Genomic DNA, 115343 nt, shown 5'->3' on the forward strand with positions numbered 1-115343 from the left:
GATCGAGAACATCCAGCGTGAAGACCTGAACCCGCTTGAAGAAGCGCAGGGTATCAACCGCCTGATTTCGGATTTCAATTTCACGCACGAACAGGCGGCCGGCGCGGTAGGCCGCTCACGCAGTGCGGTATCGAACCTGCTGCGCCTGATTAACCTCGCACCGCCGGTGCAGACGATGCTGATGGCCGGCGACATTGACATGGGGCACGCCCGTGCCTTGCTGGCGGTCGACAGCGCCCACCAGATCACGCTGGCCAACCAGGTCATTGCCAAGCGGCTGTCGGTGCGCGAAACGGAAAAACTCGTTACGCGCGCGCTCGATGAACACAACGCCCCGGCGCAAGCCGCCCGTGCGAAAGACAAGTCAGGCGACATCGTGCGGCTCGAAGAAGAGCTGTCGGACAAGCTTGCCACCCCGGTCGTGTTCAAGATGGGCCCGAAGGGCAGGGGCCAGATGATCATCGATTTCGCCGACCTCGACATCCTCGATGGGGTGCTGGCGCGCCTGCGCGGCTGACCGGCAGGGGGCTGCAGGCAGGGTAGCCGGTGACCCGGCTACCCTGCAATGTGACAACCACTGCCTACACCATCTGGCGTTAAGTTGTTGAAAATAATGCGCTATCCACCAGCAACGTGTCACATTTTCGTCATCTTTACAGAGCAGTTATAAGTAGGGAATCGTTTGACTCACATCCGTATAACCACTTATAATTCCGGCGATTCATGTAATTACCACCACGTAGTACGTCCATAGCGGCAGCGAGAAGACCAAAAAATATGCTGCGCATCGTTTCCCTGCAATTGATTGCAACAGTCGTCGCCGGAATCATTGCCGCGCTTCTGGGGGGATGGCCTGCGATGGTGTCGGCTGTGCTGGGTGGTTTGTGTTGTGTCGTACCCAACGGGATCATGGCAGTGCGCTTGTTTGCGGCGTCCGCGAGTGGACGAGCAAGTCCCGCGACATTTTTCATCTGGGAATTCGTAAAGATTGCATTGACGCTGGCGCTTCTGGGCGCGACGGCGTGGCTGTACCGCGATCTGAACTGGCTGGCATTGATCGTCGGGTTCATCGTGGCGCTGAAAAGTTACATCATCTTATTATTTAGGCATTGACGACATGGCGACTCCAATTGACGGCGCAGCGCACGCGCCCACCGCATCAGAATATATCAAGCACCACCTTGGTCACCTGTCGAACGGTCACCAGGTAGGTCCGGTTGATTTTTCGATCATCAACTACGACACCATGTTCTGGTCGATCGCCATGGGCATCACCGGTTGCCTGGTGATGTGGTCTGCCGCGCGCAAAGCCACCGCTGGCGTGCCAGGTCGTTTCCAGGCTTTCGTCGAAATGCTGTTTGAAATGGTCGATGACCAGGCCAAGTCGATCGTCCATGGCGATCGCAGCTTCATCGCCCCTGCTGCTCTGACGGTATTCGTCTGGGTTGCGCTGATGAACTCGCTGGACTTGCTGCCAGTCGACATGTTCTCGTGGGCATTTGCTTTCTTTGGTGTGGAACATATCTTCCCGTATCATCGCGTGGTACCGACCGCCGACCTGAATGGCCCGATGGGCATCGCTCTGGGCGTGCTGGCACTGATGTTCTATTACAGCATCAAGATCAAGGGCTTGGGCGGCTGGATCCACGAGTTGTTCGCAGCACCGTTCGGTATCTGGATGGCGCCGTTCAACCTGCTCCTGAACATCATTGAATACGCAGCAAAACTGGTGTCGCTCGGTATGCGACTGTTCGGCAACATGTTTGCCGGTGAGCTGCTGTTCCTCTTGATCGCACTGCTGGGCGGATCGGCCACCATCTTTGGTTTTGTTGGCCACGTCATTGCCGGTTCCATCTGGGCGATCTTCCACATCCTGATCGTACTCCTGCAGGCATTCATCTTCATGATGCTGACGCTGGTGTACCTCGGTCAGGCTCACGATAGCCACTGATCGGCGCCGCAAGCATCGAACAAGATAGTGGTTGTAAAGAAGTTGTAGTTTTTAATCTAGTTTTCAATTTAACTTTTGGAGTTACACATGACTGACCTTTCTTTTGTTGCACTGGCTTGCGGTTTGATCATCGGCCTGGGCGCTATCGGTGCTTGTATCGGTATCGCGATCATGGGCGGTAAGTACCTGGAAGCCAGCGCACGTCAGCCAGAACTGATGAACACCCTGCAGACCAAGATGTTCCTGCTGGCTGGTCTGATCGACGCTGCATTCCTGATCGGTGTTGGTATCGCTATGCTGTTCGCGTACACCAACCCATTCGTCGCACCAGTCGTCTAAGCCATCGGCTCTCGATGTCTTGAAGGGCCGAACCATTCCTGGTTCGGCATCCGTGTTTCTGTAAGAAGGAAAAAACCGTGAACATTAATGCAACCCTGTTTGCTCAGTTCGTGGTCTTCTTCATCCTGGCACTGTTCACGATGAAATTCGTGTGGCCGCCACTGATGAAGGCGCTCGATGAGCGCGCCGCGAAGATTGCAAGTGGCCTGGCTGCTGCTGACCGTGGCAAGGCCGATCTGGCTGCTGCTGAAAAGCGTGTCCAGACCGAACTGGCTGGCGCCCGTGACGAAGTCCAGAAACGCATCACCGACGCTGAAAAGCGCGCTGCTGTGATTATCGAAGAAGCCAAGCGTACTGCCGCCGATGAAGGCGCGCGTATCGTTGCCGCCGCCAAGGCTGACGCCGAGCAGCAAGTCAACAGCGCACGCGAAGCACTGCGTGGCCAGGTTGCCGCCCTCGCGGTCGCCGGCGCCGAGCAGATCCTGAAGCGTGAAGTGAACGCAGCGGCCCACGCCGACCTGCTGTCGCAACTGTCGACCGAGCTCTGATCATGGCAGAACTCGCAACCGTCGCCCGCCCCTACGCCGAAGCGCTGTTCCGTGTCGCCCAAACCGGCGACATGAACGCGTACTCGGCCATCGCGTCGGAACTGGGCCAGATTGGCGCCAGTGCCGACGTGCAGACCTTCGCCAGCAACCCGATCGTCACGCACGCACAACTGGCGGACACGATTGCGTCCCTGGTCAAGTCGCCGCTGAATGCTGAAGCGAAGAACTTTATCGCGATGCTGGCCCAGAACGGCCGCATCAACCTGCTGCCCGAGATCAGCACCCAGTTTGCGCTCCTGAAAAACGCGAACGAGGGCGCTGCCGATGCGATGATCCATAGCGCGTTCGAGATCTCGGCCGACCAGCTGGCGCAGCTGGTCGCCACGCTGGAAAAGAAATTTGGCCGCAAGCTCAACCCAACGGTAACAGTGGATCCTTCGCTGATCGGTGGTGTGCGCGTGGTCGTCGGTGACGAAGTGCTCGATACCTCGGTTCGCGCCAAGCTGCAACGGATGCACGTTGCGCTGGCCAACTAAATACGACGTATCGACTGGCACGCGCCGGCGTTCCCGCCCTTGCCCTACGCATCAAGAAACTATAATTGGAGTTAGCAAGCATGCAACTTAACCCATCTGAAATCAGCGAACTGATCAAGAGCCGGATCCAGGGCCTCGAAAGTTCGGCTGACGTTCGCAATCAAGGCACGGTGATCTCGGTCGCCGACGGTATCTGCCGCATCCATGGTCTGTCGGACGTGATGCAGGGCGAGATGCTGGAATTCCCAGGCAACACCTTTGGCCTGGCCATGAACCTCGAGCGCGACTCGGTCGGCTCGGTCATCCTGGGTGCTTACGAGCACATCTCGGAAGGCGACATCGTCAAGACCACCGGCCGTATTCTGGAAGTGCCGATCGGTCCTGAACTGTGCGGCCGCGTCGTCAATGCACTGGGCCAGCCGATCGACGGCAAGGGTCCTGTCAACGCCAAGCTGACCTCGCCAATCGAAAAGATTGCGCCAGGCGTTATCGCGCGTGAATCGGTCTCGCAGCCAATGCAGACCGGTATCAAATCGATCGACGCAATGGTGCCGATCGGCCGTGGCCAGCGTGAGCTGATCATTGGTGACCGCCAGACCGGTAAATCGGCTGTTGCAGTCGACGCGATCATCAACCAAAAAGGTCAGGGCGTGACCTGCGTGTACGTCGCGATCGGTCAGAAAGCATCGACCATCAAGAACATCGTGCGCTCGCTGGAAACGCACGGCGCGATGGAGTACACCATCGTTGTTGCTGCATCGGCGTCGGAATCGGCCGCCATGCAATACATCTCGGCCTACTCGGGCTGCGCGATGGGCGAATACTTCCGCGACCGCGGCGAAGACGCACTGATCGTGTACGACGATCTGTCGAAGCAGGCAGTTGCCTACCGCCAGATCTCGCTGCTGCTGCGCCGTCCACCAGGCCGCGAAGCGTACCCAGGCGACGTGTTCTATCTCCACAGCCGTCTGCTCGAGCGCGCAGCACGCGTGAACGCCGACTACGTGTCGAAGTTCACCAACGGCGCCGTGACCGGCAAGACCGGTTCGCTGACCGCACTGCCGATCATCGAAACGCAAGCTGGCGACGTCTCGGCATTCGTGCCGACCAACGTGATCTCGATTACTGACGGCCAGATCTTCCTGGAAACGTCGCTGTTCAACGCCGGTGTCCGTCCTGCGATCAACGCCGGTATCTCGGTGTCGCGCGTCGGTGGTGCTGCTCAGACCAAAGTCATCAAGAACCTGTCCGGCGGTATCCGTACCGACCTGGCCCAGTACCGTGAACTGGCTGCGTTCGCGCAGTTCGCATCGGACCTAGACGAATCGACCCGCAAGCAGCTGGACCGCGGTGCGCGCGTGACCGAACTGCTCAAGCAGCCACAGTTCTCGCCACTGTCGACCTCGCTGATGGCCGCATCGCTGTTCGCCGTCAACAAGGGCTACCTGGACGATATCGAAGTCAAGAAAGTGCTGCCATTCGAGCACGGCCTGCACGCCTTCCTGAAGTCGGGCCATGCAGCGCTGCTGGCGAAGATCGACGAAACCAAGCAACTGGACAAAGACGGCGAAGCAGCATTGGCCGCGGCCGTTGCTGATTTCAAGAAATCCGGCGCATATTAATCTGTGGGCCGGCGTCGCCTGACGGCGATGCCGGTGCCTGGAAGGAGTAAGGACTCATGGCAGCAGGCAAAGAGATTCGTGGCAAGATCAAGAGCGTAGAGAATACGAAGAAGATCACCAAGGCGATGGAAATGGTCGCCGCATCGAAAATGCGCAAGGCGCAGGAACGTATGCGCGCCGCCCGTCCCTACAGTGACAAGGTTCGTAACATCACCGCCAATCTGGCCACTGCAAACCCGGAGTACACGCACGCATTCATGGCGCAAGCCAAGGACGTGCAGGCAAAGGCAGTTGGTTTCATCGTCGTCACGACCGACAAGGGTCTGTGCGGCGGCATGAACACCAACATCCTGCGCCAGGTAACCGTCAAGGCGCGCGAACAGGAACAGGCGGGCAACCGCGTCGAGGCAGTTGCCATTGGCAACAAGGGCCTGAGCTTCCTGAACCGTGTCGGCATGAAGCTGGTGTCGCAAGCCACGCAGCTGGGCGATGCACCGCAACTGGACAAGCTGATCGGACCGGTCAAAGTGATGCTGGACGCGTACCAGGAAGGCAAGCTCGATGCTGTCTACCTGTGCTACACCAAGTTCATCAACACGATGAAACAGGAAACCGTGGTCGAGCAACTGCTTCCGCTGTCAGCCAATTCGCTGAAAGCCGATGCAGGCGCCACCAGCTGGGACTACATCTACGAACCGGAAGCACAGGTCGTCATCGACGAGCTGCTGGTGCGTTACGTGGAAGCGCTGGTTTACCAGGCAGTGGCAGAAAACCTGGCGTCCGAGCAATCGGCACGCATGGTTGCAATGAAGGCCGCGAGCGATAACGCCGGCAGTGTCATCAGCGACCTCAAGCTGGTCTACAACAAGACCCGCCAGGCGGCGATTACCAAAGAACTCTCCGAGATCGTGTCGGGCGCAGCAGCAGTCTAACAGCGCCGCCCGTGGGGATGGCGTCAAGCGGGCCTGGCTCGCACGCTGTCCCCAACCGATCAAAGCAAAAAAGAATTTAACTAAATATCTGAAGGAACGAACATGGCTGATGGCAAAATCGTTCAGTGTATCGGCGCAGTGGTTGACGTGGAATTCCCACGTAATGCCATGCCGAAAGTGTACGACGCACTGAAAATGGAAGGCTCGGATCTGACCCTGGAAGTCCAGCAACAGCTGGGCGACGGCGTGGTCCGTACCATTGCTCTGGGCAGCTCGGACGGCATGCGCCGTGGCATGATCATCCAGAACACCGGCAAGCCAATCATGGTCCCGGTCGGCACCCCGACCCTGGGCCGCATCATGGACGTGCTGGGCAACCCGATCGACGAATGCGGTCCGGTCAGCCACGAGCGCATGGCGTCGATCCACCGTGACGCGCCAGCCTACGACGAACTGTCGCCATCGACCGACCTGCTGGAAACCGGCATCAAGGTCATCGATCTGGTCTGCCCGTTCGCCAAAGGCGGTAAAGTCGGCCTGTTCGGCGGCGCCGGCGTCGGCAAGACCGTCAACATGATGGAACTGATCAACAACATCGCCAAGGCACACTCGGGTCTGTCCGTGTTCGCCGGCGTGGGTGAGCGTACCCGTGAAGGTAACGACTTCTACCACGAGATGGCCGATGCAAAAGTCGTCGACCTGGAAAACCCTGCCAACTCGAAAGTGGCAATGGTCTACGGTCAGATGAACGAACCACCAGGCAACCGTCTGCGCGTCGCGCTGACCGGTCTGACCATGGCGGAAGCGTTCCGTGATGAAGGCAAGGACGTTCTGTTCTTCGTCGACAACATCTACCGTTACACCCTGGCCGGTACCGAAGTTTCGGCACTGCTGGGCCGTATGCCATCGGCAGTGGGCTACCAGCCTACGCTGGCCGAAGAGATGGGCCGTCTGCAAGAGCGCATCACCTCGACCAAGACCGGTTCGATCACGTCGATCCAGGCCGTCTACGTCCCTGCGGATGACTTGACCGACCCATCGCCAGCAACCACCTTTGCTCACCTGGATTCGACCGTCGTTCTGTCGCGTGACATCGCCTCGCTGGGTATCTACCCTGCAGTCGACCCACTCGATTCGACCTCGCGCCAGCTGGACCCGCTCGTCGTCGGTGAAGAGCACTACGCCACCGCGCGCGCTGTGCAGAACACCCTGCAGCGCTACAAGGAACTGCGTGACATCATCGCGATTCTGGGCATGGACGAGCTGGCACCGGAAGACAAACTGGTCGTGGCACGCGCTCGCAAGATGCAGCGTTTCCTGTCGCAGCCATTCCACGTCGCTGAAGTGTTCACCGGCGCGCCAGGCAAGTACGTTTCGCTGAAAGACACGATCAAGGGCTTCAAGATGATCGCATCGGGCGAACTGGATCACCTGCCGGAGCAAGCGTTCTACATGGTCGGCACGATCGAGGAAGCTATCGAGAAAGCCAAGAAACTGGCTGCTGGTTAAGTCGCTTTCTTCCACTGAAAGACACACATGGCAAACACATTTCAAGTCGACGTCGTCTCGGCCGAAGAGCAGATCTTCTCCGGCCAGGCCGAATTCGTCGCGTTGCCGGGTGAAGCGGGTGAGCTGGGTATCTACCCGAAGCACACCCCGTTGATCACGCGCATCCGCCCGGGCGCCGTGCGCATCCAGGTTGCCGGTGGTGGTGAAGAGTTCGTCTTCGTCGCCGGCGGTATCCTCGAAGTGCAGCCGAACGGCGTGACCGTGCTGGCCGACACCGCAATCCGCGGCGCCGACCTGGACGAAGCGAAGGCAACGTCCGCGAAGAAGCAGGCTGAAGACCTGATGCTGAATCAGGAGTCGAAGATCGACTACGCAAAAGCCCAGGCCGAAATGGCCGCGGCAATTGCGCAGTTGGCGGCGATCCAGCGTCTGCGTTCGAAAGGCCGTTGAGCTTAGTACAAGCTCGGCAACAAGAGAGGCAGCCTGCGGGCTGCCTTTTTTTCGTCTGTGTACTGGGTCACGGCCCACCCATTCGCTGTTGTGACTGGCGTAGGGTGGACGGCTCTGCCGTCCACGCTTTCAAACCACCCCTGCTCCGTGGTACATCAATGCCGGTTGAACGCGTGGGCGGGAAACCCGCCCACCCTACGGCTGCCGGCCACAGTGCCAAGGTAGATAAGCCAAACCTGCTAAGCTGATCGCCATCCCAACGACCTGCCTGCCACCATGCGCACCATTGCCCAGATCCTCGAAGAAAGCACCACCATCGCCATCGTCGGCCTGTCGACCAAGCCGGACCGGGCCAGCCACGAAGTGGGTGCCTACCTGCAGCAGCACGGCTACCGCATCCTGCCAGTGAACCCCCAGTACACCGGCGAGACGATCCTCGGCGAGCCCGTGTTCGCCACGCTGCAAGACGCTGCCGCCTCGCTCGCAGACACCGGCCAGCGCATCGACATCGTCGATTGCTTCCGCAAGTCGGAAGACATCGGCCCGATCGCGCGCGATGCGATCACTGTGGGGGCAGGGTGCCTGTGGATGCAGCTCGAGATCGAGAACCAGGTTGCCGCCGATCTGGCGCGCGCCGCCGGCCTGGATGTGGTGATGAACCACTGCATCAAGATCGAGCACCGCAGCCTTCACGCAAGTGCCTGAAAAGCGGCGCGTGGCGTCGCTGCCCGCGCTACAATCGCTGCTACTTCCACCTCGTCAATACCACGCCATGATCAAGACCATTGCCCTGCTGCTCGCCGCCACCGCTGCCGCCAGCGTCATCCCGCCCGCAAGCGCGCAGGCAGCGCCTGCTGCACCAGCGCCGGCATTGAGCAAAACGCCGGCTGCCTGCCCGGCAGTGCTCAAGCACAGCTTCAAGCGCCTGCAGGATGAAGCGCCGCAAGACCTCTGCCAGTACAGCGGCAAGGTGGTCCTGGTGGTCAACACGGCCAGCTACTGCGGCTTTACCAAGCAGTACGAAGGCCTGGAAAAGATCTACGCCAAGTATGGCAGCCGTGGCCTGGTGATCCTGGGCTTCCCATCGAACGACTTTGGCCAGCAGGAACCAGGCAACGCGAAAGAAATCGCGGACCTCTGCTACAACACCTACGGCGTGAAGTTCCCGATGTTCGCCAAGACGTCGGTCAAGGGACCCGACGCCAACCCGCTGCACGCGCAGCTGATCAAGGCGACCGGCAAGGAACCGAAGTGGAACTTCACCAAGTACCTGATCGGGCGTGACGGCAAGGTGCTCGAATACTTCCCGAGCAAGGTCACGCCGGAAGACCCGCAATTGGTCGGTATGATCGAAAAAGCGCTGTAACCTTACTGACAGCATGGTCATTTTGATGTGGATCAACGTTTTTTTGGGTCCACATCAATAAGCTTACCTTCGTCGACAGTGACATGACAACGAAAGGTAAGAACAATGAAAACGATGTTGAAATCCGTAGTAGTGGCCCTGATTGCCGTGGCGTCCGCGCAGGTGTTGGCACAGGAATCGCCATGGCTGGTGCGTGCACGCGCCATCCAGATGGAGCCAGATAACAAATCGAGCCCGGTTGGCGGTGTGGGCGCGGCAGACACGATCAAGGTCAGCAACAAGACCATCCCCGAGCTGGACATCAGCTACTTCTTCACGCCAAACTTCGCGGCGGAACTGATCCTGACCTATCCGCAGAAGCACAATGTGACGCTGGCCGGCACGAAGATCGGCAGCTTCAAGCACCTGCCGCCCACCTTGAGCGCGCAATACCACTTTGCACCGGGCGCCACCTTCAATCCGTACCTGGGCGTGGGCGTGAACTACACGCGTATCTCGAGCGTCAAGCTGCTCAATGGCGCGGCTGACCTGGAGAACGACAGCGTCGGGCTGGCGCTGCAGGCTGGCGTTGATTTCCGCCTGGACGAGCACTGGTCGCTCAACGCCGACATCAAGCGCGTCAATATCCGCAGCGACGTCATCGTCGGTGGCGCCAACATCAGCCATCTAAAAGTCGATCCGATGCTGTTTGCCCTGGGTGTCGGTTACCGCTTCTGAAGAAGCACGGCGCGCAGCGGCCCACGCAGCGCGTTGCAGACGACGATGTCGTCGGCCGCTTCGAGCATCGCGCGCGTGATCACGCCTTCGCGCGCATGCCATGCGGGCGCTGCCAGCAGCACGCCCCGCATGACGCCCGGCAGCACGCCACAGGCCAACGGCGGCGTGATCCACGCGTCACCCATGCGCACGAACACATTGCTGCGCCCACCTTCCGTCAATTCACCGCGCTCGTTGAAGAACAGCGCATCGAACGCGCCGCGCGCTTCGGCCGCCTGCCAGGCCGCGTCGTAGCGGTCGCGCCGGCTCGTCTTGTGACGCAGGAAGATGTCGCCACTGGCCGTCGGTTCGTCGGCCAGCAGCACCAGCACCGGCTCCTGCAGGGGCGCCAGCACGCCCGATGTGATGGTCAGCGCGCCGGCCGCATCGATGGCCAGGCGCATGCGGTACGTGCTGTCGGTCGGCAGCGCCAGGCAGGCGGCGTCCAGGGCGGCGTGCGCGGCGCCGGGGTCAAACGGGACACCGAAATAGCGGCACGATGCGTGCAAGCGCTCGAGGTGCCGTTCGACGTGGCCGCAGCCATGCTCGCGTGATGCGCGCAGCGTTTCGAAGATCGTGACATCGTTGGCCAGCCCGGTCAGGAAGCCTGCTTTCAACTGGCACTCCGCGAATTCGTCATGCGCTTCGCTGTCGTGGACGATGCCGGCGCCCACACCCAGTTCGCCGCGCCTTATGTCGTTCTCTGGCGCCGCTAGTGCCAAAGTACGGATCGGCACCGACAGACAAAAGTCGCCGAACGGGCGGCCCTGTGGCGCCGGATCGAACCAGCCGATCGCGCCGGTGTAGACGCCGCGTGCATCGGGCTCGAGATCGTGGATGATTTCCATCGCGCGGCGCTTGGGCGCGCCCGTGATCGAGCCGCACGGGTACAGCGCGTCAAAGATATCCACCAGCGCCGCATCGGGCTTCAGTCGCGCCTGCACCGTGGACGTCATTTGCAGCACGGCGCCGTAGCGCTGCACGTCAAACAGCACGGGGGTCTGCACGCTGCCCGTGACGGCCACGCGGCCCAGGTCATTGCGCAGCAGGTCGACGATCATCAGGTTCTCGGCGCGGTTCTTGGTGTCCTGCGCCAGGTCGCGCGCACGCGCAGCATCGATGGTGGCGTCACCGCTGGCGCGCGCCGTGCCCTTCATCGGTCGCGCCTGCAGCACGCCGGCCTCGTGGCGTACGAACAGCTCGGGCGAGAACGACAGCAGCGCGCGGCCATCCGGCAGTGCCACCAGCGCGCCATACGGCACCGGCTGGCGCGCGCGCAGGCGCGCATACAGGGCGACGAGCGGGCCGAAGGCGTCGAAGCGCAAGCGATACGTGTAGTTGACCTGGTAGGTGTCGCCCGCTTCAATGAGGGCGCGGATGCGGCCGATGGCCTCGACGAACTGCGCCTCGTCGACATTGGCCGTGATGGCGGCCACGCCGGCAATCTGGTCCGGGCCTGCGCTGCGCGTGGCGAGCCACGATGCGACCTGCTCGCCCGTCAGATGGTCGCACCGCGAAAACAGCAGCACCTGCGCCAGCGGTCCATCCACGGCGCGCGCCGGCAGGTTCTGCAGGTGCGCGCCAAGTTCGTAGGTCAGCAGCGGCACCGCATACAAACCCTGCTGCAGCGCAGTTTGCAGGGCCGCCAGCAGCGGCGCCCAGCCGCTGGCATCATCACAGGTCAGCGTGCCGGCATGGCCGCTGTAGAGCCGCGAACGGGCTTCGTGCGTGGCGCGCGCATCGTCGAGCAGTGCAAAGACTTCACCAGTATCCATCCCCGGATTTTACGCTGCCAGCAGCAACGACAGGTGCAGCGGCGTGCCGTCCACGGGACTGACCTTGAAGCCGCTCTTGGCAAAGCGGTGCCAGCGGCCGGTGACGTAGTTCATCAACAGGCTCGCGCGGCCGGCGACATCGGGTTCCTGGCCATGGCCCTGCGTGACGGCCACGCGCAACGCCCCCTTGAACGCCAGCTCGACCTTGTCGTAAAACGCGTTCATGCGGTGCTGCAGGCGCTCGTCTTCGTTCACCAGCGCGTCGCCGATCAGCACACGCGTCATGCCCGGATTGTTCGCTGCAAAGCCGAGCAGCATCTGCACGATCGCGCGCGTCTGATCCAGGCCGCCTTCTTCGTTTTCAGTAATCTGGTTGATGACGCCGAATACCGAGGTCTCGATGAACTCGATCAACCCCTCGTACATTTGCGCCTTGCTGGCAAAGTGGCGGTACAGCGCCGCTTCAGAGACGCCCAGGCGCGCGGCCAGGGCGGCGGTGGTGATTTTCTCGCCCTTGGGCTGCTCGAGCATCGCGGCCAGGGCCTGAAGGATTTGCAGCTTGCGCTGGCCGGGCTTCGTGCTTGCCATGGGATCCCTAGGAGTGTTGATCGATTAACGCAGCCTCGACAGCCGCGCAGGAAGTTGCCGCACGGATTTTACTTTGACATTGACGTAACCGGGGCATTTCAATGTCCTCGGCAGGGGGGCGGTGCCAATCGGATCGGCCATGCGCAGGTATTGCGTGACCCAGACGGTACGCAGGCCCAGCTGGCGCGCGGTGCGCAGATTGGCCAGCGTGTCTTCGACCAGGATGCAGCGCTGCGCGGCCACGCCATGCTTGCGCAAGAGGCGGCGCAGCATCAGCTTGGACGGCTTGGGCCGCAACTGGCGGTGCACGTGCATGTGCTCGATCGCCACATGGTGCGAGAAATGGTTGTGCAGCTTCAGGCGGCGCACGATCTCGGTCGAGTACGAGTTGGGCGCATTGGTCAGCAGGATCTTGCGGCCCGGCAGGCGGCGCAACAGGCGCCCCAGGCCGCGCTCGAAGCGCAGCAGGTCGGCCAGCGGCCCGATATCGTGCGTCTCGCGCAGGAAGTCGGTCGGGCACACCTGATGATGGCGCATCATGCCGAGCAGGGTCGCGCCGTAGCGCTTCCAGTACCCGACGCGCGCGGCATTGATCATCGCTTGCGTGGCAGTTTCGCCATTCTGGCTGAGCACGCGCGCGATATAGGTGTTCATGTTGGCGCTGATCGCCGGAAAAATCGCATGCGATGCGTCGTGCAGGGTGTTGTCGAGGTCAAATAACCAGACAGGTGCGCGGGGTAGGGGAGTGGCCACGGTGCGAGGCGTTGGTAAAGCAGAGGGGAGGTGAAGCGATGGTGCCCTTTACGTGGATTGAACACGTGGCCTCTCCCTTACCAAGGGAGTGCTCTACCACTGAGCTAAAAGGGCGGTACTGGTTTTTCTGTGGCGATTGTTTCCGCCACAAAAAATTTAATGAGACCGGATCATAGTGCCAAAAGCCTGTTCGGTCAAGACTTCGAGCAGCAATGAGTGTTCGATGCGGCCGTCGATGATGTGCACGGTGTTCACACCCGATTTGGCAGCGTCGAGGGCCGATGAAATCTTGGGCAGCATGCCGCCCGAGATCGTCCCGTCGGCGAACATCTCGTCGATCTCGCGCGCCGACAGGTCGGTGACGAGGTTGCCCGATTTATCTTGCACGCCGGCGATGTTGGTCATCATGATCAGCTTTTCGGCCTTCAGGATTTCGGCGATCTTGCCGGCAACGACGTCGGCATTGATGTTGTAGGCCTGGCCGTCCTGGCCGAAGCCGATCGGCGAAATGATCGGGATGAACGCGTCGTCCTGCAGCGCCTTGACGACGGCCGGGTTGATGGCGTCGATCTCGCCAACAAAGCCGATGTCGAGGAACTCGCCTGGTTTTTCCTTGTCAGGCATCGCCATGCGGCGCGCGCGGATCAGGCCGCCGTCCTTGCCGGTCAGGCCCACGGCCTGGCCACCGTAGTGGTTGATCAGCATGACGATGTCTTGCTGGACTTCGCCGCCCAGCACCCACTCCACCACTTCCATGGTTTCTTCGTCAGTGATGCGCATGCCCTGCACGAACGTGCCTTGCTTGCCGATTTTTTTCAGCGCATTGTCGATCTGCGGGCCGCCGCCGTGCACCACGACCGGGTTCATGCCCACCAGCTTGAGCAGGATGACGTCGCGCGCGAAGCCGTGCTTCAGGCGCTCGTCGGTCATGGCGTTGCCACCGTACTTGATGACGATGGTCTTGCCGTGGAAATTACGGATGTACGGAAGCGCTTCGGCCAGGATCTGCGCCTTGATCGCCGGGGAGACCCCGGCGAGGTCGTTAGGTTGGTCGTCGGTGGTCAGGCTGGTCACTTGAGCGTTCATGGAGAGTCCGAAATAATTGTCGCGAGATTTTACAGCCAAATGCCATAAAAACAGCGTAAACCTTGTGGGGAGTGGGCGGTGTTATGTTGTATTTTATAGCAGCACCCACCACTCTACTCCTGCCATGCCATTCCCGCCGTTCGCCATCCATCTTCAGGGCTGTTCAGACCATGAATAGTTGCACGCGCTGCGGCGCTTCATTCAGCTGCGCGATGGCCGATGGCGACAGCGCGCCGTGCTGGTGCACGGCATTGCCGCCGGCGGTGGCGGTGCCGCAGGAAGCGGCTGGCTGCTGGTGTCCGGCATGTCTGCGCGCCCACATTGCCGCGCAAAGCCAGCCCCCATCTGCCACGCCGCCCTGACGCCTCAGCGCTGGGTACGGAAAAAGCGCATCATCTCGCGGCTGGCGTCAGGCCCCTTGCCGTCGGTGTAGCTGCCGTTTGCCTGCCCGCCCGACCACGCATGGCCCGCGCCATGCACCAGCCAGTGCTCGGCCTGCACGGTGCCATCGGTGGCCGGATACAGCGTGCGCGTATAGGCATGGCCGTCCGGCACGTTGCCCGGTTCGGTCGTGCCCGGCTGTGGCAAATGGCGTGCGCCTTGCGCCACCACTTCTTCGCCATTGGCCGGGTGCACTGTCGTATCGCGGTCGCCATGGAACACGATGACCGGCAGTGGCTGGTTCTCGAGCTGACTGCGCCGGAAGTCGCCCTTCATCGCCGCCAGGGCCGACGACAAATCGTTGGCCGATGCAAATGGCAAGCCCGAATGCACGCCGACGGCGGCGTACAGGTCGGGATACAGCGTGCCCATGATGGTGGCCATCGCGCCGCCGGCGGACAGGCCGGCCACATACACCTGGCTCGCATCGACGCTGTAGGTGTCCATGATCGTCTGCGTCATGCCGGCGATCAGCGACGGCTCGCCTTCATCGCGGCGCTGATCGACGGCGTTGAACCAGTTCCAGCAGCGCGACGGGTTGGCGCTTTTACTTTGCGCCGGGTACAGCACCAGGCAGCCGACCTCTTCGGCCAGCACGTTCATCCCGGTGCCAGCGGCGAAGTCGTCCGGGTCCTGCGTGCAGCCGTGCAGCATCACCACCAGCGGCGCGGGGCCGTCCGTGTAGCTGGCTGGGACATAGAGCTTGTAGTCACGCGTGCCGGCGGCGTTGGTGTGACTGCCGGCGATGAAGGTGCCGGTCAGCGGCGCGCTGGCCGTTGCTGCGGGCGCGGCAGCAGGCGTGGCGGCGGGCGCAGGGGCCGGCGCGGATTCCGGCGCAGATTCCGTCGGCGTCACCGTCATCGTGAAGTCACGCATCTGTTGTCGGGCGACCCGGTGCAACGCGTTGACGTTGCTCATCGCTTGCCGTACTGCTGCGCCAGGGGTCACCGGACCCGAGCGCCAGAGCGTTCGGGTAGCGCTGCGCATTTGCGCCAGCATGAGTCGGTTGAGTTTCATGGCATTCCTTTTTTGTGCAGTGCACCAATTTCAGGCCATGAGCTTACACGAACCTTGCCAGCGTTGCCGAACGGCCCTTATATATGCTGATGCGTTAGATACGGAACATTGATCTATGTGATCACATCAAGCGCCAACGCATGCTCAACCGCAGGTTTCCACGTATTCCACGGCCGGTTTAAGGCCCGCGCGCATGCGCTGCAGCTTGCCTTTGCTCGCTTCGAAGATCAGCGCCTTGTCCTTGCCCTGCGCGAGCGTCAGGTACTGACCGTTCTCGTCGTATTTGTGTGGCCCGACCTGCAACGCCGGGCGATGGCGCTGTGCCTCCTTCACCGACATGCGCGCCGTAATCCCGGCGCTGTTGCGCACGATCCGGCTGGCATCCGCGCGCGTGATCACGCCGTTTTCAACCATGAAGCGGACATCGGGATACCGTTTGAAGGCCACCATCGAGCAGGCCGGGTCGGCCGGGCGGGGCAAGGCGCGTTGGCCCAACTGGCGCTCGACGGCGCCCAGCTGCTGGCCAAACCCGATCTTGCCGTAACCATCGGGAGAGAGCATTTGGCCAGAGGCGGCCGTGGACAGGCCGAACAGGCCAGCCAGGAGAACATCGTGCAATTTCATGGGCACCTCGTGCAAAGTGGCGTTGCCCCAGTATAGTAAAAGACGGGCAACACGCGGCGCTGGACTGCCAGCCGCGCGATAATGCCACTTTATTTTCCACCACTGCGAACGATGGCTCCCGAACTGCAAACCCCCGTACCGTCGCCCTGTATCAATATCTGCCAGATGGTCCCCGAGACGGGCCTGTGCCAGGGTTGCCTGCGCACCATCGATGAAATCGTCGCCTGGGGCACGGCCACGGACGAGACCAAACGCGCGATCTGGGCCGAGATCCGGCGCCGCGAGGGCGAGATCGACTGGCAGTAACGATCGTTTAGAGGCAGGAATCTAGCACGGTCGTACTTTTTTCAGGGCTATAATCAGGCCCATCCTCCATCCACCACCGAGAGCTTCCATGACGATGCCCGCCGCGCTGCAAGACCTGTCCCTTCCTGTCATCGCTTCGCCGATGTTCATTGCCAGCGGACCCGCGCTGGTGGCAGCCCAGTGCAAGGCCGGCATCGTGGGCTCGTTCCCGGCACTCAATGCCCGGCCGGCCGAGATGCTCGATGTCTGGCTGACCGACCTGCAGCGTGAACTGGCCGACTACGCCGCGGCCAATCCGGGCAAGAAGGTCGGCCCGATCGCCGTCAACCAGATCGTCCACCAGTCGAATGACCGCCTGGCGCATGACGTCGAAGTCTGCGTCAAGCACCAGATACCGATCATCATTTCGTCGCTGCGCGCACCGCCGCGCGAGATGATGGACGCCGTGCATTCGTACGGCGGCATCGTGCTGCACGATATCGTCTCGATCCGCCACGCCGAAAAAGCGCTGGAAGCCGGCGTCGATGGCTTGATCCTGGTGGCCGCTGGCGCTGGCGGCCATGCAGGCGCCTTGTCACCATTCGCGCTGGTGGGCGAAATCCGCAAGATGTTCAAGGGACCGATCGCGCTGTCCGGCTCGATTGCCACGGGCGACGCGATCCTGGCCGCGCAGGCAATGGGCGCCGACTTTGCCTACATCGGTTCGCGCTGGCTGGCGACGAAAGAATCGAACGTCAGCGACGACTACCGCGATGCGATCGTCGAATCGACGGCGGCCGATGTCGTCTACACGAACCTGTTTACGGGCGTGCACGGCAACTACCTGAAAAAATCGATCGTCGCAGCCGGGCTGGACCCGGACAACCTGCCCGAATCGGACAAGAGCAAGATGAGCTTTGGTTCGGGCAGCGCCAAGGCCTGGCGCGACATCTGGGGCGCAGGGCAGGGCGTGGGCCTGATGGACGACGTGCCGACGGTGGCCGACATGGTCGCGCGCCTGAGCGCCGAATACATGGCGGCGCGCGCCCGCCTGGCGCTTTAAAAAACGCTCAGGCTGCCGGCGCGTCGGGCTGCTTCAAATCCTCGGGCCGGATCGTCCACAGGCCCGGCAGGTTGCGCCAGTAGCCATACACGTCCATTCCGAAGCCGACGACGAACTTGTTCGGCAGGCTCAAACCGACCAGGTCGGCCATGATCGGCTTGGCGCGGCCCAGGTCCTTGTCGGCAAACACCACGACCATCACTTCGGCCGCGCCCATGTCCAGCAGGCGCTGTTTGACGTGGGCCAGGGTCTCGCCTTCGTCGAGGATGTCGTCGACCAGCAGGATCGTGCGACCCGCCACGTTCTGGCGCGGGATCACTTTCCACACCAGTTCGCCGCCACGGTCATCGTCGCCGTAGCGGCTGACGTGGATGTAGTCGAAGTCGAGCGGGAAGGCCAGTTGCGGCAGCAGCGTGCCGGTGAACACGACCGCGCCGCCCATCACGCCCAGCACGAGCGGGAACTCGGTGGCGCCCGGCGCGGCAAAGCGCGCATTGAGCTGGTCGGCGACGCTGGTGACAGCGGCCTGGACTTCAGTCGGCGTGACGATCTGCGTGGCGTTCGCCAACAGCGCGCGGGCGCGCTCATGATGAAAATCGAGCATGGGTCTCTATGTCTGGTGGATGCCGCGCCATTATGCGTGATCCCCGGGCTGGAGGGTGTTCCGGTTGGGGCGCCCCGCGTATGTCGGCGGCGCCAAATGGGGCGTATCATACGCAGCTTGGAAAACAAATCGACGCCTCTGCCCATGTCCGACGCCACCGAACAAGCCCGCACTTCCACTGACTCTTCCGCCGACTCGCATGCCCTCCGCGCCGACCGCCTCGCGCAACTGCGCGCCGCCATGGCGCGCCACGGTATCGACGCCGTCATCGTGCCGTCGAGCGACCCGCACCTGTCGGAATACCTGCCCGGTCACTGGAAGGGCCGCGAATGGCTGTCCGGCTTCACGGGCTCGGTCGGCACCTTCATCGCCACCGCGAAATTTGCCGGCGTCTGGACCGATGGCCGCTACTTCACGCAGGCTGAAACCGAACTCGCTGGCACCGACATCGCGCTGATGAAGATCCCGGGCGCGGCCAGCCAGCTGCACGTCGATTGGCTCGCCGCCAACCTTGCCGCTGGCCAGACTGCCGCCGTCGATGCGCGCGTGCTGGGCCTGGCCGGTGCACGCCTGCTGGCTGACGCGCTGCAGGCCAAAGGCGTCGTGCTGCGCACCGATCTCGACCTGCTGGACGATGTCTGGCGTGAGCGCCCGGCGCTGCCGGCCGACGCCGTATTCGAACACCTGCCGCCGTTTGCCACTGCCACCCGCGCCGACAAGCTGCAGGCCACGCGCGCCGCGATGGAAGGGCATGGCGCCGGTTTCCATTTTGTCTCGACGCTCGACGACATCGCCTACCTGTTCAACCTGCGCGGCGCCGACGTCAGCTTCAATCCCGTATTTCTGGCCCATGCGCTGATCGGCCGTGGCGACGCCACGCTGTTCGTTGGCGACGGCAAGGTGCCGGCTGACGTACGTGCGCGTCTGGAAGCCGACGACGTACACCTGGCGCCGTACGAGAACGCCGTGCATGCGCTCGAAGCGCTGCCCGAAGGCGCAACGCTGCTGCTCGATCCGCGCCGCGTCACGGCCGGCATGCGCGCGGGCGTGGCCAGCGGCGTGAACGTGGTCGAGGCGATCAACCCGACCACGTTCGCCAAGTCGCGCAAGCTCGATAGCGAAGCCGTCAATGTGCGCGCCGCGATGGAGCAGGATGGCGCTGCGCTGTGCGAATTCTTCGCCGCGCTCGAGCCGCTGCTGGCGGACGCAGACCGCAGTGCAATCAACGAAGTCGACATCGACACGCGCATCACCGCAGCCCGCGCGCGCCGCCCGAATTTTGTCAGCGCGAGTTTCTCGACCATCGCGGGCTTCAACAGCAATGGCGCGATCATGCATTACCGCGCTGAAGCCGCCACCTGCGCCACCATCGAAGGCGACGGCCTGCTGCTGATCGACTCGGGCGGCCAGTACCTGGGCGGCACCACCGACATCACGCGCGTGATCCCGGTCGGCACGCCGAGCGCCGATCAACGGCGCGACTACACGCTGGTGCTGAAAGGCCTGATCGCGCTGTCGAGCGCCCACTTCCCGCGCGGCACCCGCGCGCCAATGCTCGACGCGATTGCACGCGCTCCGATCTGGGCCGCCGGCATCGACTACGGTCACGGCACCGGCCATGGCGTCGGCTACTTCCTGAATGTGCACGAAGGCCCGCAGACGATCTCGCCGGCCGTGCCGCCAGACCCGCATACCGCGATGGAGCCGGGCATGATCACGTCGATCGAGCCGGGCATCTATCGCCCGGGGCGCTGGGGCATCCGCATCGAAAACCTGGTACTCAATGTCGCCGCGAACAAGACCGAATTCGGCGAATACCTGGCCTTCGAGACGCTCACCTTGTGCCCGATCGACACCCGCTGCCTCGATCGTTCGCTGCTGCGCCCCGATGAAATCGTCTGGCTCAACGACTACCACGCCACCGTGCGTGCGCGCCTGACGCCCCACGTTGAAGGCGCCGCGTTCGAGTGGCTCATGCTGCGCACGGAGGCAATCTGACATGGCAAGTTCCCGTTCCACGCGCGCCAGCAGCGCGGTCGACCGTCTCAAGCAGCGCACCGGTAATCCGCTGTATTCGATGGCGCGCACCGGCGATGGCCACTTCTACCTGTCCGAAGCGCCCGGCAGCCCGCCGCTGTGCGCACCGATGGAGCTCGACGATTTCGTCACCTTCGTCAAGGGCCTGGGGCCGCAAGAGCAGCCGCGCATGAGCAAGAACGACATCGCGTTCGAAAAGCAGCTGGTGCGCAAGAAGCCGCCCGCCTGAGCGCGGCATACCGGCCTGCTTCACCTCACAATATCAACGGAATTCATCCATGGACGCACAAGAAGTTCTCGATTTCTGGTTCCTGCCAGCTTCCCATCTTGATCATGGCAAGGCGCGCGCCGAGTGGTACCGCAAGGACCCCGCGTTCGACGCCATCATCCGCGAACGCTTCGGCACGACGATCACGCACGCGATTGCGGGCGGCCTGCGCGAGTGGGACGAGCAGGGCGCGCGCGGCGTACTGGCGCGCATCCTGGTGCTCGACCAGTTCACGCGCAACGTCCATCGCGGCGCGCCGGAATCGTTCGCCGGCGATGTGCTGGCATTGAGCGCGGCGCGCCAGATGGTCGACGCCGGTGAGCACATGGCGCTTGCACCCATCGAGCGCCAGTTCGTCTACATGCCGTTTGAGCATGCCGAGGACGCCGGCATGCAGCAGCTCGCGGTCGACCAGTTCACCGCGCTGGCCGCCGACCACGAGGGCTTCGACGAAGCGCTTGACTATGCGCACCGCCACCGCGGTGTGATCGCACGCTTCGGCCGCTTCCCGCACCGTAATCCGATCCTCGGCCGCGCCTCGACACCCGAAGAACTCGACTACCTGAGCCAGCCTGGCGCCGGCTTCTGACGTGCTATCGACGCTGACCCCGACGCTCAACCTGGTCGGCGCCGGCCACGTCGGCCGCGTGCTGGGGCGCCTGTTCGCCACCAGCGGCGCGTTCACGCTGCAGGATGTGTTGACCCGTTCGTGCGCAAGCGCGCAGGCGGCGGTGGCGTTCATGGGCGCCGGCCATGCCTGCGCCGATGGCGCGCAGCTGCGCCCGGCGCACGCCTGGCTGCTGGCGGTGAGCGACGATCAGATCGAGCCGGTCGCCGCGCAACTGGCGCAGACGCACGACCTGACTGGCGCCGTGGTGTTTCACTGCAGCGGCGCGAAAGCATCGACTGCGCTGCAGGCGGTGCGTGCAGGTGGTGCGCTGGTGGCCAGCGTGCATCCGATCCGCAGCTTCGCCGACCCGGAGCAGGTGGCGCGTGAATTCGCCGGCACCTTCTGCGGCGTCGAGGGTGATGCGGCGGCGCTGGCGCTGCTTGACCCCGCATTCGAGACCATCGGCGCGCGCCTCGTGCCGATCGATGGCGCGGCCAAGACGGTTTATCACGCGGCCGCCGTGTTCGCGTCGAACTACCTGACCACGGTGCTCGACGCAGCGCTGCGCGCCTATCAGGCCGCCGGGATTCCCGAAGCGGTGGCGCGCGAACTGGCGCAACCGCTGGCCACCGAGACGCTGGCCAATGTGTTTCGCCTTGGTCCGGCCGCAGCGCTCAGCGGCCCCATCGCGCGGGGCGACCTGGCCACCGTCGCGCGGCAAGAGCAGGCATTGCTGGACTGGGATGCCGCGACAGGCCGCCTGTATGGCGCGCTGGTGCCGCCTACGACCGACCTGGCGCGGCGCAAGCACGGTGGCAACTGAGCCACGACGACCTTCTTTCACGCCAATCACAAGGGAACACGATGTTCTTCACTGCCTGGGCCACGCTGGCCGTTCTTGGTGTCTATTTCTGGACCTGGGGCAATGCTGCACGCGCCCGCATCCAGTTCAAGGTACCGGCCCCATCAATGGACGGCCCTGAAGGCTTTTTGCGCGCTCATCGCGTCCAGATGAATACGCTGGAAATGCTGCCACTGGTGCTCGTGCCCCTGTGGCTGTGCGCCATGTTCCTGGGTGACGTGTGGGCGGCTGCCGGGGGCGTGTTGTGGTGCGTGGGCCGGATTCTGTATGCGCTGGGTTACTACCGCGATCCGGCCAAGCGTGAAATCGGCTTCATCGTGAGCATGCTCGCCAGCGCCGCGTTGATTGGCGCCACAGTTTTCAGTCTGGTCATGCGGTAAACCGGATAAAGCGAAAACTTCGGTCGACAAAGTTCCTGTATGGAAATATGCTGGCAGACTGATTAACTGAAAAGCGATCTGCGAACTATCTCGTGGGTCACTAGCGCGCCAGGAGCACCGTGATGCTGTTTTTGAAAAGTACGACCGCCACCAAGGCGCCTGGGATTTACGAAGTGGATGTCGCGGCCAAGCCCCCGGGCAAGACCTTCGGCGTGTTCCTGGCCACCGATCCGGACAATCCGCCACACACCGTGCTTGCCGGCCTGGCCGAGTTGGGTTTTCAGAGCGTTCATCAGCAAAACTATATCCACCGCGACAAGGGCAAGGTGATGGAGCTGCATTTCCAGAAAGATGGCACCGACCTGTTCAAGGGCTGGAAAACGGACGAGTGCAGCGCCAATCTGACGGCGCTCGACGCTTTGTTCGGTAATGTTGGCATCAAGATCGAGCCACGCGTCATGAGCCTGGCAGAAGCTTACGCATAAGCCATGCGAGAATGACGCCATGGTGGTCTTCACCATGCCTGGCGTGATGATTGTCGATGGATTTATTTGCACCGCAAGCGGGCCTGCTCCCGCTGCCGCTCGAAGATGGTGAACTGGGCTGGATGGCCCAGCTGCCACTACCCTGGTCCAATGCCGAAGTCTTCGCACGCCTGTTGGCCGAAACCGACTGGCGCGAAGAAACCGTCGTCGTCTACGGCAAGCAGCACCTGCAACCCCGGTTGAGTGCCTGGTATGGCGACAAAGCCTACGCCTATTCCGGCCTGCGCCTGCAGGCGACGCCGTTCACACCTTTGCTCACGGTCTTGCGCGACGCGATAGAAGCCGCGACCAGGCATACCTTCAACAGCGTCCTGCTGAACTACTACCGTAACGAGCGCGACAGCATGGGTATGCATAGCGACGATGAGCCCGAATTGGGGCCGCGACCTGCGATCGCATCACTCAGTTTTGGCGCGGAACGTACGTTTGTTTTGAAACACAAACACAACAAACAGACAGTTCGGATACCGTTGACCGATGGCAGTCTGCTGCTGATGGCGGGCGACACGCAACAATATTGGTTGCATGGGATCAATAAGATGACAAAATCATTACAAGCTAGAATCAATCTAACTTTCAGGAACATCGTCTAAGTACCAAGTAATATCGCTTAAAGGATGGCAAATATTACTTACTATTGGGTCATTTAGTTACACTTTCTTACAGTTCTTACGGAATCGCGACGGACTTGATCTTTCGACAGTGTTATCTTGACCCTATCGCGATTCATTGTGAATCACGAACTAGATGAACAAAAAGAGGAATTTAGAGATGAAAAAGCTGATCGTTGCCCTGCTCGCCACCACCGCCGCTGTGTCGGCTGTCCAGGCCCAAGAATTCACCCCGCGCGCCTACGTCGGCGCCGGTGCAGTCGCTACCGACTATGAGTCGCGCGTTCCAGGCGCAAGCCGCGCTGACATCGACACTATCAAGGCGTCGGCCAAGCTGTTCGGTGGCTACGAGTTCACCCCGAACTGGGCAGTGGAAGTCGGTCACACCGACTACCGCAGCGCTGACATCTACTACAGCCTGGGCGCAATCAACGCCAGTGGCCAAGTCGATGGCCGTTCGACCTACGTCGCAGCAAAGTTCAGCTCGCCGCTGACCGAAAAGCTGGTTGGTTACGCCAAGCTGGGCGTGTCGCATGACGTGAACGAACTGTCGGCAATCAACTCGTCGCTGAGCCGTCGCGACAGCGACAACAACGCCTACGGCGCCCTGGGTGTTCAGTACAACATCAACCAGGACGTGGCTGTGATCGCTGAATACGAGCGTTTCGGCGGCACCCGTGACTTCGGCGTGCGTCCAAACGCACTGACCATCGGCGCGAAATACTCGTTCTAACTTAGGATGTAGTAACTGCAATTAGAACTTAAATCCGCCCGGCAAGCGCTTTGACGGGTGCGGGTATTAAAGTCGAACCTCGATAAATGGCCTAGTTGAATCTCGACTGGGCCATTTTTCTGTTATAACAATTAAAGATATCACCTAACATGCCTTAGTTGGGCAACGGAATACTTGCCTACCCTTCGAGTTTAACTGACATCGCATGCATGACTTACTTGATTTCTTGCGAAAATTAATTGAAATTAGGCGTTCCAAATCAGGATTCGAGCAGAACCATGTCATCCACTTTGACGATTTGGCACTGATGTTTTTATAAGATCATGCTTGATTCCATAAGAAAAACTTTGGAGTCATTGAGATGCATATTGCTATGGATAAGAACCTACTTAGCGTGTCGCGCACTAGCGTAGCATCCAAGCAGTTCAACTTCTGCCGCGCCACCTGAGCCGTGACAGCATGTGCTGGTGAGGTCGTTGATATGCTGTCCACATTGGCAGCAGCGAATGCGCTACAGGTCATTTGCGTGGCTGTCGCGATTACGGCACCAGCGTTCGAATTCCAGACGATAACATTCAGTTACGGGGCTCGTCGATGAGTACCCTTTACTAGTCAGACAAGCCGCTGGGCGCAGGTAATCGAGCATCTGACGTCGCTCAGACTGATTTAATACGGAGAGTTGTACAAACGGCTTGGCAAACCTAAAGGCTTTCACTTTAGGACCTGTAGATGTCAAAAAGGTCCGATTCGGATTAGCTCAGCAGTTCAATTCTCATCTATAACTAACGTGGGCGATGATTTTTTGCGCCAACCAGTACTAGTCTTAGCTGCATTTGCTCACCGTGCGGATGACTTCTACGATCCGGTCGGCGGCATGGCCGTCACCATAGGGATTCGTGGCATTGGCCATCGCGTTGTAACGGGCCTTATCGTCTATCAAGTTGTTCACAGCGTCGACGATACGCCTCATATCTGTCCCCACTACCACCGCGGTGCCGGCTGTAATTGCTTCCGGGCGCTCGGTTGTATCGCGAGTGACGAGAATCGGCTTGCCCAGGCTCGGGCCTTCCTCCTGGATGCCGCCGCTATCGGTCAGGATCAGGTAAGAATGCTTCATTAGGAAGATGAACTCCGCATAATCGAGTGGCTCAATCAGGGCCACGTTCGGCAGATTGGACAAGATTTGAAGAACTGGTGCCCGCACGTTGGGATTCAGGTGCATTGGATACACGAAGTCGTGCCCCGGGCGCGTCAGTGCAAGCGCGCGCAATGCGTGGCAGATACTTTCAATACCACTGCCAAAATTCTCGCGTCGATGACCAGTGACCAAGATGAAGGGGCGATCCGTAACCGCGTAACCGGCTTTCTTCAGCTTGTCGGACAGTCGTGAACGCAGCACGGGGTTTCGATCAATGCGTTGATCGACATCCAGCAAGGCATCAATGACGGTATTACCAGTGACGGTGATCGTACTTGGAGCAATACCCTCGCTCAGCAGGTTGTCCCTTGCCTGGATCGTCGGCGCGAAATGGTAGCTGGCTAACCTGCCTGTCAACTGCCGGTTCAACTCTTCCGGGAAAGGAGAGTAGCGAAGATGGGTGCGCAGGCCCGCTTCCACATGGCCGACCGCAACCTGGCTGTAGAAGGCGGCCAGTGCTGCTGCGACCGATGTAGTGGTGTCACCATGCACGAGACAGATATCTGGCTTGACCTCTTTGAAAACATCGCGCATGCGCAGGATGATGTTCGACGTCAGATCGAACAGATCCTGTCCCGTACGCATCAGATCTAGATCGATCTCGGGCGTGATCTCGAACAGGCTCAAAACCTGGTCGAGCATTTGCCGGTGCTGGGCGGTCACACAATTGACTACCTCGATCTCATCAGGGTAACAGGCCAGCTTCTTTACCAATGGGGCCATCTTGATTGCTTCCGGCCGGGTGCCAAAAATGCTCAGGACACGAATCATTACGCGCTTTCTTTTGGTTTCAATGATTTCAGGAACACCATAATGGCGGAGCAGACCGCGAAGAATCGAGGATGGCGTCGATACGCCCATGCATGAAAATTCGTGTACAGAGCCGATGGAGTCTTGAGGCCATCTCGGCGCGCCTCAAATTTTAAAATTGCCTGTTTGAGTGCATTCTCTTCAGGCCGTTTCGAAACGTGCTTAAACAGCTCGACGATCTCGGCCTTCTGGCTAGCCCAGTCGAATCGCTCCAAAGCGACGTCGCGCGCGTGTTGCTTCATGCTCGCAATTTGTTCCGGGCGGTCGACGTACCATTGCATTTTCACAGTCAAATCGTCGACATCGCAAAATGCTTGTGGCCAGTAATAATTGTCCGAGCGTTGCTCGAACCGTTCGACCTTGACGAGGCTGCCATTTTCACCATCGGCAATAAACTCGTTCATCGGGCCGGTGTCAGTGACGATCACGGGCAATCCGCAAGCGCCCGCTTCCATGATGGTCAGGCCAATTCCCTCCAGCCGCGTTGGGTAGACATATACGTCGCCAAGATGGAATAGTCCAGGCGCCGAGACAGTTTTCTCATGACACACTAGGCGACCCGCAGCTTCCAGTTGGCTGATCTTTTCTGCAAGATGAGGGAAATGCTTTTTCAGTTCCCGCTGGGCGTGGATTACTAGCGAACATGGACCGTTTAAGCGCGAAAACGCTTCAATCACGGCGTCGCAGCCTTTGCGATGTGGACTGACGCCGCCGGAATGGAAGAAGCTGACCCGATCGGGATCGACAAGCTCGGTTGTATGAGGCTTGAACAACTCTATATCGGTACCCCAAGGAATATAATGGGCTGCTGGATGTTTCTCAAAAACGGATAAGTGACGTTTGGTATTACATATCAAAAAGTCAAAAATACCAAAAAAGGGTACAGTTTCTTTAGTGTAATAATCAATGTAAGAGCCGGTGATTGCGCCGGCGTCGTTTGCCGCCAGAACTGCTGGCCACCAATGCTGTTCATTAAAGAAGACGATGTCCAGTTCATTGTTTTTGATCCAGCGAACGAATTCGTCGAGGTTGATCGCCATCGTGATCTGGATACGGCAAGGACTGGCCCATGTAACGTTCGGCCCATCCCACTTCGGATCACCTATGGCATATTCTTCTCCACCGCGAGCATAGATGAAGACCTCACATTCGTCTTCTAACAGTGTTTTGTACTGACGCGACACATATGCAGCACCTCGCTCGAACCATGTGGTGACGATACCGACGCGTTTTTTTTGCTTCATGATAAGCCTGAAAATGGATTCCCGTGATTGCAGGGAGTGATATTAAAACAATATTTATATTTTAAAATAGATGGTAGCATGCAATAGGTGTGTAGGTACTACAATGTGAATTTTAGACAAAAATAATAGTCATCAGGGATAGGGATGTGCAACGTACATCTTGACCAAGATGGAGGGACGGACAGCTTACCGTTACCATGCAAGCAACAACTGTCCCATTGGGTACTTGACCCACGGTGGCAAGATTAGGTCCTGCGTTGGGGCTGCATACCCTGAATATAAAGCGGAGCAGTAATGAGCAGGGCCGGTCGTGCGCTTGCGCGCAATGGCCGTGGCGCATGGCGTCGTTGTGCAGGATGGTCGATTTGCATAGTCATTATCGTCAGCCATGCGGTAGTGCGGATAATGGCATTCACAGAGAATGCTTGCCGTTGCCTTGAGCCTGCCGTTTTCGTACAACACTTTGGAAAATACGATCTCTACGGCGCGCCAGCAGTTGGCGCAAAAGGTCCAGATTGCATAAGCGTGGTCGGGCCGCATGGCCAGGCATCGATGAGAAATGGGTAGCGAGAATGTGCCAGCCGCATAGCTTGACCTAATGCGGCGATGTTGTCGATCAGCAGAGTGCTGCCGCGATTAAGCGGGCACACCGTAAAAAAAGGTCCCGCCCGGGACGCTATTGCCGCAGTAAGCTGGAATGGTTACGCCAATTGCGGCCGCGGACGGCACCGGGATCGCCTGATGGTGGTGATCGTTGCGGACGAGATTGCATAGTATTGCAGGTGAACCGCGTTCCGTTTCCGCACATAGCAAGTCCGCTTGGCGGTGGACTTGCTATGACGAGCTGAATTATGCGATCAGGTCGTGAGCGGCTTGTAGCGAATCCGCTTCGGCTTGGCGCCTTCTTCACCCAGACGCTTCTTCTTGTCGGCTTCGTATTCCTGATAGTTACCGTCAAAGAAGGTCACCTGGGAATCACCCTCGAACGCCAGGATGTGGGTCGCGATGCGATCCAGGAACCAGCGATCGTGGGAAATGACCATCACGCTGCCGGCAAACTCTAGCAGCGCGTCTTCCAGCGCGCGCAGGGTTTCGACGTCCAGATCGTTTGACGGTTCATCGAGCAGCAGCACGTTGCCGCCTTGCAGCAGCGTCTTGGCCAGGTGCAGGCGACCACGCTCACCACCGGACAGGTTGCCAACGATCTTTTGCTGGTCCGAGCCCTTGAAGTTGAAGCGGCCCAGGTAGGCGCGCGACGGCATTTCAAAGCGGCCGACGCTGAGCATGTCGGCGCCGCCCGAGACGTCCTCGAACACGCTCTTGGCATTGGCCAGTTCGTCGCGGTGCTGGTCGACGATGGACACGCGCGCGGTCTGGCCGATCTTGACCTCGCCGCTGTCCGGCTGCTCTTTTCCTGTGATCATCTTGAACAGCGTCGACTTACCGGCGCCGTTCGGGCCGATGATGCCGACGATCGCGCCTGGCGGCACGGTGAACGACAGGTTGTCGATCAGGAGGCGGTCGCCAAAGGCTTTCGAGACGTTCTTGAATTCGATGACTTCATTGCCCAGGCGCTCGGCCACGGGAATGAAGATCTCCTGCGTCTCGTTGCGCTGCTGATATTCGTACTCGGACAGTTCGTTGAAGCGCGCGAGGCGGGCTTTCGACTTGGCCTGGCGTGCCTTTGGATTCTGGCGCGACCATTCGAGTTCTTTCGCCAGGGCTTTCTGACGCGCCGATTCGGTCGATTCTTCCTGCTTCAGGCGCGCCTGCTTCTGGTCCAGCCACGACGAGTAATTGCCCTTCCATGGAATGCCGCTGCCGCGGTCCAGTTCGAGGATCCATTCGGCGGCATTGTCGAGGAAGTAGCGATCGTGGGTGATGCCGACCACGGTGCCCGGGAAGCGCAGCAGGAATTGCTCGAGCCACTCGACCGATTCCGCATCCAGGTGGTTGGTCGGTTCATCGAGCAGCAGCATGTCGGGCTTGGAGAGCAACAGCTTGCACAGCGCCACGCGGCGCTTTTCACCGCCCGACAGCACGGCGATCTTGGCATCCCACGGCGGCAGGCGCAGCGCGTCGGCGGCCATTTCCAGCTGCAGGTTCAGGTTGCCGCCATCGGACGACGAGATGATCGCTTCCAGGCGTTCCTGCTCCTTGGCCAGCGCGTCGAAATCGGCGTCCTCTTCGGCGTATGCTGCATAGACCGCTTCGAGCTTGGCTTGCGCTTCGAACGCTTCGCCCAGGCCCGACTCGACCTCTTGGCGCACGGTTTTTTCGGGGTCGAGCTGCGGTTCCTGCGGCAGATAGCCGATGTTCAGGCCCGGCATCGGGCGGGCTTCGCCCTGGATGTCGGTGTCGATGCCGGCCATGATTTTCAGCAGGGTCGATTTGCCCGAGCCGTTCAGGCCCAGCACGCCGATTTTGGCGCCCGGGAAGAAGGACAGGGAAATGTCCTTCAGAATCTGGCGTTTCGGTGGGACGATTTTGCCCACGCGGTTCATGGTATAGACGTAATTGGCCATGCTTGTACTCTGGTGTTGTTCGAGGTGCACAGGATACGACAGAACCCGCAGCCAACACAGGATTTCTTGGCAAATCTGCCCTCTCAGGCCTTGGCGGCAGCAGGCTGCCGGCGCAGCAATCCTTCCCCGGCGAACAGCGCCAGCGCGCTCCAGATCAGCACGAAGCCGACGAGGCGATCGGCCGAGAACGCTTCTTTGAACAACCACACGCCGAGCAGAAATTGCAGCGTCGGCGACAGGTATTGCAACAGGCCCAGGATCGACAGCGGAATCTTGCGCGCACCCGTGGCAAACAGCAGCAGCGGGATCGCCGTGAGCGGGCCGGCCATGATCAACAGCCAGCGCGTGGTGTCCGACGCCGTATTGATGAACACGTTCTGGCCGTGCACCGTCAGCCAGATCACGTAGCCGGCCGCCAGTGGAAACAGCACGATGGTTTCGAACGACAATCCCTCGAGCGGTCCCAGCGCAGCCGTCTTGCGCAGCAAGCCATAGCCGCCGAACGACAGCGCCAGGAACAACGCGATCCACGGCACCGTGCCGGCTTGCCAGGTCAGCCAGGCCACGCCCAGCGCCGCCACGCCGATGGCAGCCCACTGCAGCGGACGCATGCGTTCCTTCAGGATCAGATAACCCAGCACGATATTGACCAGGGGATTGATGAAATAGCCGAGGCTGGCCTCGATCACATGGTGGTTCATCACCGACCAGATATACACGAGCCAATTGGCGCTGAGCAGTAGGGCGGACAGCACGAAACTGAAGAACACGCGCGGCTGGCGCACGACCTGCAGCCACTTCCAGTCGCGCCGCAGCAACAGCAGGATCAGGAGAAAAGCGAGTGACCACAGCATGCGGTGCGCCAGGATCTGCAGCGGCGGCACCTCGCCCAGGGCATGGAAATAAATGGGGAACAGGCCCCAGCAGAAGAAGGCCAGGGCCGCGTAAATAATGCCGGAACGCATGGAGAGGAGGGGCGAGGTTGCAGGGCCGACATTATCACTGAATACCTGGCACGCTGCTGGCGTGCCACCGGTTTTACACAGGTGTATGATGCACAACCGAATCTTCTTGCAATTCCAACCACTTCATTTTTTGGTGCGCCGCACCAATACTACAGCGATGGTGACTCTTGACCTCAGATAACAAGAAAAGCAGCCTGGCAGCCCTGACCCTGGCAGCTGTCGGGATCGTCTATGGCGACATTGGCACGAGCCCTCTGTACACGCTGCGCGCGGTGTTCGACGAAGACCACGGCCTGCCGCTCAATACGCCGAATATCCTCGGCATCATCTCGCTGATTTTCTGGGCCCTGACGCTGATTGTCTCGCTCAAGTACGTGATCCTGGTGCTGCGCGCGCACAACCGTGGCGAGGGCGGCATCATGGCCCTGATGGCGCTGGCCACCAGTTCGATACCGCGTACGTCCAAATGGAGCTTCCCGCTGCTGGCCATCGGCGTCATCGGCGCCACGATGTTCTATGGCGACAGCGTGATTACGCCAGCGATCTCGGTGCTGGGCGCCATCGAAGGGATCGAGGTCGCCGCGCCCGGCATGTCGCAATACGTCGTGCCGCTGGCGGTGGTGGTGCTGGTGGCCCTGTACAGCGTGCAGCGCCATGGCACAGCCGGCATCGGCCGCTTCTTCGGTCCCGTGATGGCGGTCTGGTTCCTGGTGCTGGCCGCAATGGGCATCGTCAATATCATCGAAGCACCGGTGATCCTGAATGCGCTCAATCCGTGGCATGCACTCAGCTTCATGCTGGAAAATAAAATGCTGGCATTTATCGCGCTGGGCGCGGTGGTGCTGGCCATCACTGGCGCCGAGGCGCTGTACGCCGACATGGGCCACTTCGGCGCCAAGCCGATCCGCTGGGCCTGGTTCCTGATCGCGTATCCGGCGCTGACCCTGAACTACCTGGGCCAGGGCGGCCTGTTGATCATGCAGCCGGCTGCAGTGGAAAACCCGTTCTATTACCAGCTCGGCGCGTGGAGCGTGATTCCACTGGTGATCCTGTCGACGATGGCCGCCGTGATCGCCTCGCAGGCAACGATCTCGGGCACCTATTCGATGACCAAGCAAGCCATTGCGCTGGGCCTGTTGCCGCGCATGCGCATCATGCACACATCCGAAAGCGAGATCGGCCAGATCTATATCCCGGCCGTCAACTGGCTGCAACTGGTGGTGGTGCTGATCGCCGTGATCGGCTTCGGCTCATCCGACGAGCTGGCCGGCGCCTACGGCATTGCGGTGACCGCCACGATGATGGCCACGACGATCCTGACGTTCTTCGTCACGCGCTACCGCTGGCACTTGCCGCTGTGGATGTGCTTGATGGCGACCGGCTTCTTCCTGACGATCGACATCATGCTGTTTGCCGCCACCACGACGAAGCTGTTCCACGGCGGCTGGTTCCCGCTGCTGATGGGCGCCGTGCTGCTGACCCTGATGCTGACCTGGAAACGGGGCCGCGAACTGGTGTTCTCGAACCTGCAAAAGCACGCGATTCCACTGGAAGCGTTCATGGAGTCGCTGTTCGTGGCGCCACCGACGCGCGTGCCCGGCACGGCCATCTTCCTGCGCGGCGAAAGCGATGGCGTGCCGCACGCGATGCTGCACAATCTGTCGCACAACAAGGTGCTGCACGAGCGCGTCGTTTTCCTCACCGTGCACATGCGCGAAGAGCCGTGGGTGCCGGCGGACGAACAGATCGTCATCAATGATCTGGGCCACAACTGCTACCAGCTCAATATCCATTACGGCTTCAAGGATGAGGCCGATATTCCGGACATCCTGCAGCGCAGCGCCGCACTGGGCCTGGAATTCGAAATGATGGAAACGTCGTTCTTCATCGCGCGCCAGACCGTGATCTCGGCGCCGGGCGGCGGCATGGCGCCATGGCGCGAGCACCTGTACGTGGCGATGTCGCGCAACGCCCGCAGCGCGGCCGACTACTATCAGATCCGGACCAACCGCGTGATCGAGCTGGGCACGCAGATCGAAATTTGATACGCGGAAATTTGCTTAACTACAATTTTTAGACAAAGTCGGGACAGTTTCATGTGGCTGATTCGATAAGGTACGAGGTTTCGTAATACCCGGTTCCTCGTACCTACTTCGTGTAATTTTTCAGTCAAGGATGTCCCATGATGAAGCTCCCCCTGATCGCCGCCTTTGCCGCCATGCTCGCCCTGAGCGCCTGTGGCGGTGGCAGCGATGATTCGCCCGCTCAGCCAGCCGTGAGCAGCCCTGCTGCCCTGACCAAGACCGACAACGTCGTTGGCACCGGCGCCGAAGCCGTGGCCGGCAAGCGCGCCACCGTTGCCTATACGCTGTGGTTGTACAGCGCGACCGCGAGCGACTTCAAGGGCACGCGCCAGGAAGCCAGCGAATTTGCGTTCACCGTGGGCAGCCGCGATACCATCACCGGCTTCGATCAGGGTGTGACGGGCATGAAGGTCGGCGGCAAGCGCACGCTCCTGATCCCGGCGGCACTGGCCTACGGCGCGGCCGGCCGCGGACCGATCCCGTCGAATGCGGGCCTGGTGTTTGAAGTGACCCTGAACAAGGTCGAGTAAGCCCATACGGGTGCTCGCCGCCATGGCCAGAGCTGCGTGCTCTGGCTTTTTTTTCGCCGCAACGTTGGTGGTTTGTCGACTGGCCAAGCCGCAGTCGTCGTGTGTGTGGCGTGCAGGCCAGAGGCGGTGCACATGGATGATCCGGCGCACAGGTCGGCGCTGACCCATCGGCGATGCTCGGGACTTTATTGCTGCGAGCCCGTCATGCCCCACTTTTTGCCGATCTTCGGTGCGGTATTGTTTTTTATCCTCGGCCCATCAAGGGCTGCGGCAACGACACCGGGCGTGGTCGATCCCGAGTGTGTCGTTGCCACCGCCAACCCGGTTGCGGAGCATGAACCACCCGCCTGGCTGCTGCTGGCCGGCGCGGTCATCCTGCTCGGCGCCGGCCGGGTGGCTGCATCCTGACACGTATAAAGCGCTTAACGCAGCATGTCGATATGCATGATGCCGTCTTCGTCGTACGGCGCCGACACCGTCTGAAAGCCGAAGCTCGCATAGAAGCGCTCCAGGTATTGCTGGGCGCCGATGCGGATGCGGTGGCCCGGGTGCAGCGCTTCGGCATGCGCGATGCCCTGGTCGAGCAGCGCGCGGCCGGCGCCGCTGCCACGCGCGGCCGGCGTGGTGATGACGCGGCCAATCGACATCTCGTCGTACTTCGCGCCCGGCGCCAGCACGCGCAGGTAGGCGGCCAGCTGGCGCTTGCCGTCCACGTCGCGCCAGCCGAGCAGGTGATGCGCCTCGAGGTCATAACCGTCGATATCCGGGTACAGGCACGTCTGCTCCAGAATGAAGACGTTCTGGCGCGCGGCCAGCACGTCATACAGGTCGAACGGGGTCAGGTCGGCGAAGCGGGAGAAGTGCCAGTCGATGGTGCTGGGGGAGGTCATGGGCAGATACAGGTGAATGAAAAAATGGGGCGGGAGCGCGCTATTCGGCCGCGGTCTCGAAGCCTTCGAGCACGTTGACGGTATGGATGCCCAGCTCCGGGCTGATGGCGCCGCCTTCGAAAATGAACACGGTCGGCAACCCCAGATGCGCGATGCGCTCGCCGATGCGCAGGAAGTCGCCGCCCTGCAGATAAAAGCGCGGGTCGTTGCCATGGGCGAAGGTGTTGACGCCCAGCGAGACCACGAGCGCCTGCGGACGTGTCATCGCGATCTTCACGCACGCCGTTTCGAGCGCCGCGAACCAGGTGGCGCTGCTGCTGCCCGGTGCGAGCGGCAGGTTCATCGTGTGGCCGATGCCTGCGCCGCTGCCGGTTTCGTCGGCGTGGCCCAGGTAGAACGGGTACGCGACGCGCGGATCGGCGTGGATCGAAATGAACAGCACGTCGCTGCGGCCATAGAAGATGCTCTGGGTGCCGTTGCCGTGGTGGTAATCGAGGTCGAGGATGGCGACGCGCTCGCGCCCGTCGTCCAGCAGATGCTGGGCTGCCAGCGCCGCGTTATTCAGAAAGCACGAACCGCCGAAGAAATCGCTGCCCGCGTGGTGACCGGGCGGGCGCGTCAGCGCAAAAGTGCCGCGCTCGCCGCGCTGCAAGGCGTGGGCGGCATTGACGGCGCAGTCGGCGCCCGTCTTGGCCGCGATCCAGGTGCCGGCGGTGAGCGGCGTGCTGCAATCCATCGAGTACAGGCCCAGGCGGGCGCAGAAGTTCTCGGGTTCGATGTCGCTGCGCAGCGTGCGCACCGGCCACACGGCCGGAAAGGCATCCTTGCCGGCGTTGGCCGGATCGAGTGCCAGCCACTCGCTCCAGGCCGTGCGCAGGAAGTGCAGGTAGCGCGGACTGTGCACGCGCTCGAGCGTCATCAGGGGCACGCCGTGCGGTGTGACGATGGCGCCCAGGCCGCGCCGCTCGCACTCTTTCAACACCATCGCCACGCGCTCGGGTTTTTCGGAACACGGCGCCAGCTCGCCGCGCCCAATTGCGGCGCGGCCCTCATGCTGGGCATGGTGTTCGTTATAAAACGTGAGCAAGTGGTCCTCGTGCGTTGGTGCAGGTGAGGCGGGCGCTGCAGCCTCAGTTATTGCCGCACAGTGTACTGCTGTTGTACGCCGCGACGAAGGCGTCGAAGTTGCCGGTATCGGTTTGCTCGATGATCATCTGGTCGGCGATCGAGACGGCAGCCATTTCGTCGAACAGCATTTCTTCGGCCGGCATCAAGGGGCTGTCGCGGAACGATGCTGCGTGCAGCGTGCTTTGCTGCAGGCCGAATGCCGCGGCCGAGCCGAGCGCGCGGATTTCTTCCAGCACGCGTGCCGATGGCGTCTGCGCCGGATCCTCGATCTTGGCTTTCTGACGGCCAAGTGAGGCGGTGTGCACGTCGCCCTCGTTGTGCCCGTCGTCCAGCAATGCCGCCACGGGCCGGATGCGCTCGATCAGCTCGAGCGCCCAGGTCGCCAGCGGCACTTCCAGGCCGTCGCGCGTGAGCGTCAGGCCGGGCCGGCGGCCTTCCTTGACCGTGCGCGCGAAATTGCGGGCGTGCATGGCGCTGTCATGGTCGCTGATCAAAGGGCTTTCTTCGAGGGCGCAGAACAGCAGGAACGCGTCCAGGAAGCGGCCCGTCTCGAGCGAGATACCGACCGGCTCGTATGGATCGACGTCCATGCAGCGCACCTCGATGTACTGCACGCCGCGGTTGCACAGCGCCTGCACCGGACGCTCGCCGGTGCGGATCACGCGCTTGGGGCGAATCGTCGAGTAGTACTCGTTCTCGATCTGCAGCACGTTGGTCGACAGCTGGATCCACTCGCCGTCTTTCTTGGTGCCCAGCTCCTGGTACGGCGGATACGGGCGATTGACCGCGTCCATCAGGCTGGTAACGTAGCTTTCCAGGCTGTTCTCGTGCGGGCGCAGGCCCGACTGCGCATCGTTCTGGTAACCGAGGTCGCTCATGCGCAGGCTGGTCGCGTACGGCAGGTACAGCGTGTCATCGGACAGCGTCTCGAGTGCGTGCGGACGGCCGCGCAGGAAGCTCGTGGTCAAGGCCGGCGTGGCGCCGAACAGGTACATCAGCAGCCACGAATAGCGGCGGAAGTTGCGCACCATCGCGATATAGCTTTCGGACTGGAAATCGCGCAGCGCGTGACGGCGTTCTTCGACGATGCCTTCGTCCTGGGCGAACACTTGCCACAGCTTTTCCGGCAGCGAGTAATTGTAGTGAATTCCCGCGATGCACTGCATCGCCTTGCCATAGCGCAGCGCCAGGCCGCGCCGGTACACGTGCTTGAGCTGGCCGATATTCGAGGTGCCGTAGTAGGCGATCTCGATGTCTTCTTCGGGCGGCAATTCGCCCGGCATCGACATACCCCACAGCATTTCGTCGCCCAGCTTGGTGTAAGCATGGCGGTGGATCGCATCGAGGCGGTGCAGCGCCAGCGAGATATCGTGCTCGACCGGGGTGATGAACTCCATCAGCGCCTCGGCGTAGTCGGTGGTGATGCTGGGGTGCGTCAGTGCCGAACCGAGGGCAGGGGGATGCGGGGTGCGCGCGAGCTGGCCGGCAGCATCCACGCGCAGCGTTTCGCGCTCGATGCCGCGCAGGCCCTGGCCCAGCAAGGCGCGGTGTTCGTCGTCGCCCAGCAGGGCCAGACGGCGGTTGAATTGGTTCGACACGGTGTTTCCTTTCTTATACTGCCTGTTTCGGTTGGTGCAGAGATTAACCGAAAATCGGACTCCACGTTCGGGCGCTCATCATTCGCGCCAGGGCGGTGCCCGGTACGACGGCGCAGCGGGCGGCGGGGCGGGTCTGGCAGGCGGTACGAAATCGGGCGCCGGGCCGGGTTCAAGACCGGGCGGGACTTCGCCGTCGAACGTGAAGTCGAATTCGAACACCGGTTCAGGCACCGGGACAACCGATTCGAATTCGGCATTGAACGTGTCGTCCCGCGGCGCTTCCAGCATCGGCGCCGAGACCGGCGTGTCCGGGGCCGCGATCCAGCGGTCGACCTGACGTTCCAGTTCTTTCAAAGGCAGCGCGCCGTTGCCCAGCACCGCATCATGGAAACGCCGCGCATCGAACCTGGCGCCCAGGGCCGCGCGCGCCTTGTTGCGCAGCGCGAGGATGCGCAGCTGGCCGATCTTGTAGCTCAGTGCCTGCGCCGGGCGGGCGATGTAGCGATCGACCTCGGCCTCGTTGTCCGCCGGCGGATTGGCTGTATTCGCGGTCAGGTAATCGATCGCCTGCTGGCGCGACCAGCCAAGCGTGTGGATGCCAGTGTCGACCACCAGCCGCGCAGCGCGGAACATCTCTTCGTTCAGGTGCCCGAACAGCGAGAACGGGTCCTTGAACAGCCCGAGCTCCGGCCCCAGGCCTTCGGCGTAGGTCGCCCAGCCTTCGCCGAACGCGTCGTACCAGCCATGACGGCGAAACGCCGGCAGCGCCAGTTCCTGCGCGCGTGCCACCTGCAGATGGTGGCCGGGCACCGCTTCGTGCAGCGCGATGGTGTCGACCTGCCACATCGGCCGCGCGTCCAGCCGCACATTGTCGACCACCAGCGCGGCGCTGCGCTGCGCGCTGCCAGCCTCGTAGTACGCAGCCGGCTGGCCGCTGCTGTTGGCGCCCATCGGTTTGACGACGATGCCGGCCGCCGGCACGCTGCTGACCACGCGGCCCAGACGCGCCTGGGCCAGCGCCAGCGTGCGCCGGTAGCGGTCGAGCAGGGCGTTAGGATCCGTGAAATACAGGCGCCGGTCGCTCCGCGCGAACACGATGAATTCCGCAAAACCACCGCGAAAACCGGTACGCGGAATCACGGCCTCGATCGCGGCGCGCAGGCGCGCGACTTCCTGCAAGCCCAGCGCATGCACCTGGGCCGGCGTGAGCGCCGTACTGGTGCTGGTGCGCACCAGCTGGGCGTACCAGTCGGCGCCGCCGGCTTGCTGGCTCGCGCCGATCGTTGCGCGCGCGCCCGGCAGATAGTCCTGGCGCAGGAACGTTTCGAGCGTGCGCAGGCTGGGCGCGACGGTATTGGCCAGCGCGGCCGCGCCGGCAGCGCGCAATGCCTCACGCGTTTCGGGCGCGATCGATGCAGGGATGCGCTTGAACGGCGCGCCCAGCGGGCCGTCCTGCAGGCCTTCGCGCAGCACGCGCAAGGCGTCCGGCACCGGCGCCAGCGCCGCCTTCGGCGTGGTCCAGCCGGCCTGGCGGCCGGCGCGCAGCTGCTCGATCAGGCCATCGACGTGGGCCGGCAGCGCCTGCAGGCGCGCCAGATACGTTTGGTAATCGGCGTCGGTCATGAACGGCATCTGCGCCACCAGGCGCGGCAGTTGCACGTGCAGGCCGTCGTAGGCGGTCAGCGGTTGCGGATCGAACGGCGTCAGGGCAGCGCCCGCCAGCACGCGCTGCTTGTCGGCGCTGAACAGGTCGAGCGACAGCTGGTCTTGAAGCGAAAGTGTACTGCGGTCGATCGCGCGCGCCGCGGCCAGCATGGCGCGCTCGTGTTCGATCGCCTGCGCGCGCGCGGCCAGCGAGGTGTCGGTCAGATAAGCGTTGTAGCGCTGCTCGCCCAGGGCCGTGGCGCGTTCGGGCGCACGGCGCAGTTGCCATTGCCAGTCGCGCTCGAACAGCTGGGCCGCCTGCGCAGCCGGTGTTTCGGTCGCGCTGGCCGGCTGCACGGCGACGGGAATAACGACAGGTGGAACGGCGGGCGTGGCCGCAGCGACGCAGGCAGGCGGCACGAGCAAAGCAAGTGAGGCAAACAGGATGCGCATGCGGGCTCCGTTGACGGGACTGGTCATTTTAACAAGTCCATCTACGGGCCGGCGCGCCTTACGCGCCGCGCCGGCCACCGCTGACGCGTTCGATGCCGGCCAGGTCGCGCCAGCTTTGCACGTCGCCGTAACCGCGCGCCGTCAGCAATGCGCGCACGGCGCCGGCCTGGTCGTAGCCATGTTCGAGCAGCAGCCAGCCGCCGGCGTCCAGATGCGTACCGGCGCCATCGACGATCTGGCGCAGGTCGGACAGGCCGTCGGCGTGGTCGGTCAGCGCATCCACCGGCTCGAAGCGCAGATCGCCTTCGCTGAGGTGCACGTCGCCGGCCACGATGTACGGGGGATTCGAGGCAATTAAATCGAAACGCGCGTCGCCCAGTCCGGCAAACCAGTCGCTGCGCACGAAGTGCACGCGCGCGCCATTGGCAGCGGCGTTCATGCGCGCAATGGCGAGGGCGTCGTCGCTGACGTCGAGGGCGGTGACGGCCAGGTCGGGCCGGGTGTGGGCAGCCGCGACCGCAATGGCGCCGCTGCCGGTGCCCATGTCGAGCAGGCGTGCCTGCGGCGCCAGGCGCTCGAGCGCGAGTTCGACCAGCAGTTCGGTATCGGGCCGCGGAATCAGCACGGCCGGCGTGACCTTGAATGGCAGCCCGAAGAATTCGCGTTCGCCGACAATGTAGGCGATCGGCTCGCCAGCCAGGCGCCGTGCGACGAGGCCATTGAGCAGCGTGGCTTCGTCGGTGCTCAGGACACGCTCGGATTGCGTGATCAGCGCCACGCGCGGCAGGTGCAATGCATGGCACAGGAGGATGCGGTTTTCCAGCGCATCGAGCGGCAGCGCCAGGCGCGCCTGGGCCAGGGTGACGCCGGCCTGGATCATGCGTTGGTGCGGCGCAGCTGGCGCATCAGCACCCAGCCCAGCAGCACCGTGAGGATCACGAACCAGACGGCCGACCATTGCGGAATGGCCAGGCCCAGCACCTTGTCGGTCGCGCCTTCGCACAGCCCATCGGCGCGGAACAGCCACGGCAGGTATTCGGCGGTCGGGATCTTGTTGAGCATGGTTTCCATCGGATCGATGCCGCACGAGAAACCGGGGTTGGCGATCACGTACAGGTGCTTGCCGACCGTGATCAGGCCGCCGACGGCAGCCACCAGCCCGACCACGACGCTCCCGCTGATCTTGCCGCTGAAGGCGCCGACCAGGGCGGCCAGGCCGATACCGAGGAAGAAATACCGCTGGATCACGCACAGCGGGCAAGGCCGCATTTCCAGGCTGTGTTGCAGATAGAGGGCAAAGCCGACCAGTGCAAAACTGATGAAGGAGATGATGAACAGGGCCTGGCGGTTGGTAGGTTGCATGATCGGTGGTTTTGTTGGCATGGGCACGGTAGCGGCCATTTTCTCACAAACCTTATGGCCGGCCGCCAGCCATTTTCAATCAGGCAACTTAACGGGCCTTTAATCGCCCAGCGCCGCCAGTTGCTCGGCCTGGTGCTCCGAGGCCAGCGCATTGGTCAGATCGCTCAGGTCGCCATCCATGATGAAGTCGAGCTTGTACAGCGTCAGGTTGATGCGGTGGTCGGTCAGCCGGCCCTGCGGGAAGTTATAGGTGCGGATGCGTTCGCTGCGGTCGCCCGAACCGATCAGGCTCTTGCGCGTGGCCGCTTCCTTCGACTGCTGTTCGCGCAACTGGGCATCCTTCAGGCGCGCAGCCAGCACCTTCATCGCCTGCGCCTTGTTCTTGTGCTGGCTGCGGTCGTCCTGGCATTCGACCACCAGACCGGTCGGCAGGTGGGTGATGCGCACGGCCGAATCGGTCTTGTTGATGTGCTGCCCGCCCGCGCCCGAGGCACGGTAGGTGTCGATGCGCAGGTCGGCCGGGTTGATGTCGATGTCTTCGACTTCATCGGCCTCGGGCATCACCGCGACCGTGCAGGCCGACGTGTGGATGCGGCCCTGCGTCTCGGTGGCCGGCACGCGCTGCACGCGGTGGCCACCCGACTCGAATTTCAGCTTCGAATAGGCGCCGTTGCCGACAATGCGCACGATCACCTCGCGGTAGCCGCCCAGGTCCGACGTCGACTCGGACACCATCTCGACCTGCCAGCGATTGCGCTCGGCAAAGCGCGTGTACATGCGCAGCAGGTCGCCCGCGAACAGCGCCGATTCGTCGCCGCCCGTGCCCGCGCGGATCTCCAGGAAGATATTGCGCTCGTCGTTGGCGTCCTTCGGCAGCAGCATCTTTTGCAGGTCCTGCTCCAGTGCGGTCATGCGCACCTTGGCCGCTTCGATTTCTTCCTGCGCGAACTCCTTCATTTCCGGGTCCTGCAGCAGTTCCTGCGCTTCGGCGGTATTGGCCAGCGCGCTTTCGTACTGGCGGTACACGGCCACCAGCGGCGAGAGCTCGGCGTGCTCGCGCGTCATCTTGCGGTAGTTGTCCATATCGGCGGTGACGCCTTCGGTCATCAACAGTTCGTCCAGCTCGACCAGGCGGTTGGCAAGTTGGTCCAGCTTGGAGAGCATGGAAGGTTTCATGGGCGGTATCAGGGAAAAAGAAATCGGGCAGGCCGGGGGGTGCAGCCAGGATGCGCCAGGCATGGCGCGGGCGGGCAGGCCGCCAGAGAACAGGTGCGCTAACGGCGACTGCGAAACAGCTGCGGCAGCAGGCTGGCCAGGCGCGCGCGTTCGTCGCCCTGGGCATGGTGCAGCGCCTGTTGCGGGCCATGCAGAAACTTGGCGGTCAGGCCACGGGACAAGGCTTCGAGCACGGCATCGGCATCGTCGCCGCGCGCCAGCATGCGCCGTGCGCGTTCGAGTTCGGCCAGGCGCAGCACCTCGCTCGACTCGTGCAGGTCGCGGATCACCGGCACCACGGCGCGGTCGCCCACCCAGTGCATGAACGATTCGACGCGCGTTTCGATGATGGCTTCGGCCTGGCGCACGGCCGCCTGGCGGCTTTCCATGCCGGTCTGCACCACCTGGGCCAGGTCGTCGACCGTGTACAGGAACACATCGTCCAGGCGCGCGACTTCGGGTTCGATATCGCGCGGCACGGCCAGGTCGACCATGAACATCGGGCGATGGCGGCGCGCCTTGACGGCCCGTTCGACCATGCCCAGACCGATCAGCGGCAGCGTCGAGGCAGTGCACGAGATCACGATGTCGAACTGGTGCAGGCAGTCGGGCAGCTCGGCCAGGCCGACCGCGCGGCCGTTGTAGCGGCTGGCGAGCAGCGCGCCGCGCTCCATGCTGCGGTTGGCGATGGTGACCGATTTCGGGTTCTGCGCCGAGAAGTGCGCCGCGCACAGTTCGATCATTTCACCGGCGCCGATGAACAGCACGTGCTGGTCGGCGATGCGGTCGAAGATGCGGTGCGCCAGGCGCACGGCAGCCGCGGCCATCGACACGCTGTGCGCGCCGATCTCGGTACTCGAACGCACTTCCTTGGCCACGGCGAAGGTGCGCTGGAACATCTGGTGCAGATAGGTGCCCAGGCCGCCGGCCTCGTCGGCGGTGCGCACGGCGTCCTTCATCTGGCCCAGGATCTGCGGTTCGCCCAGCACCATCGAATCGAGACCCGAGGCAACGCGAAACGCATGGCGTACAGCGTCGTCCTGCGGCAACAGGTACAGGTGGGGGCGCAGCTCGGCGTAGTTCAGCGCGTGGTAATGGGCCAGAAATTGCGCCGATGCGTCGAGGGGGTCCGGCAGGCTGGTGGCCGCATACAGCTCGCTGCGGTTGCAGGTCGACAGGATCGCCGCTTCCTCGTTGCCCGTAGAACCATTGCGCGCGAACCAGCCGCGCGCTGACTGCACCGCCGTGCCGATCTGGTCGGGCGCGAGCGCCAGCTGCTCGCGCAGCGAGACCGGTGCGGTCGTGTGGTTCAGGCCAACGGCGAGAAGTTGCATTCTGGGGAGGGTAGAGGGTGAATGACTGCGGTCATTATACCCTCATGGGGGCAGGGCTTCAGAAGCCGGGTCAGGCGCCTAGTTTTTCCAGGCGGTAACCATAGCTGTAGACGGGCACCAGCCGAAAACCATTCTCGGGACGCAGGTGCAGTTTATTGCGTACCCGCGACACATGCGTGTCCATCGTGCGCGACGGCACGTCATTGTCGCGGACCCAGACCGACTCGTGGATATAGGCACGGGACAGCGGCCGGCCAATATTACGGAAGAACAGCAGGGCCAGCGAAAATTCCTTTTGCGTCACGTCGATGACGGAACCATCCTTGAGCAGGCGGCCCGGACGGGTTTCGAAGGTGTACGGGCCGAACTGCAGCTGCTCGGCGCTGTTTTGCGACGGGTAGGCACGGCGCAGCAGGGCCGACACACGCGAGACCAGTTCGCCGCGGCGCAGCGGCTTGATCAGGTAATCGTCGGCGCCGGCGTTGACGCCGGCGATGATGTCGTCTTCTGCGTTATTGCCGACCAGGAACATCGTCGGCGCCTGCGACGCCAGCTTTTCCTTGGCGCGGCGCAGCACTTCGGCGCCATCCATATCCGGAACGTTCCAGTCCATCACGAGCATGTCGGCACTATCTTTGCGCAGTTGCGCAAGCAGGTCGCGGGCGCTGTCAAACGATTGGCAGTTGTGGCCGGCAGCACTGAGGACCTGGCAAATCAGGTCGGCTTGCGGGCGGTCTTGCTCCAGAACAGCGATCTTCATGATAGGACAAGTGTGAAAGTTTGCACTGTAGGAAGACTCCTACAAAGTTAAAAATGAATATATCAGACTTTTACAAAATAGTGCTAAAGGTAAATACTGTTTTTTCGCTTATCGTTGCGACTGTTGTGTTAAAGGGACCACGTACGGCGTCATGTCATAGGGGTACACTGGATTTCAAATGAAATCTGAATAACGAAAAGGGTGAGATTATGTTGTTTCGACGCAAAGATGTGACTGTTCCTGAAGACCGCGTGCCCGTCAGTGGCCCGCAAGTCGAGGCCACGCGCCTGCGCTGCCTGGCGTTGGTCAAGAAGCGCGCCGCGATGTCGGCAGCGGTGGCGGCGGTGCCCATTCCCGGACTGGATCTTTTGGCCGATATTACCGGTTTTGCGTCCCTGGTCGATGAAGTCAACGCCGAGTTCGGCCTGACGCAGAAACAGATCGAGCGCCTCAATCCGCGTCTGCGCATCATTGCCTATAAGGCAGCGGCGTCGGTCGGTGGCATGCTGGTGGGTAAACTGGTCACGCGTGGCGTGGTACTGCGCCTGTTCCAGCGCGTGGCGGGCCGGGTGGCCGTCAAGTCGAGCGCGAAGATGGTGCCGATCGCCGGCCAGATCGCGTCGGCCGCCATCGGCTACACGCTGTTCAAGCGGATGGGCACGCAGCACGTGGAAGCGTGCGTGGCCGTGGCGCGCGAACTGGAAAATGCCGGGATCGACCACAACGTGGCCGAGGATGACGATGCCGTGGGCGCGACCAGCGGCACGGCGAAGGCGCCGCTGCTGGTGATGTAACGCTGGCTGGGCGGGTAAAACAACCGCCCAAAACAAAGCCCGCGCGAAGCGGGCTTTGTCGGTCACGGGTGCGCACGTTCAATTATCCGGCAGCACCACGTTCACATCCAGAACTTCCAGGTTGCCCTGGCGGTCGAGCGACACCTTGATGTCGTCCGGATTGACCTTGACGTACTTCGAGATCACCGCGATCAGCTCCTGGTGCAGGGCGGGCAGGAAGTCCGGCCCGGCACGGTTGGTGCGTTCGCGCGCGATGATGATCTGCAGGCGTTCCTTGGCAGCTGTCGCGCTCTTCTTTTTTTCGGGGAAGAGAAAGGATAGCAGTGCCATCTCACTTGGCTCCGAAGATACGCTGGAACAGTCCCGGCTTTTCGTAGCTGGTAAAGCGCAGCGGGCGTTCTTCGCCCAGGAAGCGCGCGACCACGTCTTCATAGGCTTCGGCCACGTCGGTTCCCTTGAAGTGAATCGCTGGGTTGCCCTGGTTCGATGCGTGCAGCACCGATTCGGATTCCGGGATGATGCCGATCAGCGGAATGCGTAGGATTTCCTGGACGTCCTGGTACGACAGCATTTCGTCGGCGTCGACGCGCTTTGGCGAATAGCGGGTGATGAGCAGGTGTTCCTTGACCGGCTCCGAGCCGCTCTGGGCACGGCGCGATTTGGCCTGCAGGATGCCCAGGATGCGGTCCGAGTCGCGCACCGACGAGACTTCGGGGTTCGTCACGACAATGGCTTCGTCGGCGAAGGTCAGCGCCATCAGCGCGCCGTGCTCGATGCCGGCCGGCGAATCGCAGATGATGAATTCGAATTCCATCTTGACGAGGTCGTTGATCACGCGCTCGACGCCTTCTTCGGACAGTGCGTCCTTGTCGCGCGTCTGCGAGGCCGGCAGGATGAACAGGTTGTCGCAGTGCTTGTCCTTGATCAGCGCCTGGTTCAGGGTCGCTTCGCCATTGACGACGTTGATCAGGTCATACACCACGCGGCGTTCGCAACCCATGATCAGGTCGAGGTTGCGCAGGCCGACGTCGAAGTCGATGACGGCGGTCTTGTGGCCACGCATGGCCAGCCCGGAGGCGAAGCTAGCGCTCGAGGTCGTCTTGCCAACACCGCCCTTGCCGGACGTCACAACAATAATTCGTGCCACAAATAAGTCCTTTTCAGTATCTGTTCAATTCGAACGGTCAGGCGCGCGACGGCGTCGCGAGCGACTGGATATCGATCCGGTCGCCGACAAGCCGGATCTGCGTCGGCTGACGCGCCAGGTCGGTCGGGAAGCCTTCGTCGAACGTGCGGTAGACGCCGGCGATCGAAACCAGCTCGGGCTGCATCGACAGTGCGAAGATCCGCGCATCGGCATTGCCCGAGGCGCCGGCCAGCGCGCGGCCATTGAGCGGCGCGTAGACATGGATGCTGCCATCGGCGATCAGTTCGGCGCCATTGTTGACGACCGCAGTCACGATCAGGTCGGTGCCGCGCGCATAGATGCGCTGGCCGGCGCGCACCGGAGTGTCGATCACCATCGGCGCCAGGGCGGGCGCGCCCGGCTGGCTGGCGGCCAGGGCCGGGGCCGGTTCTGGGGCGGGCGCAGGTGCGGCTAGCGCCGGGGCCGGCTCGGGTGCAGGCGTGGCTGCTGCATGCACGACGAGCGGCGGCGGCGTGGCGTGGCCGCCGGCGTGCACGCCGCCCGAGCCATCGTCCAGCGCCAGGCCCTGGGCCCGGATTGCATCGATCATCAACGGACTGGCGCCGCGTACGGCAACAGCGTTGAGGCGATATTTCTTGAGCAGCGCCACGATGGCGGCCCAGTCGATCGTCCAGGCGCTCGAGGTGAAGGCGCTCACGTCGATCACCGCAAACTCATCCTCGAAAAAGTCCGACACGCCGCCCGTCATCGAGGCCAGTGCGGAATCGATCGCCTCGAGGTCTGCCGAGTGCAGGATCGTCGAAATGGCGACGACCGTGGAAATCTTGATCTCGATGGGAAGCGTGGTCTTGGGCATAAAACAGAGTGGTTGGCATTGCGCTTGTGCATTCTACTGTGAAAATTGTAGAAAAGGACAGAAGCGCACGCATCATTCCTAGTGGCAATTGAACATGCATCGAGTTGGAAATTAAGTTCTGTTCTACATCAAGCTCAGGCGCTTGCAACCTTGTTTTTGATGAATAAACTGCTAAGATTGCCAGTGCTTAAAGATCAGCATGGATTCCTCGACCCTCGATCACCGCTGCTATTTTTTATGGCAGTCCGGGCGGTCGGGGCTTCACTATTCCCATGCGCATGGGCACCGCACCCGACAAAGCTGCGCCCCGTCCCAGGGAAGTCCTGAATAATGCCGGCCCCAGGCCGGTTGAACGGAGAATGAAATGGAAGACGTCGTCATCGTGGCCGCTGGCCGCACCGCAGTTGGTAAATTCGGCGGTACGCTCGCCAAAATCCCCGCCGCCGAACTCGGCGCACAAGTCATCAAGCACCTGCTGGACAAGACCGGCATCGATCCTGCCTCTGTCAGCGAAGTCATCATGGGGCAGGTGCTTACCGCCGGTGTCGGGCAAAATCCGGCGCGCCAGGCTCTCATCAAGGCCGGCCTGCCCGAAATGGTTCCCGGCTACACCATCAACAAGGTCTGCGGCAGCGGCCTCAAGGCCACCCACCTGGCCACGCAGGCGATCCGCTGCGGCGATGCCGACATCGTCATCGCTGGCGGCCAAGAGAACATGAGCGCCTCGCCGCACGTGCTGTCCGGTTCGCGCGACGGTTTCCGCATGGGCGACGCCAAGCTGGTCGACACCATGATCAATGATGGCCTGTGGGATTCGTTCAACGGGTACCACATGGGCGTGACGGCGGAAAACGTCGCGCGCAAGTACGAGATTTCGCGCGCCGAGCAGGATGAATTCGCACTGCAGTCGCAGCTCAAGGCCGAGGCGGCCCAGAAAGAAGGCCGCTTCAAGGACGAAATCATCCCGATCGAGATCGTCTCCAAAAAAGGCACCACGGTCTTCGACACCGACGAGTATCCAAAGCAGGGCAGCACCATCGAAGCGCTGGCCAGCCTGCGACCCGCCTTCAATAAAGAAGGCAGCGTCACCGCCGGCAATGCATCGGGCCTGAACGACGGCGCCGCCGCCGTGATCATGATGAGCGCATCGAAAGCACGCGAGCTGGGCCTGACCCCGCTGGCGCGCATCAAGGCTTACTCGTCGTCCGGGCTGGACCCGGCGATCATGGGCATGGGCCCGGTGTCGGCCTCGAAGCTGTGCCTGAAAAAAGCCGGCTGGACCCACGAAGACCTCGACCTCATGGAAATCAACGAAGCCTTCGCTGCCCAGGCCGTTGCCGTGAACAAGGAAATGGGCTGGGACACGTCCAAGATCAACGTCAACGGCGGCGCCATCGCGCTGGGCCACCCGATCGGCGCCTCCGGCGCGCGCGTCCTGGTCACGTTGCTGCACGAAATGATCCGCCGTGACGCCAAGAAGGGTCTCGCCAGTCTGTGCATCGGCGGCGGCATGGGTGTGGCGCTGGCGATCGAACGCGACTGACGCTTTCAGCATCCAACGCGGTGACGTGCGGGGGCGGCCAGGACGGGCGCCGGCGCCGTCGCCGGTTTCGACGTAGCAACCAACAATAAAACTGGAGAAGACAATGGCTAGAGTAGCGTTAGTAACCGGCGGCATGGGCGGCCTGGGCGAAGCGGTGTGCATCAAGCTGGCCGCGCTGGGGTACCAGGTCGTCACCACTTTTTCGCCGGGCAATACGAAGGTCGAGGGCTGGCTTGGCGCCATGCGCGAGCAGGGCTTCGATTTCAAGGCCTATGCCTGCGACGTTTCCGACTACGATGCGGCCCAGGAATGCGTGCGCCAGGTGATCGCCGACGTCGGCCCGGTCGACGTGCTGGTCAATAACGCCGGCATCACGCGCGACATGACGTTCAAGAAAATGGACAAGGTCAACTGGGACGCCGTGATCAAGACCAACCTCGACTCCGTCTTCAACATGACCAAGCCGGTCTGCGATGGCATGGTCGAACGGGGCTGGGGCCGGATCATCAATATCTCGTCGGTCAACGGCCAGAAGGGCGCGTTCGGCCAGACCAACTACTCGGCGGCCAAGGCCGGCATGCACGGCTTCACCAAGGCGCTGGCGCTGGAAGTGGCGCGCAAGGGCGTGACCGTCAACACCATTTCGCCAGGCTATATCGGCACCAAGATGGTGATGGACATCCCGAGCGAAGTGCTGGAAACCAAGATCATCCCGCAAATTCCGATGGGCCGCCTGGGCAAGCCCGAAGAAGTCGCCGGTCTGGTTGCGTATCTGTCGTCGGATGAAGCAGCGTTCGTCACGGGCGCGAATATCGCGATCAATGGCGGGCAGCACATGTCTTGATGGCGCTGAATAGCATCCTGAAGCCGTGGCGACACGGCTTTTTTCTTTTGGGGATTACGTGACGCACGCATTGTCATCGCCGCGGGTGATTGCGCACTGCGACTGGAGCATCCACCCCGGCAAGCGCTGGATGGCGGTGGCGCTGCGCGATGCCGACAGCGTTGGCTGGCAGATCGGCTTGCCCGAGCCGGTCGGTGCGACCGCCACGTTTCTCGATAAGCTGGCGACGCGCTCGGCGGCCTTGGGGCCGGTGCTGGTGGGCGTCGATTTTCCCATTGGCGTGCCGGCAGCGTATGGCGCGGCGACCGGGCTGGCGAATTTTGCCGAACTGCTGGCCAGCGTCGGCAGCGGCGCCTGGGAGCGCTGGTTCGATGTCTGCGATGACCGCGCCGACATCGGCATCCACCGGCCGTTCTATCCGGTCCGGCCCGGTGGCCGCCGGCGTGAGCACTTGCTGACGGGTCTGGGCCACGCAGATGCCGCCGACCTGCTGCGCGCCTGTGAGCGCAAGGCCGACCAGCGACCCGCCGCGTGCAGCCTGTTCTGGACACTGGGCGGCAATCAGGTCGGCAAGGCGGCGCTGGCCGGCTGGCGCGAAGTGCTGCAACCGCAGGGCGCGCGCATCGCGCTGTGGCCGTTCGACGGCGCGCTGCACGACCTGCTCGGTGGTGAGCGCACGATCGTGGCCGAGACCTACCCGGGCGATACTTACCACCGGCTCGGCATCGGCCGCCGGCCTGTGTGGAGCAAGCGCAGCCAGGCGGGGCGCGCATCCGTTGCGCCGCCATTGCTCGACTGGCTGGCGCAGCGCGGGCACGCACAGGCGCCGGGCCTCGCGGATGCGATCCGCGACGGCTTCGGTACCCGTGCCAGCGGCGAAGACCAGTTCGATGCGCTGGTCGGCCTGTGCGGCATGCTCGACGTGGTCGACGGCCACCGCGCCGAAGGCCTGCCGCTTGACGCGCAGGTGGGGCGCTGGGAAGGCTGGGTGCTTGGCCAGGCGGCGTGACCGTGCCGTCTGCTTCTGCATCGCATGCCCGTACGTTACAATCGATTTTCCCATTCACTGACCGTCAAAGCCCCCAATGCCAGCTACGCCGCCGTCGCTGTTCCCGCCGCTCCAGCCGCTTCGCAGCGGGATGCTGGCGGTCGACGAACTGCACACGATCTACTGGGAAGAAGTCGGTAACCCGGATGGCATTCCCGTGCTGTTCCTGCACGGCGGCCCCGGCGCCGGGCTGTCGCCGCAGCACCGCCGCTTTTTCGATCCCGCGGCCTACCGCGTGATCCTGTTCGATCAGCGCGGCGCCGGCAAATCCACGCCGCTGGGCGAGTGGCGCAACAACACGACGCAGCTGCTGATCGACGACATCGAGCGCCTGCGCGTGCTGTTCGGCATCAAGACCTGGCTGGTGTTCGGCGGTTCGTGGGGCTCGACGCTGGCGCTGGCCTACGGGCAGGCGCATCCGGAGCGCTGCCTGGGCTTCGTGCTGCGCGGGATCTTCCTGTGCACGCGCGCCGAAGTCGACTGGTTCATCAACGACATGCGCTGGTTCTATCCCGAGCTGTACGACGAATTCGTCGCGCCGATCCCGCTGGCAGAACGCGATGATTTACTGGGCGCCTACGCGCGCCGCCTGCTGTGCCACGATCCCGATGTGTTCTGGCCGGCCGCGCGCGCCTGGAGCCGCTTCGAAGGCCGCCGCGTCTTTCTGCTGCCGCAGCCCGAAGAAGCCGCCAGCGACACGCTTGACCTGGGCGTGGGCCGGCTCGAGGCGCACTACATGGTCAACGGCGCGTTTCTGGACGAAGATCAGCTGGTGCGCGACGTCGGGCGCATTGCGCATCTGCCGGCCGTGATCGTGCAGGGCCGCTACGACGTGATCTGCCCGCCGCTGTCGGCCTGGCGCCTGCACCGGGCCTGGCCGGGTTCGACCTTGCAGATGATTCCCGACGCCGGCCATGGCGCACTCGAAACCGGCATCGCGCGCGCACTGGTCACGGCCACCGAACAGTTCAAGCACCACCGGCGCTTTGAATGAGCGGCGGCTGTTAAACTACGCCAGACACACAACATCAAGACCAACGCGTTCTCATGAATATCCAGATCAGCGATATCGGCCACGTCATCCAGCTGGCCATCGCACCCGTATTTTTGCTCACCGGCGTGGCCACCAAGCTGACCGTGCTGACCAACCGGCTGGCCCGCATCATCGACCGCACGCGCGTGCTCGAAGACCGGCTCAAGGTCAGCCCCAACACCGAATTTTCCAGCGAGCTCGAACTGCTGTATCAGCGTTCGCACCTGATCAACTTCGCGATTGCTTCCAGCACCGCTTGCGGCCTGCTGGTGTGTGTGGTCATCGCGATGCTGTTCGCGGGCGACACCACCGGCATCCCGCTCGACCAGTACATCGCCGCGAGCTTCGTGCTGGCGATGCTGGCCCTGATCAGCAGCTTCGTCTATTTTTTGCGCGAGATTTTCATCTCGTCGCGTTTCATGCGCATGCAGCACCAGCAAATCATGATGCAGCAACCGCCGGCACCGCTGCCGTGAGGCGGGTGCGGCCAGAAAGAATCCCATGCACGACTACCAACGCCCCCCGACCCTGCACCGCTACGCACTGCGCACCGAACTTGAAAATTCGCTGCGCCTTGGCCAGTTCCGCCTCGAGCCCAGCGGCGGCTTTCTGAACCTGTCGTTTTCCACCGCCTGGGACAAGGCGCTGTTCGACATCATCACGCCAAGTGACGCGTGCCTCGTGATCCACAATAGCGAAGAATTCGGCGAACGCCTGCATCGCGCCGTGCAGCGCATGCTGCCCAACTGGGCCGGCATCGACGGCGCCATCGAATACGGCAGCCGTTCGCCGCTGGGCGCGGCGTTCACCAAGAGCGTGGGCCAGGCGCGCGAAAAGGAATGGCAGTTCGCATGGCGCTCGATGTCGCCAGGCGCGAGCCTGAACCCGATCGTCGTCAAGATCGGCAGCATCGAGAGCTTCGCCGAGCTGCGCGACCGCGACAGCCACCTCGCGTAAGCCACGCCAGCCGTGTTTAGACGCACGGCTCGACAAAATCGCGGTGTAATGCCGCGATGACTATCTCTTCTGCCTACGCGCACCTGCTTGCGCCGCTCGACCTGGGTTTTACCACGCTGAAGAACCGCGTGATCATGGGCTCGATGCACACCGGGCTCGAAGACCGCTTCTACAACTACGGCAAGCTTGCCGCGTTCTACCGCGAACGCGCGCGTGGCGGCGTCGGCCTGATCGTCACTGGCGGCATATCGCCCAACCGCCAGGGCTGGTTGCTGCCATTCGGCGGCACGCTCAATTTTCTTGGCGACGTGCCGAACCACCGGCGCGTCACGCGCGCCGTGCACGAAGAGGGCGGCAAGATCGTGCTGCAGATCCTGCACGCGGGGCGCTACGGCTACCAGCCGTTCGTCGTGTCGGCGTCGAACCTGAAGTCGCTGATCTCGCGCTTCAAGCCCAAGGCGCTTTCCGAATCCGGCATCGAGTCGACGATTGCCGCCTACGTGCGCTGCGCGCGGCTGGCGCAAAAGGCCGGCTACGACGGCGTGGAAATCATGGGCAGCGAAGGCTATCTGCTCAACCAGTTCCTGTGCGCGCGCGCCAACCGCCGCACGGACGGGTGGGGCGGACCGATCGAACACCGCATGCGCCTGGCCATCGAGATCGTGCGCCGCGTCCGCACCGCGGTCGGGCCGGACTTCATTTTGATGTACCGCCACTCCGTACTCGACCTGGTCGACGGCGGCAACACGTGGGACGAGGTGGTGCTCGTGGCCAAAGCCCTGGAGGCTGCAGGCGTGACGATCCTGAATACCGGCTACGGCTGGCACGAGGCGCGCATCCCGACCATCGTCACGTCGGTGCCGCGTGCCGCGTTCGCGCAGGTGGCAAGTCGCTTGCGCGCCGCCGTCAGCATCCCGGTGGTGGCCTCGAACCGCATCAATATGCCGCACGAGGCCGAAGCCCTGCTGGCGCGCGGCGACGCCGACCTGGTGTCGATGGCGCGGCCGTTCTTGGCCGATCCCGAGTTCGTGAACAAGGCGGCGGGCGGCCGCGCGGACGAGATCAATACCTGCATCGCCTGCAACCAGGCCTGCCTGGACCACACCTTCTCGAACAAGCGCGCCACGTGCCTCGTCAATCCGCGCGCCTGCTACGAGACCGAACTGGTGATCCGTCCAGCCGCGCAGCCGCGCCACATCGCCGTGGTAGGCGCCGGTCCCGCCGGTTTGTCGGCGGCGACGGTGGCCGCTGAACGGGGGCACCGTGTGACGCTGTTCGATGGACTGGACCGCATCGGCGGCCAGTTCAACGTCGCGATGCGCGTGCCGGGCAAGGAAGAATTCGCCGAGACGATCCGCTATTTCGGGCGCCGTCTCGCTTTGCTCGGCGTCGACGTGCGCCTGAATACGGTCGTCACGCGCGAGGCCTTGCTGGCCGAAGGCTTTGACGAGGTCGTCGTCGCCACCGGCATCCGCACCCGCAAGCCGGCCATCCCCGGCATCGACCATCCGATGGTGCTCAGTTACCTGGACGTGCTGCGCGATGGCCGCCCGGTCGGCGCACGCGTGGCGATCATCGGCGCCGGCGGCATCGGGTTCGACATGGGGGAATTCCTCGTGCACGACCCGCAGGTGCCGCTGCCGATGACGCCCGCGCACTGGATGGGCGAGTGGGGCGTCGATCCGCTGGTGGCCACGGCCGGTGGTTTGACGGCACCCGTGGCGCCGCATTCGCCGCGTCAGGTCTGGCTGTTGCAGCGCAAGAGCACGCGCCCGGGCGCGGGGCTGGGCAAGACGTCGGGCTGGGTGCACCGCGCAACGCTGGTGCGCAACGGTGTGACGATGCTGGCGGGTGTGCAATACGACCGCATCGATGACGCTGGCCTGCACATCACCGTCGGTGGGCAGGCGCGCGTGCTGGCGGTGGACAACGTGGTGGTCTGCGCAGGGCAGGAGAGCCTGGCCGAGCTGATGCCGGCCGAGGCAGCCGGCAGCAGCGGGCCCGGTTTCCACAAGATCGGCGGCGCCGCGCTGGCGGCGGAGCTCGATGCCAAGCGCGCGATCCGCGAAGGGTTCGTGCTGGCCGCGCGCCTGTAAGGCTGGCGCTTACAGCTTGCGCACGACCACGCAGCCGATCGAATAGCCGGCGCCAAACGAGCAGATCACGCCATTGGTTCCGGCCGCCAGATCGTCCTGGTACTTGTGGAACGCAATGATCGAACCGGCCGACGACGTGTTGGCGTAGCTGTCCAGGATCACCGGTGCTTCGCCCGGTTCGGCGTCGCGGCCCAGCAGCATGCGCACGATCAGCAGGTTCATGTTCAGGTTCGCCTGGTGCAGCCAGTAGCGCGCGACGTCGTCGGTGCCCAGGCCGGCCGCGCTCAGGGTGTCCTTGATCGTCTCGGCCGCCATCGGGCAGACTTCCTTGAACACCTTGCGGCCCTGCTGGCGGAACAGTTTGTCCGGCAGGCCGACGCCGGCTTCGTCGAAGCGGTTCATGAAGCCGAAGTTGTTGCGGATATTGTTCGAGAAGCTGGTCTTGAGGCGGCTGTCGAGGATTTCCCACTGGTGCGCGCCGGTGGCCGTGGCTTGCGCCTCGATGATGATCGCGGTGCAGGCGTCGCCAAAAATAAAATGGCTGTCGCGGTCACGGAAATTCAGGTGGCCGCTGGTGATTTCGGGGTTCAGCACCAGCACCGCGCGGGCGCGCCCGCCGCGTACCGCATCCACGGCAGTGGCGATGCCGAACGTGGCCGACGAACATGCCACGTTCATGTCGAAGCCGAAACCGTCGATGCCGAGTGCTTCCTGGACTTCGACGGCCATTGCCGGGTAGGCGCGCTGCATATTGCTGCAGGCGACCAGCACCATGTCGATGTCGTGTGCCTGTTTGCCGGCGCGCTCCAGCGCTTCGCGCGCAGCAGCCACGCACATCTCGGCCTGCAGCGAAATCTGGTCGTCCGGGCGGTCGGCGATGCGCGCCGTCATGTGGGCCGGGTCGAGAATGCCGCTCTTTTCCATCACGTAGCGCGACTGGATGCCGGACGCTTTTTCGATGAAGCCGCTGCTCGACGGCTCGAGCGCCGTCACCTCGCCGGCGGCGATGGCAGTCGCGTGTTCGGCGTTGTGCAGGTCGACGTAGGCGTTGAAGGCGGTCACCAGCTCGTCGTTCGAGATGGAATGCGGTGGGGTAAACAGGCCGGTGCCGCTGATGACGACAGGTATCATGTTCGGGAAACTTTCAAGGAAAATAAGGCCGCTTGGCCGCAAGATGCGCCGATTCTACACGCTCGGCGCGAGCGTGGGAATCGGGTAGAAACCCGGGTAGAAACCCGGGTAGAAACCCGGGCAGAAAGCCAGCTGCGCTGCGCTGGCGTCAGCGCCCCTGGCGCGCCAGCGTCGTGCCCTTGGTGCGGCCAGACAGCACCACCGGCTGGCCCTTCAGGTGGCGCAGTGCCTGGGCCAGCTGGAAGTCGTCGGCGCTGCCGTAATCGAGCGGTTTACGCTGGCGCGCTGCGTTCAGGAGGCGCATCTGCTCTTCGATGTCGTCGTCGCGCGTGGCGACTTCGGCCCCGCCGCCATTGGACAGGTGGTGCTGCAGGTCGGCTTCGCGCATGCGCAGGGCGTTCAGGCCATCGCCGTCAGAATATTCATCGACCGGGACATCGGGCAGGATGCCGCGCGCCTGGATCGAGCGCCCGGCCGGCGTGTAATAGCGTGCCGTGGTCAGCTTGACGGCGGCATTGCCGCCGATCGGGCGGATCGTCTGCACCGAGCCTTTGCCGAAGGTCTGGCTACCGAGGATGGCCGCGCGCTTGTAATCCTGCAGTGCGCCGGCGACGATTTCGGAGGCCGAGGCTGAACCGGTATTGACCAGCACGACCATCGGCAGCTTCTTGAATGCCGGTGGCAGGCTCGCCAGCGGGTCGGCGCCGCTGCGCAGCATGTAGAACTCGGGCCGGCCATAGAAACGCTGGCGCGAGTCAGCCAGCTGGCCGTTGGTCGAGACGATTTCAGCGTTGTTTGGCAAGAACGCAGCGGCCACGCCGATCGCGCCCTGCAGCAGGCCGCCGGGATCGTTGCGCAGGTCGAGCACCAGGCCTTTCAGGTCGGGGTCTTCGCGGTACAGCGCCTGCAGCTTGGCGGCCATGTCGTCCACGGTCGGCTCCTGGAACTGCGCCACGCGCAGCCAGGCGTAACCCGGTTCGACCATCCTGGCCTTGACACTTTTCTGGACGATCTCGCGCCGCTCGACGGTGACGGTGAGCGGCGCCGGCGCCGACTTGCGCACGATGGTCAGCGTCACGCGCGTGCCCGGTTCGCCGCGCATGCGCTTGATGGCGTCGTCGATCGGCGTGCCCTGCACAGGGTGACCGTCGATGCGCGTGATCAGGTCGCCCTCCTTGATGCCGGCATGGTAGGCCGGTGAATCTTCCATCGGGCTGATGATCTCGATGTAGCCGTCTTCGCTGACGCTGATCTCGATGCCCAGGCCCACGAAGCGGCCTTCGGTGCCTTCGCGCAGTTCGCGAAATGCGCGCGCGTCGAGGTAGGCCGAGTGCGGATCGAGCGACGCCACCATGCCGGTGATTGCCTGCGACAGCAGGGCCTTGTCCTGAACCGGCTCGACGTAGCTGGTCTTGATGATGCCGACGACGTCGGCCAGTTCGCGCAACTCGGCCACCGGCATGCTCGATTCGAGCGACGGTTTGAAGGAGAGGGCGGAAAACTGCATCGTCAGGCCAACGCCGGCAACGATGCCCAGGCCGATCAGGCAGCCATTCTTGAAGGTGGAACCCATGTGATCCATTGTGGCAGCGCGCGCCGATCGTGGAACCCGCGGCGCTGTGGTATGCCTGAGGTTGCGCAAGCGGAGTATAAACCGGTTCGCAGGCTGTTGTTGGCAGTCCCCTGGTCCCCGCCATATCGCATATCGTTATCCAAATACGGAACATCGAATGAATTGGCACGAATAACGATTTGTTACACGCCGTTAGCGAGGGTAAGCAAATGTAAGATTGGCGCCCGGTACAACAGTGCGCACCTATAGTCGTGACTAGTTTTTCTCTCTCTCCACTCTTGAAGTGGTCTTGTCCCGCGGCTTTACTGCCGCGGGATTTTTTTTGCCTGTGTCATCCTGTTGTCACCTTCCAACACATGCATACGCGAGATTCACCCGCCTGCGTGTATCGAAAAGTAAAAAAATCATCACGGCCAGCGCCGTTGCAAGTCCACCCGCTAGAATGTTCTTTTGCCGGCACGCAGCAGGCGCGACCGGTCAGACGTTGTTTATCCCTGCGAACACTTAGCAACCAAGGACTTACCCGTGAAGCGACTTCTCCTGAGTACCCTGACTCTGTCCCTGGCGGCAGCCTTTGCCGCACCGGCGATCGCCGCCGACGCCGCGCCTGCGGCCGCTGCAGCGCCGGCCACTGCCACCGCACCGGCCGGCGTCATCTCCGGCATCGACACCCAGTACATCGACAACAGCGTGCGTCCGCAGGACGACTTCTTCACACACCTGAACGGCAAGTGGCTGAAAGAGACCGAGATCCCGGGTGACCGCTCGAGCTGGGGCACCTTCATGAAGCTGCGCGAAGACACCACGCCGCAACTGCTGGCGATCATCGAGGCGGCGCAGAAGGACACCGGCGCCAAGGCAGGCACCGAAGCGAAGAAGATCGGCGACCTGTACGCCAGCTTCATGGATGACGCGCGCCGCGAAGCGCTCGGCTACAAGCCGCTGACGGGCGAGCTGTCGCGCATCCGCGCGCTCAAGGACAAGAAAGGCATTCCGGCGCTGGCCGCTCACCTGGGCAAGATCGGCGTGGCCAGCCCGTACGGCATCTACGTCGGCCAGGACATGCGCGAGTCGACCCGCCACGCAACCTACCTCAGCCAGAGCGGCCTGGGCATGCCCGACCGTGACTACTACCTGAAGGCAGATGACGCCAAGCTGGCCGAGATTCGCGCCAAGTACCAGGTGCACGTCGAGAAGATGCTGGCGCTGGCCGGCGAAAAGAACGCCGCCGCGCAGGCCAAGGCGATCGTCGACTTCGAGACGGATCTGGCCAAGGTCCAGTGGACCAAGGTCGAGAACCGCGATCCGGTCAAGCGCTACAACAAGATGACGGTGGCCGAACTCGCCAAGCTGGCGCCGGGCTACGACTGGAAGGGCGCACTGGCCGCCGCCGGTGTGGGCAACAAGATCGATACCATCATCGTCAACCAGCCAAGCTACTTCACGGGCTTCGATGCGCTGCTGGCCAAGACCGACCTGGCCACGCTCAAGTCGTACTTTGAATGGCAGCTGCTGCGTGAATACGCGCCGTACCTGTCGAAGGCGTTCGTCGACGAGAACTTCGCGTTCTACGGCACCGCGCTGACCGGCGTGGCCGAGCAACGTCCGAGCTGGAAGCGCGGCGTGTCGACCGTCGAAGGCACGCTGGGCGAGGCACTGGGCAAGCTGTACGTGGCCGAGCATTTCCCGGCCGAGCGCAAGGCGCGCATGGAACAACTCGTGAAGAACCTGATCATCGCCTACGGCCAGTCGATCGACAACCTGGAGTGGATGAGCCCGGCGACCAAGAAGGAAGCACGCGCCAAGCTGGCCAAGTTCACGCCGAAGATCGGCTACCCGGACAAGTGGCGCGATTACTCGCGCCTGACGATCAAGCGCGATGACCTGGTGGGCAATGCGATGCGTGCGTCGACCTTCGCCTACAACTACAACATCGACAAGCTCGGCAAGCCGATCGACCATACCGAGTGGGGCATGACGCCGCAGACGGTCAACGCCTACTACCGCAGCACGATGAACGAGATCGTGTTCCCGGCCGCGATCCTGCAGCCGCCATTCTTCGACATGCGCGCCGACGACGCGGTCAACTACGGCGCCATCGGCGCCGTGATCGGTCACGAAATCGGCCACGGTTTCGACGACAAGGGCAGCCAGTCCGATGGCGACGGCAATCTGCGCGACTGGTGGACGGCCGAAGACCGCGCCGCCTTCAAGGCCCGCACCGACAAGCTGGTCAAGCAGTTCAACGGCTACGCGCCGCTGCCGGGCTACAACGTGAACGGCGAACTGACGCTGGGCGAGAACATCGGCGACAACGCCGGCCTGTCGATCGGCTACAAGGCCTATAAATTGTCGCTGGCCGGCAAGCCGGCGCCGGTGATCGATGGCCTGACGGGTGACCAGCGCTTCTTCATGGGCTTTGGCCAGGTGTGGCGCTCGAAGATGCGTGAAGCGCAGCAGATCAATCAGGTGAAGACCGATCCGCACTCGCCGGGCCAGTTCCGCGCCAACGGCACCGTGTCGAACATGCCTGAGTTCTACGAGGCGTTCAACGTGAAACCGGGCGACAAGATGTACCTGCCGCCTGAAGACCGGGTCATCATCTGGTAAGGTTCCATGACAAGGGGCCGGCGTCACGAGCGCCGGCCTTTTGCATTGCACTCACAAACTAACAAAGAGAGATAACATGCAACGAAAACTGATCAGCGCAGCAGCGCTGGTATTGACCACGTCGTTCATCGCGCCAATGGCGCTGGCCCAGGCCACCGCCGCTACCGCTACTGCGCCGGCCGGTGCATCGTCCGGCATTGCGACGCAGTACATCGAACCGTCCGTGCGCGCCCAGGACGACTTCTTCGAACACCTCAACGGCAAGTGGCTCAAGAGCGTCGAGATCCCGGCCGACAAGTCGACCTGGGGCGCGTTCCACCAGCTGCGCGATGACACGCTGCCGCAACTGCGCGCGATCATCGAGCGCACCGCCGCTGACAAGAACGCTGCTGCCGGCAGCGAAGCGCGCAAGATCGGCGACTTCTACGCCAGCTACATGGACGAAGCGCGCCTCGAGCAGCTGGGCGCCACGCCACTCAAGGGCGAGATGAACAAGATCGCCGCGATCAAGAGCAAGGCCGAACTGCCGGCGCTGTTCGCCAACCTGAATCGTGCCGGCGTGACCGTGCCGTTCACGTTCTTCATCCACCAGGATGCCAAGGATTCGACCAAGTACGTCGCCGACCTGTACCAGTCAGGCCTGGGCATGCCCGACCGCGACTATTACCTGAAGCAGGACGACGCCAAGCTGGCGGACGTGCGCGCCAAGTACCAGGTGCACGTCGAGAAGATGCTGGCGCTGGCCGGCAGCAAGACCGCCGCCGCTGACGCGAAAGCCATCCTCGACCTGGAAACCCGACTGGCCAAGGTGCAGTGGACCAAGGTCGAGAACCGTGATCCGATCAAGACCTATAACAAGGTCGAGTTCAGCAAGCTGGCCGCAATGGCGCCGGGCTACGACTGGAACACGTGGCTGAAAGCCTCGGGCCTGCAAGGCAAGGCGACGTATCTGATCGTCAGCCAGCCGACCTACCTGAAAGGGTTTACCGACGTCCTGAACAGCGTGCCGCTGGCGACCTGGAAAGCGTATCTGCAATTCCAGACCGTGAACAGCTACGCGAACTACCTGTCGAAAGCCTTCGTTGACCAGCGCTTCTCTTTCAACGGCACCACGCTGGCCGGCATTCCTGAACTGGAACCACGCTGGAAGCGCGGCGTCTCGACGCTGGAAGGCAGCCTGGGCGATGCCGTGGGCAAGCTGTACGTGAAAGACCATTTCCCGGCCGAGCGCAAGGCGCGCATGGAAGTGCTGGTCAACAACCTGCTGGCGGCCTACAAGGATTCGATCGACACGCTCGATTGGATGAGCCCGGCGACCAAGAAGGAAGCGCAAACCAAGCTGGCCAAGTTCACGCCGAAGATCGGTTACCCGAACAAGTGGAAGGAATACACGGCGCTGACCGTCAAGCGCGATGACCTGGTGGGCAACGTGATGCGCTCGCGCGACGTCGAATACAACCGCGAACTGAACAAACTGGGCAAACCGATCGACCGCGACGAGTGGGGCATGACGCCGCAAACCGTCAACGCCTACTACAACCCGGAACTGAACGAAATCGTGTTCCCGGCCGCGATCCTGCAGCCGCCGTTCTTCGATGCGAAGGCCGACGACGCAGTCAACTACGGCGGCATTGGCGCCGTGATCGGCCACGAAATCAGCCACGGCTTCGATGACCAGGGTTCGCAGTACGACGGCGACGGCAACATGCGCAACTGGTGGACCGAAGAAGACGGCAAGCGTTTCGGCGAAAAGACCAAGGCCCTGATCGCTCAGTACGCCGCGTTCAGCCCGCTCGAAGGCTATAACGTGAATGGTGAACTGACGCTCGGCGAAAACATCGGCGACAACTCGGGACTGGCGATTGCCTACAAGGCCTACAAGATCTCGCTCAAGGGCAAGCCAGCGCCCGTGATCGACGGTCTCACCGGCGACCAGCGCTTCTATATGGGTTGGGGCCAGGTGTGGCGCACGAAGATGCGCGAGCCGGCGCAGATCGCGCAGATCAAGACCGACCCGCACTCGCCGGCGCAATACCGCGCCAATGGCACGCTGAAGAACCAGCCTGGTTTCTACGAGGCGTTCAAGGTCAAGGCTGGTGACAAGATGTACCTGGCGCCGAAGGATCGCGTGATTATCTGGTAAGCCTGCAGCGCAATACACTGCTTGCATAGAACAAGGGCCGCTTTCGCGGCCCTTGTTGTTAGTATTGCCTGTTGGCTACGCGATCAGCGCGCCTGGCTCGAATAGCTGCACGATTTGACGGTGTTTTTGATTGGATCGCCGAACACGGCATTGGTGCAGGCGGTACGCGTCGTGAACGTCTTGGTGGCATAGGCGCCGGGCACGCCGTAGCGCACATCCCGGGTGCCAGTGAACGAGCAGGTACCCTTTTCGGCAGCGCATGCGGTCCAGGTCACGGGCGTGGTCGGCGCCGGGGTTGGCGCGCTCGACGCGGTACCCGCATAGCTGCAGGTCTTGACCGTGCCTGTGATCGGATCACCGAACACGGCGTTCGAGCACTGGACATTGTTGGTAAACACCTTGACGACCCAGGAATTGCCCGCGCCATAACGTACTTCACGCGTGCCGCTGAAACCACACGTGGCGTTCTCGTTGGCGCAGTTGGTCCAGGTGGACGGCGTCGGGGTAGGCGTTGGCGTCGGCGTCGGCGTCGGCGTTGGCGTTGGCGTTGGCGTCGGTGCCGGGGTACCGCCCGAAGTCAGCGCCGCATAGGCGCCGATATCGCGCGCGTTTGCAGCAGCGCGGGTCTCGCCCGATGCCACGTGCTTGTACTGGGCAACTGGCGTCAGGGACACGCCGGATGCGGACACGCCCGGCGTCGAACCGGCATTAATCACCAGCACGTTCGCGGTCGGATGCAGATCGAACAGCACGCGATTAATGAAGCCGGGTACGAGTGAACGGAAGTTGGTCCGGTCGATGGCAGTGCTCTGGTTGGTCATGGCGCCGGTGCCGCCGAAAATATTGTTTTGCAGCAGAACCGGCGTGGTCACACTACCGCCCACAAGCACGAAGGTGCCGCGTCCACTGTCGTCGTTCAGGAACGTGTTGTTGACCACATACAGATCCTTGCCAGGATTGCTCGCGCCTTCACTGCCATAGGCCAGCAAAGCGGGGTTATTGTGACTGGCCGGTTGGTGGATCACGTTACCGATGACATACGAGGTACCGGCGTTTGGCAGGTCGATCTCGTAGCTCGGTTTGCCGGTGCTACTCGAGAAGCGGTTGTAATTGATCGTGTTGACGTTGGCGCGCGACTTGAGGTTATGACCGCCATTGGCATCGTGCGAATAGTTGTAGCGGAACGTCAGACTGCCGACGTGACCGATATAGACATTGTGGGTGTAACCGTCGCCCCGGCCGTTGGAACCGAACTCGGTGTTCTCGATCACGATACTGCTGTTGGCATTGGCGCCGGTCAGGATGCCGTTTTCGTTATCGTGCAAATACGACGAACGCAGGGTGAAGTTGGTGCCTTCAATGCGCAGTGCAGCGCCGTTGCGGTCCGGAACCGAAGCACCGGCCATTTCGACGTTTTCCACCGTGATGTTGCTACCCTTAATAACCCACGTACCCTTGCCTTGGGCATTTCTGCCTTGGGCATTAATGGTTGGACGACCATTGACGCCGCGAATGGTCAGGTTGCTAGCACTGATGGCGCAGACATCCCCGTTGTAGGATTTGCCGCCATCGATCTGGATGATATCGCCGGACTGCGCACGGGCAAAGGCAGCGCACGGGGCAGCGTAGGATTTTCCTGGTCCCACCGAGAGGGTGGCGGCGGAGGCGCTGCCAGCAGCAGCGAGCGAGATCAGGAAAATTGCCGATAGACGGCACGAGGCGGGCACGATGAATTGGGAATGGAGAGACATGGTGTATTAATCCTGTAAAGATTCCGTTGGGAATTAATTTCGACTGGAAGTTGTGCAGGATAAGGTATTTATTTGTCGAAACTTGTAAGCAATTGTTACTTTACTTTTCAATCAACATGTCACATATGATAAATATGGTGGTATTAAAGTAATGCAATTAGTTGTTCAATTAATATGCGTAGAGGGTTATGTTCTGCACGTACTCTGGCTAAGCTGGAGATAAAAATGACAGACAAAAAAAAGCGCCGATGCCGGCGCTTTGTTGTCTTGCCGTTCCCGGCAACAGTTATTTGACTGCAGCAGTCATGTAGTCGACGGCAGCCTTGACGTCGGCATCAGGGAGCGTGGAGCCACCTTTCGGCGGCATATAACCGGCCTTTCCCTGGAACCCCCTGATGGCGTGGTCGTACAAGACGGAGGCGCCCTGGCCGATACGTGTGCTCCACGCCGCTTTGTCGCCAAACTTGGGCGCGCCTGCGATACCGGCGCCATGGCACGCGATACATGCTGTTTCGTACGCCTTTTTGCCGGTATCGGCACTTACGACGGCTGGACCCGCAGCTGGCGCCGCTGCTGCCACAGGCGCTGCTGGTGCAGGCGCCGCTGCCGCCGTGGCGGCTGGCACTGCAGCGACCGGCGCACCAGCTGTCGCAGTGGCAGCATCACCGGCAACGGGTGCGGCTGCAGCAGCGGGTGCGGGTGTGGGCGCAACCGGTTCCTTGAAGCTGGCGCCACTCTTGTTGGTCATGTAGACGACGGCGCGCGCCACTTCGAGATCATCCAGATCGGGATTGCCGCCCTTGGCCGGCATGGCGCGGATCCCTTTGATCGCGTGCGTGACCAGCGTATCGTAACCCTGTGCCAGGCGGGCAGTCCAGGCAGCTGTGTCGCCCGTCTTGGGGGACCCGGCCATACCGCTGTCATGACAGGCGGCGCAGGTAGCCGTGTACACAGCGCCGCCTGCCAGCAGCACACGCGGCGTATTGGCATCGCGCAGTGTGAAACCTGCATCGGAAACGGGAAGGATACGTGCGGCAATTGCTTCGGCACTCTGAGCATTGCTGCCGGCGCCAGTGGTCGACGCGTTGGTAACGAAGGTGACCAGCAGGATGATGCCAAGGACAATTACCAGGAAGAATCCCGCGACAGCAATCACAAGCTGTTTGGGCGTACGAATCAGGGATTCGTGGTCGTGCTGTGCGTCGCTCATGATTTCCTTAATTCAATTAAAAAAACCGGCCACTGGGGCGCTGCGATCTAGTGGCTTTTTTGCAAGTGCCGTCGAGCATCTTATTATAGTGTAAACCTGTATTGATGCCAGGGTTTTTCGGGCGCTGCCCATGGACGTACTCGACGAAAGACTGTATCCTTCGCTACGCTTGCCAGTGCGGCTGTAGCTCAGTGGATAGAGTATTGGCCTCCGAAGCCAAGGGTCGCTGGTTCGATTCCAGCCAGCCGCACCAATTTCCGGCGTCATATCGATGTCATTTTTCGCTCTCTGGCGTCGTCTTGTAGCACCTGTCTCTTACTCCTCTCTTTGTAAGCTTTTTTCCCTGGTGATGTGCAGCACGATCACGCCACGTCCGTCCATTCCGCCCGTAGTTCCTCTTCCGTCACGCGTTCTTAGTTATCTTGTATAGATGACACAGCGCATAAATCACATTCAACACGCTCGTTCTCATTATACAATTCGCAATTGTATTTCTTTTGAGCACGCTGGCGTTGCCCTGAATGATTGCTTGCGTTACCTTGTCCGCTCTTTGCAAGACGCCCTGAATCCATGAAAGGCTTTTCCATGTCGATTGCCCCTGGCATTCGTGACCGTATCGCGTTACTGCGTCTGGTCATGATTTTTGGCGTCATCGTGCTCCATACCCCTGCCTATGTCCCAATGAACGCGGTGGGCACAGGCTGGTTCGATCTGGTCAAGGCGTTTTTCCAACTAGCGGTGTTTCGTGCATCCGTGCGGGTGCTGACGGTGATTTCAGGCTTCCTGTTGTTCAGTTCCAGAATTGACCTTGAACCGGCGCGCTGTTTCGCCAAGAAATCACGCACTATCCTGATCCCCTTCCTCTGTTTTAATTTGACGCTGCTGCCGTTCGCCCTCGGGGCCGAAATGTTTGCAGGAATGGAATTGTCCGCGAATCTGTGGCCATTCGACCCGATGCGCTGGCTCAACGCCGCCTTCGGCCTGACAGCTTCGCCCATTAACTATCCGCTCAATTTTCTTCGTGACCTGCTCGTGCTGATGATCCTTGCGCCACTTTTCGGGTGGTTACTACGCCACTACGCCTGGCCGGGATTCGTTCTCGTGTTAGTTGTCTTCATGGGAAATTTTGATGGGAACCTGCTGCTGCGCGATCTGATGGCGGTATCGTTTTACATCGGTGGATTGGCTGCTGTACGGAACTGGAACCTCAGTCTTCTCGATCGTTATGCTGGCATCTGCCTTATCGTCTTCCTGCTGGCCTGTGCCGCCATCGTGCACTTCCGAATCACAAACACTACGCACTTGCGCCTGGCAGCGCCACTTCTCATCTGGCCTGCAACCGTCTTGATCGCAGGTACATCGTTTGGATTATGGTTGGTACGCATGAGCAAGTACAGCTTCTTCCTGTTTTTGGCGCATGCACCGGTGCTGCTCATGACTTGGGTTCTGTACGGCCGCTATGGCAGCGCCATGCCGTATCCGGTGTACTGGGTATTAGCACCAATCTGTGTGACCGCCGTGTTGATCGCGGTATACAAACTGGCCATGGCGACGATGCCGCGAGTGTTTCGGGTCATGATCGGCGCTAGCATTCGATCGCGTCCACTCTCTGTGCCCGGAGTGCAACGGGGCGATGACGACGATCAGACCACGTCTGTCAATGTCTGACGAACATGTTTGATGGAGATCAACCTCAGCTCTAAAGCAATTGCGCACGATTACGTCCGTTGCGCGGCTTAATTACTAGTCAATGCTAAAATCTTGTGGATTTGTTGCGCTAAGGAATTAATTGATCCAATTGTGCACGTGCCACGTGACAAACAATGATATCAATTTAGCCATTTGTGTTGCACTAAGCTGACGTGTTGATGGAGCGTCGTTGAGTAACAAGGTGTTTCCATGCTATATTGAATGTTAAAGATATGTCAAAACAGTGAAGTGAAATCGATGTTGAAAGTGCATGATCTGGTGATGCTGGTTCTGTGCGCGGTGTAGATAGCTTGACTGGTATTCTCCCTCCCTAGCGTCGTCGCAGCGACCTGTGCCGATGTTGGGAATGACATGTAGGGTCTTGTTCGATTGAACGAACCAACTGCCAATGCTGTGCAATGCTGCGATTAATTAGTTCGAAAATACAACTCAATGCATCTCGTGACTGCCTGCATCGTCAACGGTAATAAGACGGTCATGCGGCACATGCAGAGCAAGCGCTTGGCCTCTGAGCAGGTAAGCGTCATAAACAATTCTGGGGAATAACATGTTTCGGATCTCTAACCACTACGTGTCGAAGATCGTTTTCGTCCTGCTATTTGTGGAAATATTGATCCTGTTAGGCGCTGCCTATGCAGGCGCAGCCATGCGTTTTCTCGACATTGGCGCACCGCTCACGAGCGACCAGTTTGATCACTTCCTGGCTTCGGCCGTCGCGTTTGCCGTGGCGGTCAGCTTCAGCATGAGCGCCATGGGCATGTACCAGCTCGATTTCGACGAGGGCTTGCGCCATCCGTTCTTCATGAAGCTGATGCCGGCGTTCCTGATGGGTTTCCTGATCCTGACGCTGGTGTTCTATGTGGCGCCCGACTTGTACTTTGGTCGTGGCATCCTGTTGCTGGGCTTTGGCCTTGCAGCGGCCGGGATCTTCGTCGCGCGCATCATTTTCTTCAAGACGTCTGAACTGCGCCTGATGCAGTCGCGCATCCTGTTCCTGGGCAATGGCGCTCTGGCCAAGGAATGCAGCGACCTGGCTGTTAACAAGAACAGCTACCACCGCTACAAGGTCGTCGGCTTCATTCCAGTGGGTAGCGATGACATGTGCGTGCCGGCCGCTGACGTGCTCAAGGTGCGCGAAGGCGACTCGCTCGTCAAGATGGCGACCCAATATGGCGCGCAGGAAATCGTCGTATCGGTGCAAAACAAGCGCGGCAGCTTCCCGATCAAGGAACTGCTCGATTGCAAGCTGCAAGGCGTGAAGGTCACCGATGCCGCCACGTTCTTCGAGCGCGAAACCTGCCAGATCCGGGTTGACTCGCTGCAGCCGAGCTGGTTGGTGTTCGGCGGTGGCTTTGACCAGAGTTTCATCCGCATCTTCATGAAGCGCGGGTTTGACCTGATCTGCAGCACCCTGATCATGGCCGTCACGTTCCCGATCATGCTCGGTGCGGCGCTGGCCGTGTGGCTGGAAGACCGCAATCCGGTGTTCTATTCGCAGGAGCGGGTCGGCAAGGATGGCAAGATTTTCCGTGTTCACAAGTTCCGCAGCATGCGCGCCGATGCCGAAAAAGGCGGCACGCCACAGTGGGCGGCCCAGAACGATCCGCGCGTGACGCGTGTCGGCAACTTCATGCGCAAGACCCGCATCGACGAGCTGCCGCAAATCCTGAACGTGTTCAAGGGCGACATGTCGTTCGTGGGCCCACGGCCGGAGCGCGCCTACTTCGTCCAGCAGCTGATCGAGGTGGTTCCATATTACAATGTCCGTCATAGCATCAAGCCAGGCATTACCGGTTGGGCCCAAGTGCGTTATGGCTATGGCTCATCGGCCGAGGACGCGTTGCAGAAATTGCAGTACGATCTCTACTACGTCAAGAACAACAGCCTGTTCCTGGATGTGCTCATCCTGATCAATACGCTCAAGGTCGTGCTGTTCCGTAGCGGACGCTGATCATCCCGGATCGGCTTGCGGTGTGGGCATCGCAGGTCAATGGCTTTAACGTTTCTATCCCGAATTTTTCAATGGTCGTTTTCATGGATGGCATACGTTGACCACCATTGCCGTCTATAGCTATAGCGTCTCCGCCATCGGTTTTTTATTGCTGATCGGCCTGCTGTTTACCATCTGGCGCGGCCGCACACAGGTGGCCGCCATTGCCATCGCGTGCGGGTTCACCGCGCTCTGGTCCGCGGCCCTGGCCGGGCAGGCTGCCACTGGCCACGAACTCTGGTCAGTCTGGACCGACACCCTCGAAATCCTGCGCAGCGCCGCCTGGTGCATCGTGCTGTTGCTCTTGCTGGGCAACTCACGCGACCCGGCCAGCCGCTGGCCGTTCAATCTGCGTACACCCATCTTCATCGGCGCGGTCTGTTATGGGATTTTGTTGCTGGTGACGGTGTTCGTGCGGACCGACCTGATGCTCAATCTGGACGGGGGCCTGCTGCCCAACGTCACGGCGCGCGTGTGCCAGGCAGTGCTCGGCATGCTGCTGGTCGAGCAGGTGTACCGCAACAAGACGATCCAGGAACGCTGGGCCATCAAGTTCGCCTGCCTCGGCATCGGCGCAATGTTTGCCTACGACTTCTACATGTACAGCCAGGCGCTGCTGTTCCACGACATGCACCCGGATACCTGGGCCGCGCGCGGCATCGTCAATGCGCTGGCCATGCCGCTGATCGGCACCGCCGTCAAGCGCAGCACGTCGCGCTCGAACGCACTGGTGGTGTCGCGCCGCGTCATGTTCCATTCGACTGCACTGTTCGGCTCGGCGATCTATCTGCTGGCCATGGGTTTCGCCGGCTACTACCTGCGCTATTTTGGCGGCAGCTGGGGCGGCGTGATGCAGGTCGCGTTCCTGTGCGGCGCCTTGCTGCTGCTGACCGGAACCCTGTTCTCGGGCACCTTCCGTGCCTGGCTCAAGGTCTTCATCAGCAAGCATTTCTACAGCTACGGCTACGATTACCGTGAAGAATGGATGCGCTTCACCCGCACCCTGTCGTCCGACAGCACGCACATCGGCGAGCGCGCGATCGAGGCGGTCGGTGCGCTGGTCGAAAGCCCGGGCGGTGTGTTGTGGCAGCGCCGCGACGGCGATGGCGGTCACTATCAACCGGTGGCGGGGTGGCAAGCCACCAGCACCGCGACCGAGCCGGCCGACTCGAATTTCTGTCACTTCCTGGAAACCACCCAATGGGTGATCGACCTGCGCGAATATGCGGCCCTGCCCGAAAAATACGGCGAGCTGGTCTTGCCAGCGTGGCTTGTCGCATTTCCACGCGGCTGGCTGGTGGTGCCCTTGATTCTGCACGGCAAGCTGTTCGGCTTCGTCGTGCTGCAAGACGCGCGCAGCGCCGTGTCCCTGAACTGGGAAGTGTTCGACCTGCTTGAAATTGCCGGCAGCCAGGCTGCCAGTTACCTGGCGCAGCAGGATGCTGCCAACGAGCTGATGGTGGCGCGCCAGTTCGAGTCGTTCAATCGCATGTCGACCTTTGTCGTGCACGACCTGAAAAACCTGGTGGCCCAGCTGTCGCTGATGAATGCGAACGCCGAGAAGCACCGTGACAATCCCGAATTCCAGCGCGATATGCTCGATACCGTGACGCACTCGGTCGACAAGATGAAAATGATGCTGCAAAAGCTCAGTCGCAACGATGCGCCGGAACGGCCGTTGCCACTGCGCGTCGAGAACGTCGTGCGCCAGGCGATTGCGCTCAAGAGCGCATTCGAGCCGCATCCGGTGCTGGACGTGATTGATGGCGGCCTCCTGGTACTGGCCGACGGCGAACGCCTCGAGCGCGTGCTGGGCCACCTGATCCAGAACGCCATCGAAGCCACGCCGCGCAACGGCCGTGTCAGCGTCTCGATTGCCCGAACGGGCGGGCAGGTCACGGTGACCGTGGCCGATACCGGCGCCGGCATGAGCGAGGAATTCATCCGCGAGCGGCTGTTCAAGCCCTTCGAATCGACCAAGCCGGCCGGCATGGGCATCGGCGTGTTCGAAAGCCGGGAATACATCCACGAATTGGGCGGGGCGCTGGCGTTGAGCAGCGTACCCGCACAGGGAAGCACATTTACCGTCACGTTGCCGCTGTACCGCGAGGCTGGCGAGCGCGCTGCGTGATGAAAGGACAACTGTGAGTCAAAACAAACCGAAACTGCTGATCATCGAAGACGATCCGGGCCTGCAAAAGCAGCTGCGCTGGAGTTTCGACGCGTATGACGTGGTGGTCGCCGACGACCGCGAAAGCGCGCTGGCGCAGATCCGCCGCCATGAGCCGGCCGTGGTCACGATGGACCTGGGCCTGCCGCCCGACCCGGACGGTTCGACCGAAGGCCTGGCCACGCTGAAGCAGATCCTGGCGCTGGCGCCGGAAACGCGCGTGATCGTCCTGACCGGCAACCAGGACCGCGCCAATGCGGTCAAGGCAATCGCCATGGGCGCCTACGACTTCCACCAGAAGCCGCCCGAACCCGAGGTGCTCAACCTGGTCATCCAGCGCGCGTTCTTCCTGCACAATCTGCAGGAAGAAAACCGCCGCATGCAGTCTGGCCAGGCCGACTCGCCGATGGCCGGCGTGATCAGCCGCGATCCCGGCATGCTCAAGCTGTGCCGCAGTATCGAGAAGGTCGCCCCCACCTCGGCCTCGGTGATGCTGCTGGGTGAATCGGGCACCGGCAAGGAAGTGCTGGCGCGTGCAGTGCACGCGATCTCGCCGCGCGCCAAGGAGCGCTTCGTGGCGATCAACTGCGCCGCGATTCCCGAGAACCTGCTCGAGAGCGAATTGTTCGGCTACGAAAAAGGCGCCTTCACCGGCGCAGCCAAGCAGACCAAGGGCAAGGTCGAGCTGGCCCACGGCGGCACCTTCTTCCTTGATGAAGTGGGCGACCTGCCGATGGCGCTGCAGGCCAAGCTGCTGCGCTTCTTGCAGGAGCGCGTGATCGAGCGCATCGGCGGGCACGAAGAAATCCCCGTCGATGTGCGCATCGTCTGTGCAACGCACCAGAAGCTCAAGGAATTGTGCAGCACGGGGCGCTTCCGCGAGGACTTGTATTACCGCCTGTCCGAGATCGTCGTGACGATTCCGCCGCTGCGCAACCGCCAGGGCGATGCGGCCCTGCTGGCGCACCACTTCAAGAACAAGTTCTGCGCCCAGGAATCGCGCCCGACGCTGCACTTCTCGCCGGACGCAATCGCGGCAATCGAAGCCTATGCCTGGCCGGGCAATGTGCGCGAGATGGAAAACTGCGTCAAGCGCGCCGTGATCATGGCCGATGGCCCGACCATCGTGGCCGACGACCTGGGCCTGCCCGAAGGCGACACGCCGGTCGAGGAGCCGCTGAACCTGCGCCAGGTGCGCGATGAAGCGGAGCAGGGCGCCATCGTCAAGGCGCTGGCGCGCGCGGACGGCAATATCGTCAAGGCCTCGGAAATGCTGGGTATCAGCCGTCCGACCATGTATGACCTGATGAACCGCCACGGCATCAAGAGCGGGACATGAGGCCCGTCGCCCGCCTGGTGCTGGGCGCGGCACTACTAGGTGCATGCGGGGTAGTGTCGGCACTTTTTGTGGTCGAACGCATGGGCGTGGCGCCGCGCGCGCTGGCGCCATATGTCGAAAAACGCAGCAGCGGCCACAACCCCGCCATCGTCGGCGCCGGTCAGTACGCCAGCCGCATGCTGGTGGCGCTGGACCGTGGCGAGGTGCGCCAGGTGCTGCAGGCCGAGTTGCATGCTCTGACGCTGGGCGCACAGCCAGTGGCCGTGCCCGACACCGGCGGCGCGCAACGCGTCGATGTATTCGACATCGATGGCCTGCGCGCGGCCATGAAAGAGGCCGAGCCTGGCACGGTCATCACGCTTGCACCCGGCACCTACCGCATTGGCGGGCGCGCGCTTGACGCCAACCGTTCAGGAAGCGCAGGAGCGCCGATCGTGGTACGAGCCGCGCAGCCCGGCAGCGTCACGCTGATCTCGAGTGCGCTCATGGCGGTCAAGGTCGGCGCGCCCTACTGGCACTTCGAAAACCTGACCATTGAAGGCGCATGCGAGCGTGACGACGATTGCGAGCACGCGTTTCAGGTGGTGGGCGCGGCGAGCCACTTTGCGGCGGTAAACAATACCATCGGCGGGTTCAACGCCCACTTCAAGATCAATGGCAGCAAAGGCCGCTTTCCGGATCACGGCCTGATCGACGCCAATACCCTATTCAATCCGGCGCCGCGCGCCACGCGCAACCCTGTGACGCCGATCGACCTGGTCGCGGCCAGCCACTGGACTATCCGCAGCAATATCATCCGTGATTTCATTAAGCTGCATGGCAACCAGATCAGTTATGGCGCGTTCGCCAAAGGCGGCGGCAGCGGCAATGTCTTCGAACGCAACCTGATCTGGTGCGAACGTGAGCTGACCGCCCAGCCTGGCCAGCGCGTCGGCTTGTCGCTGGGCGGCGGCGGCACCGGCAAATCTTCTTGTCGCGATGGCCGCTGCATCACCGAACAGGATGGGGGCGTGCTGCGCGCAAACCTGATCGTCGGCTGTTCTGATGCCGGCATCTATCTTAATAGCGCGGCAGGCAGCCGGATCGAGGACAACACCGTGCTCGACACCAGCGGCATCGATGTACGCTACCCGACCAGCAGCGCCCAGCTCGACGGCAACCTGGTCGACGGCCCGATCCGGGCGCGCGACGGCGCATTGCTGCGCCTGCACGACAATCGCGATGCGGGGCTGTGGAGATCGTTCGTGGGCGACCATCCGGTGCGTGCGCTGTTTGCCGCGCCCACCCGGGGCGACTTCGGCTGGGCCGGCGATGCGCCGCTGCGGGCCGATGGGCCGGCGCAGGAATCTCGCGAGGACTTATGCGGTGCTGCACGCGGCGCCACACGGATCTATGGCGCGTTTGAAGACTTTACCGCCTGCCGGCGGCCGTAGCCGCGCTTACCAGGATCGCAGCCAGTCGGCCGTCCAGCGCGCGACCTGGTCACGCCATTCGCGGCGCGAGAACGTGTGGTCGGCGCTGTCGATCTGGTAACGCCGTACGCGCGGCGGTGCCAGCGTGCGGCGCCAGTGCGCATCGGCATCGGCCAGGTCAGAAAACTCGCGGGCAGTCAGGTCGGAGCCCGACAGCACCAGAAGAATCGGGCCGCCAAAGTCGCGCAGGCCGGCATGCATCCGGTCCGGAAGCGAGCACGCTGGCCCCGTGGACTGCGCCGGCCCGGGCTGGCGCGCAGCCTGGCGCGTCAGCGCCACCAGTGACGACAGGGATTTACGCCACGAGAACTGGCCACTGAGCACACGCCGCCAGAAGGCGCCGTTGCGCAGCTGGGCACTGTAGTAATGGCGCAGCGTGGCGCGTGCCAGTCCTTCGTCGGTACGCACCCACGGATTAAGCAGCACCAGGCCGGCCACGCGTGCATCCCGCGCGGCATACATGCCGATGGCCGACGCTGCGTCGCACAGTCCCCACAACACCACTTCGCGCAGCGCGGGCACGGCGGCCAGCATGGTGTCAATCGCCGCGCGCAGGTCGTCTTCGACGTCGTCGAAGGCCCGCACCATGCCGCCGCTGTCGCCCATGCCGCGATAGTCGAAGCGAAACGCGGCGATGCCCTCCTGTGCCAGGCTGCGCGCCAGCAGAGTGAACTGACGGTGACTGCCAGCCCGGTACTGCGGCCCGCCGACCACGATCAGCACGCCGCGCGCGCTGGGCGCGGGGGGCAAGGTCAGGATGCCATACAGCCGCTCGCCGCCGCCGTCAAACGCCAGGGCGCGTTCATCGACTGCACCGCCATGGGCAGGTACCGGCAAGGTCTGCACGTCGTCAAGTTCCATCGACGCGCGCCTCCAGCGCCAGTACCGTGGCCTCGACCCAGGCCGCGTTTTCGGTGATCTCGCTGGTCGACCAGAACGGTGCGCACGCGACCGGATGCAGGCGCAGGTCAACTCCCTTGCCCTGCCAGGCAACTTCAGCACGCGCGGCGCCCGGCGCCGGGCCCTGATTGCTGCCCGTAATGGCCTCGATCCAGTCGACCGGACAGGCCGGCGCAGCCGCATCGAGTGGTGCCAGCGCATCGAGCGCCGCAGCCAGTTGCGGATGGAGGTCATAGCCGGCGATTTCCAGTACTTCACCATCATGCAAGGCGTTGCGCAGAGCTTGCGTGCTGCCGGGCGCGCTGGTACTGGGCTCGCCTTCGGCCAGCATGGCGCCGGCCAGTCGCAGGCGCAGGAACTGGGTCAGGTGGTTCGAGCCAGTGAGCACAGGCTGCCATAGCAGCAGGCCGTCGACCGAATGGGGCGCCTCGCGCGCGTAATCAAGTGCGAGCAGTGCGCCAAGGCGCAGGCCCCACAGCCGCAATGGGCCGTCGAAGCGTTCGCGCAGCCAGCGCGCGCCGGCGGCCAGATCAGCCTTCCACAGCGCCCAGCGGGCATCGCCAAAGTCGCCACTGCTGTCGCCGCAGCCGGCCAGGTCGATCTGGAGCACGGCATGGCCGGATGCCGCCAGCGCGCGCGCGCCGAGCGCGGCCATGCGCCGGGTGCGGTTCATTTCTTCGGCAAACGGATGCACGTACAGGACCGCGCCACGGCAGCGGCCGGCAGGCGGGTGATACAGGCAAAAGCGCTGCCCGTCTTCCATTTTCAGGAAAAACGGTTCGGCAGGCCGCGCCACGGCGACAGTCATGGGGCGCGCTTGTCAGCCACGAATGCCGTCAGGCTCCCCAAGGTGGCGAAGGTGCTGGCGCTGATGTCGTCATCGTCGATCGCGATGTCGAAGTGTTCTTCCAGCGCGGCAATGAGGCTGATCACCGCCATCGAATCGAGTTCCGGCAGCGCGCCCAGCAGGGCTGAGTCGGCAGTCAGGTGACGACCGTTCTCACCCAGGCTGAGGACGTCGGTCAGGATGGTCTTGATTTCTTCGAAATACATGCGAATTCCATTCCAGTGGGCGCCGCAAGTCGCCGGCGCACTCGGTTACGTTTATGGATTGGGGCGAAGCAGCGCCAGCCGGGCCTTGATTGGCGCTGCCAGTCGGTGCACCTCGTCCACCAGTTCATGGCGCGTCAGGCGCAGCAGCAGGTACCAGACCGCCGCCAGCGGCAGCCCGATGATCAGCAGGCGGACTAACGGCGGTAGTATTGCTGGCACCAACGCCTGCAACAGCAGGGCGGCAGCACAGCAGCCGATCGCCACGAGCGCGCTTGGCGCCAGTGCGCGCGCCAGGTGCCCCATGCTGAGACCGAAATAACGGTTTTGTTGGTACATCACCAGTGGCATAGTAACGATCGTCGCGGCGCATAGCGCCCAAGCGAAGCGCACCAGTGAGCCATCATACATCAGCACGCCGAAACCGATGCGGGCGGCCAGTGAGACTAATGTCGGCACCGCGCTAAGGTAGGGCCGGCCGATCGCGAGTATTGCCAGGGGGATGTAGTGGAAGGTCATGCCCACTGCCGCCGCCAGCGCCAGCGGCAGGATGGCTGGAACGGCGGTAGCCCAACTAGGACCGTATAGCGCCGCCACAATATCTTCTCCCAGTATTGCGGTCAGCGCCAGTGCGGCCCAGCCGATACCGGTTAGCAGCACAGTAGCGCGGGTTAAGGTTGGCACCAGCGACTCGCTGCGGTGGAAAATCTGGGCCAAGTAGGAGATCGCCCCATAGCTTACCGTGGAGCCGGCAATCATGATAAATATCTGCACAGTTGAATTGGCACGGCTGAGCAGGCCTACCTGGCTGGCCGACCCTAGTTTGCCGAGCAGAATGTCAGGAATGGCGTTATTAATCGCCCCGGCCATGTTCGCTAGAAGCGAACCGGCACCGAAATTGACTACGCTGCGCCAGTGCGCCACCGATGGCAGCCACGGCAGCTTAGCCGGACGCAGTGGGATATAGGCCAGCACGCAGGCCGCGATATTGATCAGGTTAGCCCAGGCCAAGCTCAAGCTGCCAAAACCGAGCTTCGCCAGCAGCAGGCAGCTTACGCAAAAGCTGATGGTGCCGACGGCGTTGACGATGGCCTGTTTTTCAGCGGCGAACTCGCGCGCCAGCAGCGCTGAGGTGACTGAGCCGAAAGGAATCAGCACGAAGCCCAGAGCGAGAACGCGCATTACCGGCACGATCTCAGGTTCGGCAAACCACGTGCCAAGCGCATTGCTGGCCAGGAATAGGCTTAGGGCGATCACCCACGAAGTCGTATAGACGACGCCGGTGGCCGAGCGGATCTTGTCGGGACTAAGGTCGGCTTCGCGCTGCAGGTACTGAGTGACACCGAAATCGCGGAACACATGGGCGAAGTTAACGAACACCAGCGTCATCGAGTAGATCCCGATTTCGCTGGGACTGAGCATGCGCGCCAGGATCACGCTGACCACAAACTTCAGCACGGTCGAGCCGGAAGTCGAGAAAAAATTGATAATCAGCGAGCGGCGCAGGTTCGCCATAGGGTAAACGGACTAAAGAGTGAGGAATGAAGTGTCGTGGCGGGCGACGCGCTCGCAAGCTCGAAAGAGCTGCGAGCAGCCTTGCGGTGACTAAATGAAACGCACGATGTGGTAAGCAAATTCCTTGCTGTAATGCACAACATTATATTCCTTATCGACATGCGCACGCGCGTTCATGCCGTGTTTTTTCGCCAGTTCTGGGTCGTCCACATAGCGCAGCACCGCCTGCCGGAAAGCATCGAAATCGTTCAGCGGAATGACCGCACCAGTCGCGCCGTCGAGGATGGTTTCGCTTGGACCCATAGCTGCGCTGGCAACCACCGGCACCGCACACGACATGGCTTCCACCACCGCCAGGCCAAAGCTTTCGCGCTCTGCACCGTGCACCATCAGGTCGGCTCCCTGATACCATGGCAAAACATTGTCCTGGCGCCCAGCAAACACGACCACATCCTGCAGTCCGAGCTCGGCCACTAGTGCCTTCCAGCCCGCCACTAGCTCGCCGTCGCCGACATACACGAAACCGATAGCGCGTTCGGGCCGGGCCTGATGCACTTGGTGGATCATGCGGATCAGCTGCTCAACCCGTTTTTCGGCGCGGGCCTGGGATACGGCCAGAATCCAGAAGCGCCCGGGCGCCAGGCCAGTCTGGGTGCGCGCGGCGGCCTGGTTGCCCGGGATGAAGCGTGCGGTATTGATGCAGTTGGTCATCAGCACTACGCGTCGTGCCGGCAGCATCGCGTAGTCGAGCAAGAATCGTTGTTGTCCCTTGGAGTTGGCCAAGTGCAAGTCGTGCATCTGACGTCCCAGCACGCGCCGCATCAGGAATTTTGCGCTGCGCTTGAGCAAGCCGTCACGGCGGCTGAGGTCGAAGCTGTCGTTTTCGGTATTGAGCGTGCGCACGCCGAGTCGGCGCAGTAGATCCAGGCAGACCGTCTCAGGCATTGCGCTCATGAACACGATCACCTTGACGCGGTAGAGCAGGACGAAGTCCTCGATCGCAGCGCGGCCCTGCGGTGAGTTGTCATAGCAGTCAAGTTCAACAGCCGCCATGTGGCGCAGTGCATAGCTGGGATTGCCGCTAAGTCTGGGGAATGCCATATAGGGCCGGGCCTTGCCAGCCAAATGGGCGCTGACCTCATCACGCAGGTAGGCAATATGGTTCCATACGTATCCTGTGTCGTCCGGATAGCGCATTGTGAAGATGACACCTGGTAGATCTTGCTGAGTGCTCATCTGTTAATGTAGAAGTATTAATATAATGCAATCATATCCTATTGCGGCGTTATCTTGAAGGCGCAAGTGCGCGCGACGGGCACAGTCCGGACGCACAATGAAAAAGGCCTTCTACTGTAGTGGAAGGCCTTGGCTTGCCAATTGTCGTCGGCTGCGCCTAATCAACGTGGGATAATATTCCACTGCGGGCCGTTGATATACTTCGGCTTGGCATCGCGGCTGCTGAAAAGGCTCCATGCCTCTCGCGCATTCGGGATGCCGGCCGTCGCAGCCACCGCCAAGGCCGGCTGCAGGTTGGCTGGATAGCCGAGCGTTGAATCGGCGTAGCCATCCATGCGGCGCGGGCCCCAGATAAAATTGGAGGAAGCGTTGAACCAGTTCGCCATCGCCTGACTGGCGCATGGCTGGTCGATGAAGCGCAGGCCCTGCGGATGCTTTGCCACGCCGCCTTCGTTGGCGATGCTCTCGCCGCTGAAATTAGCCAGATAGACTTTTTCCAGGCTATCGTATACCGGGGACTTGGCGTCGTCGCGGATTTTGAGCGAGTAGGCAGAAGCCTTGATCCAGCAGAACCCCGGGGTAGTCATGCGGCCTACCGGATACTTGGCTTTCCACTGCAGAATCGGCTGCGCCTTCTCGAAACCAAGTTCGGCCAGGTAACCGAAGCTCCAGGTGAGGTAATCGTCCTGCCATGGCGCCGAGCCGCCGATTTGGAACGCGCTAGCGCCGGAGCCGTCGTATATGCCTAACTGGTTCGGATTGCCGACCACATAGGTGTCATGATAAAAGGCCATGTTGTTATCGAGCTGCTTGGTGAAGTAATCCTTCAGTGGGTGCGCATCGGGCGTAATGTAGGCGGCGTGGCCAAGCGTACGCAGCGCCCATGCCTGGCCGCGCACCTGGTGCCAGCGCAGCAGGCCCTTGCCTCGGCCCGAGTTGCCCGGATCGGTGCCGAGCGGGTTCCAGGCGGCCCAGAACTGCAATTCCTCCAAATAGTAGTAGTCGCCAGTGAGCAGGTAGGGCAAGTAAGCCAGCGAGGGCTGGTGGGCGACATCCGGCGAGTACGGGGTAGCGGCGAAACGGGGCGCAGGCAGTGGGCCGACGTTGAGCAGGTTGCCGTGGGTCGTCACGTTTTTGTTCGCTTCGTTATCGACCCGCAACGGCTGGCCGGTGCTTTCGTCGCGGTAGTGGATCGACCAACTGCCAGAACCTTCGGCCGCTGCCATCATGGCGTCGCGGGCACGCTTGTCCAGCGACAGCAGGTAAGACACCGACCATATCGGCAGCGGACCGATGTCCCCGCGCCCGCCGGTAGTACCCATATAGGCGACCACGGGCCCGATCGTCATCGGACCGGTATTATTGGCATTGAGACTCTTGGCAAATGTGGCCAGCAGGCCTTCAGACGGCTTGCTGGTCTGGTCGTAGTTCGATACCGCTTTCGAAGCGATCAGGTAGGCCACGTTCGGGCGGACATGGATAGACGGTGCGCTGGCGCCGTTCCACCAGGCGCTCTGGTGCCAGCGCGCGCGATGGTAATGCTTCAGGCCGGTCTTGGCATAGACCGAACGACCGCCGACGTCAATGGCCACGTCGTAGTCCAGCACATAGGCGCCGGACTGGAAGGTCTTGGCATTCTCGAGCGTGACATCGACGCGTGCCTGCTTAGACAGGCCCGGATACCAGCGCACGGCGAAGCTGGCACTCAGTTGCGGGTGAGAGGAACCATCAGCTGCCTTGAGCGGCGTCGAGACGATCCATTCATTGGCGACGGCGCCGGACAGCCAGATGACTGGCTTGGGCGCGACCAGGGCCTGGGCCAGCGTGGCGCTATAGCGAACCCCGCCCAGCGTTGCCGCCACATTGCTGCTCAAGCCGCTTTGAGCCAGGTCCTGCAGTGTCATGCCGCTTTGTTTCGACAGACGCGATTTGACAAGCTGGATTTTCTCGATCTGGCCGGCGGCCAGCTTCGGCAGGATGCCGGAAATGATTACGTGGCGCACCGAACCATCGGCATGGCTCGCCTTGACGTCAGTCTGCAGAAACAGCACAGTGCCGTTGGTCAGGCGCGCCGCCAAGCCTTCATCTTTGCCCAGTTGACCGGGCGCGATCACTTGGCCGAACGTGAATGGCACATTGGTCTGGGCCGTGCCTTCGTTCTCGATTTCAAAGTCGGTCAAGACCGGGCCGGCGATAATCGCGTCCGGGGCAGACGGTGTGAATGGACTTAAGACGGCTGGGTTGGCGAGTCTGTCGGGCAGCTTGGTGACAGTATTGGCCGCTGAAATGTTCGCGTCCTGCGCTACCAGCTCCGCCACAGGTGCAACGGCACCGCCGCCACCGCAACCGCCCAGCAGGGCCAGGCCCAGAAACTTAGCGCCAATCAGCGCAATGCGCTGCGAACGTGGCAAAGCAGTCGGCGCGGCTGCATTGCCGGCGAGCGCACGGCTCGTGTGGAGGTCGATGGAGGTCATATGAGTACTGGGAAGAAGTTTTCTTGGGAGAACTGAACTTTACTCCCAGAAACTCTTTCCGTACTCCAATTTTCGCTTGATTTGCTTATTTTCTGCGCAGAAACAACGAAAATAGCAGATTGAAAAGCAACAAACGCAATGAAAGTCAAGCGAAAATTACATCAACCGGTAAAAATCAGTCAATAAAAATACGTTTTGAGCATATTAGTTGTATCAAAAAACATAGTGCAGAGGTGCTAGCGCGCTGCAAGTCGGCGACACAGCGAAAAACCAGTCAGCGCCCGGCGTGCAGGCGTCTGATCCATGGCCAACGGTAGGCATTGAGGTGGTAAAGCACCCGGGTTTCCTCGCTCCAGCGCCGATGCCATTCCATCACGCGACCGTAGAATTCGATGCGCTCGATTTGTCGCGCGCCAAAGATGTCGCGTACTGCCTCTTCGCGCATCAGGAGCGCTGGTGACAGCTGGCCTCCGGCACCGCCCAAGTGTTGCTCGAGTTGCTCGTCGTAGGCCGTTTTAAGCACTACCAGACAAGCGCCGCCCGCGATGCACAGGTCCATTGCCGCCAGCTGCTCGCCGATCCAGTAACGGTATACGCGGGCGCCACCGCTGGCCGCGAACTTTTCAAGCAGAGCACGGTAGAAGCGACCTTGCTGGTTGGTGCCGGCGACGGCGGTGCCGTCGGCGCCCTTCCAGCCGGTGCTTTCCAGTCGACCGTAGTCCTCGACCACGGCCGCCATTTCGTCCACAGCCGTGCTTAGCTGCAGGCGTGTGACGACGCCGTCTTCCGCCAGGCGCTTGCGCTGCTTGCGCAGATTAGTGCGCAGATTTTTGCCGCGTGCATGCCAGTAATCATCGAAACTGCCGGCGACACTGATGCGGGCCGTTTCGATATAGTCCAGAGTGCGTAGCGCAGGGCCGTCGGCCGGGCGCGCCATTAGCATCGGGTCGCATTGGGTCAATCCCAGCACCAGCGCCGGACCGGGCAAGGCGCGCAGCAGTGCGGGCAGGCTTGCCGGGCGTGCGTGTGCGTCGCGCTGCAGCCAGAATCCGAGCGGGGCCTGGGCTGGCTGAAACGTGTGCCAGGCGCCGGCCCGGCCAGGCGCCAGAATGGCCATCGCGTCGACCTGGCCCGCCTGGGTGTGCCAGGCAAGTTGTTCCCGGCCGCTGCCGTAGACGGCCAGGGCGGCCGTTATGAATTCAGGCGCCAGCAGTGGCGAGGCGGCACTGGCATGGTGCAGCTCGCGCCACCGCGTAGCGTGCGCCGGGCCGGCCAGTGCGCGCGCCGGGACCATGCTCCAGCTCATGTCGGCGCCCTTGCAGTCTGCTCCAGCGCGACGCGCACTGTGTCGGCCAGCCAGGCGCTTTCGGCATCGTTCAGCTCCTGGTGGCACGGCAGGCCGAATAACTGCCGGCCCAGCGCCGCGCTGTTGGCGCAAGTGGCGGCGTCCACGCCTGGCCACAGGCTGGCTCCGAAGCGGACCATTGGTACGCCAGCGGCCTGCAGGCGGGCGAACAGCGCCTCGGGATACTCGGCCAACAGCGGAAACACCCAGGGGCAGGCCCCGTCCGGCAGTGTGGCGAACAGCGCGCTCCAGCCGGGCGCTCCGGCCAGCGCGCTTTCCAGCGCAAGGTAATTGCGCCGGCGGCGCGCGACGATACGCGCGCCGCCGGCCAGGCGCAGAACCGCGCGCGAAAACCAGGACGAGCGCTTATCGACCCAGCGCGGGTCGAATTCGACACTGCTGTCGGACGAGGCGGGCGCCAGCACCGGGGCTGTTCCTCCCCCGGCGATCCTGGCGCTGCGCTGCTTCATGCGGGTCCACAGTGTGCCCTTGAGCTGCAGCGGCAAGGCCAGCATCAGGCGCAGCGGCGTCAGGCGGCCGTAGGAAAAAGCCGATTCGAGCGCACCCAGTGCGGCCTTGGCTTCGAAGCCGGCGCCAGCGCCATGCAAATGCCCGGGCAACTTGTGACGGCGCGATACCAGACACCCACCTTCAAAAATCGGGAAGAACTTCATGCTGCTGCCGATCGCATAGTCGCCGCTGGAACCGACTGCGACGCCGTCATGCGCGCCAAAGAAGCAGTGGGCGCAGTCCTCGACCAAGCCGATCCGGTGGGTGTCGCACAAGGCGCGCAGTCCCGTCAAATCTTGAGGAAAACCGAAGAAATGGGTAACTATCACGGCTTTGACACGCGGCCCGAGCAAGCGCGTGATGTCGTCCAGATCTGCCGTAGTGTCGGAATGGATACGGTAAAAGATAACACTGGCGCCACACCAGTGTATCGGTGGAATCATCGAAAGGCTGTGGTAGGCCGGCACCAGCACCGTGTCGCCGGGACCAATGCCGAGCGCGCGTAGCGCCATGCCGATCGCAATCCGTCCGCTTGAGACCAGTTGCACTGCATTGCCGTCGAGTAGCGAGGGTAGCGCCGGCCGGGCTCGGCCACCGAAGCTAGCCAGGGCCAGCACCGGCACCGGAGGGATAAGGCGCCGCATCGGCTCTCGCATCGCGCAGTCCTGGCTCAGTTGACCCGCGCGACGTCGATCAAACCGAGCGCCTGGCGGGTGGTGGCCTCGTACTTGCCATCGATGAAGCGCATTGAGCCAATGAAGTGAAAGAATGCGGTGTCTGCCGTGGCCAGGTCGGGCGTGCCGTATCTCGGGAATGGCAGCGGCTGGGTACCGGTAGCGTTCGAAACCAAGTAGTTCGAGGTAACTTGTTCGGTGCCCCAGCGCTTCCAGTTGGCGCCCAGTTTCGCATTCATGCGCCGCGAAAAGTCGATCATGGTGTCTTGCATCGTGGCCGAGCGCGGGAAACCGGTAAAGCCCGAGCAGCCGCGAATGTAGCGCGCATCCTGCGGCAGGCCGACGTTGACCATTTCGGTTTCGGCAATGCCTTGGATATGCGCGTCAGGTGCCATCCAAGGCAGCGCATTTTCGCGTACCGCTGGTAGCAGGCGGATCGGTGTATCGGTTGCTTCGCCGATCACGAAACCATGGCCGGCTTGGATCGCGGCCAACACTTCCGGAATCGGCTGCACGGTCAGAGTGTCGGCGTCGAGCTGCACTACATAGTGTTCACGCGCCAGCCCGGCGATCGCAAATAATCGCTCCCATGTGCCGCCGCGCGGCATGTCGGGATGGGTGAACTCGTCGGCATGCCGCAGTTCGATATGCGGCACATGGCGCACTAGTAGCGCGCGGTCGTCATCGGTAATTGAGGGATCGCACACCACCACGATGCGCTCGGGATTGGCGAAATGGATGAACGACTTGAGCGCCACCAGGTAGGGCACCACGTCGCGCGAATGCACCATCGACAGCAGCAAGAAGGGCAGCGTGCCGCGCGTAGCTGGCCGGGTCGCCAGCACCTTGCGCGCCGCTTTCAGGTAACGCGCGCGGAAGTGGTCGCGCTTGAGACGCTGGATCACCCTGGTGAAGAACGACATCCGTGCTAACTCCTGTATTGTAAGAAAGGGCTAAAAGATAATTTATTGCTTGATCGCACAATATTATAGTACGCAATCCACTCAACAAATTTCCTGATTGACAATTTTTAAGAACTTATGGTGTTGCATCCCGTACCCGCCGTGTAACACTTTTCTCGTTCGACCCGACCGGCGCCACGCGCGGCACGATTGCCCATTGCGGGGCACCGCCATAGTTGGGCTTGTTGGCGCGGCCGGCGAAAATGGCCCAAGCGCGCTCGGCGCCGTCAATCCCGTAGGTCGCTGCCAGCGCCAGTGCTGGCTGCATATTGGCCGGGAAACCGTTCGCTGAACTGGCGTAGCCGGCCATGCGCCCGCGCTCCCAGCCATGATTGCTGGCGGCCGACAACCAGTCAGCCTGAGCTTGGCTGGCACACTCCTGGTCAATGTAGCGCAAGCCCTGCGGATGCTTGATCACTTTGCCGTCGGCGGCAATGCTGTCGCCGCCGAAATTAGCGGTGTAGAGCCGGGCAAAGTTATCGAACGGTGGCGATCCCTTGTCGTCACGGAATTTTAGGCTGTATGCCGCGCCCTGGATCCAGCAATAGCCAGGTGCAGTCATGCGTCCGACCGCATACTTGGCCTTCCATTCGAGAATCGGCAGCGCTTTAGAAAAGCCGAGTTCGGCCAGATGGCCGAAGCTCCAGGTCAAAAAGTCGTCCTGCCAGGGCGCTGAGCCGTTGATTTGGAAGGCGCGCCGGCCGGAGCCGTCGTACAGGCCCAACCGGTTTGGATTGCCGGCCACATAGGCCGCATGATAGAAAGCCAGGTTGTTGTCCACCTGTTTGGTGAAATAGGCCTTGAGAGGATGGGCATCGGGCGTGATGTAGGCGGCGTGGCCGAGCGTGCGTAGCGACCAGGCCTGGCCACGCACCTGCTGCCAGCGCACGAGGCCCTGGCCGTCGCCGGCGTTGCCCGGATCGGTGCCAAGTGGATTCGATGCGGCCCAGAACTGCAGCTCTTCCAAGTAGTAATAATCACCCGTGAGCAGGTAGGGCAGGTAGGCCAGCGAGGGCTGGTGCGAGGTGTCGGGGCTGTAGGGCGTCTTGCACGAGCCGTCCGCAGCGCAGCGCGGCACCGGCAGTGGCCCACGATGCGCCAGGTTGCCATGGGTTGTGATGCCTTTGTTGGCGGCGCTGTCGGTGCGTACCGGGTAGCCCGTCCTTTCGTCGCGGTAATGGATCGGCCAGCTGCCCGAGCCGTCTGCCGCTGCCATCATGGCGGCGCGCGCGCGCGCATCCATCGACAGCAGGTACAGCACCGAAAAGCCCGGCAAGGGCCCGATGTCGTTACGCCCGCCGGCGGTGGGCATATATGCGGTGAGCGGGCCGATTTTCATCGGACCGGCCTCCTTGGTATCCAGGCGCTTGCCAAGCGCGTCAAGGGCGCGGCCGTCGGGTATTACACTGAGGTCGTAGTTCGGCACCGCGCCAGTGGCGATCAGATTGGCAACATCGGGCTGCAGGTGCAGCTCCGGGGCGCGCTGCGGATCCCACCAGGTGCTGTGGCGCCAGCGCGCATGGTGATAATGGGACAGGCCAACCAGCGCGTAGGCGAGGCGGCCCGCGATCTCGATTTCGACATCGTAGTCCAGGTTACGCGCGCCAGCCGCGAAGGTCTTGGCGTTCTCGATGATGACGTCGATCCGCGCTTGCTTGGTCAGCGCCGAATACCATCGCACGTCGAAACGCACGGTAAGCAGGGGGTGAAGCTGGCCAGCGGCGTTCTTCAGGGGAACATCGAGCAGCCATTCGCTGACAACCGGACCCGACAGCCAAGCGCTGGCCTTGTCAGCGGCCAGCGCCTCGGTCAGCGAGGCTGTGTAGCGAGCCCCGTCGACAGCAATCGTCACCTTGCCGTCCAGTCCCGCCGAAGCCAGCTGGCGCAGGCTGGACGGGCGCACCGGTGCTGGCGCGGCGGCCGGCAGCAGTTCGAGCCTGGTTAGCTGACGCGGTGCCAGTTCGGGCAGCACGCCCGACACGATGGCATGGCGCACCGAGCCGTCGGCATGGCTGGCCTTGACGTCGGCCTGCAGCGCCACCGCGGCGCCGTTGGCCAGGCGTCCGCTCAAACCCTGCCCGGAGCGCAGGCGGCCTGGCGCAAAAGCTTGGCCAAAAGTGAATGGAGTGCCGGATTGGGCGGCCCCAGTGTTCAGTATCCCGATGCTGGTGAGTGTGCCTTCGGCCCCGGAAGTGGCTGCCAAGGCTGGCGCACCTGCGTACAGCGCTGCGGCCAGCAGAGCTAGGCCGGCCCAGTATTGGATGATCCTTTCACGCATTGGCATAGTTGTGTACGATCCCTGTTGAATGTAGAAACTTGCCGTGGCGCGGCATTGCGTGCAAGACTCTGCAACACTATATATTATAATTGCAACATTTCCTGCGGAACACACCGCGACCTCTGGTCTGAAGGCTAAGAATTGTCCTCCCACGATACCACCACCCTTCCCGGCAACCCGTCCAGTAGCCAAAGCGACGCGACGGCGACATGCCGGATCTCGGTCATCATCCCGACCCGAAACCGCCACGTCCTGCTCGAACGCGCGCTGGTTCGGATTCGGGCGCAGCGCTTTGCCGATTTTGACGTCATCGTGGTTGACGACGCCTCCGATGGCACTACCCGCGCCGCCTATCCTGCCCTCTGGAAGCAGCTCGACAGCCGGTTTCGCCTGATCGAGCTGGGCGCTTCCGGCGGTCCCGGGAGCGGCCCGTCACAGGTGCGCAACGCCGGCATCGCGGCGGCGAGTGGCGCCATTGTGACCTTCTGCGACGACGACGATTTCTGGACCGGCGATGGCCACTTGGCTGCCATGGCCGAGGTGTTCGATGCGGATCTGAAGGTGGACCTGTATATCGCAGACCAGACCGCAGTCGCATCCAGCGGCAGCGTCGAGCGCGCGCGCTGGTTGCCGCAACTGACGGCGCTGGTCGGCAGCCAGCCGCGCGCGCATGCTCACGGCTACCTGGTCGACCTGGACCAGCTGGTGCGTGGCGGTGGTTTTGCCCAGCTCAATATCGTGGCCGTCAGCCGCACCACCGCCCAGGCCATCGGTGGCTTCTGGACCCGTACTTCGTATGAAGAGGACCGTGACTTCTTCTGGCGCGCCGCCGACGCCGCGCGCGCCATTTTCTACAATCCTGAAGTCGTGGCCCAGCACAATGTGCCGGATCCGACACGTCAGGACAACCTGTCGCGCAGCTTTTTCCAGGCCGAACGCTGGCTGCTGTCGGCGCTGGTCTCACAGCATATCGCGCTGAGCGTTGAAAGCGCCCCGATCCGCGCCCTGTGCCACTCGTATGAGGGCGATATCCTGCGCCGCCTGTCGCGCCATCTGTCCGACGCCGGGCGCCACGCGCTGGGCCTGCAGTATGCGCGGCGCGCCCTGGCGGCGCGCCTGTCGTTCAAATGGGCTCTATACACGCTTGGGCTGGCCGCGCGCCAGCTGCTGCGCGGGAGGCAGGCATGAGGGCGCGCGACAAGGTGCTCGTGATCGGCGACGATACGCGCAGCTTCCTGGCCACCGTGCGCTCGCTCGGGCGCCAGGGCCTCGAGGTACATGCGGCGCCGTTTGATTTCGGCGCGCCAGCGCTGGCCTCGCGCTATATCACGACCACTCATTTCCTGCCGTATTACCTCGACGGTGGGCTCGCCTGGCTGGATGCGATCCAGACCCTCCTGCGCGAACACCGATTCGCGATGGTCGTGCCGTGCGATGAGCGCGGGCTGCTGCCGCTGTGCCTGCACCGCGATGTGCTGGCGCCCCTGTCCGCACTGGCGATCCCTTCGCCCGAGGCGCTCGACGTCTATTTCGACAAGGTGCGCACGCGCGAACTGGCCCAGTCCTGCGATGTCGCAGTGGCGCACGGGCGCATGCTGGCGCCCGACGACAGCGTCGAGCGCATCGAGGCCGATATTGGCCTGCCGGTGGTCATCAAGGAACCGATGTCGTATGCGCTGCCCGAGCTCTATGTGCGCACCAGCACCCGCATCGTCGAGACCCGCGCCGCCTTGCAAGCCTGGCTGGACAAGCACGACCACGGCGCCGGTCCGATTCTGCTCGAGCAGATGTTCCCTGGCGCTGGCGTCGGAGTGTCTGTCCTGTGTCACAAAGGCGCGGTGCTGCAGGCGTTCGAGCACCAGCGCGCTCATGAACTCAACGGCAGCGGTTACTACCGCAAGAGCATGCCGCTCGACCCGGCGCGCCTGGCTGCAGTCGAGCGTATGGTGCGCGCCAGCCACTATACCGGCCTGGCAATGTTCGAATTCAAGGTCGGGCCCGATGGCTGGATCCTGATCGAGGTCAATGCGCGTCCCTGGGGTTCGCTGCCGCTGCCAGTATCGATCGGGGTTGATTTCCCATACCGTCTCTATCTGCTGCTGGCGCTCGGCCAGGCGACCGTGCCCGTGTCCTATCCGGCCGGGCGCTATTGCCGCAACTTGGTACTCGATATGTGGCAGGCGCGCTCGGCTGCAGCCGGCATGACCCGTACCCCGCTGAAACTGGCGGCGCACTGCCTGTCCTGGGCCTGGGGCCTGCACCGGGTCCTGATCGGACGCGAGCGCCAGGATACCCTGGTGCTGGACGACCCACGACCGGGCTTGCGCGAATTGCGTGAGCTGATCGGCGGCCGCATGGGCGCGCTGCGCGAACGCCTGAGGCCGGCGGCAGTGCCCCTTGGCGCCGGGCTGGAGCGCCGCCTGGCCGAACTGGTCGATGGTGCCGGTGGCCGTCCGCTCGAAGTTCTGTTCATTTGCCAGGGCAATATCAATCGCAGTAGCTACGCCGAGCTGAAAGCTGGCCAGCTGTTCGATGCGGCCCACCTGCGCTTCTCGTCGGCCGGCATGCTGCCACGTAACCGGCGCGGCTCGCCCGCTGTCGCGATTGGCGCCGCCGCCCGGCATGGGGTGTCGATGTCGGCGCATCGTTCGCGCCATGCCAGCGCCGAGTTGCTCGAGGCGGCTGACCTGGTGATCGCATTCGACCACATCAACCTTGACGCCGTGGCAGCGCGCTATCCGCACTTGCGCCATCGCATCTTTTTGCTGGGCGACGTACTCCCTGCCGGCGACAGCCAGATCCGCGATCCCGAGGGGCGCGACGAAACCACCTTCCTGACAACCTACCAGCGCATCGACGACTGCCTGACCGCGCTGGCGCGGTCTGCTGGCGCGTCCGATGCGCAGCTGCGGAAAACCACCACATGTTAGGCATGCATAACCCTGTCCCGGCGCGCCTGTCGCCGAACGAACGCCCGGTGATGCTCGTCATCATCGACACCGAGGAGGAATTCGCCTGGGACCGGCCGTTCGACCGCGCCAGCACCGGCACCGGCTCGATTGCCAGCCAGCCGCTGATGCACCAGCGTGTGTTCGACGAATTCGGGATCGTGCCGACCTACGTCATCGACTGGCCGGTGGCCACCACGGCGGAATCGGTGGCCGTGCTTCGCGGCATGATGGATGAGGGGCGCTGCGAGATCGGCACCCACTTGCACCCCTGGGTCTCGCCGCCGCATGATGAAGAGGTGTCGCGCTTTAACTCCTATGCAGGCAACTTGCCGCGCCAGCTCGAGTATGACAAGCTACGCCTGCTAACCGAGGCGATCACGCGCTCGTTCGGCCGCGCGCCGGTAGCGTTCAAGGCTGGTCGCTACGGGCTGGGCGCGCACACCGCCGAATCGATCGCAGCACTTGGCTACCGGATCGATGCGAGCGTGGTGCCCTACACCTCGTTCATCCACGACGACGGTCCCGATTTCAGCGCTTTCGACGAGCATCCCTACCGCTTTGAAGCAGGCGGGCGCACGCTGCTCGAGCTGCCGGTCACTACCGGCTACGCCGGGTGGCTGCGCAGCCACGGCCCGGCGTTGTATGCGCTGGCCCAGCAACCGCTGGCGCGTACGGCGCGCCTTGGCGGCATCCTGGCGCGCAGCGGCGCGCTCGAACGGATCCGCCTCAGTCCCGAAGTGGCCACCGGCGCCGAGATGCGGCGCCTCTCGACCGCCCTGCACCGAGACGGCTGCCAGGTGTTTTCGCTGACCTACCACAGCCCGTCGATGGCGCCGGGGCATACGCCGTATGTGCGCGACGCGGCCGACCTGGAACGCTTCATTGCCACAGTGCGCGACTACTGCGCCTGGTTCCGCGACGAGCTGGGCGGCCAGTTCATGAGCATGACCCAGCTCGAAGCGAGGCTGGCCGCGTCATGAACCAGGACTTAGCCATGCCGACATTTTCCGTTATCATCCCGACCTACAACAATGGGTCGACGCTGGCGCGCGCCATCGAATCAGTGCTGGCCCAGACCCATGCCGCACACGAGATCATCGTCATCGACGACGGATCGAACGACGACACCGCCGGGGTGGTGCAAGCATTCGCCGGCAGAATCATCTACCTGCACCAGTCCAATGCCGGGGTCTCGGCGGCGCGCAATCGGGGCATGGAAGCGGCCAGCGGCGACTGGCTGGCCTTCGTCGATGCCGACGACGAATTCACACCCGACCGGCTAGCACTGCACGCCGCCTGGATCCGCGACGAACCTGACCTCGATTTCCTGCTGGCGGACCAGGAGATGCGCAATCCCGAAGGCAAGCCGATGGGTACCTTCATCGCCCACAGCAAAGCCGGACGCAAGCTGCTGGCGCGCTATCCGCACGCCGAACGCATCCCGCTGGCGGTGGCCGACTTCGAGGACCTGATCGGCGACGGCTTCATGGAAACCCGCACCATCAGCTTCCCGCGCGAGAAATTCTTGCGCTTGGGGGGCTTTCCGGTCGGACACCGGGTGGGCGAGGACCTGCATCTGTTCGTGCGCCTGGTGGCCGACAGCCGCAAGGCCGGGGTGGTGCCGCGCATCGTCGCGCTTTATCATATCTACCCGACCAGCGCCCTGCGCAAGGACCCGGTACGCGCGGTCGAGGATTTCCTGGCCTCGGTCGAGTCGCTCGCGCCGCTGTTGCAGGGCGCACCGGCGCCGGTGCGCGCCGGCTACCGCGCCAAGCGCCACGCGGTGCGCATGCAACTGGCCTACGCCTACCTGCGCGCTGGCCGCCGCACCGACGCTGTACGCGCCGTGCTCGGCTCGCTGATCGACTACCCTCGGCTGCGCACGGTGCGCGACATCCTGTCGGTGGCGCGCGGCTTTAGCTAGGCTGACCGAACTGGTAATATGGCAGATGCGCCCGCGCCGGCGCGCCATCCACTATTGACGCGGGCTGCGGCCCGAATCGCAATGAGCTACCTGATCCACGACAGCATCTTTGACAGTGCAGCGCGCACACCCGGTGCCGAGGCCCTGGCCGACGGCGCGGTGCGATGTACCTACGTCAAACTCGCGCAGCAGGTTAGGGCTGCCGCCGCACTGCTGTTGTCGCACGGCATGCGGCCGGGCGAGCGGATCGCGATTTACATGGAAAAGCGGATCGAAAACGTGGTCGCGATGTTCGGCGCGGCCGCCGCCGGTTGCGTGTTCGTGCCGGTCAATCCACTGCTCAAGCCCGAGCAGGTTGCCTATATCCTGGCCGACTGCAATGTGCGGCTATTGGTGACGACTCCGGAACGCCTGGCGCTGCTCGCGCCCGTACTGGCCGGCTGTCACGACCTGAGTGCGCTGCTGCTGAGCGCCGGCGCAGCGCCAGCGGCGCTGTCGACGGGGCCCGCCATCTTGCACTGGGATGCGCTCGAGGCCCTGCGCGGTGCAGCGTATCAACCACACCGCCGCATCGACACCGATATGGCGGCCATCCTGTACACCTCGGGCAGCACGGGCGCGCCCAAGGGCGTAGTGCTGTCGCACCGGAACATGGTTGCTGGCGCGGCCAGTGTGGCGGACTATCTTGGACTGACTGCCGCCGACCGCCTGCTGGCGGTGCTGCCGCTCAGTTTCGATTATGGCTTGAGTCAGCTCACCACCGCTTTCCTGCGCGGCGCCTCGGTGGTTCTGATGAACCACCTTTTCGCCAGAGATATCGTGGCCGCCGTGCGCGAGCACCGCATAACGGGCCTGGCCGCCGTGCCACCGCTGTGGATTGCGCTGGCGCGCCTGGCCTGGCCGACCGATTGCACGCTGCGCTTCATCACCAATTCCGGCGGCGCCATGCCGGTTGTGACCGTGCAGGCGTTGCAGGCAGCGCTGCCGCATACCGCGATCTTCCTGATGTATGGCTTGACCGAGGCCTTTCGCTCGACCTATCTGCCGCCGGCCGAACTGGCGCGTCGTCCCGGCTCGATTGGGCGCGCGATCCCGAATGCCGAGGTATTGGTGGTGCGTCCGGACGGCAGCCTGTGCGACGCCGACGAGCCGGGCGAGCTGGTGCACCGCGGCGCCCTGGTGGCGCTGGGGTACTGGAATGACCCTGCGCGCACGGCACAGCGTTTCCGCCCGGCGCCTGGCCAGGACCCAGCGCTGCCGTTGCCCGAACTGGCCGTCTGGTCGGGCGATACTGTGCGCCGCGATGCCGATGGCTTCCTGTATTTTGTCGGCCGCGGTGACGAGATGATCAAGGTCTCGGGTTACCGCATCAGCCCGACCGAAGTCGAAAGCGTTCTGCAGGCCAGTGGCCTCGTCAGCGAAGTAGCGGTGTTCGGCGTCGACGATGCGACGCTTGGCCAAGCCATCGTCGCGGTGGCTGTGGCTTCCCCGGATCAGAACGATGCGGCCGCGTTGCTGGCAGCGCTGTTTGCCGACAGCCGGCGCCGGTTACCGGCCTATATGGTGCCAGCGCACATCGTGCTGCACGCCGGCGCGTTGCCGCGCAACCCGAACGGCAAGATCGACCGCAATTTGCTCAGACAGTCGATGTCGTTAATGCAAACACCCCAGACCGGCAGCTAACGCCGACATCATTCACCCGTTTCGACCGCAGCCCATGACCGGTACCAAGCCCCAGCACGCTCCCCAGATTCACTTCCCGGTCGTCGACGACGTCCTGCACATCGGCGGCATCGCGCTGCCCCGGCTGGCGCAGCGCGTAGGCTGCACGCCGTTCTACGCCATCGACCGCGCCCTGTGCAGCGCGCGCGTGGCGAGTCTGCGCGCGATCTTGCCTGCGCAGATCGCCCTGCATTACTCGATCAAAGCCAATCCGATGCCTGCTCTGGTGCAGCATATGGCCGACCTGGTCGATGGACTGGATGTTGCATCCGGTAGCGAATTGAAAATCGCGCTCGACACCGGCATCGATCCGGGCCGGATCAGCTTTGCCGGGCCTGCGAAGCGCGAGGCCGAGCTGACCCAAGCGATTGCCGCCGGTGCGTGCCTGAACATCGAGTCGCAGCATGAGCTGGACAACGCCGCGCGTATCGGCGATCTCTTGGGCATCATGCCAAGCGTGGCGCTGCGCATCAATCCGGAATTCGAATTGAAATCCTCGGGCATGCGCATGGGTGGCGGCGCCAAGCCGTTCGGCATCGATGCCGAGCAGGCACCGCAGATACTGCATCAGGTCGCGGCGCTGGGCCTGGATTTCAAGGGTTTCCACATTTACTGCGGTTCCCAGAGCCTGCGTCTCGATGCCATCATCGAGGCGCAGTCGCACAGCATTGAATTGGCCCTGCGTCTGGCCAGCGACAGTCCGCTCACGGTGCGCCAGCTCAATATCGGCGGCGGCCTGGGGATCCCGTATTTTCCGGGCGAGGCGCGGATCGACCCGACGCCGCTCGGCGAGCACTTGGCCGGTTGGCTGCCACGCTTGGCGCAATCGCTGCCAGAGGCGCGCCTGGCGCTTGAGCTCGGCCGCTACCTGGTGGGCGAGGCCGGGGTGTACGTTGCGCGCGTGATCGACCGCAAGGTCTCGCGCGGCGAGGTATTTTTGGTCCTGGATGGCGGCATGCACCACCACCTGGCGGCCTCCGGCAACCTGGGCCAGGTCATCCGCAAGAATTATCCGGTGGCGATCGGTAACCGCATGGCGCCGGATGGCAGCCTGGCTTCGGCCACCGGTCCGCTGTGCACCCCGCTCGATATCCTGGCTGACCGCATGGAACTGGGCCATGCCCGGATCGGCGACCTGGTCGTCGTGTTCCAGTCGGGTGCCTACGGCGCCAGCGCCAGCCCGGCCATGTTCCTGGGCCATCCGCCGGCGCTGGAAGTGCTGCTGTGACCGCCTAGCGCGGAAACGCCGAGCGCGCCTTGCGCTGCGCTGTGGCGGCCGCCTTGGACTGAATGCGTTTGCGGTACCATTCGACCAAGCCGATCCGCATCGGTGGCGTATTGTCGGGCTGCGGATATCGAATCAGCACTTTGTCGAGTACGACCAGGATCGTGATCACGTAGTAGATCAAATCGTAGTACGCCATTGTCAGGAAGGCGCCAGCCACCATGTAGCCGATGATACTGACTTGACACATTCGTGCCAGCATCAAAGCCCATCCCAGCTCTTCTTGGCCCCGACAGAACCGTATTACCTTAGAGCCCAGGCGCCAGCTAACCGCGAACAGGGTCAGGAACAACGCCAGTCCAAAGTAGCCGAGTTCGCCTAGTACCTGGAAGTAGATGCTGTGCGCGTCATAGAAGCGGTCCGGATTCGGGGCGTACAACATAAACATATGGGGTGAAAACACGTTTGGCCCACCACCTTGCGGAAACGCATTGGCCACGTTGACGGCGAACATCCAGGAATTGATGCGTCCGGTGGCCGAGGCGTCTTCCTCATAGGTTTCGATCGTCTGCATGCGGCCGGTCCATTCCGGCGGCATGCTCATCAAGACAAGCGGGACTACCACCGCAATGGCCAGGCCGGTCTTGAACTTCTGATTCGACTTGAGCCACAGAAAGAAGCCCATGGCGCAGGCGCCCAGCAGCGCGCCGCGTGAATAGGAGCCGATCGCCGCCAGCGCAGTCAGCGCCGCGATCCCCATCACGCCGCGCTTGAGCCACTTGGAATCGACCTGGGTGATCAGGTAAGCGATCAACGGCGTGATGGTCACCAGCGCCAGCGCCAGCGTGTTGTTGTCGCCGATGAAGCTGCTGGACGGGCCCTTAAGGCCTTGACCACCGCCGCTGACAAGCACGAAGATGCCGCTCTTGACGCCCCAGAAACCGAGCGACAGCGCTACCGTCAGCGCCAGCAGCTTGACATCACTGACGGTACGCACGGTCATCATGGTCACGAAGATCATCAGCATGATCTTGCTGACCCGGTCCCAGTCGAGCCAGGCCGCGGCCGGGTCCTGCGCCAGCATGGCACCGATCGTGTACCAGGCAAAGAACAGCAGCAGCACGACGACCGGAGGCGACATCGGGAGCTTCTTCTTCTCGCGCGATATCAACAGCGCCAACAGCGTCGCGATGCACAGGTACATCGCGAACGGGAAGAAAGTTGCGAAGCCGTAGGTCAGCCGGTGCGGGTTCATCAGGCTGACCAGGGCATAGGCCAGGGTGCCCACCACGGGCCGCTTGAAGATGAAGGGGATGACCGCTAAAAACGCGGCAAACAGGATTAGATCACGCACGTTTCTGCAGTCTCTCGAAAAGGGCGACGACGCGGCGCGCATTGGCGCGCCACGTCAGCTGCTGCTCGTCGATGGCGTCGCGCGCGCCTTGCGCTACGCGGGCGCGCAGCAGCGGATCGTCGCACAGGCGCTTGACCGCGCCCGCCAGGCCGCCGGGCGCATCCGGGTCGAACAGCACGGCGTTGTGGTCGGCGCGCAGGATCTCGCGGATATTCGGCTGGTCCGGGCCGACAATTGCCTTGCCCAGCGCCAGATATTCGAACAGCTTCAAGGGTGAAGCATACTTCACCACGGCCGGTTGCAGGGCGATGTCGAAGGCGGCCACGTAACGCGCCACGTCGTCGCGGCCGATGATGCCGGTGAACTGCACGCGGTGTCCGATGCCCAGGTCGCGCGCCTGCTGTTCGAGCGTGGCGCGCACGGGGCCGTCGCCGACGACCAGCAGGTGCCGCCGTGCATCCGGCGGATCCTGCGCGATCAGTTCGATCACCTTGTCCAGGCCATGCCAGTCGCGGACAAAACCGGTAAAGCCCAGCACCAGCACATCCTGCAGGCCCAGCGCGCGCTTGGCCTGTTCCACGTCCGGCGCGCCGGCAAAGCGTTCAGGGTCGATGCCGTTCGGGATCACGTCGATGCGTTCCGGCGGCACGCCGTAGGCCTGCACGATATCGCCCAGCACGTGCGTGACCGGCAGCACCATGTCGGCGTTGCGCCAGGCATAGGCCTGCGACCAGCGGCCCAGTTTCGTCAGCGCCAGGCCGTCGTAATGGGTGCGCTCTTCCAGGATCGGGGCATTTACTTCGAGCAGCATCGGCAGTTTGTACTTGCGCGCCAGCCAGATGCCCGCTGGAAGGAACAGGTTGTAGCGTTCATACAGCACGTCCGGGCGGTGCTCATTGACAGCCTTGGCCAAGCGCCGGTACGCGACCAGCGAATACGACAGCTCCATCAATTCATAGAAGGTCTTGGGCAGGTGGCGCTTGAGCCAGGCAACCGGGCCGGCGTCCGAACCGAACGATTCGGTTTCGGCGCTGGGCGGGGCCACGATCACGACCTCATGGCCTTCGGCGCGCAGTGCGCGGATCATTTCTTCGATGTGGACGTACTGACCGTCTTTCGAACGGGTACGGTGGTGATAAAGGATTTTCACGCGGCTTTTCTCGCCAAGATGGAGTGGAACAGGTCGATCTGGCCCTGGGTGGTCGGTTGCCAGCCAAAGTCTTCAGCATAGCGGCGGGTGGCGCTGTGCGCCGGGTAGTTAGCGCGCAATTGGCTCAGCGCCGCGACCAGGCCTTCGGGGGTGCGCTGCGGCATCAGGACGCCAGCAGCCGGCGCCGCCACCACTTCGGGCGTGCCCCACACATCGCTGGCCACCACCGGGGTACCGCACGCCATGCTTTCGAGCAGCACATTGGCCCAGCCTTCGCGGCTGGACGCCAGCACCAGGGTGTCGGCGGCGTTGTAATACGTTTTCAGTTCGGTCTGCGGCACGCTGCCCAGCAGCTTGACACGGTCCTGTACGTTCAATTCACGCGCCAGACGCTCCAGATTGTTTTTTTCCGGACCAATGCCGGCGATCAGGAGGTCGACGTCCGGCAACTGGGGCAGGGCGCGGATGATCAGGTCATGTGCCTTGCGGGGATCGAGCAGGCCCACTGACAACAGCGTGAACCGCCCCGGCGCCAGGCCGACGGCGGCGCGCGCGGCTGCGCGGTCAAGCGGCGCGAAGCGCTCGAGATCGACGCCATTACGCAGCGGGGTGATGTTGTCGGGCGCCACGCCCAGGCCGACCATCTCGTCCTTGAGCGCCTTGCACACGGTGATGATGCCGTCGGCGTCGCGCGCCGCGTCCAGGATCAACTGGCGCGGCCGCGCGAACTGTGGAATCAGGTTGATGTCGGTGCCGCGGGCAGTGATCACCACGGGTTTGTTGAAGTACTTGCCAAGCATCACCGCTGCCACGCCGTCCGGATAGAAATAGTGGGCATCGATGGCGTCGAAATCGTAACCGCTGTCGAGGATGCGACCGATTTCCCGTTTTGCCGCGTGCGCCAGCGTGTAGGGCGTGACGTTCATGCCCACGCGCGGCAGCACTAGATAACGTGGGTGCGTGACGTCGATGCCATTGCGTGTTTCGCGCTGCGGCACCTTGGCCAGGGTGCCATAATGACCGAAGCGCTCTCCCTTGAGGGGAAACCATGGCACTGGTGCGACGACACGTGACTCGACCTGCCCGCTGGCAATCAGGTAGCGCAACCGGGTTTCCACGAAGATACCGTGGTTCGGTTGCTGCGAATTGGGATATAGGGTACTAAAGGTGAGTAACTTCATCATGTCTTGCCGGGTGCTGATCGGTGCACCGCCGGATGTGTGGGTCCGGGAGTGGAAGTGTTGGACTGCAACGTCGTGATTATGCGAAAAATTTTGCCTGAGGGCAGCACAATTGACGAGCAAACGCGTAAATTTTTGACAACCATGATACTATAATTCAAGTTTTGTACGCATTTGTTACGTGTGGCAATTATTTTCCAATTTGTGGAAAAATAGCCTGGTTCGCCGTGCTGCTCTGCCCGGTTCTATTTTTCAGTTACCTAGTTCCCCAATATAAATTATGAAGATCACCATCATTGGCACCGGCTACGTCGGGCTCGTTTCAGGCGCTTGCTTCGCCGATGTCGGCAACACTGTACTGTGTCTCGACGTCAACGAAGAAAAAATTGCAATGCTCAAGAACGGTGTCATTCCGATTCACGAGCCAGGCCTCGACAATATGGTCGAGCGCAACGCCAATGCAGGTCGCCTGCTGTTTTCGACCAGTTACGACGAAGCCGTTGCGCACGCCGATTGCGTGTTCCTGGCAGTGGGCACGCCACCTGACGAAGATGGCAGCGCCGACCTGACCCACATCCTGGCAGCTGCTCGTTCGATCGGTCAGCGCATCGACAAGCCGGTGGTCGTGGTCGACAAGTCGACCGTGCCAGTTGGCACCGCCGACAAGGTGCGCGCCGCCATCCAGGGCGAGCTCGACAAGCGCGGCAGCACGCTGTCGTTTTCGGTGGTGAGCAACCCTGAATTCCTGAAAGAAGGCGCGGCCATCGACGACTTCATGCGGCCGGACCGCATCGTCGTCGGCAGCGACGACACCGTCGCGACCAAGCTGATGCGCCAGTTGTACGCACCATTCAGCCGCAACCACGAAAAGCTGGTCGAGATGGACGTGCGCAGCGCCGAGCTGACCAAGTACGCCGCCAACGCCATGCTGGCCACCCGCATCAGCTTCATGAACGAGCTGGCCAACCTGGCCGAAGTGCTGGGCGCCGACATCGAAGCCGTGCGTCACGGCATGGGCCTGGACCCGCGCATCGGTTCGCAGTTCCTGTACGCCGGCATGGGCTACGGCGGTTCGTGCTTCCCGAAAGACGTGAAAGCGCTGGTCAAGACCGGTGGCGACCATGGCCAGGTGCTGCACATCCTGGAAGCGACCGAACTGGTCAACGACAACCAGAAAAACGTGCTGTTCAAGAAGCTCACGCGCTTCTACGGCGGCGTCGAAGGCCTCAAGGGCAAGACGGTCGCTGTGTGGGGCCTGTCGTTCAAGCCGAACACCGATGACATGCGCGAAGCGCCAAGCCTGGTGCTGCTCAAGGAACTGTTCGACGCCGGCTGCCACGTGCGCGCCTACGATCCGGTCGCCAGCAGCGAAGCGCTGCGCGTGCTGGAACGCGAACACGGTGCTGCGCGCGTCGAATCCATGCTGACGATCGTCAGCTCGGCCGCCGCGGCAACCGAGGGCGCCGATGCGCTGGTCCTGGTCACCGAATGGAAAGAATTCCGCGCACCGGACTTCGCTGGCCTGGCCACCATCCTGCGTGACAAGGCGATCTTCGATGGCCGTAACATCTATGACCCAGCCGTCGTCGCTGCCGCCGGCCTGGCCTACGAAGGGATTGGCCGCGTCAGCCGGACGGCCGCCTGATGCCAGCCCAGCGGATCCTCGTCACGGGTGCTGCCGGCTTCGTCGGCAGCTTCGTGGCCGCGCGCCTTGCGGCCATGGGCCATCAGGTGACCGGCTGCGACAACTTCAACGATTATTACGATCCGCGCCTCAAGCATGACCGGGTGCGCGCACTGCTCGTACCCGCTGGCGTCGTCTGCCACACGGTCGAACTGAGCGATGCCGCACAGGTTGCTGCGCTGTTCGCGCGCGAACGGCCGCAACTGGTGGTGCACCTGGCTGCGCAAGCCGGCGTGCGCTACTCGATCGACAATCCGTCTGTGTATATCCAGTCGAACCTGGTGGGCTTCGGGAATATCCTCGAAGCCTGTCGCCAGGGGGCGATCGAGCACTTGTTGTATGCCAGCAGCAGCAGCGTGTATGGCAACAATGCCAAGGTGCCCTTCAGCGAGGACGACCAGGTCGATGCGCCCGTGTCGCTGTACGCCGCCACCAAGAAGTCCAATGAATTGATGGCGCACTCGTACAGCCACCTGTTCAGGTTGCCGGCCACCGGCCTGCGCTTCTTCACGGTCTACGGTCCCTGGGGCCGGCCCGACATGGCGTATTTCAGCTTTGCCGAGAAAATGATGCGCGGCGCCACGATTCCTGTGTTTGCTGAAGGCTTGCTCACGCGCGACTTCACCTATATCGACGACATCGTCGAGGGCGTGGTGCGCCTGCTGTTCAAGCCGACGCCGGCCACGGCCACGAGCGCGCCGCATACGGTGTTCAACATCGGTAACCACAATCCGGTGCAGGTGCTCGAGTTCATCCGCACGCTCGAGTCCGTGATGGGTGTCGAAGCGCGCAAGGAATTCTTGCCGATGCAGCTGGGCGACGTACCGGCCACGCATGCATCGATTGCCAAGCTCAAGGCCTGGGTCGGCTTCGCGCCAACCACGCCGCTGGCCGCGGGCCTGGCCAGTTTCTGGACTTGGTACCGTGACTGGGCGCCGACGCGCTCAAGCCGCCACGCTCAATGATCCGTTGCGCTACCGGCGCTGATCTTCGGTAGCGCCGTTCAGGGCGCTGCTATTCTCTCTCCCTGAAGTTTTATGAAGCCATCACGCGTACTTATCAGTGTCTTGAATTGGAACAATGCGGCTGCCACCGCCGAATGCGTCGGCTCGCTTGGGCAAATGCAGCGCGATGGTTTGCAAGCCGATATCCTGGTGATCGACAACGGCTCGACGCAAGCCGACTACCTTGCGCTACGTGAAACCGTCGAAGGGCGCGGCGCGCGGATTCTACGGCTTGAGAAAAACTTGGGTTTCACCGGTGGCCAGAACACGTCGCTGAAGATCGCCATCGACGAAGACTACGACTACGTGTGGATGCTTAACAATGACGCGACGGTGCAGCCCGATACGCTCGTCAAGCTGGTCGCCGCCATGGTGCAGAACACGCGCTGCGGCGCCGTGTCGCCGGTTATTGTGCCGACCGAAGGCGGCAATTTTTACAATGCCTGGGGATTGAAACACGACTGGCATGCACGCGATGGCATTTGGCTGAGCAGCGAAGCCGAGGCGCGCCGACAGCAGGAAGAACACCCGGACAATTTCTGCGTGGCCGGTACCGCCGTGTTGCTCCGGGTACAGGCGCTGCGTGAAGTTGGCTTGCTCGATGACCGGCTGTTTGCCTACTTCGACGATAACGATATCGGAGTGCGTCTGTCAGTCGGTGGATGGTGCAGCAGGGTCGTGTTCGATACAACGGCGACGCACGATCTGGCAGTCAGGCAAGAACGTCCTCTGTATTTCTTCTACCTGATGTTCCGGAACGAGATGATGTTCTGGCAAAAAAATATACCTGAGGCGCATCGCCGTTTGCTTGGCTTGAAGCTGCTGGACCATTCGCTGTTCGACGTTAATCGCTTGCGGGTACGGGGTATGACGCAACAAGCTGACACGGCCCTGCTCGGCGTGGCCGATTTCCTGGCCGGACGCTACGGACCACCGTCCTTCCAGACACGCCGTCCTCCCCTGTGGCTGCGCATGCTGTGCACGGTTCATGGGTTCTGGTACCGCAAGAAGTTGCGCATCCGGAATGATTCCGCCAGTGTCGAATCGGGTCGGACCGTCGTCTGATGGTCACGACTTGCTGACAAGCGGAACATACCGGTTTGACGCATTGGTCAGACTTGCGTGAACTTCCAGGCCAGTTTGCGCAACGGGGGCGACAACCGCAAGATGAATTTTTTCAGGTGGAATTTCACGCCCATTGGCCGCGTGTACGCATGGTCAAACATCGACCGTGCAATATCAAAATGCCCCTTTGTATACGCTTCATTGCCCGCTTGTAGGCGCAATTGACTGACCATCTCACGCAACTGGGGAACATACTGCCGCACGTTGTGATGATGGTTTGACGCGTACTCGAGAATCTGGGCGCTGCCAACAGCCATGTACAGCGTATCCGCGGAATCGTTGCCCTCATGCCGGCGGATACGCGCGAGAGGCCGCTTGCTCACGGCAACATGGCCGGAGGCTGCAGCACGCAGCGTGAATTCGCCATCTTCTGCACCGACGCGGTTGAATTGCGTATCAAAGCCGCCGATGGCGTCGAAGAATGACTTTTTCATCGTACATCCGGTCGGGTAGAGATAGTTGAGTGTAAACAGGCGCAGGTAAAGTTCAGGTATGTCGCAATAAAAATCGCCCGACGATGTCGCGCCCTCCAGGAATCCGGCAGGTCCCAGCGACAGGTGGTCAGGTTCGATCTCGCCCGCGCGAAACCGCCGGATATTCACATAGACGACGTCGATGTCATCATGGGAAGCCAACCAGGTCGCCATCGTCGTGACGAAATCGGGCTCAAGCAGGTCATCCGAATCGCACAGGGTGACGTAATCAGTCACTGCTGCTGCCACACCTTTGTTACGTGCCGACTGCACACCGCCGTTGGCTGAACGAATCAACCGAACGCGTCCCGCGTAGCGTTCCACAATGTCGCACGTGTTATCGGTTGACCCATCGTCGACGACAATAATCTCTGCAAATGGCGTCGTTTGTGCCAGTGCGGAATCGAGCGTTTCAGCGATCAGATGCGCACGGTTATAAGATGGAATGACAAGCGTGATGGGAATCAACATAGTGTACAAGGCCGGGGTTGAGCTACTGACAGAATCTTGATCAAACGGGATTGGTCTGTGGATCAGCGAGAGAAGCATCATCCACTACAATGCACTCGTAGTCAGTGTAATCCTGTTGCTGAATGCATTTTAGGAGTCGTTCAAGTTTTTGAGGGCAATTTCTGGTTGCAATAATGATTGATACGGTAGGAATATCGTATGTTTATTGATACCCGAAAGACATCGATAAAAGAAGTTGAATGCACCTAAAACACATCATTGCAGAATTATGCCGTCGCGCTCACCCGCAGGAAGGTTTCGAACATCAGCACCGACCACAGGGGCGCGCTGTAATCCTTGCTGCCGGCGATATGCTGGTCCACCATCTGGCGCAGGAATTTTTCGTTGAACATGCCGGTGTCGAGCAGCAGCGGCGACAGGGCAGCGGCGCGTAGCTCCTCGCGCAGCGGGCCGCGCAGCCAGGCTGCCAGCGGAATCGAAAAGCCCTTCTTGGCGCGGTACAGCACGTCGTGCGACAGGTAGGGTTCGAGCGCCTTCTTGAAGATGTACTTGCCTTCGCCGCCACCGAGCTTGATGTCCGGCGGCAGGCTAGAGGCCCATTCCACGAACGTATGGTCCAGCAGCGGCACGCGCACCTCAAGAGAGTGCGCCATCGCCGCGCGGTCGACCTTGGTCAGGATGTCGCCCGGCAGCCAGGTCTTGAAGTCGAGGTACTGGATCAGCGACAGCGGGTCGTCCGTCGGCGACTTGGCGGCGTGGCCAAGAAAGACCTCGATCGCGCTGTAGCCCTGCAGCTCGCGCTTGAACGAATCCGAGAACAACTGCGCCCGCACGCGGTCCGGCATCTTCGACACGCCATGGAAGTAGCCCTCGACCGTGTCGCGCGCCAGTGCCTCGAAGGTGGTCTTGGCGCGGAACATGCGCGGCGCCCAGTCGGCCTTCGGATAGAGCTTGCCGAGCGTGCCGAATACAGGCTTGCGCAAGCCCGCCGGTATCTTGTCGCGCACCCGCTGCTCGGCCATCGCGAAGCGATAGCGACGATACCCGGCAAAGCTCTCGTCACCACCGTCGCCCGACAGCGCCACGGTGACATGCTTGCGGGCGAGCTGGCACACGCGGTAAGTGGGGATCGCGGAGCTGTCGGCAAACGGTTCGTCGTACAGGCGGCCCAGCGTGTCGATCAGGCCGTAGTCGTCCTTGTCCACGATCTGCGCATGGTGGATCGTGCCATAGCGCGTGGCCACCTCGCTGGCGAACTTCGATTCGTCGTACTCCGGATCGTCGAAGCCGATGGACAGCGTGGTGACCGGATCGGGATTATTCTGCGCCATCATCGCCACGACCGCGCTTGAATCGACGCCGCCCGACAGGAACGCGCCCAGCGGCACGTCGGCCACGGTCTGGCTCTGCACGCATTCGCGCACGCGCTCGATCAGCTCCTGCTCGATTTCCTGCATCGGGCGCTGCGGGGCGCGCTTGAATGGCACGTCCCAGTATTGCTCGGGCGTGACTTCGCGTGCGCCCGCTTTGATCACGATGCGGTGGCCGGGCGCGAGCTTGTACGCGTTATGGAAAATGGTGTGCGGCTCGGGCACGTAGCCGAACGCGAAGTAATCCTCGACCGCGCGCGGATTGAGTTTGCGCGACAGTTCGGGGTGGGTCATGATCGATTTCAGCTCGGAGCCGAACACGAACAGGCCATTCGGGAGCAGCGAGTAGAACATCGGCTTGACGCCTACATGGTCGCGCGCGAGGAACATCGTCTGCTTCTTGCGATCCCAGATCGCGAACGCAAACATGCCGCGCAGGCGGTGCACGCAGTCCGGGCCCCAGGCTTGGTAGGCGTGCAGCAGCGATTCCGAATCCGATTTGGTGCGAAACACAAAACCCAGCGCTTCCAGTTCGACGCGCAGCTCGCGGTAGTTGTAGATCTCGCCGTTGAACACCATCACCACGTCGCGCTCTGCGTTGACGATCGGCTGCTGGCCGCTGGCCAGGTCGATCACGGACAGGCGGCGGTGGCCCATGCCCATGCTCGGTTCCAGATACAGCTCGCCCTCGTCGGGGCCGCGGTGGTGCTGGCTTTCGTTCATGCGGCCCAGGGCCGCGCGGTCGATCTCCCGGTTGCCGAGGGTATCAAAAATGCCGACTATTCCGCACATGCTGTCTGGTTCCGCTGAAGTTAAGAGTTGACGATGGGACGCAGCCGCGCCGGCGCCTTGCGCGCGCACAGGCCGTCGTACAGCGCGGTGTACGCGCCGAGCATGGCGGCCATGCTGTACTTGTCTTCGATGCGCGCGCGCGCGGCCGCGCCGTGGCGTGCCCGCAGGGCCGGGTCCTGGACGTAGCGCGCGAGCGCCCCGGCCAGCGCGTCGACCTCCACCGGGACCAAGATACCATGCACGTCATCGACGACGACTTCGGGGATCCCGCCCACGCTCGAGCATACTGACGGCAGGCCGCAGGCCATCGCTTCGAGCAGCGACACGGGCGTGCCTTCGGCCAGCGAGGGCAGTGCGAAGATGGTAAAGCCATGCAGCAGGTCGGCCACGTCTGCGCGCGCACCGGGCAACCACACGACGTCCTGCAGGCCGGCTTCTGCGACCTGCGCCTGGATCTTGCCGAACAACGGGCCGTCGCCGACGATCGACAGGCGCAGCCGGTCGCGCAGGGCCGGCAGGCGCTCGCGCAGCAGCGCAAACGCGGCCACCAGGCTGGCGTGGTTCTTGACGTCCTGCACCCGCGCCACCGCCCCGATGACGATGTCGTCGGCGCCCCACGGCGCGGCCGTCACCGCTTGCGCGCGCGGGGCATAGCGGTCGGTATCGACGCCATTCTTGATCAGATGGTTCTTGGCCGCAGGGATGCGGACAACCTCACTGAACCAGCGCTGCAGATCGTCCGACACCGGCACATAGCAGTCGATGAACGGCGCGAGATGGCGGCGCAACAAGTTGTGCTTGGGGTTCAGGCCGTGCGGATCGGAGGCATCGCGGCCATGCTCGGCGTGGATGCGCACCGGCACGCCCGCAGCGGCTGCCGTGAAGCAGTACTCCATCGCCGACAGGTTGTAGGTGTGCAGGATCGTGGGCCGCAGGCGCCGCATCAGCTTCCAGAAGTCGACGTGCACGCGCAACCCGTTCCCGGGCGGCTTGTTCAGCGCATACAACGCGACGCCCGGTTGCGTGATCTTGTCCGCGAACGCGCTGTAGCGGGTCAGGCAGACCACCGCATGCCGGTATTTTTCGGCCGGCATGCGGTTGATGCAGTCGACCAGCAGCGTTTCCAGCCCGCCGACATCAAGGGAATACACCAGGTGAATAACGAGGGGTCGCTGGGCGTTCAACACCGCCAGATCACTGTGCATGGTCCGTGCGTTCCCGTTCAATGCGCGCGCGCGTGCTCGATGGCACGCTCGATCGCCTGGCCTTGCACCGTCATGAAGGCGCGCAGTGCAGCGCGCGCGGCGTCGGGATCGTCGCCCACCGGCGCCGACAGCAGCACGACGGCGCCATCGTCGCCGCGGAAGCGCAGCTTGGCCTGGGCCTGCAGCAGCTTGCCGACGTAGTTGTTCGAGGTCAGATGGCCGTCGATCGACATCCATTGCCACACCAGGAACTGGCCGCCCGGACCGGTCATCCGCGTTTCACGCAGCGTGACCGGTTTGCCGTCGATCGTTTCGCTGCGTGCCGAGCCACCCAGTGCATGCCAGGCGTCGTCGGGCGCGGCGAGCATATTGATGGAGCTGATCAGGGCCTTGCCGTTGCGCTGGTTGCGGTAGTAGATGATGTCGAGCGAGACCGGCACGCTGGCGTCGGGGTTGCGGAAGGTGGCGCGGTAAGTGGCGTCCGGCGCGACCCAGCGCGGCGTCCAGCCGGTAAATGGCGCCGCCTGCGGCCAGCCGACCCCCACGTTCGTCAGCTCTACCGGCTGGGGATTGAGATTGGCCGCGTCGTTGTAGCGGGCAAAGCCCGGCCAAAGTGCGGCAACGGCCACCACGGCAGCGCACATCGCCGCCATGCGGGCCGTGCTGACCGGCGGCACGCCATCGCGGCGGGTACGCGCCGCCACCGGCAATTCGGCCGCCGGCAGCGGATCGTCTTCGCGCCAGAAGCTGCCGATCCAGAACATCAGCAGCATGACCAGCCCGAAGAACACCCAGCCGTAGATCAGGTGATCCACGCCCGTGGCCAGTTCCATGCCCGACAGGTGGCCGATCATCACGATCATGTACGCGCGCAGGCCGTTGGCGATGATGGGCACGATGATCGACACGACCACAAACAGTAAACGCTTTTTGGTCGACTGGTAGGTCAGGTAGGCGTACAGGCAGCCCAGCGTGACCGACGAAATCAGGTAGCGCACGCCGCTGCAGGCTTCCACCACCGACCATGAACCGGTCGGCAGCTCGAAGCGGGTGCCGTTGCGCAGCACCGGGATGCCGGTGGCCTGCACGGCCCACACGGTGAAGTCGGCGGTCAGGTTGATCAGCGGGCCGACGAACACTTCGCCGAACGGGACCGCCAGCAGCAGAAAGAGAAGCGGAAACGCGAGCGCCCCGGCCAGGCGCGGGCCGAGCATGGCCAGCGCCACGATCGGGAACATGGCGACAAACGCGTATTGCATCACGACCTGCACTTCGCCCATGCGCGCCAGCAGCCAGCCGGCCCCCAGCATCGCCAGGAGGAGCAGCGCGGGCGCCCAGGGACGCGCGGGAATCGCGTCGAACACGTCGCGCCGGCGCCAGATCAGCCACAGGCTGATCGGCAGGATGGCGTAGCCGTGGGCGAAGGTCTCGGAGCTGTTCCAGATCGCGACCAGCGATTCGGCGGTGCCCAGGTACAGGAAGAAGGGCGCGAGCAATGCCAGCGCGATCAGCATGGCGCTCGAGCGTGCCAATGGCGTAGGAGCAGAGACCAGCGCGGCGTCCAGCTTGGCGCCGGCAATGCCGGATGGGGGTGTCACGTGCATTCCAGTCGCTCCTCGATGCAGGCCAGGTTGCTTGGCCAACTATAGTGATCTTCGACCCGCGCGCGTGCAGCGCGGCCCATGCTTGCGTTCTGTTCGTGCTGGCGTGCCAGCAGCTCGCCCACGGTATCGATCCAGGCCGGTGCGCCATCGGCCACTGCCAGCTCGCTGTCCGGGGCCGCGTCGATGCCTTCGAGCGCCTGCGGCGAGACCACCGTCGGCGTGGCCATGGCCATCGCTTCGAGCACCTTGTTCTGGATACCGCGCGCGATGCGCAGCGGTGCCACCGCGACGCAGCCGTGGCGAATATACGGGCGCACGTCGGGCACGGTGCCCGTTACGGTCACGCCCGGCAAGGCGCCGAGCGCCTGGACCTGGGCATTCGGGCGCGAGCCGACGATGTAGAAGGCCAGCGCCGGATCCTGCGCGCGCAGGGCCGGGAAGACTTCGTCGCAGAACCACTGCACCGCGTCGACATTCGGCCAGTAATCCATCGCGCCCGTAAACACCAGGGCGCGTTCGCCCGCGGCGTACGGGCTGGCAAAGACATGTTCGGGCGAGAAGTATTCGGTATCGACACCGTTGCTGAAGTGGCCGATGCGCGCGACGCTTTCCGGCGCCAGCTTGCGAAACAAATCAGCCTCGGGCGCGGAGACGAACAGCGACGCGTCGTACTGGCTGGCCACCTGGCGCTCGTAGCGCAGCAACTGGCGCGCTTCGTGCCGGTATAGCCAGCTCATGGGCGGCGACTTCTTCTCGGCGTACTGGCGCCATTTATCGGAATCGACGTCGCAAAAGTCGATCACGCGGCGCGCATCGCCCAGCTTGTCGGCGTATTGCGCCATGGGTGACGAGAACACCATTACGCGCTGGATATCGTGCGTGGCGACGGCCTGGTCGACCCAGCGCGCCAGTCCGGCATCCTGGTAGTAGTCGAGCGACAGCGAGCGGTTCTTGACGAGCGCGCCCAGGCTGCGCACGCGGGCACGCAGTGGATTAAGAGGGACGAAATGGCTGCTGGCACACAGCGCCTCCACCGCCGGCACGTGCTGCCAGTCGTCGACATCGTCGACGAACGTGGCCAGGTGCACGCGGTAGTCGCGCGCCAGGTGCTTGAGCAGGTGGTAGGAGCGGATCTTGTCGCCCTTGTTGGGCGGGTAGGGGATACGGTGAATCAGCAGCAGCAGGTCTTGCACGTTGTCAGCCCAGGTTGCGCACGATGTAAGGGCCCAGGAAGTTCGCCACCGGCAGCGGCAGCTTTTTCCACACCTTGATGAACAACTGGTACTTGGGGTTCAGCGGATTGTTGTCCGGCAGCGCATCGGTGGCGTACAGCTTGTACTCGTACGGCAGCGGCGTGGCAACAAAACCCCAGTTCTTCTTGAAGTCGTAGGCGCCGGTACCCAGCTTGCTGCGGCCGAAGTCGAACAGGCGGCAACCGCGCGCAGCAGCCGCCTGCATCAGGTTCCAGTACATGAAATCGTTGCCCGCCACTTCGCGCGCCAGGTCCATGCCGCCGCCGTAGTAGGGCACGACTTCGTCGCGCCAGTAGAACGACAGCACCGAGCCGACCAGGCGGTCGTCGGTTGTGTAGATCGAGCGTACTTCGCATTCGGCGCCGAAGGTCTTCTGCAGCAGCGCGAAGTACTTCTTCGGGAACACCGGGGTACCCAGGCGCAGCACGCTGTGGGCATACGCCGTGAACATATGGTCGACGTTGTCCTCGACCACGCCCTTCAGGCCCAGCTTGATCCCCTTGCGCACCATGGCGCGCTGCTTGCGCGGGATGGCGTTGAGGTTCTCGTCATCCACCGCGCTGATCTCTTTGCGGAACGTGACGTACAGCTCCTTGGTCAGCCAGCTCGGGTCGTGCGGGTGCGCGCGCTCCATGGCGCGGTATTCGAGGTGGCCCACGCCGAGCTGGCGCGCCAGCGCATCGGCTGCGCCATCGAGCAGTACGCGCGCGCCGTCGTCGATGGCGGCCACGCCGCCGTAGACGCAAAACGGCATCGCGCCGAGCGAATGGCCGAACAGGCGGCTCTTGATCTCTGCCAGCGGCAGCACGCCCTGGATCTGGCCGTCCTGCTCGACGAAGTAGAACCAGGTCTTGATGCCGAACGATTGCTCGATCACGGACTGCCAGCCGGACAGGTGGAAGAACGTCGCTTCCGGGCAGCCCCGTACGAATGCATCCCAGCGCGCCGCGCTCTGCGGCGTCATCAAATGCAGCGTCTGCGGACCGGCAGCAGCGGCGACCGGCGCCGCGCGCCGGGCCTGCGCCGCTTCGATGATCGAATTCATGGCTTGTCCAGGAAGATGCGGTCCATGCGGTCCCACTTGAAATCACGCGCCAGCTGTTCGAGACGGCGCTCCATGCGGTCGATATTGACGTAGTGACGGAACTTCGCCTTGGCGCCCAGGCCGTCGGGCCGTGGCTGGTCAGTGTCGATTTCCCACGGGTGGAAGTAGAACAGGGCCGACTCGCCGTCTTCGCGGTTGACCTTTTCCATCATCCAGCGCGACAGCGCATACGGCAGCAGGCGGAAGTAACCGCCGCCGCCGGCCGGCAGGTGACGGCCAGCCATCTTCACCGTGGTGATCGGCACTTCGAGGATGCCGTCCGGGCCGTTCGGGTAGAACGCGAAACGCGGCGCGTCGGGCATGCCGTAGTGGTCGTGCGCGATCGGGTAGATGCTCGAGCTGTACTTGTAGCCCGCTTCGTGCAGTGCGTCGAGCGCCCACAGATTGCCGTGGCCGATCGAAAAACTCGGCGCGCGGTAGCCGACGACGGTCTGGCCGCCAATGTCTTCCAGCAGTGCCTTGGCCGAGCGGATATCGTTGTCGAATTCGGCGCGGCTCTGGTCCGAGGCGCGCAGATGGCCATAGCCGTGGCTGGCCAGTTCGTGGCCCGCTTCGACGATGCGGCGCACCATCGCGGGATAGCGCTCGGCGATCCAGCCCAGCGTGAAGAAGGTCGCGCGCACGCCTTCGCGCTCGTACAGCGCGAGGATGCGTTCCATATTGGCTTCGACGCGGCATTCGCGCGTCGGCCAGCTGTCGCGGTCGATGTACGGGGCAAAGGCCGACACCTGGAAGTAGTCTTCCACGTCGCAGGTCATCGCATTGCGGATTTTTTCACCCGGCGCTGGACGCGGCCGGGCTGCGGGAGCGGTCATTTTCATGGCGGGTTATTCCTGGTGGTCCGGGTGGTGGGGCGCGGCGCCGGAGGCGTTGGGTGGCGTGGCGGCGATCTTTTTCAGGATCGACAGCACCGACACGATCGATTTCTCGAGGCGCATCATGCGCTCGTCGAGCTGCTCGACGCTGGCGCGGCGCTCGCCCGGGTGTGGCTCGTTGCCGTGGTCGCCGCCGATTTTCTGGTCGTTTGCATCGCCCAGGTCGTCGGTATCGGGCGCGTCGAATTCTTCCGAGATGTCGCGCACCACGTCGTTGATGTGCGCTTCGGTGAACGCCTGCAGTTCTTCCAGGTAGCCCATCAGGAGCACGCGGTCCATCAGCGTGTTGGTCTTGCGCGGGATGCCGCCGCTGTAGGCGTAGATCGCACTGTAGGCGCCGTCGTCGAACGATGGCGTGCCTTGCCAGCCGACGGTGCTCAGGCGGTGCTCGACATACGCGCGCGTCTCGGCCGCATCCATTGGGCCCAGGTGGTAGCTGGCGATGACGCGCTGGCGCAGCTGCTGCATGCCGGGGCTGTGCAACGTGGCGCGAAACTCGGGCTGGCCCAGCAGGAACGTCTGCAGCAGCGAGCGTTCGTCGGTCTGGAAGTTCGACAGCATGCGCAGTTCTTCAACCGTGCGGGCGTTGAGGTTCTGGGCTTCGTCGATCACGAGCAGGGCGCGCTTGCCCTGGCGGTCGACCGTGCGCAGGAACTGTTCGAGGCGGTTGAGCAGCTCGGCCTTGCTCTGGCCTTCGTACGGCAGGCCAAAGCTCGACACCACCATGCGCAGCGTGTCTTCGGGATCGAGGCTGGTGTTGACGATGTGCGCGGCCACGATCTGGTCGAGCGGCAGTTTGCCCAGCATATTGCGCACGAGCGTGGTCTTGCCGGCGCCGACTTCGCCCGTGATGACGATGAAGCCCTCGCCTTGCGACAGGCCGTACTCGAGGTAGGCCATGGCGCGCTTGTGGCCCTTGGACCCATAGAAGAAATGCGGGTCAGGGCGGAGCTGGAAGGGCTTGGCCGACAGGCCGTAATAAGATTCGTACATCGTGATTGTCGCTGTTTTTAGAACTGCATGGACAGGGTCGCCACCATGGCGTGCTCGGTGTAGGTGCCACCGCCAATAACGCTGCGGTCGCTGTTCCAGCGTCCGACGTCGCCGCTGCGACGGCGCAGGTCGACCGCGCCGAGCAGGTCGCCGAAACGGCGTGATACGCCAAGACGAAGCGTGCTTTGCTGGTCTTCAAAACCGACCGAGCGGGATTCGCTCTGGTCGAAGTTGTAGGAGGCAGTCAAATTGGAGCGCGAACTGAGACGGTATGAAAAGTTAGCGTTGAAACCATTCTGTCGCACATTATCGTTCAGGCCGCTTTGCTGGCTGCCCAGAAGCGGACTGTCGCTTTGCTGGGAAGACAGCGCATTGCGGTCGTTGGCATATACCGAGAACACGGCGTTGCTGAACCCCCTGCGGTATCCCACCGATGCGCGCAGCGATTTCTGACGCAGGAACCGGTTACTCAGGTAGTTGACGCTTTCGGTCAGCGATGGCGGCAGACCGTTCGCCTGGATGTAAGCTGCGACGATGCGTTGGCGCTCGATCGGATCGGGATAGGCCGTGGTGAACATGCTGTCGAGCAGACCTGCTGTATCGAAGGTCGAGGGCAGCAGGAATTGCTGGCGCGACGTGGTTATCCCATCGTCGTAGCTGATATTCCAGGTCGTGTGACGGGAGCGGTGCAGCGCGGACAGCGTGCCGGTGGTGCCGTAGAAGTGACGACCCAGCGTCGCCTGGACATTGGTGCGCAGCGATGGCGACCAGGCAAAGCCCAGTGACCAGTTGGCGCCCTGATCGCCATCGCCGAGTCCCTCGTACCGGTAACGGTCGTAGCCGGCGTTGGCCAGCAGCGACAGGCGCTGGGTGAGAACGTAGCGCAGATTGCCTGACAGGTTTTCGGTTGACGAATCGCCATACTCGGCGCCCCCCAGTTCCTGCTTGAGATACGAGATGCCCCAGCCAACTGTCCGGAAGCCTCGGCCGCTGTTGAGCGTGGCCTGGATGGTGTCGCCCCCGGTGCCGCGATAACCGAGGGTATCGCCACCGCCGACCGAGTCACGCGTGTAGCGCAGTGTACCTGCCGCAACATTGCCGAACGTATGGGTCAGGTAGGGGCTGATACTCCAGCTGTCGATATCCGCACGGTTGCGGTTCGAGTACATGTCGTTGCCGGCGCGTGGACCGAAGGCCGAGATACTCTGCTGCCCACGCGAGGCGTTCGCATCGATGAAGAACAGGTCGCGCACGACTTCGCCGTTGAGCGTGCCACGGTAGGTGCGCTGCGTATTCGAGGTATTGAAGTTCTGGCCGATGACATCAGGGTCGGACCGATCGCGGTTGTCGTTGCCGTGCAGGTACGCGAACGCGTGCAACTGTGCGGTGGCCTCGACTTTCAGGCGCCGGCTGCGGTTGAGCACCGTAATGCCGGGCGATACTTGAGTGATCAGGTCGCTGTATGCGAGCGCATCTTCGGTCAGGTTGACGTTATCCGTCCAGATCTCACTGACGAGCAGCGTCGGCGTGACTCTCCATTCGGCCTGCGCCGGGAATGCGGCCAGCAGCATCGCAGCCGCCGCCAGCGGCGCCAGGCGCGGCATGGCACGGCCAGCGTGCCCTTTAGCCATAGTGATAATCATACGTTTCTTCAATGCCAGGAATATCCCTGGTCTTGTTGTACAGGAGATTGACGTTTGCCATTCCTTCGAGCTGCTGCAGGGCTTCCTTGACTGCGTGCTGGGTCGTGGTCTGGGCTTCTACCACCACGACGATCTGGCCCATGTGGCTGGCCAGCACGCGCGATTCACTGGTGAGCATCAGGGGCGGCGAGTCGAAGATGATCACGCGGTCCGGATAGCGGTGCGCCAGCTCGTGCACCATCGCTGTCATCGTCGAGCTGGCCAGCAGTTCGGTCGCGCGCGGCGTGCTGGTGCCGGCCGGCAGAATGGACAGCGTGTCGACGTTGGTGCGCAACATGACGTCCGACAGATCGAGCGTGTCGTCCAGCAGGATGTCCATCAGGCCGCGCTGGGCGGGCAGGCCAAGTGTACGCAACACCGAAGGGCGCGCCACGTCGGCATCGACCAGCAGTACGGTGTGATCGAGCTCCATGGCAATGCTCATGGCCAGGTTGATCGCGCTGTAGGTCTTGCCTTCGCCCGGCAGCGAGCTTGTCACCATGATCAGGTTGCCCGGATTTTCCTTGGTACCGCGTTCAGCAAAGGCGCGCTTGAGCAGCGGGCGCTTGATGATGCGGAACTCTTCCAGCAAATTGGTGCGTCCACCCGCTGCCGTCACCATGCCCAGCTCGCGCATGCGTGCCAGGTCCAGTTCGATGCGGCGGGTGCTTTGGCGCCCGGCAAGTAGCGCCTCGGGGGAGGCATAGGACGCCGGGGCCGTAGTGAGAACCGGTTCCGCACGGACGGCATCCTGCGATGCCTGGCGCGCCGGGATGAATTCGGGATTGGTGACGATTGGATCGCTCTGATCCGCCACGGTACTGGCGGCGGGAGTGGGAGCAGCGTTCTGGCGCTGCTGGTCAATGCGGCTGGCCGCTTTTTCGATAATGCTCACATTTGCTCCTTGATGGCCAACCGGCCTTACATCGTCGTGCGAACCAGGATGGCGGCGACGCCGGCACCATACAGGCCGAACAGCACCAGCACCGAGGCGGCCAAGGCGAGCAGACGGCGCTTGCGCAGCACGGTCTGTTCGGCGGTCCAGTTCATGCTCACCGACCCGAGGATCGGCAGACCCGTCACGTCACGCAGCGCAGCCTGGCTCAGGAAAGTCGGACGCAGCTGGCTCAACAGGAACGCACCGGCCAGGCCGGCGAGGAGGGCGGCGACAAAGACCAGCGAGAACAGTCGCAGGCGGTTCGGGCCGCTTGGAATATTTGGTGCCGTTGGCGGGTCAATCACGCGGAAGGTGAGCATGTCGGTAGCCGACGACAGGTCCCCCGACAGCTTGGCCGATTCGCGGCGCTCGACCAGCTTCTGGTAGTTTTCGCGATTGACTTCGTAGTCGCGGTTCAGGCGCGCCAACTGGGCCTCGATCTCGGGCACCTGCTCGCCCTGGCCGCGCAGGCGACCGGAACGCGAACTGAATTCGGCCACACGCGCTTGCAGCGAAGCGACACGCGCTTCGGCATCGGACAATTGTACAGTCAACTGCTGCAGCATCGGGCTGTAGCTCGCACCCGGATCCAGGCTCGGTTTGGTGTTTTTGGCAGCCTCGGCGCGGCGTTCCAGCAACTGCTCAAGCAGGCGGCGATTGGCGACGATGTCGGGATGCTGCTCGGTGTACTGGGTACGCAGTGTGTCGAGCGTCTTGTTGACGTTGGCGATGCGTTCGTCCATGACCGGATCGACGAAGATCGGTGCAGCGCGCGTGCCGCTGCCGCTGCGGTTGTCGCCCGAAATCTGACGGCGAATTGCATTGCGCGCCTGTTCTGCCTCAGCCAGTTCCAGACGCGCCTGGTTCAGCG

At 62.6% G+C, this 115343-nt stretch carries 103 protein-coding genes and 2 tRNA genes (2 of these 105 running past the window's edge); 52 read left to right on the forward strand and 53 right to left on the reverse strand.

Translation table 11 applies throughout. The features are described from left to right. The 13 genes from AC56LW_RS13030 to AC56LW_RS13090 form a co-directional block, all read left to right on the forward strand. On the forward strand, positions 1-517 hold the 3' portion of the coding sequence (locus tag AC56LW_RS13030) for a ParB/RepB/Spo0J family partition protein (RefSeq protein ID WP_499634867.1). It extends 362 nt beyond the left edge of the window; 517 of the gene's 879 nt are visible here — the last part of the coding sequence; the start codon falls outside the window, past its left edge; its stop codon occupies positions 515-517. Between the two features lie 260 nt (positions 518-777). After that, positions 778-1113, forward strand: a complete 336-nt coding sequence (locus AC56LW_RS13035) for an ATP synthase subunit I (RefSeq protein WP_258836928.1) — start codon at positions 778-780, stop codon at positions 1111-1113. Positions 1114-1117: 4 nt separating this feature from the next. Then, a complete protein-coding gene (gene atpB, locus AC56LW_RS13040; protein ID WP_332531175.1) occupies positions 1118-1951 on the forward strand; it encodes a F0F1 ATP synthase subunit A in 834 nt (277 codons plus the stop codon). Between the two features lie 87 nt (positions 1952-2038). Continuing rightward, a complete protein-coding gene (gene atpE, locus AC56LW_RS13045; RefSeq protein ID WP_370660592.1) occupies positions 2039-2290 on the forward strand; it encodes a F0F1 ATP synthase subunit C in 252 nt (83 codons plus the stop codon). 77 nt (positions 2291-2367) lie between these two features. Further along, positions 2368-2838, forward strand: coding sequence for a F0F1 ATP synthase subunit B (locus tag AC56LW_RS13050; protein ID WP_258836931.1), 471 nt, complete (start codon positions 2368-2370; stop codon positions 2836-2838). A 2-nt stretch (positions 2839-2840) separates the two neighbouring features. Further along, positions 2841-3374 (forward strand): F0F1 ATP synthase subunit delta, encoded by a 534-nt coding sequence (locus AC56LW_RS13055; RefSeq protein WP_258836932.1) that lies wholly within the window; start codon positions 2841-2843, stop codon positions 3372-3374. An 80-nt stretch (positions 3375-3454) separates the two neighbouring features. After that, complete coding sequence (gene atpA / locus AC56LW_RS13060) at positions 3455-4996, forward strand: F0F1 ATP synthase subunit alpha (protein WP_183554851.1); 1542 nt, start codon at positions 3455-3457, stop codon at positions 4994-4996. Between the two features lie 56 nt (positions 4997-5052). Next, entirely contained in the window at positions 5053-5928 is an 876-nt protein-coding gene (atpG, locus tag AC56LW_RS13065; protein WP_183554849.1) for a F0F1 ATP synthase subunit gamma, read from the forward strand. 102 nt (positions 5929-6030) lie between these two features. Further along, the gene (atpD, locus tag AC56LW_RS13070; protein ID WP_091869718.1) at positions 6031-7437 is read left to right on the forward strand and encodes a F0F1 ATP synthase subunit beta; all 1407 of its coding nucleotides are present in this window, start codon (positions 6031-6033) and stop codon (positions 7435-7437) included. A 27-nt stretch (positions 7438-7464) separates the two neighbouring features. Continuing rightward, positions 7465-7887 carry a F0F1 ATP synthase subunit epsilon gene (locus AC56LW_RS13075; protein WP_183554845.1) on the forward strand — a complete coding sequence of 141 codons (423 nt, stop codon included), beginning with the start codon at positions 7465-7467 and terminating at the stop codon, positions 7885-7887. A gap of 276 nt (positions 7888-8163) precedes the next feature. After that, the gene (locus AC56LW_RS13080) at positions 8164-8592 is read left to right on the forward strand and encodes a CoA-binding protein (RefSeq protein ID WP_499634870.1); all 429 of its coding nucleotides are present in this window, start codon (positions 8164-8166) and stop codon (positions 8590-8592) included. 67 nt (positions 8593-8659) lie between these two features. Then, complete coding sequence (locus AC56LW_RS13085; RefSeq protein ID WP_499634872.1) at positions 8660-9253, forward strand: glutathione peroxidase; 594 nt, start codon at positions 8660-8662, stop codon at positions 9251-9253. Between the two features lie 105 nt (positions 9254-9358). Continuing rightward, positions 9359-9970 (forward strand): OmpW/AlkL family protein, encoded by a 612-nt coding sequence (locus tag AC56LW_RS13090; RefSeq protein ID WP_499634875.1) that lies wholly within the window; start codon positions 9359-9361, stop codon positions 9968-9970. Here AC56LW_RS13090 and AC56LW_RS13095 read toward each other — a convergent pair. The 5 genes from AC56LW_RS13095 to argB all read right to left on the reverse strand — a co-directional run bounded on the left by AC56LW_RS13095 (position 9958) and on the right by argB (position 14211). Further along, positions 9958-11784: a chorismate-binding protein gene (locus AC56LW_RS13095; RefSeq protein ID WP_499634878.1), complete on the reverse strand. Its 1827-nt coding sequence runs from the start codon at positions 11782-11784 to the stop codon at positions 9958-9960. The genes AC56LW_RS13090 and AC56LW_RS13095 overlap by 13 nt on opposite strands. Positions 11785-11793: 9 nt before the next feature. Continuing rightward, positions 11794-12372: a nucleoid occlusion factor SlmA gene (gene slmA / locus AC56LW_RS13100; RefSeq protein ID WP_499634881.1), complete on the reverse strand. Its 579-nt coding sequence runs from the start codon at positions 12370-12372 to the stop codon at positions 11794-11796. Between the two features lie 24 nt (positions 12373-12396). Further along, complete coding sequence (locus tag AC56LW_RS13105; protein ID WP_499634883.1) at positions 12397-13125, reverse strand: pyrimidine 5'-nucleotidase; 729 nt, start codon at positions 13123-13125, stop codon at positions 12397-12399. Between the two features lie 39 nt (positions 13126-13164). Further along, a tRNA-Thr gene (locus tag AC56LW_RS13110) sits at positions 13165-13239 on the reverse strand. Between the two features lie 42 nt (positions 13240-13281). Continuing rightward, positions 13282-14211, reverse strand: coding sequence for an acetylglutamate kinase (gene argB / locus AC56LW_RS13115; RefSeq protein WP_183554827.1), 930 nt, complete (start codon positions 14209-14211; stop codon positions 13282-13284). Between the two features lie 212 nt (positions 14212-14423). On the opposite strand from argB, the gene AC56LW_RS13120 reads away from it, so the two are divergent. Next, on the forward strand, positions 14424-14573 hold the full coding sequence (locus tag AC56LW_RS13120) for a hypothetical protein (RefSeq protein ID WP_332533753.1): 150 nt from the start codon (positions 14424-14426) through the stop codon (positions 14571-14573). A 4-nt stretch (positions 14574-14577) separates the two neighbouring features. Here the strand turns inward: AC56LW_RS13120 and AC56LW_RS13125 are convergent, their stop codons facing one another. Together AC56LW_RS13125 and AC56LW_RS13130 are read right to left on the reverse strand one after the other, a co-directional pair. After that, on the reverse strand, positions 14578-15669 hold the full coding sequence (locus AC56LW_RS13125) for an extracellular catalytic domain type 1 short-chain-length polyhydroxyalkanoate depolymerase (RefSeq protein ID WP_499634885.1): 1092 nt from the start codon (positions 15667-15669) through the stop codon (positions 14578-14580). Positions 15670-15813: 144 nt separating this feature from the next. Further along, a complete protein-coding gene (locus AC56LW_RS13130; protein ID WP_499634887.1) occupies positions 15814-16293 on the reverse strand; it encodes a hypothetical protein in 480 nt (159 codons plus the stop codon). Between the two features lie 111 nt (positions 16294-16404). On the opposite strand from AC56LW_RS13130, the gene AC56LW_RS13135 reads away from it, so the two are divergent. Both AC56LW_RS13135 and AC56LW_RS13140 read left to right on the forward strand, forming a co-directional pair. Continuing rightward, positions 16405-16599 carry a DUF1289 domain-containing protein gene (locus AC56LW_RS13135; RefSeq protein WP_332533744.1) on the forward strand — a complete coding sequence of 65 codons (195 nt, stop codon included), beginning with the start codon at positions 16405-16407 and terminating at the stop codon, positions 16597-16599. An 88-nt stretch (positions 16600-16687) separates the two neighbouring features. After that, entirely contained in the window at positions 16688-17641 is a 954-nt protein-coding gene (locus tag AC56LW_RS13140) for an NAD(P)H-dependent flavin oxidoreductase (RefSeq protein ID WP_332533745.1), read from the forward strand. Between the two features lie 7 nt (positions 17642-17648). Here AC56LW_RS13140 and AC56LW_RS13145 read toward each other — a convergent pair whose 3' ends face one another. After that, positions 17649-18245: a hypoxanthine-guanine phosphoribosyltransferase gene (locus AC56LW_RS13145; RefSeq protein WP_499634890.1), complete on the reverse strand. Its 597-nt coding sequence runs from the start codon at positions 18243-18245 to the stop codon at positions 17649-17651. Positions 18246-18389: 144 nt separating this feature from the next. Here AC56LW_RS13145 and AC56LW_RS13150 point away from each other — a divergent pair, with 144 nt between their 5' ends. The 8 genes from AC56LW_RS13150 (at position 18390) to AC56LW_RS13185 (ending at position 24291) form a co-directional block, all read left to right on the forward strand. Next, positions 18390-20243: an aminopeptidase P family protein gene (locus tag AC56LW_RS13150; protein ID WP_499634893.1), complete on the forward strand. Its 1854-nt coding sequence runs from the start codon at positions 18390-18392 to the stop codon at positions 20241-20243. Between the two features lies 1 nt (position 20244). Then, the gene (locus AC56LW_RS13155) at positions 20245-20511 is read left to right on the forward strand and encodes a hypothetical protein (protein WP_183554813.1); all 267 of its coding nucleotides are present in this window, start codon (positions 20245-20247) and stop codon (positions 20509-20511) included. Between the two features lie 49 nt (positions 20512-20560). Beyond that, complete coding sequence (locus tag AC56LW_RS13160) at positions 20561-21139, forward strand: DUF924 family protein (protein WP_499634895.1); 579 nt, start codon at positions 20561-20563, stop codon at positions 21137-21139. A gap of 13 nt (positions 21140-21152) precedes the next feature. Beyond that, a complete protein-coding gene (locus AC56LW_RS13165) occupies positions 21153-21983 on the forward strand; it encodes a Rossmann-like and DUF2520 domain-containing protein (RefSeq protein ID WP_499635292.1) in 831 nt (276 codons plus the stop codon). Positions 21984-22024: 41 nt separating this feature from the next. Next, on the forward strand, positions 22025-22402 hold the full coding sequence (locus tag AC56LW_RS13170; protein WP_499634897.1) for an MAPEG family protein: 378 nt from the start codon (positions 22025-22027) through the stop codon (positions 22400-22402). A gap of 122 nt (positions 22403-22524) precedes the next feature. Continuing rightward, a complete protein-coding gene (locus AC56LW_RS13175; protein WP_499634898.1) occupies positions 22525-22887 on the forward strand; it encodes a hypothetical protein in 363 nt (120 codons plus the stop codon). Positions 22888-22943: 56 nt separating this feature from the next. After that, positions 22944-23540 carry an alpha-ketoglutarate-dependent dioxygenase AlkB family protein gene (locus tag AC56LW_RS13180; protein ID WP_499634900.1) on the forward strand — a complete coding sequence of 199 codons (597 nt, stop codon included), beginning with the start codon at positions 22944-22946 and terminating at the stop codon, positions 23538-23540. Positions 23541-23718: 178 nt separating this feature from the next. Further along, entirely contained in the window at positions 23719-24291 is a 573-nt protein-coding gene (locus AC56LW_RS13185) for a porin family protein (RefSeq protein WP_499634902.1), read from the forward strand. A gap of 823 nt (positions 24292-25114) precedes the next feature. Here the strand turns inward: AC56LW_RS13185 and wecB are convergent. The 4 genes from wecB to rarD all read right to left on the reverse strand — a co-directional run bounded on the left by wecB (position 25115) and on the right by rarD (position 31033). Next, positions 25115-26260: a non-hydrolyzing UDP-N-acetylglucosamine 2-epimerase gene (wecB, locus tag AC56LW_RS13190; protein WP_499634904.1), complete on the reverse strand. Its 1146-nt coding sequence runs from the start codon at positions 26258-26260 to the stop codon at positions 25115-25117. Further along, positions 26260-27543 (reverse strand): glycosyltransferase family 4 protein, encoded by a 1284-nt coding sequence (locus AC56LW_RS13195; protein ID WP_499634906.1) that lies wholly within the window; start codon positions 27541-27543, stop codon positions 26260-26262. The genes wecB and AC56LW_RS13195 overlap by 1 nt, the downstream gene beginning before the upstream one ends. 857 nt (positions 27544-28400) lie before the next feature. Then, the gene (ettA, locus tag AC56LW_RS13200) at positions 28401-30068 is read right to left on the reverse strand and encodes an energy-dependent translational throttle protein EttA (protein WP_183554795.1); all 1668 of its coding nucleotides are present in this window, start codon (positions 30066-30068) and stop codon (positions 28401-28403) included. 83 nt (positions 30069-30151) lie between these two features. After that, positions 30152-31033, reverse strand: coding sequence for an EamA family transporter RarD (rarD, locus tag AC56LW_RS13205; protein ID WP_499500273.1), 882 nt, complete (start codon positions 31031-31033; stop codon positions 30152-30154). A gap of 167 nt (positions 31034-31200) precedes the next feature. Between rarD and AC56LW_RS13210 the strand changes: the two genes are divergently transcribed. From AC56LW_RS13210 to AC56LW_RS13220, 3 genes are all read left to right on the forward strand, one after another. After that, the gene (locus AC56LW_RS13210) at positions 31201-33078 is read left to right on the forward strand and encodes a potassium transporter Kup (protein WP_332531798.1); all 1878 of its coding nucleotides are present in this window, start codon (positions 31201-31203) and stop codon (positions 33076-33078) included. 137 nt (positions 33079-33215) lie between these two features. Then, positions 33216-33647: an FKBP-type peptidyl-prolyl cis-trans isomerase gene (locus tag AC56LW_RS13215; RefSeq protein WP_332531799.1), complete on the forward strand. Its 432-nt coding sequence runs from the start codon at positions 33216-33218 to the stop codon at positions 33645-33647. A 204-nt stretch (positions 33648-33851) separates the two neighbouring features. Next, on the forward strand, positions 33852-34055 hold the full coding sequence (locus AC56LW_RS13220; protein WP_499634909.1) for a hypothetical protein: 204 nt from the start codon (positions 33852-33854) through the stop codon (positions 34053-34055). Positions 34056-34069: 14 nt separating this feature from the next. Here AC56LW_RS13220 and AC56LW_RS13225 read toward each other — a convergent pair whose 3' ends face one another. The 9 genes from AC56LW_RS13225 to AC56LW_RS13265 form a co-directional block, all read right to left on the reverse strand. Beyond that, on the reverse strand, positions 34070-34537 hold the full coding sequence (locus AC56LW_RS13225; protein ID WP_258836954.1) for a GNAT family N-acetyltransferase: 468 nt from the start codon (positions 34535-34537) through the stop codon (positions 34070-34072). A 40-nt stretch (positions 34538-34577) separates the two neighbouring features. Beyond that, positions 34578-35624: a histone deacetylase family protein gene (locus tag AC56LW_RS13230; RefSeq protein WP_499634912.1), complete on the reverse strand. Its 1047-nt coding sequence runs from the start codon at positions 35622-35624 to the stop codon at positions 34578-34580. Between the two features lie 43 nt (positions 35625-35667). Continuing rightward, entirely contained in the window at positions 35668-37263 is a 1596-nt protein-coding gene (gene gshA / locus AC56LW_RS13235) for a glutamate--cysteine ligase (RefSeq protein WP_499634914.1), read from the reverse strand. 78 nt (positions 37264-37341) lie between these two features. After that, complete coding sequence (locus tag AC56LW_RS13240; RefSeq protein ID WP_499634917.1) at positions 37342-39360, reverse strand: DUF885 domain-containing protein; 2019 nt, start codon at positions 39358-39360, stop codon at positions 37342-37344. Between the two features lie 58 nt (positions 39361-39418). Further along, positions 39419-40240, reverse strand: coding sequence for a peptide chain release factor N(5)-glutamine methyltransferase (prmC, locus tag AC56LW_RS13245; protein ID WP_499634920.1), 822 nt, complete (start codon positions 40238-40240; stop codon positions 39419-39421). Then, entirely contained in the window at positions 40237-40722 is a 486-nt protein-coding gene (locus tag AC56LW_RS13250; RefSeq protein WP_332531806.1) for a disulfide bond formation protein B, read from the reverse strand. The genes prmC and AC56LW_RS13250 overlap by 4 nt, the downstream gene beginning before the upstream one ends. Before the next feature lie 99 nt (positions 40723-40821). Beyond that, a complete protein-coding gene (prfA, locus tag AC56LW_RS13255; protein ID WP_332531807.1) occupies positions 40822-41898 on the reverse strand; it encodes a peptide chain release factor 1 in 1077 nt (358 codons plus the stop codon). A gap of 98 nt (positions 41899-41996) precedes the next feature. Then, the gene (gene hemA, locus AC56LW_RS13260) at positions 41997-43271 is read right to left on the reverse strand and encodes a glutamyl-tRNA reductase (RefSeq protein ID WP_332531808.1); all 1275 of its coding nucleotides are present in this window, start codon (positions 43269-43271) and stop codon (positions 41997-41999) included. Between the two features lie 70 nt (positions 43272-43341). Beyond that, the gene (locus AC56LW_RS13265; protein WP_332531809.1) at positions 43342-44031 is read right to left on the reverse strand and encodes a response regulator transcription factor; all 690 of its coding nucleotides are present in this window, start codon (positions 44029-44031) and stop codon (positions 43342-43344) included. A 230-nt stretch (positions 44032-44261) separates the two neighbouring features. Between AC56LW_RS13265 and AC56LW_RS13270 the strand changes: the two genes are divergently transcribed. Next, entirely contained in the window at positions 44262-44825 is a 564-nt protein-coding gene (locus AC56LW_RS13270) for a hypothetical protein (RefSeq protein WP_499634924.1), read from the forward strand. A gap of 78 nt (positions 44826-44903) precedes the next feature. Here AC56LW_RS13270 and minE read toward each other — a convergent pair whose 3' ends face one another. The 3 genes from minE to minC are packed head-to-tail and all read right to left on the reverse strand — an operon-like array spanning position 44904 to position 46828. After that, positions 44904-45155 (reverse strand): cell division topological specificity factor MinE, encoded by a 252-nt coding sequence (minE, locus tag AC56LW_RS13275; RefSeq protein WP_183554769.1) that lies wholly within the window; start codon positions 45153-45155, stop codon positions 44904-44906. A gap of 1 nt (position 45156) precedes the next feature. Beyond that, positions 45157-45972, reverse strand: coding sequence for a septum site-determining protein MinD (gene minD / locus AC56LW_RS13280; RefSeq protein WP_183554767.1), 816 nt, complete (start codon positions 45970-45972; stop codon positions 45157-45159). A 37-nt stretch (positions 45973-46009) separates the two neighbouring features. Beyond that, positions 46010-46828 carry a septum site-determining protein MinC gene (gene minC, locus AC56LW_RS13285; RefSeq protein WP_499634927.1) on the reverse strand — a complete coding sequence of 273 codons (819 nt, stop codon included), beginning with the start codon at positions 46826-46828 and terminating at the stop codon, positions 46010-46012. Positions 46829-47192: 364 nt separating this feature from the next. Between minC and AC56LW_RS13290 the strand changes: the two genes are divergently transcribed. From AC56LW_RS13290 to AC56LW_RS13320, 7 genes are all read left to right on the forward strand, one after another. Beyond that, positions 47193-48371, forward strand: a complete 1179-nt coding sequence (locus AC56LW_RS13290; protein ID WP_499634930.1) for an acetyl-CoA C-acetyltransferase — start codon at positions 47193-47195, stop codon at positions 48369-48371. Between the two features lie 103 nt (positions 48372-48474). After that, positions 48475-49215, forward strand: coding sequence for an acetoacetyl-CoA reductase (gene phbB, locus AC56LW_RS13295; protein WP_258836962.1), 741 nt, complete (start codon positions 48475-48477; stop codon positions 49213-49215). Between the two features lie 58 nt (positions 49216-49273). After that, complete coding sequence (locus AC56LW_RS13300) at positions 49274-50224, forward strand: hypothetical protein (protein WP_499634933.1); 951 nt, start codon at positions 49274-49276, stop codon at positions 50222-50224. A gap of 76 nt (positions 50225-50300) precedes the next feature. After that, positions 50301-51257 carry a prolyl aminopeptidase gene (pip, locus tag AC56LW_RS13305; protein ID WP_499634935.1) on the forward strand — a complete coding sequence of 319 codons (957 nt, stop codon included), beginning with the start codon at positions 50301-50303 and terminating at the stop codon, positions 51255-51257. A gap of 53 nt (positions 51258-51310) precedes the next feature. Further along, entirely contained in the window at positions 51311-51772 is a 462-nt protein-coding gene (locus AC56LW_RS13310; RefSeq protein WP_183554758.1) for a DUF2721 domain-containing protein, read from the forward strand. A gap of 25 nt (positions 51773-51797) precedes the next feature. Further along, positions 51798-52253 (forward strand): hypothetical protein, encoded by a 456-nt coding sequence (locus tag AC56LW_RS13315; protein ID WP_499634937.1) that lies wholly within the window; start codon positions 51798-51800, stop codon positions 52251-52253. Between the two features lie 56 nt (positions 52254-52309). Then, positions 52310-54349: an oxidoreductase gene (locus AC56LW_RS13320; RefSeq protein WP_499634940.1), complete on the forward strand. Its 2040-nt coding sequence runs from the start codon at positions 52310-52312 to the stop codon at positions 54347-54349. Positions 54350-54358: 9 nt separating this feature from the next. Here AC56LW_RS13320 and AC56LW_RS13325 read toward each other — a convergent pair whose 3' ends face one another. Both AC56LW_RS13325 and AC56LW_RS13330 read right to left on the reverse strand, forming a co-directional pair. After that, positions 54359-55480, reverse strand: coding sequence for a beta-ketoacyl-ACP synthase III (locus tag AC56LW_RS13325; RefSeq protein ID WP_332531817.1), 1122 nt, complete (start codon positions 55478-55480; stop codon positions 54359-54361). A gap of 148 nt (positions 55481-55628) precedes the next feature. Beyond that, the gene (locus tag AC56LW_RS13330) at positions 55629-57053 is read right to left on the reverse strand and encodes a S41 family peptidase (protein WP_499634942.1); all 1425 of its coding nucleotides are present in this window, start codon (positions 57051-57053) and stop codon (positions 55629-55631) included. Between the two features lie 525 nt (positions 57054-57578). Between AC56LW_RS13330 and AC56LW_RS13335 the strand changes: the two genes are divergently transcribed. Continuing rightward, positions 57579-59663 carry a M13 family metallopeptidase gene (locus AC56LW_RS13335; RefSeq protein WP_499634944.1) on the forward strand — a complete coding sequence of 695 codons (2085 nt, stop codon included), beginning with the start codon at positions 57579-57581 and terminating at the stop codon, positions 59661-59663. A gap of 76 nt (positions 59664-59739) precedes the next feature. Further along, entirely contained in the window at positions 59740-61806 is a 2067-nt protein-coding gene (locus AC56LW_RS13340) for a M13 family metallopeptidase (RefSeq protein ID WP_499634945.1), read from the forward strand. An 83-nt stretch (positions 61807-61889) separates the two neighbouring features. Here the strand turns inward: AC56LW_RS13340 and AC56LW_RS13345 are convergent, their stop codons facing one another. Beyond that, positions 61890-63557, reverse strand: coding sequence for a hypothetical protein (locus tag AC56LW_RS13345; RefSeq protein WP_499634948.1), 1668 nt, complete (start codon positions 63555-63557; stop codon positions 61890-61892). A gap of 286 nt (positions 63558-63843) precedes the next feature. After that, complete coding sequence (locus tag AC56LW_RS13350; RefSeq protein WP_499634951.1) at positions 63844-64767, reverse strand: c-type cytochrome; 924 nt, start codon at positions 64765-64767, stop codon at positions 63844-63846. 177 nt (positions 64768-64944) lie between these two features. Here AC56LW_RS13350 and AC56LW_RS13355 point away from each other — a divergent pair. The 6 genes from AC56LW_RS13355 (at position 64945) to AC56LW_RS13380 (ending at position 73409) form a co-directional block, all read left to right on the forward strand. After that, positions 64945-65020: transfer RNA gene (locus AC56LW_RS13355), tRNA-Arg, on the forward strand. A gap of 317 nt (positions 65021-65337) precedes the next feature. Beyond that, a complete protein-coding gene (locus AC56LW_RS13360) occupies positions 65338-66435 on the forward strand; it encodes an acyltransferase family protein (protein ID WP_499634954.1) in 1098 nt (365 codons plus the stop codon). A 589-nt stretch (positions 66436-67024) separates the two neighbouring features. Next, a complete protein-coding gene (locus AC56LW_RS13365; protein ID WP_332531824.1) occupies positions 67025-68428 on the forward strand; it encodes a TIGR03013 family XrtA/PEP-CTERM system glycosyltransferase in 1404 nt (467 codons plus the stop codon). A 97-nt stretch (positions 68429-68525) separates the two neighbouring features. After that, positions 68526-70598: an XrtA/PEP-CTERM system histidine kinase PrsK gene (gene prsK, locus AC56LW_RS13370; RefSeq protein ID WP_499634958.1), complete on the forward strand. Its 2073-nt coding sequence runs from the start codon at positions 68526-68528 to the stop codon at positions 70596-70598. A 13-nt stretch (positions 70599-70611) separates the two neighbouring features. Beyond that, the gene (gene prsR / locus AC56LW_RS13375) at positions 70612-71976 is read left to right on the forward strand and encodes a PEP-CTERM-box response regulator transcription factor (protein WP_332531826.1); all 1365 of its coding nucleotides are present in this window, start codon (positions 70612-70614) and stop codon (positions 71974-71976) included. Beyond that, complete coding sequence (locus AC56LW_RS13380; protein ID WP_499634961.1) at positions 71973-73409, forward strand: NosD domain-containing protein; 1437 nt, start codon at positions 71973-71975, stop codon at positions 73407-73409. The genes prsR and AC56LW_RS13380 overlap by 4 nt, the downstream gene beginning before the upstream one ends. Before the next feature lie 6 nt (positions 73410-73415). Here AC56LW_RS13380 and AC56LW_RS13385 read toward each other — a convergent pair whose 3' ends face one another. From AC56LW_RS13385 to AC56LW_RS13430, 10 genes are all read right to left on the reverse strand, one after another. Further along, positions 73416-74309, reverse strand: a complete 894-nt coding sequence (locus AC56LW_RS13385; protein WP_499634964.1) for a hydrolase 1, exosortase A system-associated — start codon at positions 74307-74309, stop codon at positions 73416-73418. Next, on the reverse strand, positions 74299-75156 hold the full coding sequence (locus tag AC56LW_RS13390) for a hydrolase 2, exosortase A system-associated (protein ID WP_499634967.1): 858 nt from the start codon (positions 75154-75156) through the stop codon (positions 74299-74301). The genes AC56LW_RS13385 and AC56LW_RS13390 overlap by 11 nt, the downstream gene beginning before the upstream one ends. After that, on the reverse strand, positions 75153-75401 hold the full coding sequence (locus tag AC56LW_RS13395) for an acyl carrier protein (RefSeq protein WP_332531829.1): 249 nt from the start codon (positions 75399-75401) through the stop codon (positions 75153-75155). The genes AC56LW_RS13390 and AC56LW_RS13395 overlap by 4 nt, the downstream gene beginning before the upstream one ends. A 51-nt stretch (positions 75402-75452) precedes the next feature. Next, positions 75453-76913, reverse strand: coding sequence for an oligosaccharide flippase family protein (locus AC56LW_RS13400; protein ID WP_332531830.1), 1461 nt, complete (start codon positions 76911-76913; stop codon positions 75453-75455). 90 nt (positions 76914-77003) lie between these two features. Next, positions 77004-78149 carry a glycosyltransferase family 4 protein gene (locus tag AC56LW_RS13405; protein ID WP_332531831.1) on the reverse strand — a complete coding sequence of 382 codons (1146 nt, stop codon included), beginning with the start codon at positions 78147-78149 and terminating at the stop codon, positions 77004-77006. A 161-nt stretch (positions 78150-78310) separates the two neighbouring features. Further along, complete coding sequence (locus AC56LW_RS13410) at positions 78311-80623, reverse strand: hypothetical protein (RefSeq protein ID WP_332531832.1); 2313 nt, start codon at positions 80621-80623, stop codon at positions 78311-78313. Positions 80624-80897: 274 nt separating this feature from the next. Continuing rightward, positions 80898-81929, reverse strand: a complete 1032-nt coding sequence (locus AC56LW_RS13415; RefSeq protein ID WP_499634971.1) for a GNAT family N-acetyltransferase — start codon at positions 81927-81929, stop codon at positions 80898-80900. Then, positions 81926-83134, reverse strand: coding sequence for an aminotransferase class I/II-fold pyridoxal phosphate-dependent enzyme (locus tag AC56LW_RS13420; protein WP_499634974.1), 1209 nt, complete (start codon positions 83132-83134; stop codon positions 81926-81928). The genes AC56LW_RS13415 and AC56LW_RS13420 overlap by 4 nt, the downstream gene beginning before the upstream one ends. Before the next feature lie 14 nt (positions 83135-83148). Beyond that, positions 83149-84075 (reverse strand): glycosyltransferase family protein, encoded by a 927-nt coding sequence (locus AC56LW_RS13425; RefSeq protein ID WP_499634976.1) that lies wholly within the window; start codon positions 84073-84075, stop codon positions 83149-83151. A 115-nt stretch (positions 84076-84190) separates the two neighbouring features. Further along, positions 84191-86317: a hypothetical protein gene (locus tag AC56LW_RS13430; protein ID WP_499634979.1), complete on the reverse strand. Its 2127-nt coding sequence runs from the start codon at positions 86315-86317 to the stop codon at positions 84191-84193. Between the two features lie 216 nt (positions 86318-86533). On the opposite strand from AC56LW_RS13430, the gene AC56LW_RS13435 reads away from it, so the two are divergent. From AC56LW_RS13435 to AC56LW_RS13460, 6 genes are all read left to right on the forward strand, one after another. Beyond that, a complete protein-coding gene (locus AC56LW_RS13435; RefSeq protein ID WP_499634982.1) occupies positions 86534-87580 on the forward strand; it encodes a glycosyltransferase family 2 protein in 1047 nt (348 codons plus the stop codon). Next, a complete protein-coding gene (locus tag AC56LW_RS13440; protein WP_499634985.1) occupies positions 87577-89322 on the forward strand; it encodes an arsenate reductase/protein-tyrosine-phosphatase family protein in 1746 nt (581 codons plus the stop codon). The genes AC56LW_RS13435 and AC56LW_RS13440 overlap by 4 nt, the downstream gene beginning before the upstream one ends. A gap of 2 nt (positions 89323-89324) precedes the next feature. Further along, the gene (locus tag AC56LW_RS13445) at positions 89325-90323 is read left to right on the forward strand and encodes a polysaccharide deacetylase family protein (protein WP_499634988.1); all 999 of its coding nucleotides are present in this window, start codon (positions 89325-89327) and stop codon (positions 90321-90323) included. A 14-nt stretch (positions 90324-90337) separates the two neighbouring features. Then, the gene (locus tag AC56LW_RS13450; protein ID WP_332531840.1) at positions 90338-91267 is read left to right on the forward strand and encodes a glycosyltransferase family 2 protein; all 930 of its coding nucleotides are present in this window, start codon (positions 90338-90340) and stop codon (positions 91265-91267) included. A gap of 81 nt (positions 91268-91348) precedes the next feature. Beyond that, positions 91349-92950, forward strand: coding sequence for an acyl-CoA ligase (AMP-forming), exosortase A system-associated (locus AC56LW_RS13455; RefSeq protein WP_499634992.1), 1602 nt, complete (start codon positions 91349-91351; stop codon positions 92948-92950). Positions 92951-92984: 34 nt separating this feature from the next. Next, the gene (locus tag AC56LW_RS13460; RefSeq protein WP_499634995.1) at positions 92985-94217 is read left to right on the forward strand and encodes a pyridoxal-dependent decarboxylase, exosortase A system-associated; all 1233 of its coding nucleotides are present in this window, start codon (positions 92985-92987) and stop codon (positions 94215-94217) included. Between the two features lie 4 nt (positions 94218-94221). Here the strand turns inward: AC56LW_RS13460 and AC56LW_RS13465 are convergent, their stop codons facing one another. Genes AC56LW_RS13465 through AC56LW_RS13475 form a run of 3 tightly spaced genes read right to left on the reverse strand, consistent with a single transcriptional unit; the run spans position 94222 to position 97899 of the window. Next, positions 94222-95610, reverse strand: a complete 1389-nt coding sequence (locus AC56LW_RS13465; protein ID WP_499634998.1) for a putative O-glycosylation ligase, exosortase A system-associated — start codon at positions 95608-95610, stop codon at positions 94222-94224. Further along, positions 95561-96718, reverse strand: a complete 1158-nt coding sequence (locus AC56LW_RS13470; protein WP_499635001.1) for a glycosyltransferase family 4 protein — start codon at positions 96716-96718, stop codon at positions 95561-95563. Before AC56LW_RS13470 ends, AC56LW_RS13465 begins: the two co-directional genes overlap by 50 nt. Beyond that, positions 96715-97899, reverse strand: coding sequence for a glycosyltransferase family 4 protein (locus AC56LW_RS13475; RefSeq protein ID WP_499635294.1), 1185 nt, complete (start codon positions 97897-97899; stop codon positions 96715-96717). The genes AC56LW_RS13470 and AC56LW_RS13475 overlap by 4 nt, the downstream gene beginning before the upstream one ends. 280 nt (positions 97900-98179) lie before the next feature. Here AC56LW_RS13475 and AC56LW_RS13480 point away from each other — a divergent pair, with 280 nt between their 5' ends. The 3 genes from AC56LW_RS13480 (at position 98180) to AC56LW_RS13490 (ending at position 101652) form a co-directional block, all read left to right on the forward strand. Beyond that, positions 98180-99544: a UDP-glucose dehydrogenase family protein gene (locus AC56LW_RS13480; RefSeq protein WP_332531846.1), complete on the forward strand. Its 1365-nt coding sequence runs from the start codon at positions 98180-98182 to the stop codon at positions 99542-99544. Continuing rightward, on the forward strand, positions 99544-100548 hold the full coding sequence (locus AC56LW_RS13485; RefSeq protein ID WP_499635006.1) for an NAD-dependent epimerase/dehydratase family protein: 1005 nt from the start codon (positions 99544-99546) through the stop codon (positions 100546-100548). Before AC56LW_RS13480 ends, AC56LW_RS13485 begins: the two co-directional genes overlap by 1 nt. A 72-nt stretch (positions 100549-100620) precedes the next feature. Then, a complete protein-coding gene (locus AC56LW_RS13490; RefSeq protein WP_499635009.1) occupies positions 100621-101652 on the forward strand; it encodes a glycosyltransferase in 1032 nt (343 codons plus the stop codon). A 47-nt stretch (positions 101653-101699) separates the two neighbouring features. On the opposite strand, the gene AC56LW_RS13495 is transcribed toward AC56LW_RS13490, so the two are convergent. The 12 genes from AC56LW_RS13495 to AC56LW_RS13550 all read right to left on the reverse strand — a co-directional run. Then, positions 101700-102656 (reverse strand): glycosyltransferase family 2 protein, encoded by a 957-nt coding sequence (locus tag AC56LW_RS13495; RefSeq protein WP_499635012.1) that lies wholly within the window; start codon positions 102654-102656, stop codon positions 101700-101702. A 40-nt stretch (positions 102657-102696) separates the two neighbouring features. Continuing rightward, a complete protein-coding gene (locus AC56LW_RS13500; RefSeq protein WP_499635297.1) occupies positions 102697-102849 on the reverse strand; it encodes a glycosyltransferase family 2 protein in 153 nt (50 codons plus the stop codon). Between the two features lie 73 nt (positions 102850-102922). Then, entirely contained in the window at positions 102923-104818 is a 1896-nt protein-coding gene (locus tag AC56LW_RS13505) for an XrtA/PEP-CTERM system amidotransferase (protein WP_499635015.1), read from the reverse strand. Positions 104819-104838: 20 nt separating this feature from the next. Further along, the gene (locus tag AC56LW_RS13510) at positions 104839-106023 is read right to left on the reverse strand and encodes a TIGR03088 family PEP-CTERM/XrtA system glycosyltransferase (RefSeq protein ID WP_499635018.1); all 1185 of its coding nucleotides are present in this window, start codon (positions 106021-106023) and stop codon (positions 104839-104841) included. A 17-nt stretch (positions 106024-106040) separates the two neighbouring features. Beyond that, positions 106041-107627, reverse strand: coding sequence for an exosortase A (gene xrtA / locus AC56LW_RS13515; RefSeq protein WP_499635020.1), 1587 nt, complete (start codon positions 107625-107627; stop codon positions 106041-106043). Continuing rightward, positions 107618-108820 carry a TIGR03087 family PEP-CTERM/XrtA system glycosyltransferase gene (locus AC56LW_RS13520; protein ID WP_499635023.1) on the reverse strand — a complete coding sequence of 401 codons (1203 nt, stop codon included), beginning with the start codon at positions 108818-108820 and terminating at the stop codon, positions 107618-107620. Before AC56LW_RS13520 ends, xrtA begins: the two co-directional genes overlap by 10 nt. A gap of 4 nt (positions 108821-108824) precedes the next feature. Then, positions 108825-109925, reverse strand: a complete 1101-nt coding sequence (locus tag AC56LW_RS13525; protein ID WP_499635026.1) for a FemAB family XrtA/PEP-CTERM system-associated protein — start codon at positions 109923-109925, stop codon at positions 108825-108827. Continuing rightward, a complete protein-coding gene (locus AC56LW_RS13530) occupies positions 109922-110806 on the reverse strand; it encodes an XrtA system polysaccharide deacetylase (protein WP_499635028.1) in 885 nt (294 codons plus the stop codon). The genes AC56LW_RS13525 and AC56LW_RS13530 overlap by 4 nt, the downstream gene beginning before the upstream one ends. 6 nt (positions 110807-110812) lie before the next feature. After that, a complete protein-coding gene (locus AC56LW_RS13535) occupies positions 110813-111853 on the reverse strand; it encodes an XrtA/PEP-CTERM system-associated ATPase (protein WP_332531854.1) in 1041 nt (346 codons plus the stop codon). Positions 111854-111870: 17 nt separating this feature from the next. Beyond that, positions 111871-113484 carry a TIGR03016 family PEP-CTERM system-associated outer membrane protein gene (locus AC56LW_RS13540; protein WP_499635031.1) on the reverse strand — a complete coding sequence of 538 codons (1614 nt, stop codon included), beginning with the start codon at positions 113482-113484 and terminating at the stop codon, positions 111871-111873. After that, positions 113477-114430, reverse strand: a complete 954-nt coding sequence (locus AC56LW_RS13545; RefSeq protein ID WP_499635034.1) for an XrtA-associated tyrosine autokinase — start codon at positions 114428-114430, stop codon at positions 113477-113479. The genes AC56LW_RS13540 and AC56LW_RS13545 overlap by 8 nt, the downstream gene beginning before the upstream one ends. A gap of 26 nt (positions 114431-114456) precedes the next feature. Beyond that, positions 114457-115343 carry the 3' portion of an XrtA system polysaccharide chain length determinant gene (locus AC56LW_RS13550; protein ID WP_332531857.1) on the reverse strand. It continues 649 nt past the right edge of the window, so 887 of the gene's 1536 nt are visible here — the last part of the coding sequence; its start codon lies off the right edge, out of view — the gene reads right to left on this strand; the stop codon is at positions 114457-114459.

Source organism: Telluria sp. LT2P80 (assembly GCF_059685955.1).

Excerpts from the sequence above, each read along its gene's own strand:
- AC56LW_RS13530 (WP_499635028.1), bottom strand. The coding sequence starts at position 110,806 with ATGAAAATGACCGCTCCCGCAGCCCGGCCGCGTCCAGCGCCGGGTGAA.
- prmC (WP_499634920.1), bottom strand. The coding sequence starts at position 40,240 with ATGATCCAGGCCGGCGTCACCCTGGCCCAGGCGCGCCTGGCGCTGCCG.
- AC56LW_RS13080 (WP_499634870.1), top strand. The coding sequence starts at position 8,164 with ATGCGCACCATTGCCCAGATCCTCGAAGAAAGCACCACCATCGCCATC.
- xrtA (WP_499635020.1), bottom strand. The coding sequence starts at position 107,627 with ATGCACGTGACACCCCCATCCGGCATTGCCGGCGCCAAGCTGGACGCC.
- AC56LW_RS13250 (WP_332531806.1), bottom strand. The coding sequence starts at position 40,722 with ATGCAACCTACCAACCGCCAGGCCCTGTTCATCATCTCCTTCATCAGT.
- wecB (WP_499634904.1), bottom strand. The coding sequence starts at position 26,260 with ATGATTCGTGTCCTGAGCATTTTTGGCACCCGGCCGGAAGCAATCAAG.
- AC56LW_RS13385 (WP_499634964.1), bottom strand. The coding sequence starts at position 74,309 with ATGGAACTTGACGACGTGCAGACCTTGCCGGTACCTGCCCATGGCGGT.
- slmA (WP_499634881.1), bottom strand. The coding sequence starts at position 12,372 with ATGGCAAGCACGAAGCCCGGCCAGCGCAAGCTGCAAATCCTTCAGGCC.
- AC56LW_RS13145 (WP_499634890.1), bottom strand. The coding sequence starts at position 18,245 with ATGCTCGATTTTCATCATGAGCGCGCCCGCGCGCTGTTGGCGAACGCC.
- AC56LW_RS13090 (WP_499634875.1), top strand. The coding sequence starts at position 9,359 with ATGAAAACGATGTTGAAATCCGTAGTAGTGGCCCTGATTGCCGTGGCG.
- AC56LW_RS13510 (WP_499635018.1), bottom strand. The coding sequence starts at position 106,023 with ATGCACAGTGATCTGGCGGTGTTGAACGCCCAGCGACCCCTCGTTATT.
- atpG (WP_183554849.1), top strand. The coding sequence starts at position 5,053 with ATGGCAGCAGGCAAAGAGATTCGTGGCAAGATCAAGAGCGTAGAGAAT.
- AC56LW_RS13150 (WP_499634893.1), top strand. The coding sequence starts at position 18,390 with ATGTCCGACGCCACCGAACAAGCCCGCACTTCCACTGACTCTTCCGCC.
- minE (WP_183554769.1), bottom strand. The coding sequence starts at position 45,155 with ATGGCACTGCTATCCTTTCTCTTCCCCGAAAAAAAGAAGAGCGCGACA.
- AC56LW_RS13185 (WP_499634902.1), top strand. The coding sequence starts at position 23,719 with ATGAAAAAGCTGATCGTTGCCCTGCTCGCCACCACCGCCGCTGTGTCG.
- AC56LW_RS13420 (WP_499634974.1), bottom strand. The coding sequence starts at position 83,134 with ATGCGAGAGCCGATGCGGCGCCTTATCCCTCCGGTGCCGGTGCTGGCC.
- pip (WP_499634935.1), top strand. The coding sequence starts at position 50,301 with ATGCCAGCTACGCCGCCGTCGCTGTTCCCGCCGCTCCAGCCGCTTCGC.
- AC56LW_RS13525 (WP_499635026.1), bottom strand. The coding sequence starts at position 109,925 with ATGAATTCGATCATCGAAGCGGCGCAGGCCCGGCGCGCGGCGCCGGTC.
- AC56LW_RS13455 (WP_499634992.1), top strand. The coding sequence starts at position 91,349 with ATGAGCTACCTGATCCACGACAGCATCTTTGACAGTGCAGCGCGCACA.
- AC56LW_RS13315 (WP_499634937.1), top strand. The coding sequence starts at position 51,798 with ATGCACGACTACCAACGCCCCCCGACCCTGCACCGCTACGCACTGCGC.
- AC56LW_RS13095 (WP_499634878.1), bottom strand. The coding sequence starts at position 11,784 with ATGGATACTGGTGAAGTCTTTGCACTGCTCGACGATGCGCGCGCCACG.
- AC56LW_RS13125 (WP_499634885.1), bottom strand. The coding sequence starts at position 15,669 with ATGAAACTCAACCGACTCATGCTGGCGCAAATGCGCAGCGCTACCCGA.
- AC56LW_RS13130 (WP_499634887.1), bottom strand. The coding sequence starts at position 16,293 with ATGAAATTGCACGATGTTCTCCTGGCTGGCCTGTTCGGCCTGTCCACG.
- AC56LW_RS13415 (WP_499634971.1), bottom strand. The coding sequence starts at position 81,929 with ATGAGCTGGAGCATGGTCCCGGCGCGCGCACTGGCCGGCCCGGCGCAC.
- AC56LW_RS13485 (WP_499635006.1), top strand. The coding sequence starts at position 99,544 with ATGCCAGCCCAGCGGATCCTCGTCACGGGTGCTGCCGGCTTCGTCGGC.
- AC56LW_RS13320 (WP_499634940.1), top strand. The coding sequence starts at position 52,310 with ATGACTATCTCTTCTGCCTACGCGCACCTGCTTGCGCCGCTCGACCTG.
- AC56LW_RS13135 (WP_332533744.1), top strand. The coding sequence starts at position 16,405 with ATGGCTCCCGAACTGCAAACCCCCGTACCGTCGCCCTGTATCAATATC.
- AC56LW_RS13170 (WP_499634897.1), top strand. The coding sequence starts at position 22,025 with ATGTTCTTCACTGCCTGGGCCACGCTGGCCGTTCTTGGTGTCTATTTC.
- atpA (WP_183554851.1), top strand. The coding sequence starts at position 3,455 with ATGCAACTTAACCCATCTGAAATCAGCGAACTGATCAAGAGCCGGATC.
- AC56LW_RS13540 (WP_499635031.1), bottom strand. The coding sequence starts at position 113,484 with ATGGCTAAAGGGCACGCTGGCCGTGCCATGCCGCGCCTGGCGCCGCTG.
- AC56LW_RS13310 (WP_183554758.1), top strand. The coding sequence starts at position 51,311 with ATGAATATCCAGATCAGCGATATCGGCCACGTCATCCAGCTGGCCATC.
- AC56LW_RS13365 (WP_332531824.1), top strand. The coding sequence starts at position 67,025 with ATGTTTCGGATCTCTAACCACTACGTGTCGAAGATCGTTTTCGTCCTG.
- AC56LW_RS13535 (WP_332531854.1), bottom strand. The coding sequence starts at position 111,853 with ATGTACGAATCTTATTACGGCCTGTCGGCCAAGCCCTTCCAGCTCCGC.
- AC56LW_RS13195 (WP_499634906.1), bottom strand. The coding sequence starts at position 27,543 with ATGAAGCAAAAAAAACGCGTCGGTATCGTCACCACATGGTTCGAGCGA.
- AC56LW_RS13160 (WP_499634895.1), top strand. The coding sequence starts at position 20,561 with ATGGACGCACAAGAAGTTCTCGATTTCTGGTTCCTGCCAGCTTCCCAT.
- AC56LW_RS13475 (WP_499635294.1), bottom strand. The coding sequence starts at position 97,899 with ATGAAGTTACTCACCTTTAGTACCCTATATCCCAATTCGCAGCAACCG.
- AC56LW_RS13330 (WP_499634942.1), bottom strand. The coding sequence starts at position 57,053 with ATGGGTTCCACCTTCAAGAATGGCTGCCTGATCGGCCTGGGCATCGTT.
- AC56LW_RS13505 (WP_499635015.1), bottom strand. The coding sequence starts at position 104,818 with ATGTGCGGAATAGTCGGCATTTTTGATACCCTCGGCAACCGGGAGATC.
- AC56LW_RS13390 (WP_499634967.1), bottom strand. The coding sequence starts at position 75,156 with ATGACTGTCGCCGTGGCGCGGCCTGCCGAACCGTTTTTCCTGAAAATG.
- atpD (WP_091869718.1), top strand. The coding sequence starts at position 6,031 with ATGGCTGATGGCAAAATCGTTCAGTGTATCGGCGCAGTGGTTGACGTG.
- AC56LW_RS13175 (WP_499634898.1), top strand. The coding sequence starts at position 22,525 with ATGCTGTTTTTGAAAAGTACGACCGCCACCAAGGCGCCTGGGATTTAC.
- hemA (WP_332531808.1), bottom strand. The coding sequence starts at position 43,271 with ATGCAACTTCTCGCCGTTGGCCTGAACCACACGACCGCACCGGTCTCG.
- atpE (WP_370660592.1), top strand. The coding sequence starts at position 2,039 with ATGACTGACCTTTCTTTTGTTGCACTGGCTTGCGGTTTGATCATCGGC.
- AC56LW_RS13075 (WP_183554845.1), top strand. The coding sequence starts at position 7,465 with ATGGCAAACACATTTCAAGTCGACGTCGTCTCGGCCGAAGAGCAGATC.
- AC56LW_RS13345 (WP_499634948.1), bottom strand. The coding sequence starts at position 63,557 with ATGTCTCTCCATTCCCAATTCATCGTGCCCGCCTCGTGCCGTCTATCG.
- AC56LW_RS13495 (WP_499635012.1), bottom strand. The coding sequence starts at position 102,656 with ATGTTGATTCCCATCACGCTTGTCATTCCATCTTATAACCGTGCGCAT.
- AC56LW_RS13290 (WP_499634930.1), top strand. The coding sequence starts at position 47,193 with ATGGAAGACGTCGTCATCGTGGCCGCTGGCCGCACCGCAGTTGGTAAA.
- ettA (WP_183554795.1), bottom strand. The coding sequence starts at position 30,068 with ATGGCCAATTACGTCTATACCATGAACCGCGTGGGCAAAATCGTCCCA.
- AC56LW_RS13440 (WP_499634985.1), top strand. The coding sequence starts at position 87,577 with ATGAGGGCGCGCGACAAGGTGCTCGTGATCGGCGACGATACGCGCAGC.
- AC56LW_RS13490 (WP_499635009.1), top strand. The coding sequence starts at position 100,621 with ATGAAGCCATCACGCGTACTTATCAGTGTCTTGAATTGGAACAATGCG.
- AC56LW_RS13380 (WP_499634961.1), top strand. The coding sequence starts at position 71,973 with ATGAGGCCCGTCGCCCGCCTGGTGCTGGGCGCGGCACTACTAGGTGCA.
- AC56LW_RS13240 (WP_499634917.1), bottom strand. The coding sequence starts at position 39,360 with ATGCGCATCCTGTTTGCCTCACTTGCTTTGCTCGTGCCGCCTGCCTGC.
- AC56LW_RS13325 (WP_332531817.1), bottom strand. The coding sequence starts at position 55,480 with ATGATACCTGTCGTCATCAGCGGCACCGGCCTGTTTACCCCACCGCAT.
- minC (WP_499634927.1), bottom strand. The coding sequence starts at position 46,828 with ATGCCCAAGACCACGCTTCCCATCGAGATCAAGATTTCCACGGTCGTC.
- AC56LW_RS13480 (WP_332531846.1), top strand. The coding sequence starts at position 98,180 with ATGAAGATCACCATCATTGGCACCGGCTACGTCGGGCTCGTTTCAGGC.
- AC56LW_RS13220 (WP_499634909.1), top strand. The coding sequence starts at position 33,852 with ATGCCCCACTTTTTGCCGATCTTCGGTGCGGTATTGTTTTTTATCCTC.
- AC56LW_RS13425 (WP_499634976.1), bottom strand. The coding sequence starts at position 84,075 with ATGTCGTTCTTCACCAGGGTGATCCAGCGTCTCAAGCGCGACCACTTC.
- atpB (WP_332531175.1), top strand. The coding sequence starts at position 1,118 with ATGGCGACTCCAATTGACGGCGCAGCGCACGCGCCCACCGCATCAGAA.
- phbB (WP_258836962.1), top strand. The coding sequence starts at position 48,475 with ATGGCTAGAGTAGCGTTAGTAACCGGCGGCATGGGCGGCCTGGGCGAA.
- AC56LW_RS13350 (WP_499634951.1), bottom strand. The coding sequence starts at position 64,767 with ATGAGCGACGCACAGCACGACCACGAATCCCTGATTCGTACGCCCAAA.
- AC56LW_RS13120 (WP_332533753.1), top strand. The coding sequence starts at position 14,424 with ATGGCCGATGGCGACAGCGCGCCGTGCTGGTGCACGGCATTGCCGCCG.
- AC56LW_RS13360 (WP_499634954.1), top strand. The coding sequence starts at position 65,338 with ATGAAAGGCTTTTCCATGTCGATTGCCCCTGGCATTCGTGACCGTATC.
- AC56LW_RS13055 (WP_258836932.1), top strand. The coding sequence starts at position 2,841 with ATGGCAGAACTCGCAACCGTCGCCCGCCCCTACGCCGAAGCGCTGTTC.
- AC56LW_RS13445 (WP_499634988.1), top strand. The coding sequence starts at position 89,325 with ATGCATAACCCTGTCCCGGCGCGCCTGTCGCCGAACGAACGCCCGGTG.
- AC56LW_RS13340 (WP_499634945.1), top strand. The coding sequence starts at position 59,740 with ATGCAACGAAAACTGATCAGCGCAGCAGCGCTGGTATTGACCACGTCG.
- AC56LW_RS13465 (WP_499634998.1), bottom strand. The coding sequence starts at position 95,610 with ATGCGCGCCGCGTCGTCGCCCTTTTCGAGAGACTGCAGAAACGTGCGT.
- AC56LW_RS13180 (WP_499634900.1), top strand. The coding sequence starts at position 22,944 with ATGGATTTATTTGCACCGCAAGCGGGCCTGCTCCCGCTGCCGCTCGAA.
- AC56LW_RS13450 (WP_332531840.1), top strand. The coding sequence starts at position 90,338 with ATGCCGACATTTTCCGTTATCATCCCGACCTACAACAATGGGTCGACG.
- AC56LW_RS13400 (WP_332531830.1), bottom strand. The coding sequence starts at position 76,913 with ATGGCGAACCTGCGCCGCTCGCTGATTATCAATTTTTTCTCGACTTCC.
- AC56LW_RS13460 (WP_499634995.1), top strand. The coding sequence starts at position 92,985 with ATGACCGGTACCAAGCCCCAGCACGCTCCCCAGATTCACTTCCCGGTC.
- argB (WP_183554827.1), bottom strand. The coding sequence starts at position 14,211 with ATGAACGCTCAAGTGACCAGCCTGACCACCGACGACCAACCTAACGAC.
- AC56LW_RS13085 (WP_499634872.1), top strand. The coding sequence starts at position 8,660 with ATGATCAAGACCATTGCCCTGCTGCTCGCCGCCACCGCTGCCGCCAGC.
- rarD (WP_499500273.1), bottom strand. The coding sequence starts at position 31,033 with ATGCGTTCCGGCATTATTTACGCGGCCCTGGCCTTCTTCTGCTGGGGC.
- AC56LW_RS13265 (WP_332531809.1), bottom strand. The coding sequence starts at position 44,031 with ATGAAGATCGCTGTTCTGGAGCAAGACCGCCCGCAAGCCGACCTGATT.
- AC56LW_RS13405 (WP_332531831.1), bottom strand. The coding sequence starts at position 78,149 with ATGAGCACTCAGCAAGATCTACCAGGTGTCATCTTCACAATGCGCTAT.
- AC56LW_RS13035 (WP_258836928.1), top strand. The coding sequence starts at position 778 with ATGCTGCGCATCGTTTCCCTGCAATTGATTGCAACAGTCGTCGCCGGA.
- AC56LW_RS13155 (WP_183554813.1), top strand. The coding sequence starts at position 20,245 with ATGGCAAGTTCCCGTTCCACGCGCGCCAGCAGCGCGGTCGACCGTCTC.
- AC56LW_RS13410 (WP_332531832.1), bottom strand. The coding sequence starts at position 80,623 with ATGACCTCCATCGACCTCCACACGAGCCGTGCGCTCGCCGGCAATGCA.
- AC56LW_RS13395 (WP_332531829.1), bottom strand. The coding sequence starts at position 75,401 with ATGTATTTCGAAGAAATCAAGACCATCCTGACCGACGTCCTCAGCCTG.
- AC56LW_RS13215 (WP_332531799.1), top strand. The coding sequence starts at position 33,216 with ATGATGAAGCTCCCCCTGATCGCCGCCTTTGCCGCCATGCTCGCCCTG.
- AC56LW_RS13225 (WP_258836954.1), bottom strand. The coding sequence starts at position 34,537 with ATGACCTCCCCCAGCACCATCGACTGGCACTTCTCCCGCTTCGCCGAC.
- prfA (WP_332531807.1), bottom strand. The coding sequence starts at position 41,898 with ATGAAACCTTCCATGCTCTCCAAGCTGGACCAACTTGCCAACCGCCTG.
- AC56LW_RS13140 (WP_332533745.1), top strand. The coding sequence starts at position 16,688 with ATGACGATGCCCGCCGCGCTGCAAGACCTGTCCCTTCCTGTCATCGCT.